The sequence below is a fragment of the Streptococcus sp. A22 genome (assembly GCF_043674215.1).
GTDB lineage: Bacteria > Bacillota > Bacilli > Lactobacillales > Streptococcaceae > Streptococcus > Streptococcus suis_V.
Genome location: NZ_JBIMJQ010000001.1, coordinates 1 through 115,343, shown reverse-complemented (window position 1 = coordinate 115,343; position 115,343 = coordinate 1). Strand labels below are relative to the sequence as shown.

Genomic DNA, 115,343 nt, shown 5'->3' with positions numbered 1-115,343 from the left:
GTGATAGCACGCGTTATCAGGTCTTGGTGGAGTTGACCAAGCCCCATGCCAAGAGCAAGGATATTGCAGAACGTCTGGCTATTACAGGGGCAGCGGTATCTTTCCACACCCAAAAGCTGATTAACGGCGACCTCCTCCTCTTTAATACCAAGGACAGTGATGTCAAATACAGTGTCAATCGGGATTTACTCCAACAGGTGATTGATAAGTTGAAAGAGGATTTTGATTTGTAAAAAAGCCTTGTAAGTTAAGTCTTACAAGGTTCTTTTGTGCTTATACTCTTCGAAAATCGAAATCAGACGTTGTTGACTTGATTTGAAGAACTTCAGTTCTATCCGCATCTGCGTCGCCTAGTCTGTTTTTGATTTTCATTGAGTATTAATGATTAACCAGCTGAGCAGTTGGCAAGTGATGATGGTGATAAGGAAGACTAACCAACCTTGATGTATTTTGGTCAGGGAACTAGTTTCTAGGAAGAAAAAGCTGATTTCGACTGGGATAACATGGATAAAATAATAATAGCTGGCGTATTCTTTTAGAAATTGGAATTTTTTCTCGCGGAAGAGGTCTGTGGTTAGGGTCCAGGCGACTAGATAGGCTGTGAATGGAATCAGGCTAAATAGAAAGTTCTTGTCGTAGCCCTGATTGAGATAGATGATAGTGGTTTCAAAGGCTAAAAGGGCTATGCAGACAAGTAGTTTGTTTTTTTGTCGGTATTGGAAAATGGGGTGATTGAATTTGTCGGCTAGATAAAAGCCTGTCAGGACAAAAATCGGTGCGTAGAAGAGGCCGTTGCGGCTGGTGAAAAAGAAGGTTTTGTAGCTGTCAAATGCGGTCAGGAAAATCGATTCTGCCAGGTAGGAGGAGTAGGTTTCGACTGAGCCTAGAAGATAGAGAAGGCAGGCTAGACAAGCTGTGATGCGCCAGCTCCATTTCCTTAAAGAATAGTGGACGAGGACAAGACCTAGCAGGAAGGCGGGCATGTACCAGAGTTGGTAGCTGGTGCCGGTGTAGGTCAGTCCGACTAGGAGTGCGAGGGGATAGTAGGGGAAGGGGATTTCTTGGAGTGTTAGGTAGATGAGGTAGAAGGGCAGGTAGAGGGCGGACCAGGTCAAGTATTGTTTGCTGTAGCGGATGAGGTATTGTTTGGAGAGGCTGGGGTAGTTGCGTCGGAGGAAGAAGCTGGCTGTGACCATGAAGTAGGGAACGACCATGCGACTAAAGATTGATTTTTGGATGAAGTGGAGCTGGTCTGCTTCAAATAACCTGCGGCAATGGAGGGCGATAACGAGAATGGCTCCGATGAACTGGATGAGGGAGAGCAGTGATGTATTGAGTGGTTTCGTCTTATTTTGCATACTAACGTTTTTCTTTTTTTCTTCCATTTTATCGAAATCTGATGAATATGTAAATGTTTGCAAAAAGATGTGGAGAGGTGCTGGCTGAAACTTAGTTGACAAGAGAAGTCCAGTGGAAAATATGGTATAATGTTAGGACGGAGTAAATGTAAACCATCTATTTCGTTTAAGTTAGAAAGGAGCATATAGATGAAAGATTTACATGCAAAATTATTGGCTGATTTTGGGATTGATTTTTCGGATTTGAATTTATTAGAAACGGCTTTTACCCATACTTCTTATGCCAATGAGCATCGCCTTCTAAAAATTTCACATAATGAGCGCTTGGAATTTTTAGGAGACGCTGTTCTCCAGTTGATGATTTCCAAATATCTCTATCAAAAATATCCTGATAGACCCGAAGGTGAGATGTCCAAGTTGCGTTCGACCTTTGTACGTGAGGAGTCTTTAGCTGGTTTTTCACGTGCTTGTGGTTTTGATCGGTTTCTTCGTCTTGGTAAGGGGGAAGAGAAGTCTGGAGGGCGAAATCGCGATACTATTTTAGGAGATGCTTTCGAGGCGTTCTTAGGAGCTCTGCTATTGGACAAAGGGGAAAAGACCGTGGAGGAATTTATCCATAAGGTCATGATTCCTCGTTTAGAAAAAGGGAATTTTGAGCGCGTGACCGACTATAAGACTGCTTTGCAGGAAATTTTGCAGGTCAATGGTGAGATTGCTATTTCGTATCAAGTAATAGCTGAGTCTGGACCTGCCCATGATAAGACCTTTGAAGTGGAGGTATCTGCTGATCAGCGTGTGATTGGTCGTGGTCGTGGTCGCTCTAAGAAATTAGCTGAACAAGCCGCCGCCAAAAATGCTGTGGAGGCTAGAGGATAGGTATGTATCTTAAATCGATTGAAATGCAGGGCTTTAAGTCCTTTGCGGATAAGACTAAGGTAGTCTTTGATCGTGGAGTGACTGCTGTTGTAGGGCCGAATGGTTCTGGCAAGTCTAATATTACAGAAAGTCTACGTTGGGCCTTGGGAGAGTCGTCTGCTAAAAGCCTACGCGGTGGCAAGATGCCGGATGTCATCTTTGCAGGGACGGAAAATCGGAAGCCGCTCAATTACGCATCGGTGACGGTGACACTGGATAATTCTTCTGGCTTTATTGCTGGGAAGGAAAAAGAAATCAAGGTGGAGCGCCAGATTTATCGGTCGGGCGACAGCGAGTATCTGATTGACGGGAAAAAAGTTCGCCTGCGGGATGTGCATGACCTTTTCATGGATACTGGTCTGGGACGGGATTCATTTTCTATTATTTCCCAAGGTCGGGTTGAGGCGATTTTTAATTCCAAGCCGGAAGAACGCAGAGCTATTTTTGAGGAGGCGGCTGGTGTCCTCAAGTACAAGACCAGAAAGAAAGAAACCGAGAGCAAGTTAGCCCAGGCTCAGGGAAATTTGGATCGTTTGGACGATATTATCTATGAGTTGGACAATCAGGTCAAGCCTTTGGAAAAACAAGCGCAGACGGCCAAGAAATTTTTGGAATTGGATGCAGAGCGCAAGGAGCTCTATTTGGATGTCTTGGTGGCCCAGCTCAAAGGGAGCAAGGAAAGATTAACAGCTAAGGAAGCAGAATTGGATCAGGTCAAGGCGGATTTGACCACCTATTACCAACAGCGTGACCAGCTGGAAGAGGAAAATCAGCACCTGAAATCACATCGTCATGCTTTGACCCAGCAAATGGAGCGGGAACAGGCTGTCCTCTTGGACTTGACCAAGTTAATCAGTGACTTGGAACGAAAAATCGAAGTCCATAAGTTGGAGTCCAGCCAGAATGAAACCAGTCGCCAAGAGGCAGAAGTCCGCCTGCAAAGCATGCAGGACAAATTGGCTACGGTAAGAGAAGAAGTGGCGAAAAAGACCGCGGCCATGATAGAGTTGGAAGAAAAATTGTCTGCCTTAAAGGCAGAGATTGCGGTCGTGGACAAGGAAATTTCTTATTTTTCAGAAGATCCAGACCAAGTCTTGGACCATCTGCGGGAGCAATATGTAGCCCTTATGCAGGCGGAGGCGGAGGCGTCCAACCACTTGACTAAATTGCAGCAGGACATTGCCAATCAAATCAGCCTATCAGAAAGCAAGTCGGAGGAATTGACCCGCTTGCAGGCTGAAAAAGAGACAGCAGAGAAAGAGCAGGCAGCCGGTCAGACCAGATTAGCCGAGACCGAAAAGTATTTGCGAGACATCTTGACCGATTACCGTCAGGCAGAAATGCAGGTGAGCCAAGCGGAGCAAGCTTACAAGGAGCAACAGTCGGCCATGTTCGACCTCTTAGATGCGATTAAGTCTAAGCAGGCGCGCCAGTCAAGTTTAGAGGCTATTTTAAAAAATCATTCGAACTTTTATGCGGGTGTCAAGGCGGTCTTGCAGGCAGCGCCGACTATCGGTGGCATTATTGGTGCGGTCAGCGAGCAATTGACCTTTGATACACGCTATCAGACGGCACTGGAAATCGCCTTGGGTGGTGCCGGCCAGAACGTCATTGTAGCGGATGAGTCGACTGCCAAGCGGGCGATCGCTTATCTGAAAGACAAGCGTCAGGGTCGGGCAACCTTCCTGCCCTTGACGACCATTAAGCCTCGTAGTTTGGCGAATCAGCAGCTGGCAATCTTGCAGGCGACACCCGGTTTTTTGGGCATGGCCAGTGATTTGGTGACCTACCAAGCGCATTTGGAAAATATTTTCCAAAATCTACTGGGCACCATTGCCATTTTTGAGACCATTGACCAAGCCAATCAAGCTGCGCGAGCGACAAAGTTTCAGGTGCGGATAGTCACTATGGATGGTTCTGAAATCCGTCCCGGTGGTGCCTTTGCCGGGGGTAGCAACCGCAACAACAATACGACCTTTATCAAGCCGGAATTGGATGCTCTTGTGGGCGAAATAGCAGAGCTGTCTCGTAAGCAGAAGGAGCAGGAAAGCCTTGTTGCCAGCCGAAAAGAAGAATTGGACCAGACAAGATCAACGCTTGAAAAAATTAAATCTCAAGGTGAGGAGGCGCGTCTGGCCCAACAATCTGCTCAGATCCATCTGGAACAAGCCGAGCAACACTTGGGTCAGGTAAGAGCGCGCTATGACTTGCAAATCAGCCAAGTCAGTCCAGAAATCCTCTCAGAATTGCAAGAGCAGGCGGACAAGGAAATTACACTGGTTGATAGTTTAAACCAGAAAAAAGCACAATTAGAAGAGCAAATCCAACAGGTGCGGGACAATCGCGACAGCATCCAAGAAAGTTTGGAGCGCCTGCGCAATCAGAAGGGTCAGTTGACCTTGGAACAGACGGAATGGACCAGTCAACTGCGCTTTGAACAGACGGATCTCCGCCGTTTGCAGGACGAACAAGTGGCGATTGAAAAGGAAATCCTGATGTTGCAGGATGTCATTGACCAAAAATTGGTTGCCCTGGAAGATACCAGTCTGGATGTTCTGGAGGAACAATTGCAGGCCGCGACGACCAAGCAGACTGATACCAATCAGATTCTCATCCGCCTCAAGTTTGAATTAGAAGATATTGAGGGGCAATTTGAGGATTTGGAAGGGCGTTTGCAACAGGCGCGTGCCAAGAATGACGACCTCATTCGCAAGCAGGCCAAGTTGGAGGCCGATGTGGAGCAGGTCGGTGACAGACTGCGTCATTTATTGACCAATCTGACCGAGCAATTCAAACTGACCTTTGAGGCGGCCCAGTCTCAGGCAAGACTTGTTGAGGATTTGCCACTGGCTGAGCAGGCGCTCAAGGATTTGGAACGAGCTATTCGAGCGCTAGGACCTATCAATCTGGATGCTATTGAGCAGTACGATGAAGTCAACAATCGTTTGATTTTCCTTAATGAGCAACGGGCAGATATTTTGTCGGCGCGTGATTTACTGCTGGAGACCATTCATGAGATGGATGACGAGGTCAAGGAACGCTTTAAGGCTACCTTTGAGGCAATTCGCGGTAGTTTCAAGCAGACTTTCAGACAGATGTTTGGCGGAGGTTCTGCGGATTTGATACTGACGGACAATGATATTCTGACTGCGGGGGTGGAAATTTCTGTCCAGCCTCCGGGGAAGAAAATCCAGTCGCTCAACCTTATGTCTGGTGGCGAAAAGGCCCTCTCGGCTCTGGCTCTGCTATTTTCCATTATCCGTGTCAAGACCATCCCGTTTGTTATTCTGGACGAGGTGGAGGCGGCTTTGGATGAGGCCAATGTCAAGCGTTTCGGGGATTATCTCAATCGTTTTGATAAGGAGAGCCAGTTTATCGTCGTGACCCACCGTAAGGGGACCATGGCGGCGGCAGATGCCATGTATGGTGTGACCATGCAGGAGTCGGGCGTGTCCAAGATTGTGTCCGTCAAACTGAAAGATGTGGAGAAACTATGATAAAGAAAGTATTTGCTAGTGATATGGATGGGACTTTTTTGCGAGAGGACCATAGCTTTGATAAGGAGCGGTTTGGCCGGCTATTGGATGCTTTTGAGGATAGGGATTATCTTTTTGTGGCTGCTAGCGGTCGGTCCTACCCCAGCTTGAAGCAAGTTTTTGCAGGAATTGAACATCGTATCGCCTTTGTGGCGGAAAATGGGGCGGTTGTGTCCTATCAGGATGAGCTGATTTTTATGGATAATCCCATTCCGAGCTCGGTTTATTTGAGGCTGATTGAGGAGCTGGTGGCCAGTGGCATTGTGGAAGCTCACCATGTCACCCTGTCTAGTTTGTCGGGTTCTTATATGCTGGAAGCTGTTGAGAACGATCTTTTGCGTGATTTGTCGGGCTATTATCAAGATATTCGTCTGATAGCTTCTTTTGAACAGGTGACGGAAGAGGTCATCAAGCTCAACATCTATGTTGCGGAGGAAAAACGCCAGCAGGCCCAGGATTGGATCAACCAGCATTTTGGCAATCTTTCAGCGGTAACAACAGGATTTACCTCTATTGACATTATCCTATCAGGTGTGCATAAGGCGGTCGGTCTCGGTCATCTTTGTCAGCATCTTAGATTGACGGCAGAGGATGTAACAGCTTTCGGGGACAATCAAAATGACCTGGAAATGCTGGAATTTGCTGGCCTGGCCATTGCGACGGAGAATGCTCGCCCTGAAGTCAAGGCAGTCGCAGATAAGATTATCGGTCACTGCAATGACGATGCAGTTTTGACCTATTTGGAGGAGGTAGTATATGGCAATTAAGTTAGTTGCACTCGATTTAGACGGAACCTTGTTGACGTCTGATAAGAGGATTTCAGAGGTAAATAAAAAAGCCCTGCGAGCAGCGCGTGACAAGGGTGTGTACGTCGTTCTGACAACAGGGCGCCCCCTGCAAGCCATAGGAACGTTTTTGGAGGAGTTGGATTTGCTGGGCGAAGGTCAGTACTCCATTACCTTCAACGGTGGTTTGGTACAGGAAAATACAGGCCGCATTTTGGATAAAACAGGCTTTAGCATCGACGATGTTCGTGCCATTCGTCAGGTGACAAATCAGTTGGACCTGCCTTTGGATGTTCTCTATGGTGGGGATGTCTATTCTCTTCCGGCAGCCAATGAATCTCTCTATCTGACTGCCAATCCCTTGCTCAATAAGATTGAAACGACCGATGCGGACTTGCCAACTGATTTGACCTACAACAAGGCGGTTTCAGCAGTGGCGGCGGATTTCTTGGATGAACAGATTCCGAAAATCCCTGCGGAATTGTATGAGCGATTCGAGATTTTCAAATCGCGGGATATTCTCTTAGAATGGAGCCCCAAAGGCGTTCACAAGGCTAATGGGTTAGCAAAATTGATTGGGCATCTGGGCATTGACCAGTCAGAAGTCATGGCCTGTGGTGATGAAGGTAATGACTTGTCTATGATCGCATGGGCAGGTTTGGGTGTTGCCATGGCCAACGGAACTGATGAAATCAAGTCGGCAGCCAAGCTTGTTCTGCCAAAAACCAACGATGAGGATGGGATTGCCTGGGCAATCGAACATTATGTATTAAACGAGGATTAGTATGGGATTATTTGATCGATTATTTGGAAAAGAAAAACTAGAAGAGCAAGTCTCTCCTGTTGAGGAAGTGGAGACGGAACAGTTAGATTCTAGTGAAGATACAGAAGTATCTGAAACTGAATCAGTTGCTCAAGAAACTGCCGTTGCAGAGGAGCCTGAGGAGAATGCAGACCTCACAGCAGAGCAAGAAGCTCAAAAACAACGGACTTTGGATATAATGGCCCAGTATTATGCTGCCAAGGAGGCTGCTGCGGCCCGTGTCAAAGAAGCACAGGAGTTGGGGCTTGACCCAGCTATTCAAACCAAGGCCAAAGAAGAGCCTGTTGAGGAAGTTGCTCCAGTAGAGCAGGAGAGCGAGCAGGACAAGTATCAGCGGACTTTGAAAAAGACCCGCACAGGCTTTGGGGCAAGGCTCAATGAATTCTTTGCCAATTTCCGTTTAGTAGACGAAGAATTTTTCGAAGAGTTAGAAGAAATGCTGATTTTGTCAGACGTAGGGGTGCAAGTTGCCTCTACACTGACAGAGGAGCTTCGATATGAGGCCAAGCTACAGAAGGCCAAAAAGACCGAGGAACTCCGTCGTGTGATCATCGAAAAGTTAGTGGATATCTACGAAAAAGATGGCGAGTTCAGCGAGCAGATCAACTTCCAAGATGATTTGACTGTCATGCTCTTTGTCGGTGTCAACGGTGTTGGGAAGACGACGTCTATCGGTAAGTTAGCCTACAAGTACAAGCAAGCTGGTAAGAAGGTTATGCTGGTTGCGGCGGACACCTTCCGTGCAGGTGCGGTAGCCCAGCTGGTCGAGTGGGGTCGTCGTGTCGATGTGCCAGTGGTCACTGGTCCTGAAAAGTCAGACCCAGCCAGCGTGGTCTTTGATGGGGTAAAACGTGCCGTGGCAGAAGGCGTGGATATTCTCATGATTGACACAGCAGGTCGCTTGCAAAATAAAGAAAACCTCATGGCAGAGCTGGAAAAAATCGGTCGCATCATCAAGCGGACTCTGCCTGATGCACCGCATGAAACCCTCTTAGCGCTAGATGCCTCGACAGGACAAAACGCCCTTAGTCAAGCCAAGGAATTTGCGAAAATTACTCCATTGACAGGTCTTGTTTTGACCAAGCTAGACGGTACTGCAAAAGGTGGCGTCGTTCTGGCTATTCGTCAGGAGTTGGATATTCCTGTTAAACTGATAGGTTTCGGTGAGAAAATCGATGACATTGGAGAATTTAAATCCGAAGAGTTCATGCGTGGACTTTTAGAGGGATTGGTGTAATATTGAAAAAAAGTCGTTAGTTGAAAAACTAGCGACTTTTCTTATCTGTATGCAGTAGGGAGTAAATGGCAATATCCACAAGACCACGATTGTTTCGAGCGGCTTGTCGGAGAGTACCTTCGTAGGTCATGCCGACTTTTTCCATGACGCGACCAGAAGGACGATTTTCACTATCGTGAACAGCCGTAATCCGTAAACAGCCCACTTCCTCCAATAAATAGTGATTAACAGCTTCAAGCGCTTCGGGCATATAATTTTGTCCCCACCATTTACTGCCTAACACCCAGCCCAATTCAGCAGCTTGGACTCTTTCATCAAGGCTGACAACGGAAATATCTCCAATGGGTTGCTGATTTTCTTTGAGCTCAATTACCCACCTGTACGCTTTTTCTTGTGAATAGGATTGAAGACAGAACTGGACATAGTCTTCAGTATCTTGGAGTGTCTGATGAGTTGGCCAGGTCAGATAGGTGGTAACCTTTTCATCTGAAGTCCAGTTTTGGAAAACAGGCTCAACATCGCTTGCTTGAAAAGGGCGTAAGACTAGGCGTTGGGTTTCTAATACTTGAGTTCCTTTATGTTGCATTTTATTTTCTCCTTAATAATGCCTCAATCCAGTCGGGTGCATAGGCAGAAGTACAGCCCTTTGGCACCTTCATATCAGCGTAAACCGCCAGTTCCTTACCAATCGCCAAGCCCTGCTCCAAGTAATCTGGGTAGGTCACAGCAATGTCCACCAAACATTGATTCATGGTCCATTGGACAAGCTCAGGTGCAGTTTGCAAATGCAATTTGATATACTCCAATGTTCCTTCGATTTCAGCTTTTTCAGCCGACTTACTTGCAAAATATTTGGCCCGTAAAAACCAGCCTAGACATTGAAAAACAGGCTCTTCCTTGTTCAACAATAATTCTTCCCATACCTCGCTGTCTTTCCGTTTGCTCAAGATAATAGAGGCCAATTTATCCAGTACATTGACAGAAACAGCTGCATCCAAACAGGTTTCAAGCTCTGCTGTTTCCAATTGATTTGGCTTAGTCTTGGCAATCTGAATGGCTAAATATTGGGCTTCCAAAACCTTTGTCTGCCAGAGGGGAGTAAAGAGTTCGAGCTGATTTTTGTAATTCTTGGCAATACCAGAAATGGCTCCCATCGGAACGCCGTAATAGGGCTGGATTTCCTGAGTTTTAGCATAGCGCTTGAGGGTCCCAGCGTGACTAGCGTCTTCTAACTTTTCTAAAATTTCTTGAATGATTGTGTTCATAATATCTCCTAAAAAAACTGGATTGCTCCAGTTTTTCTTATCTTACAACAAACCACGCTCACGATACCAAACATCCGGTGTCCAAACCCATTTTCTGCTGTAGCTGTCGAGCAAGTCGAAAGCGGCATCAGGTCCCATAGAACCGGCAGGGTAGGTGTGAAGGGGGACTTGGTTGGTTTTCCAAAGTTCGACCACACGGTCAATCAAAGTCCAGCTGGCCTTGACTTCTTTCCAGTGGCTGAAGTTGGTCGAATCGCCATTCAAGACATCAAAGAAGAGTTTTTCGTAGGCCTCTGGCGAATTGCCAAGTGCTGTCGCATTGTGGCGGAAATTGAGTTTGGCAGGTGTAAGCGCAAAGCTTGAGCCAACTTCCTTACCATTGATGGTCAAGGCAAATCCTTCGGTCGGCTGGATGTAGATGGTCAATACATTGGCCTCAGATGGCTCGCCGAAAATATCTTCCGTATGCTTGAAGGTAATGGTCACACGGGTGCCTTTTTCAGTCAGGCGTTTCCCTGTGCGGAAGAAGAATGGTACGTCGCGGAAACGGTCTGTATCAACAAAGAACACACCGCCTGCAAAGGTTTCAGTTTGCGAGTTTTCAGCAATATTTGGCTCGTCGAGATAAGAAATGTAGTCCTTACCGTCGATGCTACCCGCAGCATATTGTCCGCGAATGAAGTTGCGTTTGAGTTCTTCGTCCGTTTGCTGACGCAAGTTCTGGAAAACCTTGATTTTCTCAGCACGAACGTCTTGTTCCTTAAAACTAGCGGGCTTGTCCATTGCTAGCAAGGAAAGAACTTGAAGAACATGGTTTTGAACCATATCTTTCAAGGCACCTGAATGGTCGTAGTAGCCCCCACGGTCTTCAACGCCGATAGATTCTGCAAAAGTAATCTGCACATTGTCAATATATCGGCGGTTCCATACATGCTCAAAAATAATATTGGCAAAGCGCACGGCAAAGATATTTTGCACCATTTCCTTGCCTAGATAGTGGTCGATACGGTAGATTTGGTCTTCCTCGAAGGCAGCAGCCAATTCATCATTGAGTTTGCTTGCAGTTGCAAGGCTTGTTCCAAAAGGTTTTTCGATAATCAAACGCTCAAAACCTTGTCCGTCAACGATTTTCTCAGACTTGAGGTGTTTGGCAATGGTTCCGAAGAATTCAGGGGCCATGGATAAGAAGAAGACCTTGTTGTGTTGGGTATCGTACTTTTCACGCAAGTCATCTTGTAATTTTCGAAGAGCTACATAATGCTCCGTATCGTTGACATCATGGCTTTGATAGTAGAAATGGCTGGCAAATTCGTGAGCTTGACGCGGTGTATCTGGTAAATCTTCCAAGGATTCGATGACAATCGATTCAAAATATTCCTTGGTCCAAGGACGGCGAGCAGTTCCGATAACGGCGAAATTTTCAGCCAAGTGTCCAGCCTTGTAGAGGCGGAAAAGTGATGGATAGAGTTTGCGTTTGGCGAGGTCGCCACTTGCACCAAAAATAGTAAATAATACGTGTGATGACATAGACAATTTCCAATCTGTTCAGTATAAAGTACATTATAGCATAAATTGTCAGAAAATTCACTTTTTCTTATTATTTTCTTCTTCGGAATCAGTTTCTGGCTCTGGAAATTCGACTTTTTCCAGCTGATCAAAGGAAGCAAATTCTGCCAGCATCTTATCCAAATCATCTTGTCGTTTGTATGTTATAGCCATACGGCACCTCCATCTTTTTGTCGCTCATTTTATCTTCTTTTGCGTCGTTAAGTCATCCTGCCGTATTCTGCGAATAATACTTGCTGTCGCAAGTCTTATTTCAAACCTTGCTCAGCTCACAGGACTATTGAAGCAAATACTATAAGCAAACTGAATGACTTTGTCCTCATTATACTTTTTTTACCAAAAAATATCAAAATAACGGATAGTCATCCTGATTCAGAGCTTGCTTTAATGACTGGTAAAGGTCTGGATTTCGGCAATAAATGTGGTAGGTGACGCCTGCCTCGTCGTCAGTAAGAGGAATGACCACCCGTTCCTTATCGGTCTTCACCAGGTTGGTCGTGAAGTGGGGTAGGGAAGAATTGGCGACCAGCTCCTGAAAGGCAAAGTCATTTTCCTGGACGAAAAATTTAGACTGGGGCATCTTGTCATAGCAAAGTTGTCTCCAAAAGCCCAGATTGGTCTTGAGCAGGAAATTGTAGCCGTTTATCTCTACGAAAGTTACAGCTGACCGCTTGGCTAGTTCATGGCCTTTTGGTACAGCTATGGCTAGCTCCTCTCTGGAAAACGGCAGAGTAGGCAAGTTAGAGAGGGACTGGTCAAAAATATCAAAAATCAGTTGCTCAGGTCATTCTTCGATGGCTATTTCAAAGAGGAATTGCCTCAAACTGCAAGTCTGTCAAAAAAGAACGCATGGCAGAAAACTTCGCCATTTTCGATTTTGCCTTGACAGAAGACGACATAGCATCCATTCAGGAAATGGATACTGACACCAGTTTATTCATGGATCACAGAACTGTTGAGGCGGTAAAATTGTTCAAAGACTTTGTCGAAAGCAGAGGGATATAAATAGTACTTGAGGTCGGTTTAAATCGGCCTTTTTTCTACAATGTAAATCCTAGTTCATGGTATAATAGGTCTTATGAAGACAAGAATGACAGAATTAGTGGGCCTACTCAATCAGTATGCCAAAGAATATTATCAACTTGACAAACCAAGCGTGTCCGATGCTGAATATGACAAGCTTTATCGTGAATTGGTGGAATTAGAAAGTTCCCACCCAGAACTGGTTTTGCCAGACAGTCCGACCCACCGTGTCGGCGGAAAAATCTTGGACGGTTTTGAAAAATACAGCCACGTTTATCCCCTTTTTAGCTTGCAGGATGCCTTTTCTCGTGAGGAGTTGGACGCCTTTGACCAGCGTGTCCGCAAGGAATTTCCAGGTGCCAGCTATATTTGTGAGTTGAAAATTGATGGTCTATCCATTTCCCTGACCTACGAGGCTGGCCAGCTGGTGGTCGGTGCTACCCGTGGAGACGGCAGTGTCGGTGAAAATATCACGGAAAACCTCAAGCGTGTGGCGGATATTCCGCTGACCCTGCCAGAGCCTATCGACATGACTGTTCGGGGCGAGTGCTACATGCCTAAGACTTCCTTTGAACGGGTCAATGCCCAGAGGCAGGAGGCTGGTGAGGCTGAGTTTGCCAATCCTCGCAATGCTGCTGCAGGAACTCTCCGCCAGCTGGATACAGGTGTCGTTGCCCAGCGTGGACTCGCGACCTTTCTCTACCAGGAGGCCAGTCCGACAGAGGCGACCAGCCAGTCGGAGGTCCTTGACAAGTTGGACAGACTTGGCTTTGTGACCAACCACGACTATCAGTTGTCGGCTGATATGGACGCTGTTTGGGCTTTTATTGAAAAAATGGCAGAGCAGCGAGACAGTTTGCCCTATGAGATAGACGGTATCGTTATCAAAGTTAATGACCTAGCTGTCCAGGAAGAATTGGGCTTCACTGTCAAAGCGCCCCGATGGGCGGTGGCTTATAAGTTCCCAGCTGAGGAAAAAGAGGCGGAAATCCTGTCTGTCGACTGGACAGTCGGCCGGACTGGTGTGGTAACACCGACAGCCAACCTCAGCCCAGTTCAATTGGCAGGAACCACTGTTAGCCGCGCCACACTCCACAATGTCGACTATATTGCTGAAAAAGATATCAGAATCGGCGATACGGTTATCGTCTATAAGGCCGGTGACATCATTCCAGCTGTCCTCAAAGTCGTGGACAACTACCGAAATCACCAAGAACCAATGCCAATACCAACTGCTTGTCCAAGCTGTTCAGGTGACTTGCAGCATTATGAGGACGAGGTGGCCCTACGCTGTATCAATCCCCTTTGCCCAAGCCAGCTCATGAGCAAGCTAGAGCATTTTGCCAGCCGAGATGCCATGAATATTGCCGGCTTGGGGACTTCGATTGTAGAAAAACTCTACCAGTCTGGTCTGGTCCATGATGTGGCAGACATCTACAAGCTGACAGTTGAAGATTTGCTGACCTTGGAAGGTTTCAAGGAAAAATCAGCTGAAAAACTCTATCAGGCTATTCAGGCATCGAAAGACAATTCAGCGGAGCGCTTGCTGTTCGGCTTGGGCATTCGCCACGTTGGTAGCAAGGCTAGTAAGATTTTGCTGACGGCCTTGGGTGATTTGGAAAATCTGGCACAGGCTGACTTAGAAACTATTTCTGGCCTAGAAGGTTTGGGACAGGTCATCGCCCAATCGCTGGTAACTTATTTCTCTAGCGAAGGTGCGCAGAAATTGCTGAGCGAACTGAAAGAAGCCGGTGTCAATCTAGCCTATTTAGGTCAACAAGTAGCGACGGATGCAGCTTTATCTGGCATGACGGTTGTCTTGACAGGTAAGTTGGTGCGGATGAAACGCAGTGAGGCAAAGGCCAAACTGGAGGCTTTGGGTGCTAATGTAGCTGGCTCTGTTTCCAAGAGAACCAATCTAGTCGTCGCTGGCGCAGATGCTGGAAGTAAGTTGGCCAAGGCCCAAGAATTAGGAATTGAAATAAGAGACGAGGTCTGGTTAGAGAGCCTCTAAGGAAATCATGGAAGAACAAAAACGTGCAAGATTGATTTATAACCCGACCTCGGGACAAGAAATCATGAAGAAAAATGTAGCAGAAGTGCTGAATGTTTTGGAAGGATTTGGTTATGAAACCTCTGCCTTTCAGACTACTCCAGAAAAAGATTCAGCTAAAAACGAGGCTAGACGGGCAGCCCTGGCTGGATTTGACTTGGTCATTGCTGCTGGTGGTGACGGCACTATTAACGAAGTAGTCAATGGCATTGCTCCGCTTGAAAAACGACCTCGTATGGCGATTATTCCAACGGGAACGACCAATGACTATGCCCGTGCCCTAAAGGTTCCACGGGGGAATCCAGTTGAGGCAGCCAAGTTGATTGGAAAAAATCAGACCATTTTAATGGATATTGGTCTGGCTAAGAACGTGAAGAACGGCTATTCCCAGGAGCATTACTTTATCAATATTGCTGCCCTGGGCACCTTGACTGAATTGACTTACAGTGTGCCTAGCCAGCTCAAGACCATGTTTGGCTACCTGGCCTATGTGGTCAAGGGGGCAGAGCTATTGCCGCAGGTCCAGTTTACACCGGTGCGTGTCCAACATGACAAGGGGATTTTTGAAGGGTCTGTCTCCATGATTTTTGTGGCCCTGACCAATTCTATCGGAGGCTTTGAGCAAATTGTACCGGATGCCAAGCTGGATGACGGCAATTTTACCTTACTCATGGTGAAAACAGGCAATCTCTTTGAAATTCTACATCTGATTCGTCAGGTCTTGGACGGTGGCAAGCATGTAGATAGCAATTTGGTCGAGTATATCAAGACCAGGAGCTTATCTATCAAGCACTTGGACAATTCCAGTCGCCTCTTGCTCAACCTAGATGGAGAGTTTGGTGGAGATGCTCCGGTCCATTTATACAATCTGGCCAATCATATCGAATTCTTTGCGGATACGGACTTGGTTTCAGACCATGCTATTACCCTGGATACTGAACAAATCAATCGTGAAAAAATGGCACAGCGATTTATTGAGGAAACAAATCATTTTGAAGTGTCAATTAAATAGGAAGAAAGGACAAAAGTGTCTTTTCTTTTTGATTAATTAAAGCGAATTAAACGCTTCCAATGACGGTATTTTCTTGACAAATAGATGTTTTAGGAGTATCCTTACATGGTATTAAAATTTTAAAAGGAGAATTCGTTATGAATTTAGGCGCATTGGCTTTAGGTTTAGCCTGTCTTGGTGTAAGTATTGGTGAGGGACTGTTGGTAGCTTCTTACCTTAGTTCGACTGCACGTCAACCAGAAATGCAAAGCAAGTTAATGGCTGGTGTATTCTTGGGTGTTGCCTTTATCGAGGGAACGTTCTTCGTAACCTTGGCTATGATGTTTGTCTTGAAATAGTAGAAAATAGAGAAATAGAAAAGGGGGGAACCTCCATTGGAAGAACATTTAAGTCCAACCCTTACCCTTGGTCCCATAACCTTTGACCTGACCATGGTATTGGTTTCTATTATAACCATTTCCGTTATTTTCTTACTTGTTTTTTGGGCCAGTCGTCGAATGGAACTGAAGCCAAAAGGAAAACAGAATGTTTTGGAGTACGTGTATGAACTAGTTATCAATTTTACTAAGGGAAATTTGGGTAATGAAAATGCAAAACGCTATGCACTTTTCTTCTTTACAGCCTTCACATTTCTTTTGGTTGCCAATAACCTTGGTTTGATGACAAAGATTGAAACCGCTCAAGGACACAATCTATGGACCTCTCCAACAGCCAATATGGCCTACGACTTCGGTCTTGCTACCATTGCAACGGTATTTTGTCATGTCGAAGGTATTCGTCGTCGCGGATTTAAGGAGTATTTGAAAGCATTTGTAACGCCATGGGCTATGACTCCAATGAATATTTTGGAAGAAGTGACCAATCTGGCTTCTCTTGCACTCCGTTTATATGGGAATATCTATGCGGGGGAAGTACTGGTTTCTCTCCTCTTGCAATTATCTCAAAAAGGCGCCTTCGTTTATCCTATCGCATTTGGCTTAAACGTCATTTGGACAGCTTTTTCTGTGTTCATCTCCTGCTTGCAATCCTATGTATTTGTCATGCTGGTGTCTATGTATTTGAACAAGAAAATTAGTGGTGAGGCAGAGTAAGAAAGGGAATATGAAAAGATGGTAACACTTATTGCAATGCAATCAAGTACAGTTTTGGGGAACTTTATTCTGGTAACAGCATCTTTTGCTGTCCTACTCGTCTTAATTCGCCTATTTGCGTGGGACAAGATTACTGGAATTTTTGAAGAACGTGCTACTAAGATTGCCAATGATATTGATAGTGCGGAAGAAAAATTAACGCAGGCTTCTAAGCTTGTACAACAGAGAGAAGATGAGTTGGTTCAAGGCCGTATCGAAGGTCAAAAAATCATTCAAGATGCTGTTGAACGTGCAAAATTAGAGAAGAAGCGCTTGTTGGAACAAGCTGATGTTGAAATTCAAGGTTTGAAACAAAAGGCTCAGCTTGAAATCGAGGCAGAAAGACGCGAAGCTCAAGAAAACCTGCATGTACAGGTAGCGGAGTTGGCAGTTGATTTGGCTGGAAAGATTATCTTGGAAGATTTGGACCAGCAGGCCCATAGTCAATTGATTGATCGTTATTTGGATAAACTAGGAGACAAGTAGATGAACGCTAGAGAAAATGCCCTGGTGCAAAAGTATGCTCTATCATTTGCTGAAAAAGTTAGTGATCATGAAGAGATTTGGGAAATGTATGACCAAATTTCAGCCTTGATTTCCATTATTCATGATAGTAAGCTCAATCGTCTCTTGTTGTCAGCGACTGTTTCTAAAGAAGAGAAGGCTGAATTCGTTCGGACTGTGCGTCAGTCCAGTTTTTGGCAAATCAATGACCTTATCGAAGATGTGATTCGAGATGGGCATGCTGATTTGCTCCTGGAAACGCTGGAACGTGCTCAGCTACAAATTAGTAAGTTTAAAAATGAATTTGAGGCCCATGTGGTTTCAGTTTATCCGCTGACAGAAGAACAAAAAGAGCGTCTTCGTCGACTGGTAGAAACACGTTTTTCTCTTCGTGTTCGTAGTATTGTTGAAGAGCTTAATAATACTTTGATGGGGGGCTTTATTGTGACGGTCAACCACAAGGTCATTGATGCCAGTGTACGCAGTCAGTTGAATGACGTTAGGAAAAAACTTTAGAAAATAGAAAGTGGTGTTCTTTTGGTGATTAATGCACAAGAAATTAGCGCTTTACTAAAACAACAAATAGAGGGCTTTCAGCCTGATTTTGACTATACTGAGACAGGTGTAGTGACCTATATCGGTGACGGAATTGCTCGTGCTCAGGGTCTAGATAATGCCATGAGTGGCGAGCTTCTGATTTTTGAAAACGATACTATTGGTATGGCTCAAAACTTGGAGACCAATGATGTTGGTATCATCATTCTCGGAGATTTTACAGACATCCGTGAAGGCTCAGTGGTCCGTCGGACTGGTAAAATCATGGAAGTACCAGTTGGTTCAGGCTTGATTGGTCGGGTTATCAATCCGCTCGGTCAACCGGTTGATGGCTTAGGAGAAATCCGTACGACAAAGACACGTCCAGTTGAATACCCAGCTCCCGGTGTTATGCAACGTAAATCTGTTACAGAGCCTTTGCAAACAGGTTTGAAAGCCATTGATGCCTTGGTACCAATCGGTCGTGGCCAGCGGGAGTTGATTATCGGTGACCGCCAGACGGGTAAAACGTCTGTAGCTATTGACGCCATTCTCAACCAAAAAGGCCAAGATATGATTTGTATCTACGTGGCCATTGGTCAGAAGGAATCAACGGTTCGTACACAGGTAGAAACCCTTCGTCAGTACGGTGCTTTGGACTACACAATTATTGTAACAGCCTCTGCATCGCAACCTTCTCCGCTCTTGTTCTTGGCCCCTTATGCAGGTGTTGCTATGGCGGAAGAATTTATGTACGAAGGCAAGCACGTTTTGATTGTCTATGATGATTTGTCAAAACAAGCGGTAGCCTACCGTGAATTGTCTCTCTTGCTCCGTCGTCCTCCAGGTCGTGAGGCCTATCCAGGGGATGTATTCTACTTGCACAGTCGCTTACTAGAGCGCTCGGCTAAGGTATCTGATGAGTTGGGTGGAGGCTCGATTACAGCTCTGCCATTTATCGAGACACAGGCAGGAGACATTTCAGCCTATATCGCAACCAACGTGATTTCTATTACCGATGGACAAATTTTCCTCAAGGATGACTTGTTCAACTCAGGTATTCGTCCGGCCATTGATGCAGGTTCTTCTGTATCGCGTGTCGGCGGTTCGGCTCAAATCAAGGCGATGAAGAAGGTGGCTGGTACTCTCCGTATCGACCTTGCTTCTTACCGTGAATTGGAGGCCTTTACGCAATTTGGTTCGGATTTGGATGCGGCTACGCAGGCTAAACTCAACCGTGGTCGTCGTACAGTCGAGGTTCTCAAACAACCATTGCACAAACCATTACCTGTTGAAAAACAAGTCTTGATTTTGTACGCCTTGACTAATGGTTATTTGGATTCAGTGCCGATTGATGATATCTTGACCTTTGAAGAAGAATTGTATGCTTATTTTGATTTGCATTACGATAACCTCTTGGAAGTTATTCGGTCAACAAAGGATCTTCCAGATACAGATGAGTTGAATGCGGCCATTCAAGCCTTCAAAGACCAGTCTGTCTTTAAGTAAAGGAGTGAAATATGGCAGGTTCTCTCAATGAAATCAAGTCAAAAATTACATCAACTAAGAAAACCAGTCAAATCACAGGTGCCATGCAGATGGTTTCGGCCTCAAAATTAGCTAAGTCAGAGCAACTAGCCCAATCCTTCCAGATTTACGCTAGCAAGGTTCGTCAGATTACAACGGACTTGTTGCATGGTGAATTGGTTGCATCTGATACTAGCCACCCTATGTTGCTCCGCCGTCCGATTCAAAAATCAGGCTATATCGTCATTACATCCGATAGCGGCCTCAAAGGATCTTATAATTCTAGTATCCTGAAGGCTGTTATGGGCATGATTGACCAAGACCATGACTCACCGGATGAGTATGCCATTATTGCTATCGGCAGTATGGGTGCGGATTTTTTCCGTGCGCGTGGCATCAATCCTGTCTTTGAATTGCGGGGAATTGCTGATAATCCTAGTTTTGAAGAAGTTCAAAAAATCATTTCCAAGTCTGTTGAAATGTACAAAAATGAACTGTTTGATGAATTGTATGTTTGTTACAACCACCATGTCAATAGCTTGACTAGTCAGGTTCGTGTGCAGCAGATGTTGCCAGTAGAAGATTTGGATTATCATGAAACAGATGGTTACACAGCTACCTTTGAATTAGAGCCAAATCGTGAAGTGATTTTGGAACAGCTCCTGACCCAGTATGCAGAATCAACCATTTATGGTGCTATTTTGGATGCTAAGACGGCTGAGAATGCGGCTGGTATGACAGCCATGCAAACTGCGACAGATAATGCAAAAAATGTCATCAATGATTTGACCATTCAATACAACAGGGCTCGTCAGGCTGCAATCACGCAAGAAATTACAGAGATTGTAGCAGGCGCATCAGCCCTTTAGTAGTTTTACTCGGACAAATCAAATTTCAGTAGACGACTAGATAGGAACCTAGTTTGAGTTTGATTGATTTGGGTAAAGAATAGAAATAGAGGAAATAAGATGAGTTCAGGCAAAATTACTCAGGTTGTCGGACCCGTTGTAGACGTTGCGTTTGCAGCTGAGGACAAACTCCCTGAGATTAACAACGCACTGGTTGTATATAAAAATGATGACTCCAAACAGAAAGTTGTGCTTGAAGTTGCTTTGGAGTTGGGCGATGGTGTTGTTCGGACTATCGCTATGGAGTCGACAGATGGTTTGACTCGTGGTATGGAAGTCTTGGACACTGGTCGTCCCATTTCTGTGCCAGTTGGTAAGGAAACCTTGGGTCGTGTTTTCAACGTTCTTGGTGATACCATTGATTTGGATGAGCCTTTTGCAGAAGATGCAGAACGTGAACCGATTCATAAGAAGGCACCAACCTTTGATGAATTGTCTACTTCCAATGAAATCTTGGAGACAGGTATCAAGGTTATTGACCTCTTGGCTCCTTATTTGAAAGGTGGTAAGGTCGGTCTCTTCGGTGGTGCCGGGGTTGGTAAGACAGTTCTTATCCAAGAATTGATCCACAACATCGCCCAGGAACACGGTGGTATCTCTGTATTTACCGGAGTTGGCGAACGGACCCGTGAGGGAAATGACCTTTACTGGGAAATGAAAGAGTCTGGCGTTATTGAAAAAACAGCCATGGTTTTTGGTCAGATGAATGAGCCACCTGGTGCGCGGATGCGTGTCGCTCTGACTGGTTTGACCATTGCGGAATACTTCCGTGATGTTGAAGGTCAGGATGTTCTCTTGTTCATCGACAACATTTTCCGTTTCACGCAGGCAGGTTCAGAAGTTTCGGCCCTTCTCGGTCGGATGCCGTCTGCCGTTGGTTACCAACCAACTTTGGCGACAGAAATGGGTCAATTGCAGGAACGGATTACGTCAACGAAGAAAGGTTCGGTTACTTCTATCCAGGCGATTTACGTACCAGCTGATGACTATACGGATCCGGCTCCAGCAACAGCCTTTGCCCACTTGGATTCGACAACTAACTTGGAGCGTAAATTGACCCAATTGGGTATCTATCCAGCCGTTGATCCGTTGGCATCGTCATCTCGTGCCCTGGCTCCTGAAGTTGTAGGAGAAGAGCACTATCAGGTAGCAATGGAAGTCAAACGTGTCCTACAACGCTACCAGGAACTGCAAGATATCATTGCCATTCTCGGTATGGATGAATTGTCAGATGAGGAGAAGACCTTGGTTGGTCGCGCTCGTCGTATCCAATTCTTCCTATCACAAAACTTCAACGTTGCCGAGCAGTTTACTGGTATGCCAGGTTCTTATGTACCGGTTGAGGAGACTGTCAAGGGCTTCAAGGAAATCTTGGATGGTAAACATGACCATTTGCCAGAAGACGCCTTCCGAAATGTTGGTTCCATTGAAGATGTCGTTGCCAAGGCTGCTAAAATGAGATTTTAGAGGTGGCTTATGGAACAAATGACTGTTCAAATCGTGACACCTGATGGTATCAAGTATGACCACCATGCAGCTTTTATTCTGGTTAAAACTCCTGAAGGAGAAATGGGTATCTACCCTGGCCACGAAGAACTGATTGCTGTACTGGAAATTGATGAAATCAAGGTTCGTCGTATTGACGATGAAAACCACGTTGACTGGATTGCTGTCAACGGTGGTATTATCGAGGTAAATAAAAACCAGATTACGGTCGTTTCGGATTCTGCTGAGCGGGAGCGGGACATTGATATTAGTCGGGCTGAACGGGCTAAATTGCGGGCCGAGCGTGAATTGCAAGAAGCGCAGACGACCCAAAATGCTGACTTGGAGAAACGGGCGACCGTTGCCCTCCAACGGGCTATCAACCGTATCCGTGTAGGGAAACACTAATAATAACTAGGAGACTGGACTTAAGTTCGGTCTCTTTCCTTTTTTCGTGGTATAATGGAAACATGGTGACATCAATTTTACAATTATTAAGTCATATACTTTTTATCTATTTGGCCCATCATCTTCTGGTGACAACCGTTGATTGGGCACGTTGGCTCAAGGTGACAGGAGACAATCAGCCAAAAATTAACTTGCTGATTTTATTTCTTGCAATTGCCCTGGGCTACCTGGTATCGACCTTCTTCCTGGAGTTAGTAATCATAGGTCGGTCTTTCAGTACGAATTTTGCATAAAGTAGAGGAATTTCATGGATAAAATTATTGTTCGAGGTCAGAAAGCTGCTCTCAAGGGTCAGGTTGAAATCGAAGGGGCTAAAAATGCAGTCTTGCCACTCTTGGCTGCTACTGTTTTAGCAAAAAATGGTCAATCTCGTTTTACCCAGGTACCGATTTTGTCTGATGTTTATACCATGAATAATGTGGTTCGTGGTCTCGGTGTTCGTGTTAAGTTTGATGAGGAGACTAAGACGGTCGATATTGATGCGACCGGTAAGTTGAGCTCAGAAACCCCTTACAAATACGTCAGTCAGATGCGGGCTTCGATTGTTATTTTGGGCCCAATTTTAGCGCGAAATGGCTATGCCAAGGTGTCTATGCCTGGTGGCTGCACCATTGGTAGCCGGCCGATTGACTTGCATCTCAAGGGTTTGCAGGCCATGGGCGCAAAAATCAAGCAACGAGCTGGTTATATCGAGGCGACAGCTGAGCGTTTGCAGGGGACAACGATTTACCTTGATTTCCCAAGTGTCGGCGCTACTCAAAACCTGATGATGGCTGCTACTCTAGCCAATGGAACGACTGTCTTGGAAAATGCTGCGAGAGAGCCAGAAATCGTTGACTTGGCTAACTTCCTCAATAAGATGGGGGCTAAGGTCAAGGGAGCTGGTACGGAAACGGTGACCATTCACGGTGTGGAGGAATTGACTGGTGCAGAGCATCCTGTTGTTCAGGACCGTATTGAGGCAGGTACCTTTATGGTGGCTGCTGCTATGACTGGTGGTGATGTCCTGGTCAAAGACGCCGTCTGGGAGCACAATCGACCCCTTATTTCTAAAATGCTTGAAATGGGTGTGGAAGTGACAGAAGAGGATGCAGGTATTCGTGTGCGTTCGCAGATTGAACAACTCAAGCCTGTGACGGTCAAAACCATGCCACATCCAGGATTTCCTACGGACATGCAGGCTCAATTTACGGCTTTGATGGCCGTTGCCAAAGGTGAGTCAACCATGATTGAGACTGTTTTTGAAAATCGTTTCCAGCACCTGGAAGAAATGCGCCGGATGGACGTTGTTTCAGAAATCTTGCGAGATACAGCGATTATCACTGGTGGTCAGCCAATTCAAGGTGCTGAAGTTATGTCGACTGATTTGCGGGCCAGTGCTGCTCTGATTCTAGCTGGACTTGTTGCTGAAGGTGAAACTATTGTTGGCCGTCTCAGTCATCTGGACAGGGGCTACTATCGTTTCCATGAGAAATTAGCTAGATTGGGAGCAGATATTGAGCGCGTGAGTGGAGAAGTAGAAAATGGATAAAGAACAGTTTGGGTATATCAAAAAACAATTATTGATTGTCTTGCTGGTCATCTTGGCCATGTTCCTTCTGTTTGCAGTGGGCTTGATGATTGGCTATGGCGTCATTGGTGATGGTGACAATATTTGGTCTGTCCTTTCGCCTGAAAAATGGCAGGAATTGATTAATAAATTTACAGGGAAGTAGGGTAGCCTACTTTCTTTTTGGAGAAATGATGAATAATAAAACGAAAAAACAGGCGACTAGTTTGCTGAGCCTGCTGGTGACTATTTTGGTGGTCGGCGGAGGTTACTTTTTTAATCAGCCGTCATCTACAAGTCAGGATTTGTCCTACTATGTCAATCAGTCCAGTGCAAGTCAATCAACACCCGACAAGGAGTTGGCGTCCAGTGTATTGACGGATGAGGCCAAGAAACAACTGGGTGGCTCGATCCAATGGAATGGGGCCGGTGCCTTCATTATCAATAATAATAAAACCAACTTGGATGCGTCAGTTTCCAGTATGCCTTATGCGGATAATAAGACCAAGCGGGTGCAGGGCGAGGAGATTCCAACTGTCGCTAATGCCCTCATGGCTAAATCTACGCGTCAGTACAAGGACCGTGATCAGACAGGCCAAGGGCGAACCTCCTGGACGCCGGCTGGTTGGCATCAGGTTCATGATTTGCCAGGAGAATACGACCATGCGGTGGACCGTGGGCACTTGCTTGGCTATGCCTTGATTGGTGGCTTAGACGGATTTGACGCCTCAACCAGTAATCCCAAGAATATTGCCACTCAAACGGCCTGGTCCAATCAGGCCTATGAGGATTATTCTACTGGGCAAAACTACTATGAAACAAAAGTCCGCCGGGCCTTGGACAAGAACAAACGTGTCCGCTACCGTGTCACACTGATCTATGCGGATGATGATGACCTGATTGCTCTAGGAAGTCACCTGGAGGCTAAATCGTCAGACGGTAGCCTGGAATTCAACGTCTTTGTGCCAAATGTTCAGAGTGGACTCAGTATCAACTACCACAGTGGGGAAATTACTGTTAACGAATAGAATATTATTTGCAAAAATACTGAATCTTTGGTAGAATGAATAGTAATTGAATAGAAGTCTGTGAGACTAGTACACCTATGGAAACTGCCCAGGGAGTTGAGCCGTGACTGCAAGCTCAATCAGTGAAAGTTGGTCGAATTCACTCACGCAAGGACTTAGAATGAAGGTCTGCAGAGGCAGATGAAAACGGATGGTACCGCGTGACAACGCTCCGATGTGGGTGGTGTCATGCTTTTTTTATTGGAGGAAAGATGTCAAATACGATTGAACAACAGCTGGTGGAACTCCGCCAATCTACACTTGAAAAGTTAAAGGCTATTAGCCATGAAAATGAAAAGGCCTTGCAGGATTTGAAGGTCGAAGTTTTGGGTAAAAAAGGTTCTCTGACAGACCTTTTGAAGGGGCTGAAAGACTTGTCTAACGACATGAAACCAATCGTTGGTAAGCAGGTCAATGAAGTACGTGATGTGCTGACAGCTGCCTTTGAAGAGACAGCTCAAAAGGTTGTAGCGGCAAAAATCCAACAACAATTAGCATCAGAAACCATTGATGTGACCCTGCCAGGTCGTCAGGTCAAGGTCGGAAAACGTCATGTCTTGACCCAAACTTCGGAAGAAATCGAAGATATTTTCTTGGGTATGGGCTTCCAAATCGTTGACGGATTTGAAGTGGAAAAAGACTACTACAACTTTGAGCGCATGAATTTGCCAAAAGACCACCCAGCGCGTGATATGCAGGATACTTTCTATATTACCGAAGAAATTCTTATGCGGACTCACACTTCGCCAGTCCAAGCTCGGACCATGGACCAGCATGATTTTTCAAAGGGAGCGCTGAAAATGATTTCTCCGGGGCGTGTATTCCGTCGTGATACGGACGATGCGACCCACAGCCACCAGTTCCACCAGATTGAAGGATTAGTTGTCGGTGAAAATGTATCCATGGGTGACCTCAAGGGTACGCTTGAAATGATCATCAAGAAAATGTTTGGTGAAGAGCGTCAGATTCGCCTACGTCCATCATACTTCCCATTCACTGAGCCTTCTGTTGAGGTGGATGTTTCCTGCTTCAAGTGCGGTGGTGACGGCTGTAATGTATGTAAGAAAACAGGATGGATTGAAATTCTCGGTTCCGGCATGGTCCACCCACAAGTATTGGAAATGAGTGGCATTGACTCAAGCAAGTACTCTGGATTTGCCTTCGGTCTTGGTCAGGAACGCATTGCCATGCTCCGCTACGGAATCAACGATATCCGTGGATTCTATCAAGGCGATGTACGCTTTAGTGAACAATTTTGATTCGGTACTCCTTATTGCTGACGTAGTCAGCTATTAAGGAGACGGGAATCGCTATAATGCGACTTCCCTAGCTTCCTCACTAGTTTTTCAAGCGGAAAGTGTCGTTCCGCTTGAAAGTCGTCGTAATTTAGGTAGTTTGTTAGGTGTTCAGTACGAGAAATGGTAGCTGTTCTAGCGGTTTACCTAGTCCACTTAGATAATGAAAGGCATTGAGATGCAGATAGATTCGATACGTTTGGAAGAGGTTTCCGTTTTGCAGGAGTTGGCCAAGCAGACCTTTGCTGAAACCTTTGCTCATGACAATGATCCAGAGGAGTTGGAAGCATTCTTCGAGGAAGCCTACTCCTTGGAGGTCTTGACTAGTGAGTTATCGGATCCCAATTGCCAGCATTATTTTCTAAGGATTGATGATCAGGTGGCTGGTTATCTCAAGCTCAACCAAGGTCCTGCCCAGACGGAGCAGGAGTTGGAAAATGCCTTTGAAATCCAGCGTATCTATCTCTTGCAGGCCTATCAGGGCCGCGGTCTTGGGAAGGTCTTGTTTGAATTTGCTTTGGAAAAAGCAGAGCAGTCTAGTTGTGACTGGGTCTGGCTGGGAGTCTGGGAACATAATTACAAGGCTCAGAAATTCTATGCAAAATACGGATTTGAAAAATTTGGCCAGCATGAATTTGCGGTCGGTGATAAGATTGATGTGGATTGGCTACTGAAACGGCCTTTGCACGAGAAAGGATAATATGTTAGTAAGTTACAAATGGTTAAAAGAACTCGTTGACTTTGATGCGACAAGCCATGACTTGTCTGAAAAAATGTCAACAACAGGAATTGAAGTAGAAGGGGTTGAGAAAAAGAGTGCTGGCCTTTCTAAGTTGGTTGTCGGTCAGGTTGTGTCTGCTGAGCCAATTCCAGATACCCACCTCAATATCTGCCAGGTCAATGTCGGTGAGGAAATCACGCAAATCGTTTGCGGTGCTCCAAATGTCAAGCCAGGCATCAAGGTGATCGTCGCACTGCCAGGTGCGCGTATCGCTGGCAACTACAAGATCAAGAAAGGAAAAATCCGCGGGGTTGAGTCTTTGGGTATGCTCTGCTCATTGAGCGAAATCGGCGTGTCCGACTCAGTTGTGCCAAAAGTCTATGCGGACGGTATCTACCACCTGCCAGAAGATGCAGTCGTGGGTGAGCCGGTCTTTTCGTACTTGGACCTGGACGACGAGATTATCGAGCTGTCCATCACACCAAACCGTGCTGACGCTCTTTCCATGCGTGGCGTGGCTCACGAAGTCGCAGCCATTTACGACAGCAAGGTCAACTTCAAGCCTGTTGTCTTGGAAGAAAGCGATAAAAAAGCCAGCGATGTGATTGAAGTGGCCATTGAGTCAGAAAAGGTGACTGCCTACACGGCTCGTGTCATTGAAAATGTGACCATCGCACCAAGCCCACAGTGGTTGCAAAACCTGCTCATGAACGCAGGTATTCGCCCGCTCAACAATGTGGTTGACATTACCAACTACATCTTGCTCTACTTCGGTCAGCCAATGCACGCTTTTGACTTTGACAAGTTTGACGGTAAGCAAATCGTGGCTCGCCAGGCAAAAGACGGTGAGAACTTGGTAACTCTTGACGGCGAAGAGCGTGACTTGATTGCCGATGACATCGTCATTTCCGTTGCGGACAAGGCAGTTGCCCTCGGTGGTGTCATGGGTGGTGCTAATACAGAGATTGACAATAGCTCTCAGACCGTTGTGCTGGAAGCTGCCCTCTTTGACGGCAAGTCTATCCGCAAGACCTCAGGTCGCCTCAACCTTCGCTCTGAGTCCTCTTCTCGCTTCGAAAAAGGCATCAACGTAGCAACTTTGACGGAGGCTATGGACACAGCCGCTGCTATGATTGCGGAACTGGCTGGCGGTCAGGTCTTGTCTGGTATTGTTGCTGCGGGTAGCGTGGACACTTCGGACATCCCAGTCACTGCAACTATTGATTACGTTAACCGCTCGCTCGGGACCAATCTTGACTATGCTCAGATCGCAGATATTTTCCGTCGTTTAGGTATGGAAACAACTGGCGATGCAAGTCAGTTCACAGTAGCAGTACCGCGTCGCCGTTGGGACATTCGCATTCCTGCAGACTTGGTAGAGGAAATCGCACGTATCTATGGCTATAATAATCTGCCGACCACTCTTCCGAAAGAGGACGGAACAGCAGGTGAGCTAACCCTGACTCAGAACATCCGTCGCCAAGTACGTAGCCTGGCAGAAGGTGCAGGCCTGACAGAAATCATTTCCTACGCCTTGACAACACCTGAAAAGGCTGTGGAGTTTGCAGCACGTCCAACCACAGTCACCGAACTCATGTGGCCAATGACTGTTGACCGCTCTGCCCTTCGTCAGAACATGGTGTCTGGTATGCTGGAAACAGTGGCCTACAACGTGGCTCGTAAGAACAAGAACTTGGCTCTCTACGAAATCGGTAAAATCTTTGAACAGTCTGGCAATCCAAAAGAAGACCTGCCGCAAGAAATTAATAAGTTTGCCCTTGTTTTGACTGGTTTGGTGGTTGAGAAAGACTTCCAGACACCAGCTGTACCAGTTGATTTCTTCCGTGCTAAAGGTATCTTGGAAGCTATCTTTGCTCATTACAAGGTGGCTGTTGACTTTGTGGCGACTAGTGAGATTGCTGCTCTGCATCCAGGTCGTACAGCTGAAATCCATTTGAATGGGGCGGTTATCGGCTTTGTCGGTCAGGTACATCCTCAAACGGCTAAGGACTACGGAATTCCTGAGACCTATGTGGCTGAAATCAATCTGGATGCGATTGAAGAAGCTCTCCAGCCTGCTCAGCCATTTACCGAAATCTCCAAATTCCCAGCGGTTAGCCGTGATATTGCCCTGCTTTTGAGCAGTGATGTCAAGCATCAGGATGCCCTGAATGCTATTGCCGGTGCTGGCGTGAAACGTTTGACCAAGGTGACCCTCTTTGATGTCTATGCGGGCAGCAATATTGAGGCTGGTAAGAAATCTATGGCTTATAACCTGACCTTCCAAAATCCTGCGGACAGCCTGACGGATGAGGAAGTGGCGAAGTATATGGAGAAAATCAGTAAGGCTTTGGTGGAGCTTGGTGCTGAAATTCGTTAATTTGTAAATCTTGTGATATCCTAGTCTGCGGGCTAGGATTTTTGGGAGGGAAGTATGAACACTCAAGATATTCAAGAAAAATTTTTCCGAGATGGAAAGTTGCTTGTCATTCCGAAGAAATTAAAAAGTAAGCAGGTCTTGTTTGCCTACTTGCAGGAGGAATTGGCTAAGAAGGGCTCGACATTTACAGAAAAAGATGTCAATGCCTTTCTAGCTGAGATCTATGACGATTATGCTATTTTAAGACGTTACTTGGTAGATTATGGCTACCTATCGCGTGATCAGTATGGTTTGGAATACAGAATAGAAGAAAAGAGATGATTGCGGTCATCTCTTTTGTCTTACAAAATAAAGGGTTCAATCTTCAATTCAACCGCATCACCGTATTTAGCCAGCAAGTCCTCTGCCAGGGGATGATAGAGTTCTCTTAGTTGTTCAATCTTGTATGGGAATTGCTTGCCGATGTAGTCAAATTTACATTCTACAGTGTGAAAGAGTTGGTGGAAGAGCTCGTTGATGGCATGAAGTCTAGCAATCATCTCCTCATCCCCTTCCAGCCATTCAGGGATTTCGACGCGGTTGTCGACAAAACCATCAATCAATTTTACAGGGAAGGACCCGTATTCTAAGACAAATTCGTACATAGTTGTTCTCCTTGAGTTTTCCATATTTTAGCATAATCCTCACAAAATGGGTAGAAAGTTGATTGTTGATATAGTAAGTATTTGCAAGAAAGGATTTTTTCCCGTAAAATGGAGAAAAAAACACGAGGAGTAAACATGGATAAATATCATATTCCACCGGTTTTGGTGTTTGAAAATTATGAGTTGGTTGAGGTCTCAAATGGTCGAGTGGTCATTGAGACAAGAGTAGTTGAGTCTTCCTTGAATATTTATGGTATGACCCACGGAGGTTATCTGTTTACCTTTTGTGATAATGTTGCTGGACTGGCTGTTTTCTCTCAGGGATACAAGTGTGTGACCCTCCAGTCCAATGTTCATTTTACAAGGGCGGGCCATCTGGGAGACAAGTTGACTATCACGGCAGAAATTGTTCACGATGGTCGTTCAACCAAGTTGGTAGAAGCAGTTGTTACCAATGAAAAAGGTCAAAAATTAGTCAGAGCTAGCTTCACCATGTTTGTGACGGGAACCTTTGAAGAAGAATCTTAAAATTTTTGTGATTTTATGAGCATTATTTTTGAAATCGGTAACAGTCATGTGTATAATGGATAATGTAAAAAAATATATTTTTGAAAGTGAGATTTTCCATTATGGCTAAAATCGTCGTTGTGGGTACAAACCACGCTGGTACTGCATGTATCAAAACAATGTTGTCAAACTACGGTGCTGAAAATGAAATCGTAACATTTGACCAAAACTCAAACATTTCTTTCTTGGGTTGTGGTATGGCACTTTGGATCGGTGAACAAATCGATGGTCCAGAAGGTCTTTTCTACTCAGATAAAGAGCAATTGGAAAGCATGGGCGCAACCGTTCACATGCAATCACCAGTTGTAGACATTGACTTCGAGAAAAAAGAAGTGACTGCAATTGTTGACGGTAAAGAGCACGTAGAATCATACGAAAAATTGATTCTTGCGACTGGTTCACAACCAATCATCCCACCAATCAAAGGTGTGGAAATCAAAGAAGGTTCAACTGACTTTGAAGCAACTCTTGAAAACCTTCAATTTGTTAAATTGTACCAAAACGCTGAAGACGTAATCAACAAGCTTGAAAAGCCAGACATCAACCGCGTAGCTGTTGTTGGTGGTGGTTACATCGGTGTTGAGCTTGCAGAAAGCTTCAAACGTAAAGGTAAAGAAGTTGTTCTTGTTGATATCGCTCCAACAGTTATGGGTGCATACTATGACCGCGACTTTACTGAAATGATGAACAAAAATCTTGAAGAAAACGGTGTGAAATTAGCTCTTGGTCAAGCTGTTCAAGCTGTTGAAGGTGACGGTAAAGTTGAGCGTCTTGTGACTGATAAAGAAACATTTGACGTTGACATGGTTATCATGTGTGTAGGCTTCCGTCCTAACACAGGTCTTGCTAAAGGTCAATTGGAAACCTTCCGTAACGGTGCATGGATCGTTGACAAGAAACAAGAAACAAGCATGAAAGACGTTTATGCAATCGGTGACTGTGCAACTATCTACGACAACGCTCGTCAAGATACAAGCTACATCGCTCTTGCTTCAAACGCTGTTCGTACAGGTATCGTAGCAGCACACAACGCAACTGGTCATGAGTTGGAAGGTGTTGGTGTTCAAGGTTCAAATGGTATCTCAATCTTCGGTCTTAACATGGTTTCAACTGGTTTGACAGAAGAGCGCGCGAAAGATGCTGGTTTCAACGCAGCAGTAGCGTCATTCACAGACCTTCAAAAACCTGAATTTATTAAACATAATAACCACGAAGTAGCAATCAAGATTGTCTTTGACAAAGATACACGTGTTGTTCTTGGTTGCCAAATGGTATCACGCGAAGATATGTCAATGGGTATCCACATGTTCTCACTTGCTATCATGAAACAAGTGACAATCGAAGAGTTGGCATTGATGGATCTCTTCTTCTTGCCACACTTCAACAAGCCATACAACTACATAACAATGGCAGCACTTGGTGCGGAATAAGCTTAATTGATAAAATAAGGTCCAGAGTTTTCTCTGGGCTTTTTTACTGATCTGACATTTCGTAAATGAAGTATATTTTGGTATAATGGAGAGTAATTACATTTTGAGAAAGTATGAGAATATGAACCCTTTATTAAACGGAATGAACGATAGACAGGCGGAGGCTGTTCAGACAACGGAAGGTCCGCTCTTAATTATGGCAGGTGCGGGCTCAGGCAAGACTCGTGTTCTAACCCACCGCATTGCTTATCTGATTGATGAAAAAATGGTTAATCCTTGGAATATTTTGGCTATTACCTTTACCAATAAGGCTGCGCGGGAGATGAAGGAGCGGGCCTATGCGCTCAATCCTGCTACGCAAGATTGCTTGATTGCCACTTTCCACTCCATGTGTGTACGGATTTTACGTCGGGATGCGGATCACATTGGCTATAACCGTAACTTTACCATCGTAGATCCGGGTGAGCAACGCACGCTGATGAAACGGATTTTGAAAGCTCTAAATCTGGACCCGAAAAAGTGGAGTGAGCGGACTATTTTGGCAACCATTTCCAATGCCAAGAATGATTTGATTGATGATGTGGCTTATGAGGTGCAGGCAGGCGATCTCTATACGCAGATTGTTGCCAAATGCTACAAGGCTTATCAGAAAGAACTCCGTCAGTCAGAGGCAGTCGATTTTGATGACCTAATCATGTTGACGCTCCGCCTATTTGACCAAAATCCTGACGTCCTGACCTACTACCAGCAGAAATTTCAATATATCCATGTCGATGAGTACCAAGATACCAACCACGCCCAGTATCAGCTGGTCAAACTCTTAGCGTCACGCTTTAAGAATATCTGTGTGGTCGGTGATGCGGACCAGTCCATCTATGGCTGGCGTGGGGCGGATATGCAAAATATCTTGGATTTTGAGAAGGATTATCCAGAAAGCAAGGTGGTTTTGCTGGAGGAAAATTACCGCTCGACCAAGACAGTCCTTCAGGCAGCCAATGAGGTTATTGAGAACAATCGCAACCGCCGTCCGAAGAAGTTGTGGACGCAAAATGCTCAGGGAGATTTGATTACCTACTATCGTGCGCGCGATGAGGGCGATGAGGCGATTTATGTTGCCAGTCAAATTGACCAACACCATCGTGAAGGCAAGCCTTATAAGGACTTCGCCGTTCTTTACCGGACCAATGCCCAGTCTCGTACCATTGAGGAGGCCCTGCTCAAGGCCAATATTCCTTACACTATGGTGGGCGGGACCAAGTTCTATAGCCGTAAGGAAATCCGTGATGTGATTTCCTATCTGAATATTATTGCCAACCCTGCAGACAATATTTCTTACGAGCGCATTGTCAATGAACCCAAACGCGGAGTAGGACCGGGAACAGTCGATAAGATTAGGGACTTTGCGACGACGCATGCCATGTCCTTGCTTGAAGCATCACAGGATATTATGCTGTCTGGTGTCAAGGGTAAGGCTGCTCAAGCCGTTTTTGACCTTGCAACCCTGCTATACAATCTCCGCAATCGACTGGATGAGATGACAGTGACCGAATTGGCCGAGGTGGTCTTAGATAAGACTGGCTACCTCAATGCCTTGGCTGTACAAGGAACGATTGAGGCCAATGCCCGCATTGAAAACATTCAGGAATTTCTTTCGGTGACCAAAAATTTCGATGATAAAGAGGTAGAGGAAGAAGAGACAGGGCTGGATAGGCTCAGCCGATTCTTGCTGGATTTGGCCCTGATTGCTGATACAGACGACGGAGACAAGGAAACGTCGGAAGTCACGCTCATGACCCTTCATGCGGCCAAGGGCTTGGAATTTCCAGTGGTCTTTCTCATTGGTATGGAGGAAAATGTCTTTCCTCTCAGTCGTGCAGCGGAAGAAGAAGCTGAGTTAGAAGAAGAGCGCCGTCTGGCTTACGTTGGCATCACCCGTGCCGAGCATATTCTTTATTTGACCAATGCCAATTCCCGCCTCTTGTTCGGTCGGAGCAATTACAACCAGCCTAGTCGTTTTATTCGTGAGATTTCAAGTGATCTCTTGGATTATCAAGGTCTGGCCCGTCCATCTAATACCAGCTTTAAGGCTTCTTATGTCAATGGCAAAGCGACCCAGTTTGGACAAGGGATGAGTTTGCAGCAGGCTCTCCAAAGTCGGAAATCTTCTGTGCAACAGTCCACTCGATTTGGGGGGACCATGCCTTTTGCTAGCTCCAATCAATCTAGTTCAGCCACAACATGGTCCGTTGGTGACATTGCTGTCCATCGAAAATGGGGTCGCGGTACTGTACTTGAAGTTTCAGGATCGGGCAGCAACCAAGAACTCAAAATCAATTTTCCAGAGATGGGTCTGAAAAAAGTTTTGGCCAGCCTAGCTCCGATTAGCAAGGAGGACTAGTGTGGAGCCGACTATTTGTTTGGATTGTACTGGCTGTTACCATAGTTTTATTAAGTCTATCCCCCATTCTCATCTATGTATTTTACTACCTTAGCAAGCGGAAAAAGAACTCTGTACTGCAAAGGTGACAGGCTGTGTTGAAGACTACTCATTCATGTCCTACAATGGCGTTAGCCTGCCTGTTGTGGGCTACTGGGTGAGACAAAGCTATTATTGGGCTGTTGGTCCACATTTCCAATCCTGTCGATACGTCACGGTTTCAACACCCTCATCATGCTTGGTAACGGGACAGCATTATAATTTGCTAGATAGAAAATATTTACCAGATTCTTTAATTATTTATCGAAATAAGAATAGTCTGTTCAGTCTAACGTCCAGTTCTTTGCTGGACCTTTTTCCATTGGTTCTAGCGTCGATGTTTACTACAATCCACTTAAGCCAAATCAGTCCTACGTCCATCTATATATTACAATTTTGTCCAAAGGTTTAGTGTATTTGCTGATAGGATTGCATTGTTTATATATGGTGGTCTGTTTGGGTCTGTGGCTGGCGCTGGTCTAGGTTTGACAAATAGGAGGAGGTGACAAGGGTGACAAATCTCAAGTACTTTCAGAAGAGATGGGCAAGAGAGAAATATCTGGTCATGGCTCATTCTCAGCATCACTATAATGCCTTGCGTCAGCTTTTTAAGGGAAATGTTTGGTCAGTTGACAAAGAACTTGAATTTGAACGTTTGCTAGCGGAGGCTTTAGCTCACAATCCTAGTATAAAGACCTTGCGCACTGCCTATCAGCATATTTGGGGTTATTTTAAAAAGTGTGCAAGTGATGAAGAAAGGGAACGCTTCAAGGAATTGGACCTGTTTCTGGAGAGCCAAGCCCAGGAAATGCACGAGTTTTTGAAGTGTATGACTGACAAGTACCGGCCGCCCTACCTGCTCCAGAGTCGGATAATGCAAGTGGACAAAATACAATAAGGCAGTCATGACTTGTTTTGGGTCATTTCTGTCTTTTTTGAATGGTGATAAGCACAAGTCGAAATCGTATGACAATTTACTCAGTCTAGTGTGGAATTTTCGGCAGATTGATTGTAAATTTAGCACATTCCAGCTTTTCATTCAGGAAATTTGTGGTATAATTATGAAATAACAAATTTTTAGAAAATTTTGAAGAATTAACCTAAAGGAGATTTCTATGGCTTATGTAGTAGCTGTTGTTGGTGCAACTGGTGCAGTTGGTGCCCAAATGATAAAAATGTTGGAAGAGTCAACACTTCCAATCGAGAAAGTGCGTTTCCTTGCTTCTGCCCGTTCAGCAGGCAAGACCTTGCAGTTTAAGGGACAGGACATTGTCATTGAAGAAACAACAGAAACAGCCTTTGAAGGAGTGGATATTGCCCTCTTCTCAGCTGGTGGTTCTACATCTGCCAAGTACGCTCCTTACGCAGTAAAAGCAGGAGCTGTAGTGGTTGACAATACCTCTTACTTCCGTCAAAATCCAGATGTACCGTTGGTTGTTCCTGAAGTTAATGCACACGCGCTTGATGCCCACAATGGTATCATTGCTTGTCCAAACTGCTCAACTATTCAGATGATGGTTGCATTGGAGCCTATTCGTCAGAAATGGGGCTTGGAGCGGATCATCGTATCTACTTATCAGGCAGTTTCTGGTGCTGGTATGGGAGCTATCTTAGAAACTCAGGCTCAGCTTCGTTCTGTCCTGAATGACGGTGTAGAGCCAAAAGCGGTAGAAGCAAACATTCTTCCTTCAGGTGGCGATAAGAAGCATTACCCAATCGGTTTCAATGCGATTCCGCAAATCGACCTCTTCACAGACAATGACTACACTTACGAAGAGATGAAGATGACCAAAGAAACCAAGAAAATCATGGAAGATGACAGCATTGCTGTTTCTGCAACCTGCGTCCGTATTCCAGTCTTGTCAGCTCACTCTGAGTCTGTTTACATTGAAACCAAAGAAATTGCACCGATTGATGAAGTGAAAGCGGCTATCGCAGCCTTCCCAGGTGCTGTTTTAGAAGATGATGTAGCCAACCAAATTTATCCGCAAGCAGTCAATGCAGTTGGTAGCCGTGATACCTTTGTAGGTCGTATCCGTAAGGACTTGGACAAGGAAAACGGTATTCACATGTGGGTTGTCTCTGACAACTTGCTCAAAGGTGCTGCATGGAACTCTGTTCAAATCGCTGAAACCCTTCATGAGCGTGGTCTAGTTCGTCCAACCACAGACTTGAAATTTGAATTGAAATAAAATCATCTATTACCTCTTATCCAACTTACAAGTTTGTCAAATCAAACAGCTGGATTCTTGCTATTATAGAAAGTAGATATTAACAATTGAAACTTAAAATTATTAAAGGTAATTTTTCAGTTTGTAAACTCGAAGATTATACAAAGATTAACTTGACTAGTTCTTATATTTTTATCGGTAAAACGGATGAAGAAAACTCACTGGTTTGTCTGAGTCAAGAAGTTCCTGATAATGTTATAGAAGAGGACAAAGATTGGATAGCTTTTCGTGTTGTAGGGGTACTTGATTTTTCATTAGTAGGTATCCTTTCACAGATTAGTCAAATATTAGCAGAAGCAAAAATCAGTATCTTTGCAGTATCTACTTTCAATACTGATTACATACTTACTAAAGCTAATAATTTCCCAGCAGCTATTGAAGTTCTTCAGAAAGCTGGATACGAATTTATTGATTAGGAGGTTCTATGTCTATTCAAGATTTACGAGATGTAAAAATCATTACGGCTATGATTACGCCCTTTAAAGAAGATGGTGCCATTAACTATGATGTATTGCCAGAATTGGTCGAACATTTGTTGGCTCATCATACGGAAGGGATTTTGTTGGCAGGAACAACTGCCGAAAGTCCAACTCTAACACACGCTGAGGAGTTAGAATTATTTGCGGCAGTACAAAAGATTGTCGATGGACGCGTGCCATTGATTGCAGGTATCGGTACCAATGATACCCGTGACTCCATCGAGTTTGCCAAGGAAGTTGCGGCCTTTGGTGGCTTTGCGGCAGGTCTTGCCATCGTACCTTATTACAACAAGCCTTCTCAAGAAGGTATGTACCAGCACTTCAAGGCTATTGCGGATGCTTCTGATTTGCCAATCATTATCTACAATATCCCAGGTCGTGTTGTCGTTGAAATGACGCCAGAAACCATGTTGCGTTTGGCGGAGCATCCAAATATCATTGGTGTAAAAGAGTGTACCAGCCTTGCCAACATGGCTTACTTGATTGAGAATAAGCCAGAGGATTTCTTGATTTATACTGGTGAAGATGGCGATGCCTTCCATGCTATGAACTTGGGTGCAGATGGTGTGATTTCGGTCGCATCTCATACCAATGGTGATGAGATGCATGAGATGTTTACTGCCATTGAGCAGCAAGATATCCGAACAGCCGCAGCCATTCAACGCAAGTTTATTCCGAAAGTTAATGCTCTATTCTCTTATCCTAGTCCTGCACCAGTCAAGGCAGTTCTCAATTACATGGGATTTGAAGTTGGACCACTCCGCTTACCATTGGTACCTTGTCCAGAAGAAGACGCCAAACGCATTATCAAAGTCGTCGTTGACGGCGACTACGAAGCAACCAAAGCAACTGTGACTGGTGTGGTTAGACCGGATTATTAAAAATGTCCGGGGGATATTTTTAACCCGAGCAAAGATAATTAGGGCATCAACTGCCATTTTCGACCTTTTATTTAAATTTATTCAAGCACATCATAAAATAGGTGTGCTTTTTTGTTTGGATGTGTAAACCTTTTCAATAAGAATTTGCCTTGTCAATGCTATAATGGAGGAGAAGGGAGGAAGCGGGATGAATATTTTGATCATTGGTGCTTCATTCGCTGGTTTGACAGCTGCAATGGAATGCCAGAAACGCTATCCACAAGCGATTATTTATGTGATTGACAAGGAAGAAAGTACAGGCTACTTTCCCAATGCACTCAATTGGAAAGTAAAAGGGGAAATTTCAAGCTGGGAAGAAGCGAGGGTTGGCTATTTTGAAGGGCTAGAGCAGTCGGCCGTTCATTTCTTACTTGGATGGGAATGCATTTCTATAGAAGCTGTATCTAAAAGAATAAGGCTAAAAAAAGAAGAAAGCATACGGGAATTATCCTACGACTATCTCATTTTAGCTATGGGTGCTCAACAAGTTTGGGGACACCAGTCGGTTGATCTATCGGAAAAGATTTTGACAAGTAAATCTATTGGAGAAGCTAAAAAGAGTTTCGAAAAGATTGAAGGGGCCGGAAGGGTAACAGTCATAGGAGCTGGTCAAATTGGTCTTGAAAGTTTGGAGGCTCTCAGTCGTTCATCCATTAAGATCAGGTTGATTGAATCACAAGAATGGCCCTTAGCCAAATATTTCGATCAAGAAATGGTCGATTTTATCTGGGGAGAGTTTGACCGAATTGGACTCGACTATCATTTTTCGGAAACAGTTAATGAAGTTAACTTGGATGAGATAGGTCAAGTCCAGTTACGCAGTTTGCAGGGAACATATCATTCGGACTTGGTGCTTTTGGGTACCAACTTTAGACCCCATACAGATTTGGTGGAAGGACTAGTGGACCTGCATACAGATGGTAGTATTCTGGTGGATGAGTATCTTGAAACCAGCCAAGCTGGAATTTTTGCGGTAGGGGATTTAATTCGGATGCCTGTTACCATGTTTGGGCAGGCCTACCTGCCCATGATCAACCACGCTATGTTGACAGGGCGTCTGGTTGCTGAAAATCTACTGGTTAAGCAGAAGAGCTTAAAGCCTGTTCAACGCATTGTCTCCACCCATGTGTTTGGCTATAATCTGACTAGCGTAGGACTGACAGAAAGGGAAGCAAACCTGTGGTTAGACACAGACACTGTTCGCATCCGTCATCCATTCAGTCAATGGGATAAACATGAAATAGACTTCAAAATGGTGGTCAGTCGAGGGGATGGACGTATTCTTGGTGGTCAATTGGTATCTTCCTCTGACCACATGGCACAGATGAATGTATTGGCACTAGCTATTTCAAAAAATATGACAGTTGAGGACTTGTTACAAGAATCCTGGCTTTGTTTGCCTGGTAGAACCGATCTGCAACCATTCATTATGGAAGCAGCCAATCAGTATTTGTGGCAAAAAACTGACCAAGAATAGGTGGTGATTGTGTGCATATTCTAGATTTATTAGAAAAACGTGAGCGCGCTATTTACCAGCTCTTTCTTCTCTTGCGCAAGTCCGTTACACCTATTGGAATAAAGGAAGTTGCCCAGGAGCTCCATCTGTCTAAATCTACCTTGTTACGCTATATAGAAAGTTTCTCTGAAGAGGTTGAAGAGGGCCAGTTTGGTCTAGTTTTTCAAATTAGAGAAGAAGAAATTGTCTTACAACGCGGAGCTAATTTATCCAGACAAGACCTGTTTGCCTATCTCTTTAGAACTAGTATCAAGTACCAGATTTTACTTTATTTTTTTGATAAAAATGAATGCTCCATCCCCATGCTAGCTCAAGATTTATTGCTGAGTGAAGCTACTTTGAACAGACACCTTTCGACATTAAACAAAGTCCTGAAAGAGTTTCAGGTGAGCATACGGAACGGTCGTTTGCGGGGTAGTGAGTTGCAAATTCGCTATTTTTATTATCAATTATTCTGGCTGACCAGGCCTTTCAAGGAATTAGAACAAGATCGGGTCTTTAGGGAGCAACTTGCTCATCTGCCGATTTTTGAACGCTTTTATCAATCCCAGTTTAATCCTCGACAGGCCCATCAGTTGGCTCTCTGGTTGATGATTGTCCAGAAAAGAATGCGATTGAAGGATTTGGATTTCCAGACAGTTTATCAATTAATGGCTCCCTATGAGCAACATAAATTTTACCGTCACCTCCGTCAGATCTTTTTAACCTTACGCCAGCAAGCATCTGCTTCCTTTCAAGAGGGTGACACAATGTCCGTTTTTGCCTTCTTGTTTAGTCAAGGGATAGTGGCAGCCCATCAACTAGAACAGGTCTTAGGATTCGGAGGCCCCATTATGGAAGCGACTAGTTGGGCCTTTCAACGTGTAAAAATACTCTTGAAGACAGATTTGACAGTGGAAGAAGGAGAACTCTATCATCTCAATCAGGTCTTTAGTCAGCTCTATTTTTTTACTTCCTGCATCGATAGTGGCTTGGATGAGTTGGCTGACTATGATCCCTTCATGCAAGAGGCTGCTTCTAGTATCTTGCACCATGTATCTGAGGAGATTTTTGGGAGAAGGCAAGCCCCAGCCACCAGTCATTTGCTATCTTTGACGCAATTATTTTCATATTTTATGCAGGTGGAGCCAACCATGGTGAAAATTGGGTGGGCATCCAGTTATCCATCTGTCATCAGTTCTCCCATTTTACATGTCTTATGTCAGTCCTTAGAACGCAATCGGTCAATTCAAATCGAGCCTGTCCAATCAGACCAATCCTATGATCTGGTTATTTGCCATGATTATCCTTGGCAGCAAGATCCATCTTATCATATCTATGGATTGCCAACTGATCAGGAGTTGAAGGATGTAAAGAGCCTTATCCAGACCATTCAACAGCGCAAGTTGGAGCAGTCTAAACGGTTGGTCGAACGAAAGCAGTTTCGGATTGAACGTCGGTGATAAACTTTCTAGTTCCCTAGGAAGTTTTTCTTTTGTCGCAAAAAGACAACTTTATCAGATTTTTTTGAAATTATAAAAAAATTGATAAGATTATTTTCGAAAAATAGATTACAATAAAATCACAAGGGAGTCGGAAACGCTTTCAAAAGTAATGATAAATCTACAAGGAGGACAGGAAATGTCAACTGAAAAATACATTATGGCCATCGACCAAGGCACAACAAGCTCACGCGCCATCATCTTTAACAAAAAAGGTGAAAAAGTTGGTAGCTACCAAAAAGAATTTACACAAATTTTCCCTAAACCGGGTTGGGTAGAACATAATGCCAATGAAATCTGGAATTCCGTTCAGTCTGTTATTGCGGGATCCTTTATTGAAAGTGGTGTTCGTCCAGACCAGATTGAAGGGATTGGTATCACTAACCAACGTGAAACGACAGTTGTTTGGGACAAAGAAACAGGACTTCCAATCTACAATGCCATTGTCTGGCAATCTCGTCAAACATCACATATTGCTGATCAGTTAAAAGCGGATGGACATGCGGATTTGATTCATAAAAAGACTGGTCTTGTAGTAGATGCCTATTTCTCAGCAACAAAAGTTCGGTGGATTTTGGACCAAGTTCCAGGTGCACAAGAACGTGCTGAAAAAGGTGAAATTCTCTTTGGAACTATCGATACTTGGTTGGTTTGGAAATTGACCAATGGTAAGTGCCATGTAACAGATTACTCAAACGCTGCCCGCACCATGCTTTACAATATCAAGGAACTCAAGTGGGATGATGAAATCCTTGAGCTCCTCAATATTCCAAAAGCTATGTTGCCAGAAGTTCGTTCCAATTCAGAAATCTACGGAACAACAGCGCCATTCCACTTCTACGGTGCAGAAGTTCCTATTTCTGGTATGGCAGGTGACCAACAAGCAGCCCTATTTGGACAATTGGCATTTGAGCCAGGTATGGTGAAAAATACCTATGGAACAGGTTCCTTCATCGTTATGAACACTGGTGAGGAAATGCAGCTATCTGAGAATAGTCTTCTCACCACTATCGGTTATGGCATTAACGGAAAAGTTTACTATGCACTAGAAGGTTCAATCTTTATCGCTGGTTCTGCAGTTCAATGGCTGCGTGATAGTATGCGAATGGTGGAAACATCGCCTGAGTCTGAAGAACTTGCTCGTAAGTCTACTAGCAACGATGAGGTCTATGTTGTACCAGCCTTTACGGGACTAGGAGCTCCATATTGGAATTCAGATGCGCGTGGATCTGTCTTTGGCTTAACTCGTGGTACAAGCAAGGAAGATTTTGTGAAAGCTACTCTACAATCTATTGCCTATCAAGTTCGTGATGTTATTGATACCATGCAATTGGATACAGGAATTGATATTTCTGTCTTGAAAGTAGACGGTGGTGCTGCCATGAACAGCCTTCTCATGCAATTCCAGGCAGATATCCTTGGTATTGAGATTGCCCGTGCGAAAAACTTGGAAACAACTGCACTTGGTGCAGCCTTCTTAGCAGGTTTAGCAGTTGGTTTCTGGAAGGACTTGGATGAATTGAAGGAATTGAATGCAGTTGGTCAATCCTTCAAGCCAGCAATGAATGAAGCACGCAAAGAACAGCTCTATAAAGGCTGGAAAAAAGCAGTTGCTGCAACGCAGTTATTTGCACAATTGGATGAAGAGTAAAAAGTTAGAAAGTGTGAAAACATGGAATTTTCAAAAGAAACACGTCGCTTAGCGATTGAAAAAATGCAAGATAGACAGTTGGATCTCTTGATTATTGGTGGTGGTATTACGGGGGCGGGTGTTGCCCTCCAAGCCGCTGCTAGTGGTATGGAAACTGGCTTGATTGAAATGCAGGACTTTGCCGAAGGGACATCCAGTCGTTCAACCAAGTTGGTTCACGGTGGGCTTCGTTACCTCAAACAGTTTGATGTAGAAGTAGTATCTGATACAGTTTCAGAACGTGCAGTAGTGCAAAATATTGCACCTCACATTCCCAAACCAGACCCAATGTTGCTTCCAGTTTACGATGAAGAAGGATCTACCTTTAGCCTCTTCCGCTTGAAAGTGGCCATGGATCTCTATGATTTGTTGGCTGGCGTCAACAATACTGACCTTGCCAATAAGGTGTTGACAAGAGAAGAAGTGCTGGAACGAGCACCGCATTTGAAAAAAGAAGGCTTGCTTGGTGGTGGAGTTTATCTGGACTTCCGTAATAACGATGCCCGCTTGGTAATTGAAAATATCAAACGTGCTGCCAAAGACGGAGCCTTGATTGCCAGCCGTGTCAAAGCGGAAAAATTCATCAAGGATGAGTCTGGAAAAGTTGTCGGTATCGTCGCTCGTGATTTGCTGACAGACAGCACCTTTGAAATCCGTGCTCGTTTGGTCATCAATACAACAGGACCTTGGAGTGACGAAGTGCGTAATCTTGGTGGAGAAGGTTCAGGCGTCCTTCAAATGCGTCCAACCAAGGGTGTGCACCTAGTTGTCGATAGTTCTCGCTTGTCTGTGCCACAACCAACTTACTTTGACACTGGACACGCTGACGGCCGTATGGTCTTTGTCCTTCCGCGTGAAAACAAAACCTATTTTGGTACGACAGATACGGACTATACAGGTGATTTGGCGAATCCAACGATTACACAAGAAGATGTCGATTATCTATTGGATATTGTTAACAATCGTTTCCCAGAAGCAAACTTGACCTTGGATGATATTGAAAGTGGCTGGGCTGGTCTTCGTCCACTCTTGTCAGGAAATGGAGCTTCTGACTACAATGGTGGCAATAATGGAAAACTCAGCGACGATAGTTTCAACAGCTTGATTGAAACCGTCAAAGGTTATTTGAACAATGAAAAGACTCGTGATGATGTGGAACACGATTTGACTCATCTGGAAGGTAGTGTTTCTGAAAAACACTTGGATCCGTCTGCTGTATCGCGTGGTTCTGCCCTTGACCGTGATGACAATGGTTTGCTCACACTTGCCGGTGGTAAAATCACTGACTTCCGTAAGATGGCAGAAGGTGCACTTGAAAAAGTGGCAAGTATTCTCAAAGAAGAACATGGGCGTAGCTTTAAACTCATCAATTCTAAGACCTATCCTGTTTCTGGTGGAGAATTGAACCCTGCAAACGTAGCAGAAGAAATTGAACACTTGGCACAATTAGGGGTGAAAAAAGGTTTGGACTACGAGGATGCCCTCTACCTTGCTAACTTGTACGGTTCAAATGCACCTAAAGTTTTTGCCTTGAACCATAAAGTAGAGGCTGTGTCTGACCTTAATCAACGGGATTTGCTTTCTCTTCATTATGCCATGAAAGAAGAAATGGCTTTGACAGTAGTGGATTATCTACTTCGTAGAACAAACTATATGCTCTTCATGAGGGAACAATTGGATGCAGTAGCACCTGAAATCATCAAGGAAATGACAGCATACTATAGTTGGACAGCAGATGAAGTTGCACAGCAAGAAGCTTTGCTTATAGCTACTCTTAATAAGAATGATTTGACCTATCTAAAGAAGGTGTAATACAATTTATGAAAAGGCTTACCAAGCTGAACAATAGAAAAGAACCCAAGGAGGCTTTATGAAATTTTTACGTTCTACCATCGGCTATATGATTGCCGGTATGATTGTTATGAGTGTCTGGGGGGCATTTGCGGATGCCTACGGCATTATTGGAGGCTACTTTGCTGCCTTTATTATCATCGGTCCAATGTGGTTTATGAACCATTATCTGGGGCTAATCAAACACGATGATGACTCAGCTTTTGTCGATATGGGGCTGGGAATCGGTCTGTGTGGTATTTTCCGTGATGCCTTTATTAATGGATTTGGTACTGTGGTTGAATCGCTTCCGACCATCGTCTTGGTTGTCATCGGCGCAACCATCGCTGGACTGGTTGCAGCCAAGATTGAAGAAGATATGGAAAAAGATTAAGGAGGGTATCACATGACAGTTCAACAAGCAATTGCTACTTTAGTTGGTGCGTTTCTCTTCCCCTTCATCATTCGGATGGCCTGGGGACAGATGGTTGAAAAATTTGGTCCGATTGGTGGTTGGATCGCTGCGGCAATGATTGTCGGGACGGCCTGGACCATTAACCACGGTGTGGGGCTAATCACCCAATCGGGTTCTGCCTGGGTTGATATGGGACTTGCTGCGGGTATCGGTGTATTTGTCGCATCAGTTGCGCGTGGTGGTAAGGCTGGCAAAGCCAAAACCAATCTCCTAGCAGCCCTTGTCGGAGGAATTTTAGGCGGTCTAATCCTATCATTTATCCTTTAAAAGCAAAGTTTCAAGTCGGGATGAAATGTCCCGACTTTTTATAATAGTGAATGAACCCCAGCATGTCCTAGGCTTAACCAAGTGTAGAGTCTTTTCAAAGTGAATGATGCTTGTCGTGACAATATGATCTTTCAAGAATGTGAGCAAAATATTTTATTTTATCGCTAATTATTGATAAAATAAAATCAGGAACGAGGTAGTTTACATGAACAATACAGGTATTCATCACATTTCGACTTTGGTGGGCAACATCCACCAGGCTTATCATTTTTATCACCATATTCTTGGCTTGAAGTTGACCCTGAAAACAGTGAATCAGGATGATTCGTCCATGTATCACCTCTTTTTCGGGGATGAAGATGGCCGTTTCGGTACAGAATTCACGATTTTTGACATGCCAAACTTCCAGATGGAACGCAAGGGAACCAATCGCCTAGAAAGAACGATTTTTCTAGTTAAGGATAAGGCAGCTCTGGAGTTCTGGGCACAACGTTTGACGGATTTTGAGGTCGAACATGGTGGAGTAGAAGCGATGGGAGACAGACATATCCTCAATTTCCAAGATGAGGATGGGCAAGATTTGGCCTTGACCTATCATGATACTATTGGTCCTATGTATCCAATGGAGACTGCCGAGATTCCTGAATCGGTTGCGATTTTAGGAATTGCTGGGATTCAGATGCGGGTGCGGGAGGAGAAAGCCCTGCTGGACATGCTGACAGAGAGATTTGGTTTTGAAGAGGAAAGCCGTTTTGATTATCAGGGACAGCAGGTCATTTCGCTCAAATTCGACAATGATTTCCAGCATCGCGTGCAGGTTTTCGTCGATCAGATTTCAAAAATCTCCGTCATTGGGGTTGGTGCCATTCACCACGTAGCCTTTGGTGTCTTGGATACATTAGATTTAGAGGATATGGTTCATACACTTGACCTGCTCAACCGTCCGCACTCAGGCATTATCAATCGGGACTTTATGCACTCCCTCTATTTCCGCGCGCCGAACTACCTTATGTTTGAAGTGGCGACAATGGAAGGTCTGCACGAGGCCAAGAAAGCTGAGCAACAAGATAAACTCGATGATGTTGAACTCTTCTTGCCAAGCTTCTTTGAGGAAGACCGGGCTGAGATTGAAGAAGTTCTGAGAAATCGTTATTAGGAGACAGTCATGAACTATCATTTTGTGGAGGGAACTGCGCCCTGTCTCCTGGTCTTTTTTCACGGAACAGGTGGCGATGAGCAGTCCATGCTCTTTCTGAGGGAAAAATTGGATCCTGAAGCAACTGTACTATCTTTTCGGGGCAATGTTGGTCAGGGGAAATCCCGTCGCTTTTTTGCTCCGCTGGTTGACGGGCAGCTGGATTTGCTTGATTTTGAGCAACGTTTGACCGATTTTATAGACCAGTGGCCAAAAATTGCAGTAGCAGATTACCAGCAAATTACCTTTGTCGGCTTTTCAAACGGGGCTAATTTTATAGCAGGGCTCCTGACCAAGCGGGCTGATTTGGCTGACTGCTATCTCTTGCTCCATCCATCAGCTCTTGATTTTTCAGTGCCTTTGGAAAATAGCAGAGCGGACATTCTTGTGACGGCTGGCTTGCAGGACCAGTTGGTTGACCCAGTCGCAGTTCAAGAACTCTACCAAAATTGGCAGGAAACTGCCTTTCCCAAACTTCAATTAGCCATTTTTGACAAGGGCCACTTTTTAACGATTGATGAAATTGACCGCATCATCAACTGGTATCAGACAAAATAAAGACCTGAACTCTTGTGTTCAAGTCTTTTTTGCTATTAGACCAATGATTCCAACTTGTCGACCAAGGAACCAACGTAAGCGATTGTTTCTTTAAGTGGTTGGTCTGTTGATACATCAACGCCTGCGTGTTTAGCCAGGTCTTGGGCAGACAGGCTAGCGCCCAGTGACAGGGTTTCCAACCATTTTTCAACGACTTCTTCTGGATTTTCTTCCAATTGCTTAGCCATAGCCGTACCGATGGTCAAGCCAGCTGAGTAGGTGTATGGATAGAGGCCAATGTAGTAGTGAGGCTGGCGCATCCAGATAAGACCAGCATCGTCGCCGATTTCAAAGTCTTCACCCCAGAATTCTTTGATGACATCCAGCTTGATTTGGCAGAGAATGTCGCCGTTGAGGTATTCGTCATTGTCCAGACGAGTGTAAACCTCACGCTGGAAGGCTGCCTCAAGCAGGTGAGTGACCATGTTGTGGAAGTAAGTACGACTGATTAACTCGCTAATTAGGTAAGCCTGGAAACCAGGGTCTTGGTTGTTTTTCAAGAGAGTATTACAAGTCAAAACTTCGTTGGCAGTTGATGGTGCCTCGATAAAATAGAGCGATGGGTCATAGCTGAGAATGCTTTGTTTCTTAGCCAATTGGAAATGCCCTGCATGCCCCAGTTCGTGAGCTAATACCAGGACTTCATTCATGAGACCAGTCCAAGAAAGCAGGATATAAGACGGTCCGTCATAGAGAGTCGCACAGAAACCACCAGTCGCCTTGCCCTCATTTTGCGCAAAGTCAATCCAGCGCTCATCGAAGGAACGTTCAATCATCTTGACATAATCGTCGCCAAGGATGCCCAAACAGTCAATCAAGAATTGTTTAGACTCTTCTGGCGTAATGCGTTGGTTAAATTCGGACGGTAGGCTGATTTTCAGGTCGGCGTGGGTAATTTTCTCCAAGCCATGAGCCTTGGCAACCAGCTTGACATAGCGACGCATGTGCGGTGCCAATTCTTTCATGATGACGTCAATCTGACGGTCGAAGAGGTCGCGGGAAACATTTTGGTGGTGGAGAAGATAGTCAATGGTCGTGTCAAAACCGCGGAGGCGCGCCTCAATCTGCTCATTTTTAATGTGTGATAGATAGGTTGCAGCTGTTGTGTTCTTGTATTTTTTCAAGGTATTGTAGAAACCAGCAGCGGAATTACGACGAATTTCGGTGTCGTGACTGATTTCGTAGTCATTTTCAAACAAAACATAGCTGTTTCCGTAGGTTTGGCCATTTGCTTCAAAGCTGTCAAAGGTCATATCCTCAAACTTGGTAACCCCGTAGTTGTTGTAAGGTTGGCCAAAGGTTGGTGCAAAATTGGCCAAGAGTTCTTCTTGAAGAGGGTTGAGTTGGTGAGGTTTTTGGCGAATGATTGCCTCGAAAAACGCCTTCCATTGAGGCTGTTCAGCAATCAAGTTGTTCAAGACTGCCTCGTCAAGTAAGCCCAGTTCGGTGTCCAGGAAGGACAATTTTGGAATGGCAAAGGCACGCACTAATTCGTATTCATTGGCGAGGCTAGCCAATTCTGTATTCATCTTGTCGACTTCAAGTGGCAAGAAGGCATAGTGGTCCAGCTTGCTGAGGAGGATAGACAGGTCTTCGTATTCTTTCAGTGCAGCGACAATACTTGCTTTTTCGATCAATTGACCTTTATAGGTTTTCTCAAATTTCTCAACTTGTTCCTTGTAGCTAGCAAGGGCATCCTTATAGGCCTGGTTGTCTGGGAAAATCAGGTTGGTATCCCAGGTGAGTTGCACGTCAATTTCATGGCGTTTTGGCATTGCTTGTGACATAGAATTCTCCTTTATTTTCAGAATTTTAAGTATATTATATCATAGAATGAAAATTATAACTTGACAAAACCGTGAAAAACATAGATAATTATTAGTATGAAAGGGTTTACTGAAAACCAGAAAGGAGCTTAATATGCAAGTCATTAAACGTAGTGGAGAGATTGTTGAATTTGACCCAGAAAAGATTTATCAAGCCATTTTAAAGGCTGCGCAGACAGTTTATGTGATTGATGATACCTGGCGGAAAAACCTTGCCCAGGTGACTAAGAAGGTCGTACTTGACTTGGAAGAGGCTCATACAGAACGCCCAACCATCAGCATGGTACAATCCCAGGTGGAGCACCGTTTGCTGGATGCCGGCTATATCTCAATCGCAGAGCATTATATTTCTTATCGCCTGCAGCGTGATTTGGAACGCAATGGCTACGCGGATAAGATTGTCGTTCATCTGCGATTTGAGCAAGTACGTTAAAAGTAGTTATAGTTTATAGCTATAGGTTCATGTAACTAAAAACTATTGGTAATTTATGACATAATATGCTAGAATAAATGAAATCCATCCTTTTTGATAATCTGGATTTTATAACTAGTCATTCCCTAAGTTCGTGCCTTAGGGATTTTTTATTTCCTCTTATCTTTTTTGAAAATTCAGACTAAAATTTTATTTTTAAATCGGTTTTAGCTGGACGAATTCTCTGAAATGTTTTATTATAATAACAGATAGAAAACGGAGAGGAGGTAAGGTAGAGAGGTTGGGAAGCTGACTCTATCCTATATCAAAATCGGAGGTTATCAAATGAATAGAGAATTTAAGGCTATGGTTGTTGAGCAAGTAGGCGACGAGATTGTATTTGCTCCAAAAACCATTACAGTGGATGATTTGCATGAAGGTCAAGTCCTTATCAAAGTTGCCTACAGTTCGGTCAACTACAAGGACATGCTGGCTGTGCAGAAAAATTCCGGTGTCATCCGGAATTATCCCATGATTCCAGGTATAGACTTGGCTGGTACTGTCGTTTCTTCGGAGACAGATGAATTTACTCTTGGTCAGGAAGTGCTGGTGACCGGCTATGAAATGGGCATGTCCCATACAGGCGGATTCTCTGAATATGCCCGCGTTCCCAAAGATTGGGTTGTGCCATTGCCAGAAGGGTTGACAATGAAAGATGCCATGATCCTTGGCACGGCGGGACTCACAGCTGGTTTGTCTGTCCTGGCGCTTGAGAAAGCTGGAATGACAGTGGACAAGCAACCACAGATTCTCGTGACAGGTGCTAGTGGTGGCGTAGGCTCGGTTGGGCTTGCCATTCTCAAATCTCAGGGCTATGAGCATATTAGCGCTCTGACCCGAAAGAACAATCAGGATGAGCTGGTTTGCCGGCTGGGTGCTAGCAAGATTATCAAGCCAGATCAAGTCTTTATCAAGGAGAATCCACTCCTGCTCAAAGGGATTTACAATTATGTGCTGGACACAGTAGGTGGTGATGTGGTCGCTCATCTGATTCCACAGATTGACTATGACGGTGCTGTTTCGCTTTGTGGAAATGCCGGAGGTGTCAAGATGTTGACCAATGTTCTGCCATTTATTCTCCGTGGTGTACAGGCTTTGGGAATTGATTCTGTCCAAATTAGCCATGAAAAACGGACAGCAGTCTGGGAAAAATTCGCCAAGGAATGGAAGATTGTAGACCAGCTGGCTTATGATGAAATCAGCTTGGAAGAACTGCCTGAGACCATGACTCTTTTGAAAGAAGGGCGGCATTTGGGTAGAACCATTGTCAAAATTGGATAAACTGGACTGCTGAGATTTGATGTACAATAAAATCTATCAGTGGCGGAAGTCTGTTGCACACCAAAGGACCAACAAACGATAAGATAATTTTGAATAGTATGAAACGGCTAGGGATTACTTTAGTCGTTTCTTTGGTATAATGATAAGTATGAATCTGATTGTGACAACGAGTTTGAGGATGGATAGTCAGCTAGTTTCCCTTGCAGAGTCCATTGCCAAAGAACTACCTGCTATTTATCTGCCGCGTAATAAGCAAGCCTTGAGCCGTTTTTTTACGGATGTGGAACAGGTTTTGGTAGTTTACAAAGACCGGCTGGTTTTGGAACAAGTGGGTGGGCAATCCCTCTTTTTTCACCCAGATACTGCTATGCTTCGTATCAAAGCTGGACGTGACCCTCTCCTAGAATTGATTGGCGACAAGCCAAAGACTATTTTAGATTGTACCATGGGGCTGGCTTCTGATAGTATTGTCCTAGCTAGTGCGGGACATCAGGTGACAGCCTTGGAGAGTTCTCTGCTTATTCATTTTATGGTAAGCCGAGGTCTGAAAGAGTTTGATAGTGGCAATGAAGCGGTTAATCAAGCCATGCGGTCCATTGAGGCCATCTGGACAGACAGTTTGCCCTATTTGAAAAATCAGGCAGATAAGTCGGTTGATGTGATTTATTTTGACCCTATGTTTTCGAAGGAGATTAAGGAATCGCAGAATTTGTCCGGATTAGCAGGGCTAGCAAATGCTGCCCCCTTGTCAGGGGAATTGTTGGCTCAGGCCAAGCGGGTGGCCAAGGAAAAGATTATCTTGAAAGCTCATTTTCGTGATGCGGTCTTTGAGCGATTTGGCTTTAAACGTCATGTAAGACCCAATCAAAAATTTCATTATGGAGAAATTCGTTTGAAGGAGTGAGAACAGAATGAAAATATTAGTAACTGGTTTTGACCCATTTGGAGGTGAGTCTATCAATCCAGCACTGGAGGTCATTAAATCATTACCAAAGCAGATTGCAGGCGCAGAGATTCTTCTTGAGGAGATTCCAACTGTTTTTTATCAAGCTGCAAGTGTTCTTGAAGAAGCCATGGCTAAGTATGCACCAGATATTGTGCTATGTATTGGACAGGCTGGTGGAAGGACGGAATTAACACCTGAGCGTGTTGCCATTAATCAAGACGATGCACGCATTCCAGATAATTTGGGACAACAACCAATTGACACTATGATTCGTGAAGATGGGCAACCTGCTTATTTTTCAACCTTACCCATCAAAGCAATGGTTGAAGCCATTCGTGCAGCAGGTCTTCCAGCCTCTGTTTCTAATACCGCAGGGACCTTTGTCTGCAACCATCTCATGTACCAAGCTCTTTACTTAGCTGATAAACAATTTCCAAAGACTAAGGCTGGTTTTCTTCATATTCCGTTTCTACCGGAACAGGTTCTTGACAAACCAGGCTTTGCCTCTATGTCTCTAGCCGATATTGTTAGAGGAGTTGAAGCAGCCATTGGAGCAATAGTTGCATATAAAGACAAAGAGGATGTGAAGAACGTTGGAGGTGCAACACATTGATGGGGGGATTGTATGGAAGCTAGGAAACGTGTCGAGGAGATGGAAAAAATATTTAATATGCATCTGGAGATGAACAAGTCCCTTGCTGATAGTGTTACCCAACTCAATCAGGCACAATCAAGTTATTTACGGTTGCTAGATTATTATCAGAGCCAGACCTATATGGAAGATCTTGATTTATCCAATAATGGTTATTTTGATGGTATTCCTTGCGGTGTATTGAGTGAAGATGGAGTCTATAATTTGCTTTTTGACCGCTCGAATTTAGCAAGTCAACTGAGAGAACTAGCAGATCTGCTTGAGCAATAAAAATGGCAATAAAATTTTTAAAAAGTGTCAAGTTTTTTTCTTGACACCTGCTTAGAATGTGTTATAATAGAACATGTGCTAAATAGCTCTGCTATTTCACCGAATAAAAAATTAAAGAAAAGAGAACATTTTAAAATGGCAGTAAAAATCCGTTTGACTCGTATGGGTTCTAAAAAGAAACCTTTCTACCGTATTAACGTTGCAGACTCACGCGCTCCACGCGATGGACGTTTCATCGAAACAGTTGGTACATACAACCCACTTTTGGCTGAAAACTCAGTAACTCTTAAAGAAGAGCGTGTACTTGAGTGGTTGGCAAAAGGTGCACAACCATCTGATACAGTTCGTGCCCTTCTTTCTAACGCTGGCGTTATGAAGAAATTCCACGAATCAAAATTCTCTAAATAAGAACAGTAAGCGAGACTACTTATGGACATGATTGAAAATCTCATTATTGCGATTGTGAAACCCTTGATTTCACAGCCTGACAGCTTGACGATTAAAATCGTTGATACACCTGAATTTTTGGAATATCATTTGGATTTGGATCAATCGGATATTGGCCGTGTTATCGGTAGAAAAGGACGCACGATTTCTGCAATTCGTACGATTGTCTATTCTGTCCCAACAAGTGGTAAAAAAGTTCGTTTAGTGATTGACGAGAAAGAATAAGAGGGTCACCATTTGGTGGCTTTTTACTTACTTCAAGATAAAAAACTAGAAAGGGAATTATGAAACTTATTTGGAACTATCTGAAACACTATCCAAAATGGTTGATATTAGACCTGTTTGCCGGAATTTTGTTCGTAGCAGTCAACCTTGGTTTGCCAACCTTCTTGGCTCGGATGATTGACCAGGGGCTCACGCAAAATAATCCTGACCAAGTCTATTTCTGGGCTTGGATGATGTTGATAATCGTTGTGTTGGGCATTGTCGGTCGTGTCCTTTTGGCCTATGCTGCTGGACAGTTGACGACCAATATTGTCAAGGATATCCGCAATGATTTGTATGAAAAAATCCAAGATTATTCCCATCATGAATACGAGCAGATTGGTGTTTCCTCGCTTGTGACACGGATTACCAATGATGCCTTTGTCCTCATGCAGTTTGCGGAGCAGGTTCTGCGACTGGGTGTTATCACGCCTATGATGATGATTGCCTCGGTCATCATGACCCTGGTGACCAGTCCTGGACTGGCTTGGACAGTAGCAGTGGCTATGCCTTTCTTGGTCTGGGTCGTCTATTATGTGGCCATCAAGACCCGTCCTTTGTCTGAAATGCAGCAGCAAAAGTTGGACACGATTAACCAGTACGTCCGTGAAAATCTCATGGGGTTGCGGGTCATCCGGGCTTTTGCGCGCGAAGAATTTCAAGAAGAACGATTTGAGCAGGTCAATGAGGATTACACCGGCATTTCTAAGAAACTCTTCATCTTGACAGGTTTGACGGAGCCACTATTTGTACAAATCATTATTGCCATGATTGTGGCCATTGTCTGGTTTGCCCTTGCTCCGCTCAGAGAAGGTAGCTTGCAAATCGGTGACCTGGTTGCCTTTATTGAGTATGGTTTTCATGCCCTTTTCTCCTTCTTGCTCTTTGCCAATCTCTTTACCATGTATCCCCGGACGGCAGTTTCAGCCAAGCGGATTCAGGAAGTTCTGGACATGCCGATTTCGATTTCTAAAAATGAAGACGGGATTACAGAGACAGAAACCCGCGGTTACCTGGAATTTGACAATGTGACCTTTGCCTATCCAGGTGAGACCGAGTCGCCTGTTCTCCACAATATCTCCTTTAAGGCAGAACCTGGTCAGACCATTGCCTTTATTGGCTCAACGGGTTCTGGTAAGTCTACTCTGGTCCAGCTCATTCCGCGATTTTTCGATGTGACCCTGGGCCGGATCTTAGTAGATGGTGTGGATGTCAGACGCTACAATTTGAAAGCCCTCCGCAGCAAGATTGGCTTTATTCCGCAGAAAGCTCTGCTATTTACCGGAACAATCGCTGAAAACCTCAAGTATGGAAAGCTGGATGCCAGCATGACGGAGCTGGATGCGGCGGCTGATGTGGCTCAGGCCAAGGATTTTATCGAAAGCAAGGAAGAACGGTTTGAGACCCATTTGGCAGAAGGCGGTAGCAATCTGTCTGGCGGGCAAAAACAGCGACTGTCTATCGCGCGTGCCATTGTCAAGGAACCAGAAATCTATATCTTTGATGATTCCTTCTCTGCCTTAGACTATCGGACAGATGCGATTTTACGCAAGCGCCTCAAGGAAGTGACGGAAAATGCGACTGTCCTTATCGTTGCCCAGCGTGTGGGAACCATTATGGATGCGGACCAGATTATTGTCCTCAACGAAGGGGAAATTGTCGGTCGTGGTAAGCACGATGAGTTAATGGAAAGCAATGAATTCTACCGTGAAATTGCCAATTCTCAACTCAATCGTCAGTCCTTGACAGAAGAAGAATAGGAGGGTGATATGAAGAATACAAATGTTTTTAAGCGTGTTTGGACCTATTTGCGGACCTACAAAAGCTCTATCTTTATTGCCATCCTTATGAAGATTCTCAGTGCCATTATGAATACCTTAGAGCCCCTGGTGCTGGGTATGGTTATCACCGAGCTGACAGCAAACTTATTGGATATGGCCAAGGGTGTTGAAGGAGCCGGTATCAACGTGCCTTATGTCGCAACCCTCCTAGCAATTTACGCCTTCCGTGCCCTCATGTACGAAGTTGGAGCTTATTTTTCTAACTATTTCATGACCAAGGGTGTTCAACATGCTGTCCGTGATATGCGCCAGGACTTGAGCCAAAAAATCAATCGAATCCCGGTTTCCTATTTTGACAAGGAGCAGTATGGTGACCTCCTGGGCCGCTTTACCAATGACGTTGAGACGGTTTCCAATGCCCTACAGCAGAGTTTCCTGCAAATTGTCAATGCGGCCTTGATTTTGACCTTTGCGATTGGCATGACCTTCTACCTCAATGTTTCCCTGGCCTTGGTCGTTCTGCTCTTGGTACCCCTAACTTACTTTAGTTCCAGCTATATCATCAAGCGCTCCCAGCCTTATTTCAAGGAACAGGCCGCTATCCTGGGTCGCCTCAATGGCTTTATCCAGGAAAATCTGACCGGTTTCCATGTTTTGAAACTCTACGGACGGGAAGAGCAGTCTAAACTTGAATTTCGCCAAATTACAACGGACCTGCAGGAGGTTGGTTTCAAGGCTAGCTTTACCTCTGGCATGATGATGCCGGTGGTTCAGGGCTTGTCAAACCTGACCTATGTTATCATTGCCCTCTTGGCTGGTCTCCAGGTTTTGGCGGGGCGTCTGACAGTTGGTAATTTGCAGGCCTTCGTCCAATATGTCTTCCAAATTTCTCAGCCGGTGCAAACCCTGACCCAGCTAGCTCCCCAGTTGCAGTCTGCTAAATCTTCCCTGGAGCGCATTTTTTCAGTCCTAGATGAGGTGGATGAGGTCAACGCCAATGAGCAAGCCTTGACAGACAATCTGACCGGCCAAGTCAGTTTTGAAAATGTTGAATTTGGCTATTCTGAGGACAAGCCTCTCATTCGCAATTTCAATCTGGAAGTTAAGCCAGGTGAAATGGTGGCCATCGTTGGACCAACGGGTGCCGGAAAAACTACACTCATTAACCTGCTGATGCGATTTTACGATGTAACATCTGGAGCCATTAAGGTCGACGGTCACGATATTCGTCAATTATCACGCCAGTCATACCGTAGTCAATTTGGTATGGTTCTGCAGGATGCCTGGCTTTATGAAGGAACTATCAAGGAAAACCTTCGTTTTGGTCGCCTGGATGCCACTGATGAGGAAATTGTTGAGGCAGCCAAGATTGCCAATGTAGACCACTTTATTCGTACCCTACCTGGCGGTTACAATATGGAGATGAACCAGGAATCCAGCAATATTTCGCAGGGGCAAAAACAGCTTTTGACCATTGCGCGTGCCTTGCTAGCTGATCCCTCCATTCTCATTCTTGATGAGGCGACCTCATCCGTCGATACCCGCTTGGAATTGCTGATTCAGAAGGCTATGAAACGGCTCATGCAGGGCAGAACCAGCTTTGTCATCGCCCATCGTCTGTCAACCATTCAAGAGGCGGATAAGATTCTGGTCCTCAAAGACGGCCAAATCATTGAACAGGGTAATCATGAAAGTCTGCTAGCCCAGGAAGGATTCTACTATAATCTCTATCAAAGCCAGTTTAGTAGCAGTCAGTAAGGTTTCCACACCGATATTTTCCAAAATTGGCCAGATTTGTTATGCTAATATTAGAAATAACAGGGAGTATGAGTACATGAAAAAATCTCAACTGGTTTTAACAATCCTATCGCTCATCATCCTGGCTGTCTATCTAGGCTTTAGAAAGACAAGCATCGACCTTCCAGAGGCGGACAGAATTGTTATCCAAAACGAAGACTTTCAGTAAATTGCTGTTCTAGAAGGAAAGGACGCTGCGCGCCTTCATTCAGATGTGACATATATTCGCCCCTATTTCTTTGATAATCCTAGCAAGCAGGACACCCCCGCAGGTAGATAAGTTCTACTTTTTAGAATTTTTGCCCAGCAGAAAAAACGCCTACCTCAAAAATCCAAAGGAGCAACCTATCTGGAATTGCCCTATGAAAAAACGGTCAAAATCAAGAAAGATATCGAGGAGATTCTCCCAAGATAAGTCGGCTAGCGCCGACTTTTTCAATCCCTTGAGAAATCTCTGTTCCCATGTTAAAATAGATGAATAGAAAAACAAACGGAGAACACATGAATTATTTTAACGTAGGAAAAATTGTCAATACCCAAGGCTTGCAAGGAGAAATGCGAGTCCTGTCTGTGACGGACTTCGCTGAGGAACGTTTTAAAAAAGGCGCAGTCTTGGCGCTTTTTGATGACAAGGATCAGTTTGTCATGGAAGTGGAAATTGCCTCCCACCGCAAGGCCAAGAACTTCGATATTATCAAGTTCAGAGGGCTCTATCATATCAACGACATTGAGAAATACAAGGGCTTTAGCCTCAAGATTGCGGAGGAAAATCTGACAGACTTGGACGAAGGCGAGTTTTACTACCATGAAATCATCGGGCTGGATGTCTATGAAAATGACCAGTTCATTGGACAAATCAAGGAAATCCTGCAACCGGGTGCCAATGATGTTTGGGTGGTCAAACGAAAAGGCAAGAAAGATTTGCTTTTGCCTTATATTCCGCCAGTTGTTCTTAATATTGACATTGACAACAAGCGCGTCGATGTAGAATTGCTCGAGGGGCTGGATGATGAAGATTGATATTTTGACTCTCTTTCCAGAAATGTTTGCACCACTGGAACATTCTATTGTCGGCAAGGCGCGGGACAAGGGGTTGCTTGAAATCAATTATCATAATTTCCGTGAGAAAGCCGAGAAATCGCGTCACGTGGATGATGAGCCCTACGGTGGAGGTCAAGGTATGCTCTTGCGGGCTCAACCGATTTTTGACACCATGGATGCCATTTCCCAAACCAATCCGCGCGTGATTTTGCTGGATCCAGCCGGTCGGACTTTTAATCAAGCCTACGCTGAGGAATTGGCTCAGGAGGAGCAGTTGATTTTCATCTGTGGTCACTATGAGGGCTACGATGAGCGGATTAAGGCCTTGGTGACAGACGAGATTTCTCTTGGTGATTATGTATTGACTGGTGGGGAGTTGGCTGCCATGACCATGATTGATGCGACGGTGCGCTTGATTCCAGAGGTGATTGGCAAGGAAGCTAGCCACACTGATGACAGTTTTTCGTCTGGTTTGTTGGAATATCCCCAGTACACGCGCCCTTATGAATACCGTGGCATGGTCGTCCCAGATGTGCTTATGAGTGGTCACCATGAAAATATCCGGAAATGGCGCTTGGAGCAAAGCCTACGCAAGACTTATGAGCGTCGTCCTGACTTGCTAGAGAAATATGACATGACGGCAGAAGAGGAAGAAATTTTCCAGAAAATCAAAGCAGAAGTATCACCAGAAGACTAGGGACAATCCTTGTTCCTTTTCTTTTTTATTAGATTGACAAAATTTTCTGAATTTTTCTTGAAATTCATCATCAAAAGTAGTAGAATAGTAAAAAATAAGGAGCTGTATCCAGTAATTTTGCTGGAATTTTGACCGTGTCTCAAGAAAACGAAGGCTGAGTGGCAGAAAACCAACCTTCGTTAGAGGCGTTGAGCTGTAAATCCAGCTTCTAATAAGGAGTGAACACTATGACTGTAAATCTTGATTGGGAAAATCTAGGCTTTTCCTATATGAAATTACCCTACCGTTTTATTGCGCATTTTAAAGATGGCCAATGGAGCGAGGGAGAGTTGACAGATGATGCAAATTTGCACATTTCAGAAAGTTCTCCAGCCCTCCATTACGGCCAACAAGCTTTTGAAGGGCTAAAAGCTTATCGCACCAAGGAGGGAAAACTCCAGCTCTTTCGTCCAGACCAAAACGCTGAGCGCCTGCAACGAACAGCAGACCGCTTGCTCATGGAGCCTGTTCCGACGGAGCTCTTCATCAAGGCTTGCAAAGAAGTGGTCAAAGCCAACGCAGACTACGTTCCTCCCTATGGAACTGGTGGCACCCTCTATCTTCGCCCGCTCCTCATTGGTGTCGGTGACATCATTGGCGTAAAACCTGCTGAGGAGTACATTTTCACCGTTTTTGCCATGCCAGTTGGTAACTATTTCAAAGGCGGTTTGGCTCCGACCAACTTCCTCATCCAAGATAAGTATGACCGTGCAGCACCTAACGGAACTGGAGCAGCCAAGGTCGGTGGTAACTACGCAGCATCGCTCTTGCCGGGCCAATATGCTAAAAAGCAGGGCTTCTCAGATGTGATTTATCTGGACCCAGCTACCCACACCAAGATTGAAGAAGTCGGCTCAGCAAACTTTTTTGGGATTACAGCTGACAACGAGTTTGTTACGCCAATTTCACCGTCAATTTTGCCCTCTATTACCAAGTATTCTCTTTTGTACTTGGCAGAGCATCGTCTGGGTATGAAGGCTGTGGAGCGTGAAGTCCTTGTCGAAGAATTAGACCAGTTTGTCGAAGCAGGAGCCTGCGGAACAGCAGCCGTTATCTCTCCAATCGGCGGAGTGCAGCATGGCGATAAATTCCATGTCTTCTACAGTGAGACTGAGGTAGGACCTGTTACTCGTAAGCTCTATGAAGAATTAACAGGAATCCAATTCGGTAACGTTGAAGCACCTGCAGGCTGGATTGTTGAAGTGGAATAAAAATAATACTCTATTTTTGCATGTTCATGTGCAGAGGTAGGGTATTTTGTTTTTTAGGCACCAAAATGCTTTTTTTTCTTTTTAAGTGTTTATGCTTCCCAATTTGTAAAATTAAGCAAGACAGAAAAAGCCATCTATATTAGGCTCAGATAAACTACCACATTTGTCTGAAAGGAACTAACATAAATGACCTATACCCATGAACCACAAATGAACTCGTAATGATAGAGGCTTACTACAAAGAAGGTATAAAAGTTACAGATATCATGATAGTCCTTAGAAGATCAAAGCAGACCGTCTATCATGTTATCAACTTTCTCAAAGATGGGCATTCTGCCTATGACTATTATGAACACTACAAAGCCAATAAGAAACGCTGTGGTCGGAGGAAAACAAGTCTTTCGCAAGCAGAAAAAGACTTTATTCAAACTCATTTAGATCAAAGCTGGAGCCTTGATGTCATTAAAGAAACTTATCCAAATAGGATTTCTTGTTCTATTAGAACTCTCTATCGACTGGCTGACCGTGGTGTTTTCAAGAAGGAAGACCTCCCTTGGAAAGGAAAACGAAAAGCAAATGGTCATAGCGAAAAAAGAGGGAAACAAGCCTTTCGCAGAGATTTACGTGAAAGAGTTGAACTCTATCCTGATTTTCATACAGAGCTCGGACACCTAGAAGGAGACACCATTGTTGGCGAGAAACACAAAAGTGGGGTCATTACCTTAGTAGAACGACTTTCAAAAGCCATCATTACACTGAAAACTAAGGGACGAAAAGCAAGTGATATTGAGGAAGCCATCAATCAATGGCTTTCTCAAGTTCCTAGTCATCTCTTTAAGTCGATTACTTTTGTTTGATTGCGGGAAAGAATTTTCCAATTGGAAGTCTATTTCGAATGCACATGACATTGACATTTTCTTTGCCGATCCAGGTTGTCCCGGTCAACGAGGTATCAATGAGCATTCAAATGGCTTATTACGGCAGAATGGACTTCCGAAACAGATGGACTTTACTGGCATTTCTCAGCAATTTTTATCAGCTATAGCTGATAAAAGGAATAGAATTCCTAGAAAGTCTTTGAATTATCAAACACCCTACCAAGTTTTTCTGAGTTTATTGAAAAAGTCTAGCTTAATTTGACAAATTGGGAAATATAAAAACGAAAAAGAGGAAAATAGTATGACATACCAAAAGCAAACAACTTTGAAAGAAATCATGAAGAAGTTACCAGCAGATTACCAGTTTACAGATACCTATCAGCCAGCGGAAGAATGGTGGGACTATAAGGGGCATCGCCTGCATTTGGACACGTTTAGAAATCCAGAAGCCCCTGCTAAGATTATTGCCTTTCACGGCGTAGGTACCAATGGGAGACAGATTTCAATGATTTTGGGTGGCCCACAAGCTAAGAACGGTTACGAAACCATTATGATTGATATGCCGACTTACGGTGTCACAGAGGTGCGCAATCGCAACAAAATTACCTATGATGACTGAGTGGAAATTGGGGCTGCTTTAATTGATAAGGAACTGGCGCGTGACAATCGTCCAATATTCCTTTACGGTCTGAGTGCAGGTGGTATGGAAACTTATCATGTTGCTGTTCGCAATCCAGAGGTCAGAGGTATAATCGGCATGACCTTTTTAGAACAGAAATCTCAGCTGGTTAGAGACAAGGCAACCAGTCATATCTTGACCGGACGCATTGGGGTACCTGCCATAACTCTAGGTAAGGCTATAGGATTAGGCAGTACGCAGTTACCGATGACCTTGGTTTCTAAAATGTCTGCTCTTGTCAACGACAAAGAATTACTGGCAATCTTTTTGCAAGACAAAACCTCAGCGGGCAACTTAGCCTCTATCAACTTCCTACAATCCTACATGAATTATGTGCCCAAGATCAGTCCGCAGGATTTTGATATTGCGCCTATTTTGCTCACTCAGCCTGATGCAGACAAGTGGACACCTTATGAATTAAGTCGTCCTGTTTTGGATCACATTTCTAAAGCTCCTGTTGAAGTCGTTCATTTGCCAAACGGCAGTCACTATCCAGTGGAAAATGAGGCACTTCGCGTCATGAATGACAGTATTGACCGATTTATTAAAGCTCATTTGTAAGCATCTCACCCTCTCAATAACTTTGGGAGGTTTTTGATTAACGTGGCAAATATGCGACCAAAAATGAGGTGATTGGTTTCTGAATGAGCAGTGGCGGAGTTGTTGGTTGCATCTTTGGACTAGATTTATCAGGAAAAAACTTGCAAAAAAACTCTTTCATAGTAGAATATCCCTAGAAAGTGAGGTGGCTTCCTATGCTAATTTCAGACCTAATATCAAACGCTCTAATCTTATCGCTGTCTCTACTGGGTTTTGGTTACTGGATTTTACGCCATATTCTCTGGAAGAAGTGCGAGGACATCACCCGATCGATATCAAAACAATCTCTTGTGTTCAAACGATAGTATTTGATTACGATAGGAAAAATATCGATTGCTGTAGTGACGAGTTTTAGTAGCTTAGGCATTTTTTCATGGACTTTGCCAAGTCAGCTGGGCTGGCTAAGGTTTCCCTATTTAGGATTTTTGCTGGTTGTACTTCTAGCAAATTTGCGTCTAAATGACACCAAAAGGCCTCAAAACAAGTCGATGAGAGGAGCAGCCCAAAGGCTAGCTTCTCTTTTTATAGATGAAATATCTCAGGGCCATGCTTTTCTTGACTTTCTATCCTATTTTGAATACAATGTATTATAAAGGAGGTCGGGTGATGACTACTATGACGTTACGGATTAACGATGAGGATTCTAAACTGATTAAGAACTATATCCAGTTGCATGGGCTAACGATTTCAGAGTTTGCACGTCAGGCTATGTTGGAGAGGATAGAGGATGAATATGATTTGGCTGTTCTTCGTCAGGCTATGGCAGAGGATGACGGAGTTCGCATTTCGCATGAGGAGTTAATGGCGGAGTTTGGGCTATGACCTATAAGTTAACCTATACTTCAAAGGCCGTAAAACAACTGAAGAAATTAGATGCTTTTACTCGAAAATCAATCTTGACTTGGATTGATAATAACATTGCACATACCGACAACCCACGCTTGCATGGCAAGGGATTGACAGCTAATCGGTCAGGAGAATGGCGTTATCGTGTAGGAAATTATCGGATTTTGGCAAATATTTACGATGATGAAATTGTCATTGAAGTGTTCGCCATCGGTCACCGCAGAGATAGTTATTAGCATCCGAGTCAAAGGATGTTTTTCTTGACTTCAAACCTATCAACCCAAAACAAATTTAGGAGCAAGCATGACAGTATTTAGAGATGATTTACAAGATTTAGAACCCTATAAATTACCGGGGCAGGCAGTTCACAATCTGGGCGACAATGAAAACCGCCTGATTGACTGGACTTTTTTGTTGGAGGAAAGTTTGGAGCAATTGAAAGCGGGGGAATTGTCTTTTTACGGTGACAATCGCTACGCAGAATTGATTGAAATCTATGCCAATTATCTCGGTGTCCAGCCTCAACAAGTGACAGCAGGAGTCGGGTCGGATTTTCTGGTACACATGATTGTTATCGGCGCCCTCAAGCACGATGAGGTCTTTTTGACCATCAATCCAGACTTTTTCATGTACGAGGTCTACAATCAGATACATGGTAGTCGGTTTGTCTCTTACGACCTGCCACAAGACAAGCAAACCTTTGTCCTCAAAGCGGATGATTTGCTGGCCTATGCCAAATCAGTCAAGGCCAAGATGATCATGTTTTCCAATCCTAACAATCCCTCTTCAGTCGCTTTTGATTCAGTCCAAGTCGAGAAAATTATCGCCCAATTCGATGGTCTGGTCGTCATTGATGAGGCCTATATCGAGTTTGCGGATAGCAGTAGTTTTATAGAGAAAATCAACCAGTATGACAATCTGATTGTCCTGCGCACCCTGTCCAAGGCCTTTGGACTAGCTGGCATCCGGCTCGGATTTGCGGTGGCTCAGGAGCAACTGATTGTTGAGCTGGACAAGATTATTCCGCCCTATAGTTTGTCCAATGTCACGGCGAAAATTGGCACACTAGCCTTAGCTCATAGGGATTTGGTTGTTGAAAAAATAGCAGAGCTGAAAGCTATACGCACTGCGTTTATCGAATTCTTGCAGGCCATTCCTGATTGCCGTGTTTTACCTAGCCAAGCGAATTTTGTGACCTTTTCTGCGCCTTGGAGCAAGGATTTGTACGAATTTGCCCTTACCAAAGACTGGAATTTCAAATATTATTCCCAAGGCGTCCTTGCCAATCACATTCGTATGGCTATTGGACGACCAGAAGAAATGGATACAATGAAGAAAATGATAAAAGAAGTGGCAGGAATTTAAATTTCCTGCTGTTTTTAGATATTTTTTGAAAGAATTTGATAGAAAATGATTGACAATGAGATATTTTTGTGTATAATAGAATTTGTAAACGATTTCAGGAGGTGGTGACATGCTCAAATCGGAACGCAAACAAGTGATTCTTGAGAAGATAAAGGAAGAACAGTTTGTCCGTCTGGAAGAATTGGTCGACATCTTGAATACTTCAGAATCAACGGTGCGTAGGGATTTGGATGATTTAGAGGCAGCAGGAAAACTTCGTCGTGTCCACGGTGGTGCAGAGGCACCAGCCAATCTGCAACTGGAAGAAAGCATACGTGAAAAATCTGTCAAAAACGTTCAAGAAAAACGACAGGTTGCTGAAAAAGCAGCAGAGCAGATTGTTTCAGGGGATGTGATTTTCCTGGATGCAGGCACCACGACAGGGCTTTTGATTGATTTGCTGGACCAAGAAAACCTGACAGTCGTGACAAACTCCATTCATCACGCCGTTCGACTGGTTGAAAAGCAGATTAAAACCATTATCATTGGTGGAAATGTCAAAAGTTCGACCGATGCATCAATTGGTGCGGTGGCTTTAGAACAACTGCGACAACTTAATTTTGACAAGGCCTTTTTGGGAATGAACGGGATTGACAAGGATTTCTTGACAACGCCTGACATCGAAGAGGCGACCATAAAACGGACAGTCTTGGACAATGCCAAGGAAAGTTTTGTCCTGGCTGATGCCTCCAAAATTGGTCAATTTTCCTTTGTCAAGGTTGCTGCAGTCGAAAAAGCCTCCATTATCTGTCAATCCAGCGACAGCCATGTGTTTGATATTATCAAAGAAAAAACGAGGGTAATAGAAGTATGATATATACGGTTACGCTCAACCCAGCCATTGACTATATCGTTCGTCTTGACCATGTCGAGACAGGTAGTGTCAATCGTATGGAGAGCGATGATAAGTATGCTGGTGGTAAGGGAATTAACGTCAGTCGCATCTTGAAGCGATTGGGACATTCCAACACCGCTACTGGTTTTCTCGGTGGTTTTACTGGCCAATTCATCAAGGATGGCTTGATAGCCGAGGGTATTGATACGGATTTTGTTCAAGTTGACCAAGATACCCGCATAAATGTGAAAATCAAGGCCGACCAAGAAACGGAAATCAACGGTTTGGGTCCAATTGTGACAGATATTCAATTGGCAGAACTAGAAATGGTTTTGGCTGGCTTAACAAAAGATGATACCGTTGTCTTTGCTGGTTCAGCTCCGGCTAGTCTTGGAAATGAAATCTACAATAGACTGATTCCTGTGGCGAAAAAAGCGGGTGCTCAGGTAGTTTGTGACTTTGAAGGGCAAACGCTTCTGGATTCACTTGCTCACCAACCACTCCTGGTCAAGCCGAACAATCATGAATTGGAAGCTATTTTCAATGTTGAATTGAATGGCATGGCAGATATCGAGACCTATGCTAAGAAAATCTTAGATATGGGAGCTCAGAATGTTATCATTTCCATGGCAGGGGACGGAGCCTTATTGGTCACTCCAAAGGCAACTTACTTTGCCAAACCCATCAAGGGTACAGTGAAAAACTCTGTCGGAGCTGGAGATTCCATGGTGGCAGGTTTTACAGGTGAATACGTTTGCTCACAAGACCCAATCGAAGCCCTCAAATGGGGAGTTGCTTGCGGTACGGCAACAGCCTTTTCAGATGATTTGGCAAGTATCGAATTTATTAAGGAAATTTATGAAAAAGTTGAGGTAGAAACTCTATGAAAATTCAAGACGTTTTGAAAAAAGATGTCATGTTGCTTGATTTGCAAGCAACAAGCAAGGAAGCAGTTATCGATGAAATGATTGCTAGTTTGGTTGATAAAGGCTATGTAACGGATTTTGACGTATTCAAAACAGGTATCATGAACCGTGAAGCACAAACAACTACTGGTCTTGGCGATGGTATTGCAATGCCACATGCTAAGAATGCGGCTGTAAAAGAGGCAACTGTTCTCTTTGCAAAATCAAACAAGGGTGTTGACTACGCAAGTCTTGATGGTCAACCAACTGATTTGTTCTTCATGATTGCAGCTCCAGAAGGTGCCAACGACACGCACTTGGCAGCCCTTGCGGAATTGTCTAAATACTTGATGAAAGCTGGATTTGCTGATAGAATTCGTGCGGCAACAAATCCTGAAGAAGTGATTGCAGTCTTTGATACAGCTGAAGCAGCAGATGAAGCGGCTGAAGAAGTGGTTGTAGCTCCAAGTGGCGACCGTCCATTTATCGTTGCTGTTACAGCATGTACAACTGGTATTGCTCACACTTACATGGCAGAAGAAGCTCTTAAGAAGCAGGCTGCTGAGATGGGTGTTGACATCAAGGTTGAAACAAACGGTGCGTCTGGGGTTGGTAACAAACTAACTGCTGAAGACATTAAGAATGCGGCAGGTGTAATCATCGCAGCAGATAAGGCTGTTGACATGCCTCGTTTCAATGGTAAAGCATTGGTATCTCGTCCAGTTGCTGCTGGTATCAAACAACCAGAAGAATTGATTAACATCATCTTGGACGGTAAAGCGTCAACTTATACAGCGACAGAAGGAGCAGCTACTGTGGAATCTTCAGAAAAACTCAGCCTTGGTAAAGCATTCTATAAACACTTGATGAGCGGTGTTTCTCAAATGTTGCCATTCGTTATTGGTGGCGGTATCTTGATTGCCCTTGCTTTCTTGTTTGATAACTTGCTCGGTGTACCAAGCGACAGTCTTGGTAGCCTGGGGTCATACAACGAAATCGCAGCGATGTTCATGAAGATTGGTGGAGCAGCCTTTGGCTTCATGTTGCCACTCCTTGCAGGTTACATTGCTTACTCAATCGCTGAAAAACCAGGTTTGGTTGCAGGTTTCGTAGCTGGTGCAATTGCTAGTAGCGGTCTTGCTTTCGGTAAAATCCCTTATGCAGCTGGTGGTGAAGAAACCCTTGCTCTCGCAGGTGTATCATCTGGTTTCTTGGGTGCCCTTGTTGGTGGTTTCCTTGCTGGTGGTGTAGTTCTTGTTCTTCGTAACGCTTTGCGTAACATGCCAAAATCACTCCAAGGTTTGAATGCAATCTTGCTCTTGCCACTTTTGGGTACAGCTATCACTGGTTTCTTAATGTTCTTTGTCAACATCCCAATGGCAGCTATCAACACTGGTATGAACAACTTCCTTGCAGGTCTTGAAGGTAGCTCTGCTATTCTCCTTGGCCTTGTCCTCGGTGGTATGATGGCAGTCGATATGGGTGGTCCAGTTAACAAGGCAGCTTATGTCTTCGGTACGGGTACCCTTGCAGCAACTGTTGCAGACGGTGGTTCTGTTGCCATGGCAGCGGTTATGGCTGGTGGTATGGTTCCACCATTGGCAGTCTTTGTCGCAACTCTCTTGTTCAAGAACAAGTTCACGCAAGAAGAGCGTAACTCAGGTTTGACAAACATTGTTATGGGTCTGTCATTCATCACTGAAGGTGCGATTCCGTTCGGTGCTGCTGACCCAGCTCGTGCAATCCCAAGCTTTATCGCTGGTTCTGCCCTCGCAGGTGCCTTGGTAGGTTTGTCAGGCATTCAATTGATGGCGCCACACGGTGGTATCTTCGTTATCGCTTTGACCTCTAACCCATTACTTTACATCCTTTACGTATTGATTGGTGCGGTTGTGTCTGGTGTCCTTTACGGAGCTCTTCGTAAAGCTAAATAAGTTTGAAAACCTTGTCAAGTGACAAGGTTTTTTAGCTATTTCACAAGGTTTATGGTATAATGTGAGTATTATTGTTTAAGAGGAGTCTTGAAAATGAAAATCATTCGCGATAAAGAATTTGTCAACCAGTATCACTTTGATGCTCGCAACAAAGAATGGGAAAAAGAGCATGGTGAGCCAAAAACTGGCTTGAAAGTTGATTTTCAATTGGTCAATAGGGACGAAGAAGCACAGCGGACAACCATGGTTGTTATCTTGCGCTTTATGATTGTCTTGAATCATCATGTGATTTCTGGTGCCTTTAGCCAAGGTGTCCATGTGGACGGTCGCATTATCAATGAACCAACCGAATTTACTGAAGATGAGAAAAAAGAGTTGGTATCTCCTCTCTTAGACATGCTGAAACGCATGACCTACGATGTTACTGAAATAGCCTACGATGCCCCAGGTATCAATTTGGAGTTCTAAATGAAATTAGCAGTTATTACGGATTCGTCGGCCGTCTTGCAGCCGACGACGCTTGCAAACAAAGATGTATTTGTTTTGCCTATTCCGGTCACCATTGATGAGGAATCCTTTGTCGAAGGACAAAATCTGACTGCCGAAGAATTTTATCAAAAGATGGCAGCCTCCGAGGATTTGCCAAAAACCAGCCAACCCAGTCTCTTGGAGTTGGAAGAAATTTTGACAGCCCTGCAAGCCAACGGCTACACGCATGCAGTCGGTCTCTTTCTCTCATCAGGGATTTCTGGATTTTACCAAAATATCCAATATCTGGCAGATGAATTTGAGGGGCTGACAATCGCCTTTCCAGATAGCAAAATCACGTCAGCTCCACTGGGTATGATGGTGGAAAATGTATTGAAATGGGCAGCAGCTGGTCAGTCTTTTGAGGAAATCTGTGCCAAACTGGATCAACAAATTGCCCAAACGTCCGCCTTTATCATGGTGGACGACCTGGATCATTTGGTCAAGGGTGGTCGCTTGTCCAATGCAGCAGCCATTCTCGGCAACCTTCTCAGTATCAAGCCGATTTTGTATTTTACGGATGAAGGGAAAATCGAAGTATACGAGAAAGTTCGGACGGAGAAAAAGGCTGTCAAACGTCTCTTGGAAATTCTTCAAGAAAAAACATCCGACGGCAATTACCAGCTGGCTATTATTCATGCCAACTGCCCAGAAAAGGCAGATAGTTTCAAAGAACAGTTGGAGCAGGCTGGTGTGACTAGTCAGTTGCCAATCGTGTCATTTGGTTCCGTTATCGGGACGCATTTGGGTGAAGGGGCCATTGCTTTCGGGATTTCGCCCATTATCGAATAGGAGTTTACATGACAATTAAGGTAATTATTGCAGGTTTTAAGGGAAAAATGGGCTCAACAGCGGTTGAGATGGTCAAGGGAGATGCAGACCTTAGTCTAGCTGCCTTGGTAGACCCATTTGCCACTGAGACAGAAGTAGATGGCGTGCCAGTTTTTAAGACAAAAGAAGAAGTTGCAGAGCTAGATGCTGATGTCTGGGTGGATTTCACCACGCCAAAATTTGCCTATGAAAACACACGCTTTGCTTTGGAGAATGGCTTTGCGCCAGTAGTTGGAACGACTGGATTTACACCGAAAGAAATCGACGAACTGACTGCACTTTCGGCTGAAAAAGGCTTGGGTGGCTTGATTGCGCCAAACTTTGCTATCGGGGCTATCTTGCTCATGCAATTCGCAACACAGGCTGCTAAGTATTTCCCTAATCTGGAAATCATCGAATTGCATCATGACAAGAAAAAGGATGCTCCAAGTGGAACAGCTATTAAGACTGCCGAGTTGATTTCGCAAGTCCGTCAGGCGCAGCCACAAGGTGCAGCCGATGAAGAAGAGTTGATTGCCGGAGCTCGTGGTGCAGAATTTGATGGATTCCGTATTCATTCTGTTCGCTTACCAGGTCTGGTGGCCCACCAAGAAGTGATTTTCGGTGCCCAGGGAGAAGGATTGACTATTCGTCATGATTCTTATGACCGTGTCTCCTTCATGAGCGGTGTCAATCTCGGTATCAAAGAGGTTGTCAAACGCCAGCAACTTGTATATGGTTTGGAACATTTACTATGAAATTAACACATCTGCCTTCTGAATTTCAGGAGGCTTTGCCGATTTTAGAGAAAATTAAGGCCGCAGGTTTTGAGGCCTATTTTGTGGGCGGATCGGTCCGCGATGCCATTTTGAGAAGAACCATTCACGATGTGGACATTGCAACATCCAGCTATCCGCAGGAGACCAAAGCAATCTTCCCACGGACCATTGATGTGGGGATTGAACATGGAACGGTCTTGGTTCTGGAAGGGCATAAGGAGTACGAAATTACGACCTTTCGGACGGAGGAGGATTACGTGGACTTCCGCCGGCCTAGCCAGGTTTCTTTTGTCCGTTCACTAGAAGAAGACCTCAGACGCCGTGATTTTACAGTCAATGCCTTTGCCTTGGATGAACATGCTCAGGTCATCGACTTGTTTTCTGGACTAGAAGATTTGGAGCAGAAGCGTTTGCGAGCGGTAGGAATCCCTGCAGAGCGATTCAATGAAGATGCCCTGCGAATCATGCGTGGTTTTAGATTTGCGGCTAGTCTGAACTTCGAGATTGAACCAGAAACATTTGAGGCCATGCAGGCAACAGCACCGCTCTTGGACAAAATCTCTGTTGAGCGAATTTTTATCGAATTTGATAAATTGCTGACGGCACCCCATTGGCGCAAGGGGCTGCAGGCTATGATTGATTCTAAAGCCTTTGATTTTTTACCAGATTTGGCTGGAAAAGGGCAGGAATTGGAGAAAATGCTATCTAGCTTGCAGGCAGATTTCATCTTTGAAACTTCTGAACAGGCCTGGGCCATGCTTTTTGTCTGTCTGAAAGTGGACAACATCAAGTCCTTCCTCAAAAAATGGAAAACCAGCAATGAATTTCAACGGACGGTCGTGCAATTGGTGGAAATTTATCAGCACCGCCAGACAGGACCAGTGACCAAGCAGATGGCTTACGAATACGGTAGGACAATGATTGAACTGGTCGAAAACCTGCGTCAGGCTCTGGGGCTCTCGGTTGATTTTGAAGAGATTGCTCAACTCGATAAGGACTTGATTATCCATGAACGACATGAGATTGTTGTGAATGGTGGCATGATTATGAAGAATCTAGCTGTCAAGCCTGGTCCTCTCTTGGGTCAGGTCCTAAATGCAGTGGAGTATGAGATTGTCGAGGGGAATTTGGCCAACAGAGAAGAGGACATCATGGCTTTTGTAAAGGAGTTTTTAAGTAATGAGTGATTTTATCGTTGAAAATTTGACCAAGTCTGTCGGCGACAAGACCGTCTTTTCAAAGATTTCCTTTATCATCCACCCAGGCGACCGCATTGGGATTATAGGGGTCAATGGCACTGGTAAAACAACGCTCTTGGATGTGATTTCAGGCAAGCTTGGTTTCGATGGAGATATTTCACCCTTTACCAGTAAGAATGATTTTCAGATGGCCTATCTGACCCAGGAGCCTGATTTTGATGAGAGCAATACCGTTCTGGACACGGTATTGTCATCCGATTTGCGAGAAATCCAGCTTATTCGCCAATACGAGCAGCTCATGGCAAATTATGACGATAAGAGTCAGGCTCAACTTGAAAAAGTCATGGCAGAGATGGATGCCCTCAATGCTTGGGAAATTGAAAGCCAAGTCAAGACGGTTCTGTCAAAATTAGGATTACAGGATGTGACCAGCAAGGTGGCGGATTTATCTGGTGGCCTGCGTCGCCGTGTACAGCTGGCTCAGGTTCTTCTGGGCAATGACGACCTCCTACTTTTGGATGAGCCGACCAACCACCTGGATATTGAGACCATTGAGTGGTTGACGACCTTTTTGAAAAACACCAAAAAGTCTGTCCTCTTTATCACCCATGACCGCTATTTCTTGGACAATATTGCCACACGCATCTTTGAATTGGACAAGGCCGGTTTGACCGAGTATCAGGGGAATTACCAGGACTATGTTCGATTAAAAGCGGAGCAGGACGAGCGGGATGCAGCTCTCCGTCACAAGAAAGAACAGCTCTACAAGCAGGAGTTGACCTGGATGCGGAGACAGCCCCAGGCTCGTGCCACCAAGCAACAAGCCCGTATCAATCGTTTCCATGACCTCAAGAACCAGGTTCATCAAACTATTGATGACTCAAGTCTTGAAATCAATTTTGAAACCAGCCGAATCGGTAAAAAGGTTATTCAGTTTGAGCAGGTCAGCTTTTCTTATCCTGGAAAGCCGATTCTACAGGATTTTAGCCTGCTAATCCAAAACAAGGACCGTATCGGCATCGTCGGTGATAATGGTAAGGGCAAATCCACCCTGCTCAATCTGATTGCAGGCGACTTGCAGGCTGATGCAGGCAAGGTAGACATCGGAGAAACGGTTCGTATCGGTTATTTTTCTCAAGATATTCGTGGATTAGACGAGAGCAAGCGGGTCATCAATTTCTTGCAGGAAGTGGCAGAAGAAGCCAAGACCACATCGGGCATGGTGTCTATTGCTGAACTTTTGGAGCAGTTCCTCTTTCCGCGTAATACCCACGGTACACTGATTGAAAAATTGTCTGGTGGGGAGAAAAAGCGGCTCTATCTGCTGAAAATCCTACTGGAACGGCCTAATGTCTTGCTTCTGGACGAGCCGACAAACGACTTAGACATAGCGACTTTGACAGTCTTGGAGCATTTCTTGCAAGGTTTTGCTGGTCCTGTCATCACCGTCAGCCACGATCGTTATTTCTTGGACAAGGTTGCTAATAAAATCCTTGCTTTTGAAGACGGTGGTATCCAGACCTTCTTTGGAAACTACACGGACTATCTGGATGAAAAGGCCTTTTTGGCTTCCAGCTCTGCTATTTCTTTGGAAAAACCAAAGGAGAAAATCGAGAAGGTCAGAGAGAACAAGAAGCGGATGTCCTATTTTGAGAAGCAGGAGTGGGCAACCATTGAGGATGAGATTGCTGGTTTGGAGGAGCGGATCGAAGCCATTGAGGCGGAAATGTTGACCTGTGGCAGTGATTTTACCAAATTGTCGGACCTGCAGAAGGAGCTGGACCAGAAAAATGAGCAGCTCTTGGAGAAGTACGAGCGCTTTGAGTATTTGAGTGAGATGGAGGGCTAGGATGAAAACTCTTATCATAGGCTACATGGCCCTTTACCTACTGGTCACATTGGTTTCAGCCCTTTATAGCTTTCTGAAAACCAAAAAGATGAACCTGCTGCGGCTGAGTTTGACATTTTTGGCAATGCTTGTGCTGGCAGTAACCCTTTATTTTTACAGTCAAAGCTACCATGCCTTCCAGATGATTGGTTTTGCCCTTGGTTTTACCTTTATTTCTACGCTTTTTCTCTTCAATGGGACCAAGGAAGGAACTAATTTTATAGCTGCTATGTTGCTGAGTGTTGGGCGCTTTGTTCTCCATATTCAATTTCTAGTTCTGCTTTATCTTTTTAGATAAATTGTCCGTACAAGTTGTTTGAAAGGGCTTTACGAAAAGGTTTGCATTGTGGTATAATAGAGAAAATGAAGTGAGGTAATGATTATGTCAAAGAAAATTATCGGTATTGACCTTGGCGGTACATCTGTCAAATTGGCTATTTTAACGACTGCTGGCGAAATCCAGGAAAAATGGTCCATCAAGACCAACATTTTGGATGAGGGCAGCCATATCGTTCCGGATATTATCGAGAGTATCAAAGATCATTTTGAGAGCCACAATCTGACCAAGGATGATTTCTTGGGAATTGGTATGGGTTCTCCTGGCGTGGTCGATAGCAAAGCTGGTACTGTGATTGGTGCCTATAACCTCAACTGGAAGACCTTGCAGCTGGTCCGTGAACAGTTTGAGACCGCACTTGGTTTGCCTTTCTTTATTGACAATGATGCCAACGTAGCAGCTCTGGGTGAGCAGTGGGTCGGTGCCGGCGAGAATAATCCTGACGTGGTCTTCATGACGCTGGGAACTGGTGTCGGTGGTGGTGTTGTTGCTGCTGGAAATCTGATTCGCGGATCACGCGGTGCAGGTGGCGAACTTGGCCATTTGACGGTTGATTTTGAAGACCCTATCATGTGTACATGTGGTAAGCCAGGTTGCCTGGAGACGGTTGCCTCAGCGACAGGTATTGTCAATTTGACTCGCCGTTATGCAGCCCAGTATGCTGGTGATTCTGAGTTGAAGAAACTCATTGATGATGGTCAAGATGTGACAGCTAAGGATGTCTTTGACTTAGCAAAAACAGGTGATGACCTAGCTCAGATTGTCTACCGCAACTTTGCTCGCTATCTAGGAACAGCTTGCTCCAACATTGCAGCGACGCTAAACCCAGCCTACATTGTCATCGGTGGTGGTGTATCAGCTGCAGGCGATTTCCTCTTGGACGGTGTTCGCAAGGTCTTTGAAGAGACAGTCTTCCCACCGATTAAGGAATCAACTAAGTTGGCTCTTGCAACACTTGGCAATGATGCCGGGGTTATTGGTGCAGCGTCATTGGTTTTGAAATAAGTAAATCAGGCAGAGGAAACTCTGTCTTTTTTAGAAGAAAGGTTCTAATATGAATTTTAAAAAAACAAGCTCAACAGCTAAAAAAAGATTTGCCAGCCCTATTTTTATCAATCAGGGACAGGGAGACCCCTCTTGTCGCTAAATTTTTTGCAGGCTTAACCTTAATCTACGCCTTGTCGCCCATTGATTTAGTGCCAGATTTTATCCCAGTTTTGGGCTGTTTGGATGACATTATTCTATTGCCCTTATTGGTGGCCTTGACCATTCGATTTATACCCAAGGAAATACTTGACAATCACCGATTGGCCGCTGAGGACCTTTGGAAAGATAGCAAACCCAAGAAGTGGTACTATGGTCTTCCAATCATTTTTCTATGGGCCTTGATTATCTACGTCCTAGTAAAAGTTTTTAAGTAGCCTATCCGCTGTCACAGTTTTTAATTGTTTTGTCTTTCAAAACAAATCAGAATCATATATAATGAAAATGTAGAAATATTGATATTGCAAATTATCGGAGAAGGCGTTCTTTATTCGTGGCTATAGATGGCTGAAAGGTTCGAGGAGGTCTATCATGTCAAAAGATCATATCGTCCGCTATCAAGGCTATGTGCTGGTTTTGGGATTTTTACTCTATGCGACAATCTTCTTTCCTGCCCTAAATTTTCAATGGTTTAATACATTTGGTGTGTTTTTTGTTGGAGCAGTAGTATTGCCTTGGGCCATCTACACCAAGCAGATTCCCCACATGCTTATCTGTCTCTTTCTGATCATTAGCCCATTTTTAACATTTTACATTGGATTGTTATCGATGCTCTTTGGTCCTTAAAAATTGGAGGTAAATCATGAAAAAATGGAATCTACACCAAGTTTCCCACTATCTACTTATAGCGGGGACCCTCTTTTGGTTATCAGGATTCTTTCTAGATAACTGGATTCGTCATTGGTTCTTCCCTTCTAGCTGGGGTTCTGTAGTTGTTTTTTACATCCTGCCACCGATTGGACTGGTAACGCTGATTTTGTCCTTCTTCACAAAGAAGGTGTGGCAGGCAGCTCTCTCCATCGCCTTTATCCTATCCTTTTTCATTACCATGTTTGTTGGTTACTTCTTGTTTGGTCCCTAAGAAAGGAGTAGCAGTATGCTAAAGAAAAGTTTGGATTTGTTTAGCTGTTTCATTATCGGCCTGGGCTGTCTGATTTGGCTCAGTATATGGTTACCCATGGAAAATTGGTTTCATCTGGAAAAGTGGGCCTATACCGCATGTTTCAAAATTGTCCCCTTGCTGGGAATGGCTCTGCTACCAGTAGCTATCTATCAGAAAAAGCCTAGACATACCATTATTGCCCTACTCTTCATAGTTGCCTATTTTCTGACCGCAACATTGGCCATGTATATGGGTAACACTTACCTCTTCACTCCATAGAACTCTAGCTTGCTTCTGGAATTTTTTGGTCAAAAAAAGTATAATAGTTGCATGACAAAAGCAGATATTATTTTTAAAGAAAACATTCGTAAGATTATGGAAGAGGGCGTTTTTTCGGAAAATGCTCGCCCACGTTACAAGAACGGGAATGCGGCAAATTCCAAGTATATTACTGGCTCCTTTGCAGAGTATGATTTGAGTAAGGGAGAGTTTCCCATTACTACACTGCGTCCCATTGCTATCAAGTCGGCTATTAAGGAAATTCTCTGGATTTATCAGGACCAGACCAATGATTTATCGGTCCTTCAAGACAAATACGGTGTTCAATATTGGAATGATTGGGAAGTAGAAGGGACTGGGACCATTGGCGAGCGCTATGGGGCCATCGTCAAAAAGCACGATATTATTTCCAAAATTATTAAGCAATTGGAAGAAAATCCTTGGAACCGCCGCAATGTGATTTCCCTCTGGGATTACGAGGCCTTTGATCAATCGGCTGGCCTCTTGCCTTGTGCCTTTCAGACAATGTTTGATGTCCGTCGTGTTGATGGAGACATTTATCTGGATGCGACCCTGACCCAGCGTTCAAATGATATGTTGGTAGCCCACCATATCAATGCAATGCAGTATGTAGCCCTTCAGATGATGATTGCTAAACATTTTGGCTGGAAGGTAGGCAAGTTTTTCTATTTCATCAACAACCTGCACATCTACGACAATCAGTTTGAACAAGCTGAAGACTTGCTCCGTCGTATACCATCTGAAGTAGAGCCTCGTTTGGTACTCAATGTCCCAGACGGAACAAACTTTTTTGATATTAAGGCAGAAGATTTTGAGTTGGTGGACTACAATCCAGTTAAACCTCAACTTAAATTCGATTTAGCAATATAAGATGAGGACTGTTTTCCAACAGCCCTTATTTCCAACCTCCAACACTTTCCCAAAGTGTTGAAGGAACTTAAATTTGACTTGGCGATTTAACTGGATTAGCAGTGAAGAACTTCGTTCTTTTTAGTTCCAACCTTCAACAGTCTATTCCCAGACTGTTTCACTCCCCAAAGTGTTGGAGTAACTCGAATTTGACTGAACTATTGCACAAATGCCCAAAAACAAAATCCACAGGTCTTGTATCCCTCTTTATCTAAAATGAAACCAGAAATCTGTACTTGCTATATGTCTAGCAAGTGCATTTTTGTTGAATATTTGATAGAATAGGTAGACAAAATGGAAAGATTGGAAAGTATGACAAAAAAAATCGTAGGAATTTGGGCCCAGGATGAACAGGGGCTAATTGGAAAAAATCAAGTGTTGCCCTGGTCTCTTCCTGCAGAATTACAACATTTTAAAGAAACGACTATTGGACATAACCTTTTAATGGGACGAATCACCTTTGATGGGATGGGGAAAAGAGCCCTTCCCAAACGCTTATCCTTAATTTTGACACGGGATTCGTCTTATCAGGTGGAGAATGATCGTGTGTTGGTTTTTCATTCTGTTCAGGATATTTTAGATTGGTATGAAAAGCAGGATAAGAATCTCTATGTCATTGGTGGCAAGCAGATTGTTAGTGTTTTTGAGCCTTATTTGGATGAGATAATCAAGACGGATATTCATGCCAGTTATGATGGAGATACCTATTTTCCAGAAAGTTTTGACTGGTCCGTTTGGTTACAAGTGGCATCCGACTTCCATCCAAAAGATGTAGAAAATCCGGCTGATTTTACCATCCGTACCTTTGTGAGAAAGTGATAGTAGCATGCAGAAAAGTTTATTTGGCCTATTTACGGCGATTTTGTGTGGCATCTGTGTCCTCTGTGCAGGCCAGGCCCTCCATAAGAAACGTTATGGTCTAGCGGCCTTGTTTTTATTGAATGCTTTTACCAATTTGGTTAATAGTATTCACGCGTTTTATGGTTTTTTGTTTTAGGAAGTAAAGAGATAGAGGTAAGAAATGGTAGTGCATACCAATAAAGAAATGATTTATTGTTCATTTTGTGGTAAAAATCAAGAAGAAGTGAAAAAAATCATTGCAGGAAATAATGTTTTTATCTGTGATGAATGTGTCGAGTTGGCTCAAGAAATCATTCGAGAAGAATTAGCTGAAGAAGTCCTAACAGACTTGGCAGATACGCCAAAACCACAAGAATTGCTCAATATTCTCAATCATTATGTCATCGGTCAAGACCGAGCTAAACGTGCTTTGGCTGTGGCGGTGTATAACCATTATAAGCGCATTAATTTTCAAGATACCCGTGGCGAAGATGATGTGGATTTGCAGAAGTCTAATATCCTGATGATTGGTCCGACTGGTTCTGGTAAGACTTTCTTGGCCCAGACATTAGCGAAAAGCTTGAATGTACCATTTGCTATCGCAGATGCGACAGCGCTGACTGAGGCAGGTTATGTTGGCGAAGATGTGGAAAATATCCTTCTCAAACTTCTACAGGCGGCAGATTTTAATATCGATCGTGCAGAAAGAGGAATTATCTATGTGGATGAAATTGATAAAATTGCCAAAAAAGGTGAAAATGTGTCCATCACCCGCGATGTATCCGGCGAAGGGGTCCAGCAAGCTCTCCTGAAAATTATCGAGGGAACGGTTGCCAGTGTGCCACCTCAGGGCGGACGCAAACATCCAAACCAAGAGATGATTCACGTCGATACCAAGAACATTCTCTTTATCGTTGGCGGTGCCTTTGACGGCATTGAAGAAATTGTTAAACAGCGTCTGGGTGAGAAAATCATTGGTTTCGGTCAAAACAACCGTGCTATTGAAGAAAAAGATTCTTACATGCAGCACATTATCGCGGATGATATTCAGAAATTCGGTATCATTCCAGAATTGATTGGTCGCTTGCCTGTTTTTGCAGCTCTGGACCAATTGACTGAGGATGACCTGGTGCGTATCCTGACAGAGCCTCGAAATGCTCTTGTTAAGCAGTACCAGACCTTGCTTTCTTATGATGATGTCGAGTTGGAATTTGAAGAAGATGCTTTGCAGGAAATTGCCAAAAAAGCCATCGAGCGTAAAACAGGTGCACGCGGACTTCGTTCTATCATCGAAGAGACCATGTTGGATGTGATGTTTGAAGTGCCGAGTCAAGACGAGGTCAAGAAGGTTCGCGTGACAAAAGCAGCAGTAGACGGTGAAGGAAAACCTGAGCTAGAAACTGCCTAAAATTCGTCAGGAGGTGTCAATTGACCGCCTCCTTTTTCAGAGAAAGGGAAAAATATGGAAATCAATACCCATAATGCAGAGATTTTACTGAGTGCAGTTTCAAAGACCCAGTACCCAGATGATGATATTCCAGAGATTGCCCTGGCTGGACGGTCCAATGTTGGAAAATCATCCTTCATCAATACCTTGCTGGGGCGTAAAAACCTGGCTCGGACGTCAGGCAAACCTGGTAAAACCCAACAACTGAATTTTTATAATATCGATGATAAAATCCGTTTTGTTGATGTGCCGGGCTACGGTTATGCCAAGGTTTCCAAGACTGAGCGCGCAAAGTGGGGCAAGATGATTGAGGAATATCTGACCAGTCGAGATAATCTCCGCGTGGTGGTTAGTCTGGTAGATATGCGTCATGAGCCATCTGCCGATGATGTTCAGATGTACGAATTTCTAAAATATTATGAAATCCCAGTCATTGTCGTTGCTACCAAAGCCGACAAAATTCCACGTGGCAAGTGGAACAAGCATGAATCCATTATCAAAAAGAAATTGGATTTTGATAAGAATGACCAGTTTGTCGTCTTTTCATCTGAAACTCGACATGGCTATGACCAGGCCTGGGATGCTATTCTGAGTGAAATCTAACAAAAAAATAAAAAAATAGAGATATTTTTCTTGCATTCTAAACTAGACTATGTTATCATAATTGAGGTTTGAAAAAACTGACCTAAGACAGTAGGGGAGCTAGACTCATAAACATCCTACCGAGGCACAAAACGATTATGGATATAAACGTGTTTGTACTTTCGTGTCTAGGTTTAGGTGCGATTTTTTTTGTGCCTAGCCCAAAATAAAAACGGAGGTAAACGAAATGTCAGAAGCTATTATCGCTAAAAAAGCGGAATTAGTGAATGCCGTTGCTGAGCAAATGAAAGCTGCAACATCTATCGTTGTGGTTGATGCGCGTGGTTTGACTGTAGAGCAAGATACTGTTCTTCGTCGTAACTTGCGTGGTGCAGAAGTTGAGTACAAAGTTATCAAAAACTCAATCTTGCGTCGTGCTGCTGAGCAAGCTGGTCTTGAAGGTCTTGCAGAATTGTTTGTAGGTCCATCTGCAGTAGCGTTCTCAAACGATGCTGTTGCTCCAGCTAAAACAATTTACGATTTCGCGAAAACTGCTGATGCTCTTGAAATCAAAGGTGGAGCTGTAGAAGGTAAAGTTTCTTCTAAAGAAGAAATCGAAGCACTTGCTACATTGCCAAACCGCGAAGGCATGCTTTCTATGTTGCTTTCAGTACTTCAAGCACCAGTTCGAAACGTTGCATACGCTGTCAAAGCTGTTGCAGAAAAAGAAGACGCAGCTTAATCAAATCGCGTCAGAGCGTAGCTGCTTAGTGCTACAAACTATTTAAAAACCTAAATTGGAGGAAAATCACAATGGCATTGAACATTGAAAACATTATTGCTGAAATTAAAGAAGCTACTATCCTTGAGCTTAACGATCTTGTAAAAGCTATCGAAGAAGAATTTGGTGTAACTGCGGCTGCTCCTGTAGCTGTTGCTGCAGCTGGTGGTGCTGCTGAAGAAGCTAAAGATTCATTCGACGTAGAATTGACATCTGCTGGCGACAAAAAAGTTGGCGTTATCAAAGTTGTACGTGAAATCACTGGTCTTGGTCTTAAAGAAGCTAAAGAGCTTGTTGACGGTGCACCAGCTATGGTTAAAGAAGGCGTTGCAACTGCAGAAGCTGAAGAAATCAAAGCTAAATTGGAAGAAGCTGGCGCTTCAGTTACTCTTAAATAATAGAGTATCGCAATTTGATTGCGGAAGCCTAGTAAATTAAGGTTTTAGAATTGCTTAGAGCGATAAAAAATCGGGAGAATGTTATTATTCCCCACCAAAACCCCACCAAGATTTAATCTTGGTGGGGTTTTATTTATGGTATAATATGTATATATATCGCTAAGGGTACCCTTAGTCTATTGCTTACACAATAGACTAAGGGTACCCTTAGTCTATTGCTTACACAATAGACTAATACTATCAGCTCTTAGATAAATCAGTTTAGGAGTCTATTTCATGGCAATAAAGGGAATTACATTAAAAGAGAGTATGAATCGCTCTGTTCAAGCAATTATGCCACTTGATGAAGAAAAAGAGGTATTTAATCAAAAATTGGTTAGTTATTTGACTCATTTAAAAGACAAAGAGGATGAGTCAGAGGAATACCAGAAAAATCTTCTCAAGGGATTTTTAGAAAGTGTATTGCCTTATAATTTTATTAATACTTCTAGTCGAATAGACCTTGCTATCTATAATGGTAAAGACGCCAATTCGTCACTAGGTATTCTTTTTGAATGCAAGAGTTTGACTAACAAGTCTGAAATGATGTCAACGGAAAAAATCAATTCCAAAGCACTTCAAGAAGTTGTCTATTATTACCTACAAGAACGCCTATTTAATAAGAATTTAGAAATCAAAAAGTGTATTATCACAAATGGCCTATCTTGGTTTGTGATAGAGGCTAAAGAATTTGAAAAATATTTTTTCAAAAATAAAAAGCTAGTTGACCTCGTGACAAAGTTCAGAAATAATCAACTTTCTAGCAATAAAACAGATTTCCTTTATAGTGAGGTTATTGCACCAGAAATTGACAAAGCAATTGAAAAGGGAATCGTTATTGCTCACTTTGATCTTAGTCAAGCTCTAGTTAAGACCAGTAAGTATATTGAAATCAAGAAAAATAATCTGACTCAGCTTTATCGATTCTTCACAGCAGAGAATCTTCTTAATAAAGAGATTTTCACTGATTCAAACAAGCTTAATAAGAATTTCTATGATGAATTGCTTTATTTGATGGGGCTAGAAGAAACGAAGTCAGGGACTTCAAAAATTATTTCACGTTTGAAACCTGCTAAACGCCAACGGTATTCTTTTGTTGAGAATATCATTGATAAATTGGAGATGAAAGATGTTTCAAAAGAAAAGCAGGAAGACATTGCTATTCAACTAACAGTTGTCTGGACAAATAGAATTCTATTTTTGAAACTGTTAGAATCTCAGCTGGTGTTGTTCAACAAAGATGAATCTTATAGGTTCTTGACCTATGAAAAACTGCCTAACTTTGAGGAGATTTATAGCTTATTCTTTGCCGTACTTGCTAAGAAAGTATCGGAAAGAAATGATCGAATGCAAGAAAAGTTCGGTTATGTCCCTTATCTGAACTCATCATTGTTTGAAGAAACAGAATTAGAAATTTCTAGAGATGGGATTGGTATTGATAGATTACCAGAGGGAGATATTGAAATTTTCTCCAAAACAGCTCTTAAAGGTGTAGATAAAAAACGTAAAAAAGGGAACATCAATTTTATTGATTATCTCTTTGAGTTTTTGGATTCTTATGACTTCTCGACCTCCATCAGCCACCATGAGAAATCTAAGAATGACCTTATCAATGCGTCAGTTCTGGGATTAATTTTTGAGAAAATCAACGGCTACCGTGAAGGCTCTTTTTATACGCCAGGCAATATTACCATGTATATGTCACGTAAAGCGATTCGTACAGCAGCAGTGGACAAAGTCAATGAAGCACTCGACTGGCAGTGTGAAACAATCGAAGATATAAAGTTTAACATACGTAATGCTCAGATTGCTAAAAAGGTATCAGATGCGATTGACAGTTTGAAGGTTTGTGACCCAGCGGTTGGATCCGGTCACTTCCTCGTATCAGTCCTGAATGAAATTATTGCTCTTAAAAGTGATTTAAATGTTTTGTTTGACGCTGATGGCAACTATATTGGAAACCTGATTCAATGTTATGTTATTAATGATGAGCTAGTCATTCAAGATATGTCTGGAAATAATTTTTTGTATCAGACAGGTAATCAGCAGTCAGAACAAATTCAAAAGGCAATTTTCAACCAGAAGAGGTATATTCTGGAAAATTCGCTCTTTGCAGTGGATATTAACCCAAGTTCAGTCAATATTTGCCGTTTGCGTCTCTGGATTGAACTCTTGAAGTCTTCTTATTACTATCAGGATACTGATACCAACCAACCTGTTTTGACGACTTTGCCAAATATTGATATTAATATTAAAGTAGGCGATAGTCTCTTACATAAGTTTGATTTTGACTATGAATTTGATATGAGAAAAACAGATTTCAAGGACTATCTATCTCTAGTTAAAGACTATAAGGAGACGAATAATAAACGAGTAAAAGCAGAAATCTGGGAGAAAATCGAAAGGCTCAAACATTCCTTTGATGATACGGCTTCTAGTCCTGAATTAAAGAAATTATCTCGGCTCATATCTGAACGAAATAAGGCTGGTGCCATTAGCCTATTTGAGGAAGAAAATAAAAACTCTAAAGAAGTAGCGGAATTAAATAAGCAACTAGCAAAAGCTGAAAAGGAATTGGAATACAGATTGAAAAATCCATTATTCGCTAAAGGTATGGAATGGCGAATGGAATTTCCTGAGATTTTGGGAGAAGCTGGAGAATTTATCGGCTTTGACCTTGTAATTGGGAATCCGCCTTATATCTTTGCAAGTAATCAATCTTTTAGTGATGAGATGAAATCATATTACACTAGAACATATCCTCTCAACAATTATCAAGCTAACACTTTCGGTTTATTCCTAGAACTTGCTTTTTCGTTAGTAAGAAAAGGTGGGGGAATATCTTATATTATTCCCAATTCATTTCTAACGATCAATCAATATAAGACACTTCGCCATCATATTTTAAAAACTTATGATGAAATAACTTTCATCAATTCAAAAGATAAGATTTTTGATGAAGCTTCTATTGATGTTTGTATTATTGACATGTTCACTAAACGACCTGCAAAAGTCATTCTTGGAGAAATCGTCAATAGTGAAGTTAATTTACTGACTGAAACAAACTCAGATTTACTGTTGAATCAGGATGTTATTACTATTTCATCTGCTAATACAAGCTCTCAAAAACTATTGATTAAAATAGAAGCTCAATCTAAAGTTCTTGAGAATAACTATGGTCACGTAAAAGATGGATTAAAAGCCTTTGAGAGAGGTAAAGGAACGCCTAAACAGCCAGAAGACAAAGAAGATTTTCAAAAATTCAAGAATGGAAAACCATTCTTTGCAAAAGAGCAAGTTAATAGTAGTTACAGAAAGTTCTTATCAGGCTCAGATTTACAAAGGTACAAAATAAATTGGTCAGGACAGTTTTTATCATATGGAAAACATTTAGCAGCACCAAGAAATGCTTCAATTTTTGAAGGTATCCGAATTTTAATTGCTCGTATTCCAGTTAAATCCAGATATACCTTTAGAGCCACGTTGACAGAAGATAATTTTGTTCATGAACAAAGTATAGAAGTAATTACAGATTTGATTGGGAATCCAAAGTTTTTAATAGGAGTTTTAAACTCTAAGGTAGTTTCTTACTATGCTATTCATAGGTTTGATTTTTTACAACGTAGCACATTCCCTCAAATGCGTTTAACTCAAATTAAGGACTTCCCAATTCCAGATGCCACTGATTCCCAGCAAGAAGAAGTAGCACAGCTTGTTGAACAACTGATGGAAGAAATGAAAAAAGATTCTCCCGACACTGAAAAAGTCAATCAGCTTAATCAGGAAATTGATGAACTTGTCATGGATTTGTTTGAACTAACTGAAGAAGAGAAACAGACCGTTAGAGAATTTGAAGTATAGAAAGTAGGTATAAATGGCAAAAAGTTTGCAAAGTCAATTCAGAGATATTGAGAGAAATTTAGTCAGAGAAACGAATAAAATGGTGAAGAGAGCTAATAAGAAGATAAAGCCTGTTATCCTTCCAACACAACTAGATTCCTCTAAAACAGCACTAAACTTTAACGAATATCATCAAGATAATAGTACTCATGTTTCTGTTAATGGAGATTTGATAAACTCACAGATTGGTGGACAAAATAATTTGTTAAATATTACCTATACTGATATGGAAATTGAGAGAGTATTTGAGAGTATTTGAGAATATCAGAGAGTACTCTAGGACATTAGATGAAGAAGAACAGACAGAATTAGTGACAATTTTAAATGAGGTACAAGAAGCCGGAAAAGTTAATAACCATCAAACTTTCTTTGAAAAGCACCCGATACTTGCAATGGCTCTTAGTGCTAGTGTAAGCTGGGGAGTTGATAATGGAATTGATAGATTAGTTAGTGTCATTTCAAATACATTTAAGTGAAAGTGAGATTTACTTGACTTAGAAAGAATCTTGAAAAAGATAATCACTTGTTCTTTAATACAACTTTCACTCGAAATATTTTGATAAGCTGATCTACCTTTTAAAATGTTAGATTTATTATTAGTAGATTCGTTATATAAAATATTTTTTATAATTCATTAAAGATGACGAAGTTCTTATTGCAAACGATTTCAGTTTTCGGTATAATAGTATATAATGATTGTTGGAGAAAGTTTCATGAAAAGATACAAGAATTATATTTTTGACTTTTATGGTACCTTGGTAGATATTATAACGGATGAAAACAAGTTGGAATTGTGGGAAAAGTTAGCTGAGATTTACCATTCTTTTGGCTGTACCTATGGTGCACGTCAGTTAAGAAGTTCCTTTCAAGAAAAGGCCAGTGAGGCCGAGCTAGATTTGATTCGGATTAGTCCCTATGAAAACGTTGAAATTGACCTTGAGAAAGTCTTTATTCAATTACTAACGGATGAAAAATACCGCCGTCCAACTAAGAATGAACCAGCAGATTTAAAAACCTTTGGTCAAGTGGTGGCTTCCATATTTAGAGTCCTGTCACGTGAGAAATTGACGACTTATGCCAATACCTTGTCAACACTTGCTTATCTAAAGGATAAGGGGAATCGTCTCTATTTATTGTCCAATGCTCAACGTGTTTTTACGCAGGCTGAAATTGAAATAACAGGTTGTGCTGAATATATTGAAAGTATTTACATTTCCTCTGATTATCGAATCAAAAAACCTGAACCAGAATTTTTACAAGGTGTTTTGAATGAAAATCAGTTAGATCCTACTGAGACGGTTCTTATCGGAAATGATTTGACTACAGATATTGCAATCGCGCAAGAGCTAGGTATAGATGCTATACTTTTGAACACTTTCCCGTATTCTCCAGAGGAGATTCAAGCTTATCGAGATTTAGGATGGAAGTTTGAAGTAATTGAGGATATTTCAGAGCTAGTCTCACTTCAAGGATAAGCGTTATAGTTACTTCTGTCAACTAATATTTATGTACATTTTATTATGTAAATACTATCAAACTACTTTCATACGATGAGAGTAGTTTTTGTCTTTTCCAGTCATTTTCTGATATACTGGTTAGGTATAAAAATTAGAAAGGTTCTGTTTTGGGTCATTCCCAAACAGTAGTCAGATAGTCTGGCTAGAGGTATTAGTTTCATGTCTCAAACCCATATTAACGTTATCGGAGCTGGCTTGGCTGGTTCTGAAGCTGCTTATCAGATTGCCAAGCGTGGCATTCCTGTCAAACTCTACGAGATGCGTGGTGTCAAACCAACGCCCCAGCACAAGACCGACAAGTTTGCGGAGTTGGTTTGTTCTAACTCTTTCCGTGGTGATAGTTTGACCAACGCTGTCGGTCTTCTCAAGGAAGAAATGCGTCGCTTGGATTCCATTATCATGCGGGCTGGTGAGGCTCACCGTGTGCCTGCTGGCGGTGCTATGGCCATGGACCGTGAGAATTTCTCCCAAGCGGTCACAGATGAGATTCACAATCATCCACTGATTGAGGTCATTCGCGGTGAGATTACAGAAATCCCTGAAGATGCTATTACAGTTATTGCGACGGGGCCTTTGACATCTGACGCCTTGGCGGAGAAGATTCACGCACTGAATGGTGGCGACGGTTTTTACTTCTACGATGCGGCAGCACCGATTGTGGATAGTTCGACCATTAACATGGACTTGGTCTATCTCAAGTCCCGTTATGATAAGGGAGAGGCTGCCTATCTCAATGCTCCCATGAACAAGGAGCAATTCACCGCTTTCTATGAAGCCTTGATTTCAGCTGAAGAGGCACCGCTTAATTCCTTTGAAAAAGAAAAATACTTTGAAGGCTGTATGCCCATTGAAGTCATGGCCAAACGTGGTATCAAAACCATGCTCTATGGCCCAATGAAGCCAGTTGGTCTGGAATATCCAGAAGATTACAAGGGACCTCGTGACGGTGAATACAAGACACCTTACGCTGTGGTCCAACTCCGTCAGGACAACGCAGCAGGTAGCCTCTACAATATCGTAGGCTTCCAAACCCATCTCAAGTGGGGTGAGCAGAAGCGGGTCTTCCAGATGATTCCAGGACTCGAAAATGCAGAATTTGTCCGCTACGGTGTTATGCACCGTAATTCCTACATGGATTCGCCAAACTTATTGGAACAGACCTTTGCGACCAAGAAAAATCCAAATCTGTTCTTTGCAGGTCAAATGACAGGTGTAGAAGGCTATGTTGAGTCTGCTGCCTCTGGCTTAGTGGCCGGTATCAATGCTGTACGCCGTTTCCGTGGCGAAGAACCAGTTATCTTCCCACAGACCACTGCCATCGGTGCTCTGCCATTCTACATCACCCACACGGAAAGCAAGCACTTCCAGCCTATGAATGTTAACTTTGGTATCATCAAGGAGCTGGACGGACCGCGTATCCGCGATAAGAAAGAGCGTTATGAGGCAATAGCAGAGCGTTCCCTCAAGGACTTGGAAGAGTTTTTGTCTTACTAAGATAATCAGCTATCTCCAGACACCTTCGGGTGTCTTTTGTGTTATACTGGGGTTAGAAACCCGAAGGAGAAACACGATGAATCACGATACTTGGAAGGGGATTATCTTGCAGAAGCAGGGCTTATTAGCCCCCCAGTCTGTCCAGCAGATTTGCCAAAATCTCAATGGCTTACAGGCTCAGTTTCAACCCTATGTTCATGTCGGATTTCGTAACCGAATGACAGCGGAGGATTTTCACGAGGGTAGCTGGCAGGAGGAGCTGACACGCCAGTGGTCCATTCGGCGAACGGTTCATGCCTATCTCAAGTCGGAAATCCCCCTCTATATCCACGAGGGACGGATGGCTAGTACCGACTATCTTCAAACCGTCGGCCGCGATGATTTTTCACCTCAAACTAAGCAGAAGTATCATCGGCTCATCCTAGAAGCCTTGGAACAAGCCCCTATGACCCGAGAGGAGCTGAAAATCCTCTGTCGTGCGGAAAAGATGACGCAGGAAGAGGAGAAGCAGGTTTTCAACGCTTGGGGAGGCCTTTTTCGCTACATGGTCGAGCGTGGGGAAGTCTATCAGGAGTACGGTGCCAAACGTTTTCATCGCCTGACAGACTTTCAGCCACTTTCACGGGAAAAAGCAGAGCTGGAAATCGCACGGCGGTATTTTTCAGGTTTTGGTCCTGTCAGCTTAGCGGATGCCCGTTACTACTTCAAGGAAAATAAATCTATGGTCCTAAATTGGATGAAACAATTGGATTTGAAAACTATAGAAGTAGCAGGGGAAGAACGCTTCTATCTAGGAAAATTAGAAGAAGCAGAAGTACCAGACTGCCTCTTCATTGCAGGTTTTGACCAACTTTTGCTAGGTTACGAAAAGAAAGCCAATCCCTTCTTTGATCCCAAGCATATTCGGCAGATTTATACGCTGACAGGCATTATCAAACCAGTTGTTTTCTACAAGGAACGACTGGTTGCGACCTGGCGACGTGATAAGGACAGGATTGAATTGGCTATATTTGAAAATTTGACCAGTCTTGAACTGAAAGAACTGGAACGTTACCGTCGAGTCTACGAGGAACGCTTGAAAACTGAGCAAAAATTGTTCGGATAATCCGAAAAATGACGTAATATAACTAAATTTTCTGAATATTTCAGAAAATCTGTGGTATAATACTAAAAACACTGTTTAGAAAGAGATATCAATGAATAAGTCCTACTTTTATTTGGAAATGAAAACGCATGAATTGGAAGTGCCATTTACTACTAGAAAACGCCGAGTCCGTGTTTTATTGCCAAAAGGATATGAGGAAGATGTGGATAAAACCTACCCAGTTGTCTATTTTCATGACGGACAAAATGTCTTGTATAGTAAAGAAGCCTTTTCAGGACATTCCTGGAAGGTGATTCCAACTATCAAACGAAATCCTGATATTGAAAAAATGATTATTGTGGCCATTGACAATGATGGTTTGGAGCGCATGCATGAATATGCTGCTTGGAAGTATAGTGAGATGGGCATTCCTGGTATTCAGTTTGGTGGTAAGGGTACTTTATATGCCGAATTTGTTATGGATGTGGTCAAACCTTTTATTGACAATACCTATCGCACCAAGAGTGACAAGGCTCACACCGCCATGATTGGCTCATCACTTGGCGGTAATATCACTCAGTTTATGGGATTGGCCTATCAGGACCAAATTGGCTGTCTGGGAGTATTTTCATCAGCTAACTGGCTCCATCAAGAAGCCTTTGACCGCTATATTGAGCGTCAGACTTTGGATCAAGACCAACGGGTCTATATATACGTCGGAACAGAAGAAGCGGATGATACAGATAAAACCCTGATGGCAGGTAATATCAAACAGGCCTATATCAATTCCTCACTGACTTACTATCGTCAATTGATAGCTGGAGGCGTTGATTTGGACAATATCGCCTTGGAAGTTGTTTCTGGTGCCGTCCATAATGAGGAAGCTTGGGCAGCTTATTTGCCAGATTGCTTGCGCTTTTTAAGCGAAAAGTGGTAATGTAAAGAATTAGTTAGGAGAATGAATATGCATGTAGAATTTTTAAGTCATTGGTCAGGTAATCTTGGTCGAGAAATGAATGTGAACAGATATGGTCACGCGGGTATTCCAGTAGTTGTTTTTGCCTCTTCAGGCGGTTCGTACAATGAATACGCAGATTTTGGAATGATTGAAGCTTGTCGTGGCTCTATCGAGGCTGGTCATGTTCAATTTTTCACCCTAACCAGTCACGATAAGGAAAGTTGGTTGGCGGACTGGAAGTCTATTCATGATAAAGCTGAAGCTCACCGTGCCTATGAGCGTTATGTGATTGAAGAAGCGATTCCATTTATTAAACATAAAACTGGCTGGTTTGATGGTATGATGACAACTGGTTGCTCAATGGGGGCCTACCACGCGCTGAATTTCTTCCTCCAGCATCCAGATGTATTTACCAAAGTCATCGCGCTTTCAGGTATCTATGATGCTCGTTTCTTCAACAACAACCATGATTATGGTCATGATGATGCAGTTTATCAAAATTCACCAGCAGACTATATCTGGAACCAAAATGATGGTTGGTTTATCGACAAATACCGCCAAGCAGATATCATCGTCTGCACAGGATTGGGTGACTGGGAACAAGATGGTTTAGACTCTTTCTACAATCTGAAACGTGCATTTGAAGAGAAGAATATCCCAGCTTGGTTTGACACTTGGGGCACAGATGTGGCTCACGATTGGGTATGGTGGAGAAAGCAAATGCCATTCTTCCTTCACTCCATCGGACTATAAAAATTAGAAAGGACTGCCTATGAATTATCTCGTTATTTCCCCTTTTTATCCAGAAAATTTCCAACCATTTACCATTGAATTGGCTAAAAAAGAAGGCGTTACGGTTCTAGGTATCGGGCAAGAACCCTACGACCAACTGCCTGAGGAGCTCCGCCATGCCCTTACAGAATACTTCCGTGTGGAAGATTTGGAAAATATTGATGAAGTCAAGCGTGCAGCTGCCTTCTTGATATACAAGCACGGCCCTATTGACCGTGTGGAATCCCACAATGAGCATTGGCTTGAAAATGATGCGGCTCTCCGTGAACAATTTAATATCTTTGGAGCTAAGCCAAAACACCTGAAAAAGACTAAATTTAAGTCTGAGATGAAAAAATATTTCAAAAAAGCAGGTGTTCCAGTCGTTCCTGGTGTTGTTGTCAAAACAGAACGTGATTTTGGTAGAGCCTTGAAGAATGTTGGTTTCCCCATGATTGCTAAGCCAGATAATGGTGTTGGTGCATCTGGTACCTTCAAAATCGAGAATAAAGAAGATTTTGATCGATTTATTGAAAACTGGGATAGAACCACTGTCTATTTCTTTGAAAAATTCGTCAATTCAAGTATTATCACTACTTATGATGGTTTGTTAGACCATGACGGCAATGTTATTTTTGAAACAGGCTTGACCTATACTCACACACCGTTTGAGTTGATGCAAACCAAGAAGGACAATGCCTACTTTATCGAGAAAGAGCTGGATCCTAAGTTGGTGGAATATGGCAGAGCTATTATCAAGGCATTTGGTATGAGAGAACGTTTCTTCCATATTGAATTTTTCAAGGAAGGGGATGACTACATCGCCATTGAGTACAATAACCGTATGGCTGGTGGATTTACCGTAGAAGCCTATAACTACGCACATTCCATTGATTTGTTTAAGGATTATGCCAATGTCGTAACAGGTGGTACAGTAGAAGAACGTCGTTTTGAACCTCAATACTGCTTGGTAGCCACACGTCGTGATACAACAGACTATGTTCACTCAGCAGATGATATTCATCAGAGATTTGCTGATAAGATTAAGACAGTTAAACGAATGCCAGATGCTTTTGCAGAACTACAAGGAAATGATGCCTACCTCCTTGTGACAGAGAGCAAGGAAGAGTTGGATGACATGATTGCCTATATTGGTCTAACAAAATAAAACTAACTGTAAGACGCCAGAAATGGTGTCTTTTCATTTTCTTACAAAGCTGTAAGTTATCATATCAGAACTGTAAGGGAGCGAGGTAGTAATATTTTCTATAATAGACTCATAAGAAAACGAAAGAAGGGAATCATATGTCATTCAAATTTTTACAAGCAAAACACATTTTTGGTAAAACACAAGAAAGTAAACGACAAGAAAAACAGGAAAAACAAGCTGAATTACTATTCGAATTAGAACACGAACTCTTTCAACGTAACTGGATGTACTAGGAGGTTTAAGTGGTGAAATCGTACAATGCATATCAACTGAAACTCGCTATGGCTGGCATAATGGTTTTGGATCATCTGAAAATCATACCAGATTTTATCCCAGACCAACTTAGTATGGTCTTTCACATGGTCACTCGATGCGTCGCAGTCTTCTTTGCCTACATGTTGGTTGAAGGCTATCTTCATACGAGAAATGTCAAAAACTATCTTTTGCGACTATATGGTGCAGCAGGGCTGATGGCCACTGGAAATGTTTTGATAAACAGTCTTTACCAATCAAAAGATATTTACATCGGTAACAATATCTTTTTGACATTAGCTGTTGGTCTAACCATGTTGGTTTGTCTTAGAAATTTTGCTGAACACACTAGAAAGCAACAAATCCTTCAAGTCCTATCGGTTGGACTGTTGACCATCTTAGGTGCCTTTTTAACAGAAGGTGGCTATGTGGTCTTGCCCTTCATCCTCATCACCTATTTAGGTCGTAAGTCACTATTCAAACGCAACTTGTTCTACGGGTTATTTGCCCTATTCTTGCTATTTTTGTCCTATCAGCCTTATGAAAGTATTGAAATGACTGTCCAGATGATGCTCTACAATGCTGACTGGTTATTTATCTTGGTCTTGCCAATTCTAAGTCATTATAATGGACAAGCAGGGCCCCGGACAGCATTTTCACGCTATTTCTTTTACATTTTCTATCCGCTACACTTGTGGCTACTGGCAACCATTGCCTATTTTCTATAATCTTACAATCTTGTAAGTTTTAACGTCAGAACTGTAAGAGAATAGGTTGACTAAATCATCTATAATAAACTCATAAGAAACAGAAAGAAGGAAATCTCATGTCATTCAAATTTTTACAAGCAAAGAGAATAGAAGAAAAGGTATTCTCAGAAAAAGAGAAGATTGAACTCATGGAACAAGCTACATTCTTGGAAGAGCTAGACCATGATTTGCAAAGTATGCGATTTATGGCATACTAGAAGGAGGAAACGATGAGAAAGAAGATATTTGGCTTGCTGGCTTTGGGCAGTATAATGTTAGCTGCTTGTTCTTCCTCTTCAGCAGGCCTTAGCTTTGATGAGGGCTATCAAACTTTCCATTACAAGGGAAAAGACTATGCCGTTAGCAAACAGGAAGTTGCCGAAGATAGTATTCAAGGAACAGAAGTTAAGTTTATGGAATGGCCCGTTGTCAAAGAAGAGGGTTCAGTGAAAAAGACAGTGTCCTTGAATAATCTCTATGTAACATCCAGCAATGACTGGGCCATCGGTGTCCAGGATGGTTATTATAAGGTGGATTTAGAAGATAATATTGCTGAGTCAGACCGAATCGACTATCAAGCATTACTTGATGAAGTTGATTTATCCAAAGAAAACAATTAGGAGTTTGTATGTTATTAGAAATCAATCATTTAGAAAAAGTTTACCGTACGCGCTTTTCAAAAGAGGAAACTCGTGCCTTGCAAGATGTGGATTTTAAGGTAGAAGAGGGCGAGTTTATCGCTATCATGGGGGAAAGTGGTTCAGGTAAGACGACTTTGCTCAATATTCTAGCAACCTTGGACAAGCCAACTCGTGGCTCTGTTCTTTTGAACAATCAAGATATTACCAAAATCAAGGAGAGCGAGCTGGCCGATTTTCGCTTGCGTAATCTTGGCTTTGTCTTCCAAGATTTTAATCTCTTGGACACCCTGTCCATCCAAGACAATATCTTTTTACCTCTGGTATTGGCACGTACCAGCCATGAGGAAATGGAAAAACGTTTGAAAGCTTTAGCTCCAAAATTACGCATTCAAGATTTGCTGAAAAAACGTCCTTTTGAACTATCTGGTGGACAAAAGCAGCGCGTGGCCATTGCCCGTAGTTTGATTACCCAGCCGCAGATTGTCCTAGCAGATGAACCGACAGCTGCCCTTGACTATCGCAATTCGGAAGACTTGCTGAATTTGTTTGAAGACATCAACTTAGACGGGCAAACCATTCTCATGGTGACTCACTCAGCCAACGCAGCTAGTCATGCTAAGCGAGTACTCTTTATCAAGGACGGGCGGATTTTCCACCAATTGTACAAGGCAGGTAAGAGCAATCAAGACTTTGCCAAGGAAATTTCGCTCAATATGTCTGCACTTTTAGGGGGTGAGTAGATGTTTTACCTCAAACTTGCTGGGCAAAATATCCGAAAATCCATGGGTGTTTTTGCTCCCTTTGTTTTAGCTAGTCTTGTGCTATTTACTCTGATTTGTTCCATGTTCTTGCTCATGCTGAGTCCAGTTATGAAGACCATGGGCTCTGGTGCCGTTTCTATCGGTCTTGGTGTTGTTGTTCTGACCATTTTCTCGGTCATTATGGAGATTTATAGCTTTAATTTCCTGATGAAACAACGGGCGAGAGAATTTGGTCTCTATAACATGCTGGGGATGAACAAGAAAAAAGTAGCCTTGATAGCCAGCCTAGAATTGATGATGATATTCTTACTGGTTATGGTTCTTGGTTCTTTCTTAGCTGGTGTGTTTGCAAATGTTCTCTACTTGATTTTTGTCAATATAACACATTATAGTGATTTGCATTTTGGAATAGACCCTCTGGCCTTTGTCATGACCGCCTTTCTCTTTGCTGGTATCTTCTTTCTCTTGGAATTGCTAGCCATTCGGACCATTGGTAAGACCAGTCCACTGATTTTGTTCCGTGCCAGCGAGAAGGGGGAGAAGGAGCCAAAAGGCAATGTTCTTCTAGCTGCTCTTGGTGTAGTGGGACTGGGTATTGGATACTACCTATCACTTTCATCTAAAGCAGAAGGTGTAGCTCTTATCTTTCGGTTCTTTATCGCTGTGCTCTTTGTTATTGCGGGTACCTATCTGTTCTACATCAGTTTTATGACTTGGTATTTGAAGGCTCGTCGGAAAAACAAACGGTATTTCTATACGCCAGAGCATTTCATTACCACGTCGCAGATGATTTTCCGTATGAAACAGCATGCAACTGGTTTGGCAAATATTACCCTCTTAGCAGTCATGGCCTTTGTGACCATTGCAACAACGACTTCACTTTATACTGGCATGTCAAGCATGACAAGTGGTCTTTATCCAAAGGAAACATTTATTACCTACAAAGTTGCGGATAGAAGTCAGGGTGAAAGTGCCTATCAGCAATCGGTGCTCAGCCATTTTCCAGAAAAAGCGGAAGATAGTCTGTCCTACCTGACCTACCAAGCTGGTCTGGTCTATGACGGTGGGAAGGAGATTGTCATTAGTCCAGAGACTATTGCCAATCCAAACTTTAGCAAAATAGCCTTTACCTACTTCGTCACCCAAGATGATTTCCGGAAGTTGGGCAATGACCTGCCAGAGCTGGCTGCCAATCAAGTTGCCTTTATCCGTCCAAGTGAAATGCCGTTGCTAGAGAAAGTCACTTTGGGAGATAGTACTTTCGAGAATGTAGTAAATCTTGATACAGCTATTTTCCCTGATATTACTAATACGCTAATTGCCGCCGTCATGGTAGTCAGTGATGACACTGTATTGAATACTGTTCGTGAGTATTATGAGTCCAATAATCCGCAAGGCTATCAAGTCAGTCTGGACTACCGTGTCTTTACCGATTTGACGGATGAAGAGGTACTCTCTCTTGGAGAGCAATCTGGTGAAATATATGAAATTCTCGATGAAAATGGAGAATATCTTGGAAATGTTATGCAACGTACGGATTTCAACAATTCACTGATGGGCTTTACAGGCGGTTTCCTCTTTACAGGCTTCTTGTTGGGCATTAGTTTCCTACTGGGTGCAGCCTTGATTATCTACTACAAGCAGTACTCAGAAGGGCATGAGGACAAGAAATCCTACAAGATTTTACAAGAAGTGGGCATGAGTGCAGCAGCTGTCAAAAAGACCATCAACTCTCAAACACTTTTGGTCTTCTTTATGCCTTTGGTCATGGCAACTGTGCATTTTGTGGTATCCTTGGTCATGCTGAAGCAAATGCTACTGACCTTTGGGGTTACCTCATCTCTTATGATTTATACGGTCAGCGGAATTACTTTGCTTGCAGTTGCTCTGATTTACTTCGTCATTTACAAGTGGACTAGTCGCACCTATTATCGCATTATTGAACGGTAGAAGAAGTCTCGCTTATGCGGGATTTCTTGCTTTTTCAGGGAAGTGGTGTTACAATGGTAATACCAAATGAATACTAGAAAAGGTGAGAAAATGGCAGCTATTACATTGAAAGTTTCTGAGCAGGACAAGCTTTTTATGCAGGCTATGGCAAAGTTTGAAGGTGTCAGTTTGTCAGAACTCATTCGGACTAAAACCCTTGAAGCCCTTGAAGACGAATACGATGCGCGTGTGGCAGACCTTGCTTGGGCAGAATACCAAGAAGACTTGGCGAATGGCATTGAACCGATAACATTAGAACAAATGGCTGAGGAGTTGGGCATTGAGTTATAAGGTTATTTTGTCTGCTAAGGCTCAAAAGCAAATTCGAAAGATGGATAAAACGGCTGCAAGTTTGATTTTGCGGTATCTTTACAAGCATATTGACGGGTGCGACAATCCCAGACAATACGGAAAAGCCTTAACTGCCAATCGTTCAGGCCAATGGCGCTATCGTATCGGCAATTACAGGGTGATCGTCAGTATTGAAATCGACAAATTGATTTTGACAAGTCTAAAAATGAGAAATGGAAGTATATAGAAAGCCAAGACCTGTTTCCTGGCTTTTGCAGAATGAAGATGATGAAAAAAGAGAAGATTTATATTGTTGAAGATGATGAGATGATTGTCCAACTCTTGAAGCAGCATTTGGGAAAATCTTATCAGGTAGAAAGTGTGCAGAATTTCCGTGCTGTCAGTCAGGAAGTGGCAGAAATCAAACCAGACTTGGTGCTGATGGACATAAGCCTACCCTATTACAACGGTTTTTATTGGACGACAGAAATCCGTAAAACCATGACCATGCCCATTATCTTTATCTCCTCTAGCGATGATGAGATGAATGCGGTCATGGCTATGAACATGGGTGGCGATGATTTTGTATCCAAACCGTTTTCACTGGGAATTTTGGATGCCAAAATCGGTGCCTTCTTGCGTAGGGTCAATCAATTCAGCAAATCAACTGATTTGTCTATCGACCAATTCCAGCTTAGTTTAGACGGGCGATTTTCAAACGAATCGGAACAGGTTCAATTGTCACCTACGGAAACCAAGATTTTGTCCGCCTTGCTAGAAAGACAAGGGCAGATTGTTAGCAAGGAGGAACTCTTGGAAAAACTCTGGGAAAATGAAGAATTTATCGACCAGAATACACTCAATGTCAACATGACCAGATTGCGTAAGAAGGTGAGCGAGGTCGGTTTTGAACGTATTCATACGGTTCGTGGCGTGGGGTACCTGGTCAAATGATAGCAAAATTTATCCGAGAATACCGTAGTTTTTACATCTCCTACATTGTTCTGGCTACTAGTTTTATCTTGCTTTTCTTTCTCTATCAACTGCCCACCGAATTCTTGCAAAACGCTCTGCTATTGTCCCTAACCTTCTTAATCCTTCTGACTGCAGGGCTTTTCTGGAAGTTTCGCAACCGCATGAGAGCCTTGGAAGACTATGTCCATGAAGAAGCACTACCCCTGCTTAATAAGCCTGTGGACCTTGCCTATCTCAACTTGATTGAAGCGGAGAAGGAGGCGACGCGGGAGCAGCTTTTGGTCTATAAGTCACGAGAAGAAGACCTGCAAGCTATGGTTAAAATGTGGTCTCACCAAATGAAAGTGCCTCTGGCTGCCCTGTCTTTGATGAGCCAGACTGACAATCTCAACCAGCAGGATGTCGATCACCAGCTCTTACGCTTGGATAATTACATGGCAAATCTCCTCAACTACCTCAAACTGACCAACCATGCCAGCGATTTTCGCTTTGAGCAGGTGGAAGTGAGAGAAGTAGTGGTAGATTTGGTCAAAAAATACCGCAATCAGTTCTTGCAAAAGGACATTTCAGTGACCATCAATGGAAATTGGCTACTGAAAACCGACAGAAAGTGGCTTAGTTTTGCCCTGTCGCAAGTCTTAGACAATGCCCTGAAATATAACAAAACAGGTGGTTCAGTGACCATTGCCTTGGACAAGGGAATCACGATTTCTGATACAGGATTAGGCATTTTACCAGAGGATATTCCGCGCCTTTTTGACGAAGGTTTTACGGGCTATAATGGACGTGAACACCAGAAAGCCACTGGTTTTGGCCTCTATCTCACCAAGCGCGTCTTGCACCAGCTAGAATTAGATATTGATGTGGACAGTCAGGTTGAAGTTGGGACAAATGTGCGGATATTTAAATCAGATTAAGAGTTTGCAACCGCCTCCAAAAGTGCTATACTAAGGATAGTATTTCATTGGAGGTTTTTTATGTCTCATCATGTTTTGCAAAATGGATCCGACATTCGCGGGATTGCCATTGCTACTGACGAATATGCTGTTAAATTGACGCCCCAAGCAACCAAGGAAATTGTTAGAGGGTTGATTCATTGGCTGACCCAAAATCAGGAATTGTCCACTCTCTATAAAGAAGGAAAATTGACCATTGGTATTGGTCGTGATAGCCGTCTGAGCGGTCCAGATTTGGCAGATGCTTTTATCGAAGAAGCTGTTGGTCTGGGGGTTCAGGTGATTGACTTTGGTATGGCCACAACGCCAGCTCTCTTCATGAGCACCCAGTATCCGCAGTTTGCCTGCCACGCAGGGGTGATGATTACTGCCAGCCATCTGCCTTATTATTTTAATGGTCTCAAGATTTTTTCGCAAAATGGCGGAGCGGAACACGAGGATATTGACTATATCTTGTCGCATACAGAGGCATTCCCAGCCTTAAGTCTGGGAAGTCTGACCCATGCGGATCTGATTACGCCTTATGCCCAAGATTTGGTTGATAAAATTCGTACAGCCTGCGATGGTCAAGACAAGCCATTGACCGGACTCAATATCATCATCGATGCTGGAAATGGTGCAGGCGGTTTCTTTGCGGAAAAAGTTTTGGCCGAGCTGGGAGCTGATACAACGGGTTCACAGTTTTTAGAACCGAACGGCACCTTCCCTAATCATGTCCCAAATCCCGACAACAAAGAGGCCATGGAAAGTATTCGTCAAGCAGTACTTAAACAAGGTGCCGACTTAGGCATTATATTTGATACAGATGTGGACCGCGCTGCCTTGGTTACCAAGTCAGGACAAATTCTCAACCGTAACAATCTAATTGCTGTCTTGGCTCAAATTACCTTGTCCGAGCATCCGGGTACGAGTATTGTGACCAATTCCCCAACCTCAGAACACCTAAAAGATTTTATCGAAAGTCTGGGTGGCAAGCAAATTCGCTATATTTCAGGTTATCGTAATGTGATCAATCGCGCCATTGCTGCCAACCAAGCTGGTGTAGATTGTCAATTGGCTATCGAGACGTCAGGTCATGCAGCCTTTAAGGAAAATTATTTCTTGGATGATGGTACCTATGTGGCTGCCAAAATTCTCATGCTTCTGCCTCAGTTGCAAAAGGACGGCAAGTCCCTGGATGATTTGATTGCACAGCTGAAACAACCTTTAGAAACGCAGGAAGTGCGCTTTAAGTTGGAGGTTGAAGATTATCGCGCGCTAGGTGAGCAAGTCATTGCCGACTTGCAAGCGACATCCATTGCCGGTTTTATTTTCAATCCAGAGAATGAAGAAGGAGTGCGCTTTGATGTAACAGACCCTTATGGAGACGGCTGGTTCCTTCTCCGCATGAGTCTCCACGAACCGCTCCTGGTCCTTCAAATTGAAAACGACCAATCAGGTTATATGCCGAGCATTTTGAAACGTTTGTCTGAATTCTTGGACGGCTATCCAGCTGTTAATCAGACCAAATTAAAAGAATTAGCATAATTAGATGAAAGTCAGCCACTTGGTTGGCTTTTTGGTGTTTTTCTGGCTAGTTTTAAGCAGTTTTGAAAACATTTACAAGATTTTTTCTTAAATTTTCACACAAAATGCTTGACTTATCAATAATTAGTGATAAAATAGACTTACAGAAAGAAAGTGAGGTACTTAACATGACACTCGTTTCAAATCCTACTCAATTAATTAACGCTTTGGACAATAATGAAAAAGAAATTGTTATCACACGTACCATGACTTTTGCAAGTTCCATCTATCTTCCAGCTGGTATCGACATCAAAGGTCAAGCACAAGAAAATGGCGTTCTGCCAACTGTATTCTTTTCACATTCTGATGGTTTTATCTTGAAAGGTGATGCTAAGATTTCTGATTTAACAATCTCAGCTCTTCAAGATAAGAAAGCTATTTCACTTGTGCCACAACAAGTTCGTGACAACTTTGGTCAGATTTCACTTGAAAACTTGATCGTGGACGGTCAAATTTCAATGATTTTCCGTGCACCAACCATGACTGCACATGTCGACACACACAACGTCTTGGTTCGCAAAGCAGATACGCGCACCTACCTTGAGCAACCACAAAAATATGGCGTAAACGTCCTGCAAGGTGCTTATACCCTTTACAATTTTAACCCCGATGCTAACAGTAAGATTACAGCAGCTATCAGTGAATTGAACATCGGTCAAGACGGTCAACCTGTCATCGGATCTGGTGTCTTTATTTCAGGTTTCAATGATGCTGGTGGTCAAGTTGCGATGGATAAAATGGTCTTGGGTTCAGTTTATTCTACTGGTCTCCTTCCTCAAGGTGCGGCAGATTTCATCACCGGTGGTGTCTTTGTTGTCTATGGTGCCCATGTTCACGAATTGTATCAGCTCGGTAAAACCGTTACTTACGGCGTCAATGACATGGTCTTGGATGCTTGGGGAACTGTTGATAAATGGGTCGTAGAAGATGAAGTGATTTCCTACGGTCAATCTGGTGTTGGTTTCGTAAACTTCGGTAAAGTCAATGATTTCCAAGCGAAAAAAGCCATTTCTACCTACGGTGTCGGAGCTCGCGCCTACAATCAATACGATGGTACCTTGAAAGTCGGTCATTTTGCTGAAATCAATACCTACAATGACGGTGCTGTTGGTATTCAAATTTCCAAAGAAGTCGGTGAACTGCATATTGAAGGCGATATTACAACCCACGGTGGTGTTGGCCAATCTCTTGTAAAAGGTGTCAACGTGGATCTTCCAGCCCATGCCTTTTCTATCAAAGATGGCGGTTACCTTCATAAACTTCATGTCAAAGGCTCTATCCTTAGCCACGGTGATAATGTTACAACTGTCACTATGGAAGAAGGCGGTCGTTTAGACCAAGTCGCAGTGGATGGTAAAGTCGCTGCACTGGGCAACAATAGCAAAGCCTTCAGCGATGAAACTGTTGAAAAACGATTTTAAGAATGAAGCTAAACGAGACTAGGATTTCTTGGTCTCGTTTTTAGTAGTAAATTCCGATTAGAAAATTGGCATAGAAAAATGAGATTGGAAGTACAACCTCATTTTTTTCTTCTGAAAGCAAGTTGTTGCAAGAGCGAGATAATTGGTCCAGTGAAGAGCATGGCAATAATTGTTCCTTCGCGAATTCCTAGAAATGGATTACCAAAGAGGAAAGAGAGAAGAAGCGCTGTTACAACCATTCCAATATCACAGGCCAATTTGACGCTAGAAAATGGTTTATTGGTCACTTGGGCAATTGTTTTGGGCAACCCTTCGCCCGGCATGACAATCGTATCCGCATTGACCTCAACAATGACACCGATTGCCAAGATAAAGACAGAGATAATCAAGACAATCAACTGGACTGGATAAGATTTACTGGACAAGATTGGAGCGAGCAGACCGTAGAAAAAGTTAATAAACAAGCCAAACAAGGTTCCGGGTATTAACTGAATGAGGTAAGGAATTGCCTCGCTCATCTTCTTTGGACTAGCCAAGACGAGCTGAATAACAACTAGCAGGGCTAAGAAGAGCGCCGTGTTCAGACCGATGGATGAACCCATAGATTCTGAGACGACGTTGGGCACAGCAGCAATTGGCGACGTGCCGAGCAGGGATATTTTTGACATGGCAACAGCAATGGCCATGATTGTGATTCCAATAACAAATTTTACGATTTTCATAATTATATTTTAATACAATATCGACAAAAATCAAGCATTAACTCACTAATTAGTAGATTTGTTATTGACTTTTGCATAAAACAAATTATGTAAATCATAGTTTGTCCAATGCATTTTTTTGCTCATCATTGACAATATGGGTATACAAATCAGTAACTTGCGTATTGGCATGCCCCAGTTGATGGCTGACCAAGACCTGCGACTTGGTTGCATCATAGAGTCTGGTCGCAAGTGTGTGGCGGAGTTTGTGGGGCGTTACACGAATTTTGAAATCAGCCGAATACTTGGCAACCATTTTTTCAATAGAAGAGGCATCCATGCGATTGGGTATCCCACGATATTCGGAAAGAAAGAATGCGACGTCAGTCTTTTCTGCCTTGTAGCGTTGCTGCCGGATGGTCATATAGGCTTCCAGATAGGGCTTGGCAAAGCCAGCAATATTAACAGAATCCCGTTTACCACCTTTTCGAGTGACTTCGATAATCATCAATTTCAGATTAACATCCTTGAGGTCCAAATTGACGGCCTCAGACAGACGGACGCCAGAGGCCAAGAGCAGGGCAAGAATGGCTAAATCACGCTCCTTATTTTTTCGGAAAGAAGATTTTGCACGGTTGGAGAGTTTATTTTCGTATTCTGTGTCCACGTATTCCAGAAATTCCATGGTCTCGTCGCCCAAAAAGAGTTTCTGCTTGATATTTTCCGCCCGGGCAGCCAAGGTTTCTTTTTTCTTCTTGGTCGACACCTTTTTCATGACATTACGGTAGAAGTAGGGCTCACCCTGATCATTTTCCACTTCTTCGGTTAAATACTTGAAGAGACTAGAAAGTGCCGACAGAGTGCGGTTAATGGTGGTCTGCGACACACCATTCTGCGTGGTATTGGCGTTCAGCAAGGGGCGCTCCCGCAGATAAAGAATGAAGGCTTCCATATCTTTTTTGGTCAAATGTTCCAGAATATCCAACGGAATGTCAGCAATCCGTTCCACAGATACCAAATCTGAATCCTGTAACCACTCAAAAAAACGACGATATTCTTTGAGGTATTCATAAAGGGTTGTAAAACTATAGGGAACCGCCAACTTGGATTGGTAATAATCCAAGACATACCAAGGCATGATTTCTTTCAATTCCTCAATTTTTTCCAATAATAATTCACGACGCATGATGATTTCTCCGAGATATTTTATTTAAAATTAAGGATTGTATTTTGGAAGAATTCACAGCCTTCGCATTTATTTCGAAATTATAAAGTACATATTTTCGGCAAAAATTTTTTCTAGTTATCATACCAGTAGTATACCATAGTTTTATATAAGTTTCAAGAAAATTATAGTTTTTCGGAAAGATGTTATATAGATTGTCACCCTTATAACAAAAAAATTTTTTAGTGTACATTTTACCTCAAAAACCTGTATTTTACACGGTAAACTGACAATCGCCCATTTGTACATTTTTGCTCCTTTTCCTTGCATTTTACGTCTAAACTGGAAATTTTTCAAATGTACATTTTTCCCAATTTTTAAATCATAAAAACACGGCTCACCTTGATGCCGTGTATAACTTTATATAAACTTACTAAAAGGTACAAAATGCTCTCGTTTTCTTCGAAGGCCTTTGCAGATTATGCAAGGCTGTTTTGATCTTGTTTTGCATTTGATTCTATCTTGGATTGACATTTTATACCTGTGTTTATTATTTTCCTGACAAATCCACCAAACTCTAATTTTGCTATCAACTGTTAGGCTTTTGGGGTTTGGCATGAGGATATTGTTTAAGGCATCCCATTCGTTTTCTAGCTCAGGATGGTCTTTCAGAAAACTGTTAATTTTGCTGAATTCTTGAATTTCAGTGCAATTTGGACAGATATTTTCTAAATTTGGCTTCACCGAGCTCAGATAACGTTTTAAAACAACGTTTAATCGCTCTTCAAAATCATACTGGCAGGTATTACAATGCCATTGCATCATTCGTTTTTCTGTAACACTTGGGATGATTTGATTGGTCTTAAATTTGTTGTTTGAGTCCCACACTTTAGCCAATTCTGGATAAACATCCATTAAGGTATTATAGCCTTCTAACGGCTGTTCGTTGCTACAATATGGGCAACATAACTCTGTCTCTTTTCTAATTGGAATAGAGCATTGGTATTCACCTTGGCATTTTTTACATCTCCACCAATATTTCTGGGTTTCGATAAATGTCGTGGCTAACTGTACAGGTATTTGATTTCGGTCACTCCATTCTTCTAATAATGTCGGATAGTCTGAAAGAAAGTCGTTATTGAAAATTTCCTTTATCCAGTCACAGTTATTAGGGCAGGTTTGAAAGTTTTGATTTTCAATTGTCGTTCTAGAAACCATTTCTGAAGCACTACATTGAAAATCTATTTGGCAACAAGGACATCTCCAATTTAATAATCTTTTGTCATACTGCCAGTAGTCTTGTAATTCACCAGGATTATTTGAACTCCAAAAGTTAGCTAGATAAGGGTGTGTGACATTTAAGGAGTTAAAATCTTTTAGTAATTTGTAATCATTACAATATGGGCAAGAATGCTTATCTCTTTCATAGACACGGCAATAATAAACGCCCTTACAGGTTGAACAAGACCATTCAATTTCAAGGTCGGATAGTTTATCAACTTGGTAAACAGATATTGAGTTTTTATTTGACCATTCTTCTGCTAATTCAGGAGTAAGAAAAGTCAATGGTGCTACTTCTGTCTGTTTGTTAACCACATCTTTAAAAGTAGCATGACATGAATGACAATAAGAGCCAGAACGCATAATTCTTTTTAGCATTCCCTCTATAGGTAAATTATATTGATTGTTACACTTGTCACAACACCAATTTAATGGCACGGTGATATTATGGTTTAGTTTTAACTCCTCAAACGGAATTTCGTTTGTCTCATTGCAATATATTTTTGATAAGTTAGGATAAACCTCCTTGTAATAATAGCTACTTGAGAACTCATTACAATTCTTGTGATAGAGTTTTTTATCTTGATTTTGGAACAATCGAGAACTCATAGCATAATCACGCCAACTCCAGCGGCAGGTTGGACATGTGTAATTTAGTATCAATTTAGAAGCAAAAATTTCGCCTTGCAAACTTTCAAGTAATAGCTCTTTGTTTGCTCTAGAAAAATTTAGATAATTAACTATTTCAGGGAATACAGTTAAGATGCTGTTTTTATCTTTAACCAGAATTTTCCCCAATTGGCAGCACGGGCAAAAGTCTTTAGTTTTTTGACTTTGCAAATATGTCTGATACACACTTGCTTCCCAATTATGTTGACAATTAGGGCAAAGCCACCTAACTTGTTGCCGACTAGTTACTCTAGTTGTGGAGATATTCAAATAATTGTTGTAATCATAATCCCAAAAAACTAATAAGCTAGGCACATTTTTTATTACTTCAATCATATTATACTCCTAGTAATTTGTTCTATCATCTAGTAAACTTTTTATGCTGACTACTTTTTTGGCCATAGCAGGATTTTCTTCTTTACTTTTTACTTCCCCGCTAGAAAAGTCAATTATGCTGTCAGCAGTTAGAATATTTTCTTCAAGATAATCGGAAAAAATGATTCCTCCATCGTATTGCAGAAGCCCTTCTGCCTTTAATAATTCATTAGCTATTGCAGGGTAAACACTGGCTTGGATGAGGTCTCGAAGCGATTTATTTTCTTTTTGAAGCTCTTTTATATCACTTTTGATCTTCTCAATGGAGATTTTTTCTGAGTTTGAATTTTGAAACAATTTCCTTAACTCTTTAATCTGAGTTTTTAAACTTTCAACCTGATCTCTGTATGATAGGGCAGCTTCTGCAATCCTTTTGTAGTGTTGATTTAGCTCTATCAGAGCGGCTTTTATAGAGCTTGGAGTCCGATTAGTGCGCATGAAACTCTCGACATCTAAAGTCTTGTAGGTAATAACGGCTTGGTATTGTTCATCTACCTGCTCTTTTTTTCTAATATCTAAAGCTTTTCTAAATACTTTATTCCTTCTAATCGTTGTATCGGCAACTTGCGGAAAACCATTTTCTCTGATATAGTCTCCAAAATTTGGGATTTTAAAAAGTTTGATGTCATATAGACAGTGTTCAGCCAAGTATTGTTCGAAATACTCCACTAATTCCTCATCCATGATTGCCTTTAGTCGAGCCATAGATTACTCCTCGCTTTCCATCTGGTGTTTGTACATTAAATACTCTTGGTATGAGTAACTTACGTTTTTCAGGCGTAAAAGCGCCTCTCCCAAATCTTCAAAATGCCCCTTACCTTCTCTCACACGTTTAATAGCTTGGTCAACAATTAGAGCTTCTTGATCTACACTTTTCTTATGAGTTTTATCCATGGTGAAGTAGTCTTTTCCTGCTTTACGATAGAATGGACAGCTCGTGCAAGCTCCAAGTTCTGCATGACTACTTATGACTTTCAAACAGTCAGAATAGTCTCCTGAAGCAAATTTCGGGGAGTAACATCTTCCTTTATTATCTAACTGTACAAAGGTCTTACCCACGGTGTATTTATACTGTGTCTTGCTGATTTCGTAACAAGTTTGTGAGCTTGTCAATTTTCTGTATGCTTGATAGCTGCGGCACTCAATAAATTGACTGAGATTGGAAAAATAGTGAGAGGATGTTGCGACGTTATCATGGCCTGCAAGCATCATGGCCGTAACTGGGCTTGCACCTTCTGCAATGAGATTGATCATTGAGATATGTCTAGTATCTCCGATATGAATGAAGCCTATCTCTTTATCCTTTAACCTAGTCGGCGGGCTGATATGGTAGACTTGATACCCATATCTATCTGATATGACATCGTTAAAGAAATATCTTAGTATGGTGTTCAAATTTGTGTAGGTGAGAAAACGATTCCTAACTCCAGTTTTCTTATCCCATTTTTTGTAGTGTGGATCAGTTACAAAAAGTGTATCCAGTTTTGTTGAGGATGAATCCTTAGTGAGGTCAAGATAAGTTTGTATCTGTTGAGCGAGTCTGTCAGGTATTTCATAAGTTGTTAGGTAATAATCCTCAGAGATTTTGTGTGATACACTTTTTTCTTTCCCTTTGAGATTATTCCGTCTTAATGTTAGGAAATACTTACCGTTTTCTTCTGACAAGCAATTTCTTTGAGTCAATAGAAACTCTCTTGGCCTCAATGGCAATACCGCTGTAATCTGCCACCAGAGATACAATGGATAGTAAAATAGTCTGTCTTTATCAGAGATCCCGTCAGTCCAATACTGTTCAAGAATGTCGTTAAATATAAAATATGACTGAAATTGAGCAAGTTTTCTTTGTTGCTTGGGATTCGTTTGATAACTCACTGCCAAAACATTGTCTAACTGTTCAAGCAATAAACTAATGTTACTATCTTCCTCACAAGGCAAGCTAGAGAAGAAATCTATACAAAGTGATGGAGAGTGCAGTTTTATATCAAGCACATCAATTGTCACATCTTGTTTGGTTTCCTTGATAATTCGTTTAATATCACGTAAGAACTGCTGTAAAGTAGCTAGCACATGCTGTTCCATCGAAAGCACTATAAAGCATTTTAAATAATTTGTGAAATCGACTGAATCAATACCTAAAAGTGGTTCAAAGTAACGTCTGTACTGAAACGTATTAACGTTAAAAAAGAAACCAACATTGTCATACTCATTGGTTGTTTGCCATTTTAGTTCATAAAAATTCTCTGTCAGGATGATTCCTTGCTGAACATAGTCTTCAAAATATTCAATTGCTTGGTCTAATTTAATTTCGTCAAATGTAGTAAAATGGGTAACTGCCCGAAATAATTTAGCTTGATTGTTCATGCGATCAGCTCCTTAATAATTTCTTCGTAGTCATTCAATACATCCTCACCGTACTGTTCAGATATAGCCTGTAACATCTCGGTTAAACATGGTTTTAATTGTGACTCTAAAATAGCTTTGATTTTTCCTTTTTCTAAATCATTCTGCACCTCCAAATATTGCTTATTAAGTCGGTTAAATTCACCAATCAGTAATAGTAAGGTGGACTTGGTTTGGAGTTCAAAATCACATCCTACACAGTGTTGTCGCTCATCAAATGGGCAAATTCTACCAATAGCAGATAATAGACATAGACTCTCAGTCTGCTTAGAAAAGGCCTCATCGTTCCCAATACGATGGCAAACGGTAAGTAGTTGGTTCGCATTCAGATTATCTTTGACAACCGTTTGTAATGCTTTCTGGGCCTTGCTATCGGCACGGATACTTAGTTCTAGTGTTTTCTCTACTTCAGCAGGGGTTAAATCAAGCCCCTTAATCATCTGTGTCTGTTGACTGGGACTAAGTTCTTTGTACTTTCCTCTAGTTACAATGGTTAATAACATTGATGGTATCATAGATAGAACTCCTCTTTCAAAGAGTTCTTTAGCTACCATTTCTGGTTTCATCTGCCCTAGTTGGGCATCCTTCAAATAGCTAGAGGTGGTTTGAGCAAACTCGTCAAATGAACCTTTATGGCTTCTTGCTAATGCTGCCAATAAATATCCCTTGATGTTTAATTCACTTTTTTCTTTTAGTACATCATCTGCTAACATAGCCACTGCTTGTAAATAGGACTTGTTTGCAGATCTACTACTGAAATCTCTTTCTAAAAATAGATTGCCAATCTCTACTCCCATGTATCTAGTTATTTGCTCATAAGTATTGATTTTTCGAATCAAAGGGAGATTTTTCCCCTCTTTTTTAGAAAGTTGATAGTGGGCTTCGCAAATGGCAAGAAGGGTTCCAATAAGTACCTCGCAACTTTCAGGAACAATAAATTTAATTTGGCTAACATTTGACCTATTTTTCGTTTTATTGGGCGTAATATTGAGATAGGCTAGTCTTGTTGTGATGCTTAGAAGAGTTTTTCTGGCTTCGACACTACTCCATTTTCCTCTCTTTATTGCCTCAAGTACCTCTGCTGATGGTCTTGTAAGCTGAGGGTGGCCGAGCTGTTCCAAATCTGTTTGCCTTAATGCACAAATGTAGTGGAGAGCGAGGTAAAGCCAAGTGTCAGCAAAGTCTTTTGAGTGAGCAGCTTGTTGCCACATTTTATTTTCTTGAATGTACGTTTCGTTAAAGAGATAATACATCAGTTGTAAATAGTCATCGAGCTCATAGGCGCCGTTTTTATCATCCAGTGTGTAACGAGAAACCATCTCATACGATTTACGATATTTTGTTATTCGTTTTGAAAGTAACCAATTTGTGAAACGAATGATTTCATCGCCATGAGTTTTGATAAGTGCTTCAGTTGCTTTTTCTAACAGAGTTTCAAGTTGGCTATCACTGTATAGAAACAAGTCCCTCTTTAGATAATAGGCAAGAAAATCTTGAAGATAAAATAGGCTTGATTTATCAAGTTTATTCTCCTCTGAATATTTTATGAAGTATTCATGTGTAGTTGGAAATCGTTGCTCCAAGATGCTTGAGACCGCTCTAACGCCTGCTGGTTTTAGCAAATAATTCCGAACTCTCAATGTGATAAACTCTGCATCATTATCGGAGACCGAAAGATTACCCAAATCAACAGAAATGCCAAACCAATCATTATCAAGTAGGAATTGACTTACCTTTTCTCTAGCTTTATCATTATTACAGTTTAGTTCTGTAAGTAACTGTTCCAAATGTCTTCTGATATTTACCGCCACTACTCTCCTCCTCTTCCGAATAAATCATCGGCCCGCCAATTGAGATAGTCAAAGACGCCATTATTAACCTGGCCATACTGTTTGGCAATCTCACCCTTGTTTTGGAGATAAACCCAGGCACTTTCAGGGGACTTATCGCCCCTGGCTGACATGAGTTCACTAATCTCATTGACTCCAGACAAGACTAACTGCGTAGTGTACCAGTGTCTGAAAATATGAGGGGAAATATTGTGCTCCTGTAAGAGATGGCCAAAGAACACCACTTCTTCATCATCCGCATTCAAGAAAATTGGTATCATCTCTTCTCGAATAATCTTTCGGAAACGCTGATAATAGACATCATAAGTCAAAGCCTTCCCTTGCTTGTTCAAATTCAGTGGTCCGTAGTCCTTCTCATACTTCTGACCTTCTAGATACGCCATATAATCATTGTAGGTGTCCACAAATACTTCTAGAAAGATATATGGGACTGCTTGCATCCGCTCCTTCTTGATGCGTCCTGTGGGTTTTAAATCACTTCTAAGAGGGATTTCTTTTCTCAAGTCTATTTCTACTTTGAAAGTTTCGCCGTAGCTTTGGTGGAAGAGAATACCTGGTCCTAACGGACTATCTTCTCTTCTCACATTACAAGCCTCAGATGGTCGCAAACCAACAAACGCCCCTAGTGCAACTACCATGAGTATGTCTTTGTGATTTTTGGCGATATGAGCAAAAAGCATTTCAAAGGCAGCATTTGGCATGTCACGAAAGATCACTTGTTCAGTGTTGCTATCGTCATAAAACACCTCAAAACTCGGCTCCTTACGCTTGATTAACCTCCCTCGCTTATTTGTAAAGGAGGTAGTCGTATAGAGCTCCTTGGATGTCAGCTTAGCCTTCCCTTTTCGTTCATTAAGATAGAGTGTTAAAAAATCAAGTACGGTATTTACACAAATCTCCACTGTACTTTTCTTTCTGTGCTTGGTATCGCCAGGCAAGGTTCCTAGGCCATAATGCAACAAAAATTCCTGGACCATCTCTAGGGTTAATTGGTCTAAGTTACGAATACCACATACAGGAAAAACGTAATTGAGGAACTTGATGACATAGGTAAAGCGTTTGTTTCCATCATCTGAGATTGATTTAATCTTGGCTGAGGATTTGACATATCGGTGGAAATTAGTAAACTGTAAGCTGCCATCATCTTGCTTTAGAGCAATAAACTGCTTTGTCACAATACGGTTATCGCCTAAGATAAGAGAGTGCGTATAACAGACAAATTTCATACGGTCTCCTTTCAAACTTTCCTAGACAATATACTAAAGAACTAGATTTAGTACTTTTATTTCTGCATCGACTTTCATCAATAAGAGCCTATCTATTGCCTGCATCACTTCTTTGTGTTTCTGATATGGGTGGATTCTCAACAACATTGTGACAATCCCTTGATTGTAGGCGATAATCTTAGCCCGATTCTCCTTGATAACGGTTATATCAAAGTGATAATTCGCTTTGGCGTGATAAATGACTTCTTCGAAATATTCTTTGGCGTGTTCTAAGACAATCTCACAAAACGTATCCACACTGAGTATTCCCGCCTGTGGCGTTACCTCCGAATGGGATTTATCATCCCTGGCATATTCGAGGCTCATCATTATATTGACAAAGTTATCTCGAAATTCTCGAATTCCTGAACTTGAAAATTCATATAATTCAGGGACTGAGAATTGGCTTAGCTCCCTCATAATCTCTCGAACCAGCTTCTTAGCTCTTAATTGGTCTTCCATGCTTGATTCGTAGTTGTGTAAGTCGTTCATATTTTCCATTGCATTCACTTCCCTTTCGTAGTATCTGCTTGTTTTTTGTCACTCTTGTTAATTCCTACTGTGTATCAATGACATAAACACAAAAAAACGACCAGATGAACATGTCTTTCTAATTGCAGAGCACTACAATTAGAAAACATAGACACGTTCATACATTGATCGTTCTTGTATTATCTTTTGATTGAATAACAAAAGTAAACCTTATTCAAAGTAAACGTGAGCTATGTGATAGCTAGTAATAAAACGGCATCATAGTTTGGTTGAAACCAACTATGAATTGGTTAACCTCCCTCATTGCTTTATATACTTAGTTCTTTTACTTAGTTTTACTTTACTTTTGTTTTTTTACTTATTTTTGGTATTATATCACATTTGTGGTAAAAATGCAATTTTAAAGAGTGAGTCGTTGAGTAGCTCTTGAAAACAGGTAACTGTTATCTCTAAAGTAATACATCCATTATAAACTGGTCCCACATTCGACGCAGAACATAGCTTCTTCAGGTAGTGTTGTTCCGCAATTTGTACAGAACTTTGCACTACCTAGCTGAACATTATTATCATCAAGTTGATTTTGTGGAGTACTAAAAATGACTGTTTCGGTATCTAATGATTCAGTGATACCTTCACTAGAGTTTTTTAAATTTACCCCACAATGAGGGCAGAAAGCCAGTCCTTTTTCTATGAATTGATGACAGGACGGACACTGATCCGTTTTCAAGGATTTGTCCACAGAATAGGATTGAATACTCTCCTCTACATAAGTAATCTGAGACAATATAATCTGCCCCTTCTGGTATCTCATATAATAATTTTCTAATGTACTCTTCTTTCATATTTTTATCCTTATTTATATATATACTGTTCGTTTGTGATTGACATCTGTTCTGCTTATATCTAACCAATAAGATTGATCTGACAAAAATCGATATTTTTTAACTTCCAATGACATAACTATTCTCCCAAATACTTAATTTTTATTGAACTTATATTTACTTCATCATTATCATTAATAGGATTTGTTTTCTCCAAAGAAGCAAATTCATCAATAGGATCTAATCCAATAGAACCAGTATTTTTATCAAATTTTATTAAACTAGATGTAGAATATACAGTACCCAAATTGTCATTATTATTAATTTTTATGCTTAACATATATGTTCCAGTTGCTTCGTTTTTCCCAAAGTTTGTAAATTCCACCGATTCTATCTCATACCCCCTAGCAATCCATTTAACCACATTATCCTGTTGCTCTCTGGTCAATGTTTCTTTCTGCGAAGTCATGCCACACCCTCCTAAAATTAAAATCGTTATTATTGCTAAAATACCTATAAATAATCGATACTTTTTCATCTTACTGCTTTCCTTTCAGTTTATTACGAAACAATGAGTACAAGGTCACTGTAATTCCTAAGACGATTACTAGAAGCGTTTGTAAAGATAATCCAGTTTTTTTCTCGATCAGGGACACTCCATAGCTATCATTGCGATGAACCATCGTCTTAGGAGTAAACAATCTTTCTCTGGTGGGAACAACTGCCTCAAATTATCAGCCAATTGTCCACCTCCCTGCAAACTATCTCGGAAGTTCTGTGCCAGAACCTCATCTTGTTCCAGCCATTGATTCATGAGGTGGAAAACCTCACCATTGGCTCGACTGTACAAATCACCAACCTCATTGACCTTGTTTAGCATCTTATGGTGATCTTTTGGAAAAATAGCAGAGCTGAAAACTAGCTCTGCTAATTACTGCTACTTCTGCACCAACAAATCATAAGGGAAATAATCTAAATTTTTCAATCGTTCATCAAAAATACCTTTGATTTTACAAGTTGCCGCCGTATCAAAAGCCCAGTAACCATAGTAACCACGATTGTCATAATGATGTGTCTCATACCAAGGTGCATCTGAATGTTCATAATACCAAAAACCTTGGGCTTTTTGAACACTGTCAAAATCATCACCAATCATATTCTGATACTCTAAAACTGAACGATATGGGACAATTTTGTCATGAAACAGATAAGCCATATAGTACTCAATCACACCATCGGTATGTGTTAATTGGTCATAAATTGATTTTAATACATCAATAAACTCTTCCTTACGCTCACTATAAAGGACTCCCAAAGCAAATATATCAACTGCTCTATAAAATGGTACCCCCTCATTAGCAACCTGGTCCAAATAAATTAATGCACCTTTATAATAATCAAATAGATTATCAATCTCAACTCCAATGGAGTAGCCGATTTTGAAGAGGGTTTCATATTCTCTAACTAAGTCACGAAAATGATCCTTCAAATATTCTTTCTTTACATTAGGAGTTAATGAAATATCTTCCTCTAGGTTTAATTGATAGAATTGTTGCAATCGGTAAAAATAATCCTCATTTTTCTTTTTATCTCTCATTTATTTAATCTCCTTTCACGGACGTATAATATTCCCATCAATATCCAAATTATCAATACTGATGTGACCATTTTTCTTTATTTTAACCAACTGTGTTCCTAAATTGCCTTGCTTAATCTCTTTCGTCTCATCAAAGATAAACTCAGGACTGGAAAATATCCAGCACTGAAAGCCATTCCTTTAATTATTATATTTCTTTTGAAATTCTTCCATTTCATCAAATAATTTTTGTTCACTTTCATTCTTTGGAAAATAAGCTAAATTTTGATACATGAAATAATAAAGTGTATCACTTGGTCCAAATTTAGATTCTGTCCATGGCGTATAGTCAAAAGTAAGAGACATTTTCCCGCCTAATAAACTTATGGTTGCATTAGACCAAACTTCCAACTCATTTTTCGAAAAGATATTCCATAATTCTTTACAAAGCCCAAATTGTTCTCTGTACTGTTGTGTAAATGTTTTTTTCGAATAATTAAATTCATCAGGAATTTGAACGCTATAATGATAGTCACTCTCACCTTCTTCTTTAAAAAAGAAGTAAACTGTGCCACCGCCTTCTGCCATTTCCAAATGAACAAAAAGACTGTTCCAGTTAGTCGGAATACTCTCATTAATTTTATCCAATAATTCCTTAACTTTATTTTGAATTTGTGTTTCAATAGACATTTTAACCTCCTGCTTGATGGTAGAGGTCGTCATTACCCATGAAGATGGTATCGCGAACGGGGTTCCATTGGTCGTTTGTGTTCTGGTTTGTAGAGAAGTGATATTGTCGAATTTGATTATATATCCCATAATTGCGGAAAGTAGAGCGAAAACTCGCTAGGATGATTCTAATAAATATTATCATCAGACCATAATGGGTGAAGATAATTAACGGGCATGCCTTCTTTTGTATAATATTTATTTATTTTGATAATATCTGCTAAAAAATCTATGAAAGCGGTTTTTGCTTCTTCAAATGTCGGGTAGGCATGTTTTCCATTGTAACTTCCTCTATCCATAGTTCCGTATACAAAATATATCTGTTGTTTCCCGTTAAACTCAATCACTACCTCCCACTCTCCTGGATACTCTTCCGGAAAAATAGAATATCTCAAACTCTCATAGCCAAGTTTATGGATTTCTTCCAACAATTTTTGTTTCTGTTCTTCTAAAATTTCCATTTACTTTATCTCCTTTATTAACCCCATCTTCTCATACCAATTAACCGATGTCCCAAATTTAATTTGAGTGCCTCCCCCTGCTCCAAAGACAATATCAATTGTCCCTTTTTGAGAATTAGCCATATCCGCCAGAGTAAAGCCATTGTAAAGTGGCTAATCTATTGAACCATCTGCCTTCAAGTATAAGCAATATCTAACTGGCGTTAACTGACCAGTTGCATGGTATAGTTTGTCATTTCCCATGAAGAGGGTATCTCGGATGGGGTTGATGGCTAAGGTTTTACCATCACCTTTAT

At 42.6% G+C, this 115,343-nt stretch carries 118 protein-coding genes, 3 pseudogenes and 1 other annotated feature (1 of these 122 running past the window's edge); of the genes and pseudogenes, 99 read left to right on the top strand and 22 right to left on the bottom strand.

The genetic code is table 11. The features are described from left to right. Positions 1 to 233: the final stretch of an ArsR/SmtB family transcription factor gene (locus ACHBHN_RS00605; RefSeq protein WP_394733434.1), read on the top strand. The gene continues 808 nt to the left of window position 1, outside the view; only the last 233 of its 1,041 coding nucleotides appear in the window; its start codon lies beyond the left edge, outside the window; the stop codon is at positions 231 to 233. 135 nt (positions 234 to 368) lie between these two features. Here the strand turns inward: ACHBHN_RS00605 and ACHBHN_RS00600 are convergent, their stop codons facing one another. Continuing rightward, positions 369 to 1,358: an acyltransferase family protein gene (locus tag ACHBHN_RS00600; protein ID WP_394733433.1), complete on the bottom strand. Its 990-nt coding sequence runs from the start codon at positions 1,356 to 1,358 to the stop codon at positions 369 to 371. A gap of 189 nt (positions 1,359 to 1,547) precedes the next feature. Here ACHBHN_RS00600 and rnc point away from each other — a divergent pair, with 189 nt between their 5' ends. The 5 genes from rnc to ftsY are packed head-to-tail and all read left to right on the top strand — an operon-like array spanning position 1,548 to position 8,654. Next, entirely contained in the window at positions 1,548 to 2,234 is a 687-nt protein-coding gene (gene rnc / locus ACHBHN_RS00595; protein ID WP_012028264.1) for a ribonuclease III, read from the top strand. A gap of 2 nt (positions 2,235 to 2,236) precedes the next feature. Continuing rightward, complete coding sequence (gene smc, locus ACHBHN_RS00590) at positions 2,237 to 5,770, top strand: chromosome segregation protein SMC (RefSeq protein WP_394733432.1); 3,534 nt, start codon at positions 2,237 to 2,239, stop codon at positions 5,768 to 5,770. Then, complete coding sequence (locus ACHBHN_RS00585) at positions 5,767 to 6,576, top strand: Cof-type HAD-IIB family hydrolase (protein WP_394733431.1); 810 nt, start codon at positions 5,767 to 5,769, stop codon at positions 6,574 to 6,576. Before smc ends, ACHBHN_RS00585 begins: the two co-directional genes overlap by 4 nt. Further along, on the top strand, positions 6,566 to 7,378 hold the full coding sequence (locus ACHBHN_RS00580) for a Cof-type HAD-IIB family hydrolase (protein WP_394732925.1): 813 nt from the start codon (positions 6,566 to 6,568) through the stop codon (positions 7,376 to 7,378). The genes ACHBHN_RS00585 and ACHBHN_RS00580 overlap by 11 nt, the downstream gene beginning before the upstream one ends. 1 nt (position 7,379) lies before the next feature. Then, positions 7,380 to 8,654 carry a signal recognition particle-docking protein FtsY gene (gene ftsY / locus ACHBHN_RS00575; protein WP_394732926.1) on the top strand — a complete coding sequence of 425 codons (1,275 nt, stop codon included), beginning with the start codon at positions 7,380 to 7,382 and terminating at the stop codon, positions 8,652 to 8,654. Between the two features lie 28 nt (positions 8,655 to 8,682). Here the strand turns inward: ftsY and ACHBHN_RS00570 are convergent, their stop codons facing one another. The 5 genes from ACHBHN_RS00570 to ACHBHN_RS00550 all read right to left on the bottom strand — a co-directional run bounded on the left by ACHBHN_RS00570 (position 8,683) and on the right by ACHBHN_RS00550 (position 12,224). Then, positions 8,683 to 9,240, bottom strand: a complete 558-nt coding sequence (locus ACHBHN_RS00570; RefSeq protein ID WP_394732927.1) for a GNAT family N-acetyltransferase — start codon at positions 9,238 to 9,240, stop codon at positions 8,683 to 8,685. Between the two features lies 1 nt (position 9,241). Next, entirely contained in the window at positions 9,242 to 9,919 is a 678-nt protein-coding gene (locus ACHBHN_RS00565; protein ID WP_394733430.1) for a DNA alkylation repair protein, read from the bottom strand. A 42-nt stretch (positions 9,920 to 9,961) separates the two neighbouring features. Then, entirely contained in the window at positions 9,962 to 11,446 is a 1,485-nt protein-coding gene (gene zwf, locus ACHBHN_RS00560) for a glucose-6-phosphate dehydrogenase (RefSeq protein ID WP_394733429.1), read from the bottom strand. A 57-nt stretch (positions 11,447 to 11,503) separates the two neighbouring features. Continuing rightward, the gene (locus ACHBHN_RS00555) at positions 11,504 to 11,638 is read right to left on the bottom strand and encodes an SPJ_0845 family protein (protein WP_394733428.1); all 135 of its coding nucleotides are present in this window, start codon (positions 11,636 to 11,638) and stop codon (positions 11,504 to 11,506) included. Positions 11,639 to 11,831: 193 nt separating this feature from the next. Beyond that, a complete protein-coding gene (locus ACHBHN_RS00550) occupies positions 11,832 to 12,224 on the bottom strand; it encodes a hypothetical protein (protein ID WP_153048336.1) in 393 nt (130 codons plus the stop codon). Positions 12,225 to 12,253: 29 nt separating this feature from the next. On the opposite strand from ACHBHN_RS00550, the pseudogene ACHBHN_RS00545 reads away from it, so the two are divergent. The 19 genes and pseudogenes from ACHBHN_RS00545 to ACHBHN_RS00455 all read left to right on the top strand — a co-directional run. After that, positions 12,254 to 12,490: pseudogene (locus ACHBHN_RS00545) on the top strand (aldo/keto reductase); the annotation flags it as partial. 73 nt (positions 12,491 to 12,563) lie between these two features. Next, positions 12,564 to 14,522, top strand: a complete 1,959-nt coding sequence (ligA, locus tag ACHBHN_RS00540) for an NAD-dependent DNA ligase LigA (RefSeq protein WP_394733427.1) — start codon at positions 12,564 to 12,566, stop codon at positions 14,520 to 14,522. Positions 14,523 to 14,529: 7 nt separating this feature from the next. After that, the gene (locus tag ACHBHN_RS00535; RefSeq protein ID WP_105111673.1) at positions 14,530 to 15,573 is read left to right on the top strand and encodes a diacylglycerol kinase family lipid kinase; all 1,044 of its coding nucleotides are present in this window, start codon (positions 14,530 to 14,532) and stop codon (positions 15,571 to 15,573) included. Positions 15,574 to 15,710: 137 nt separating this feature from the next. Next, positions 15,711 to 15,911 (top strand): F0F1 ATP synthase subunit C, encoded by a 201-nt coding sequence (locus ACHBHN_RS00530; RefSeq protein ID WP_105109681.1) that lies wholly within the window; start codon positions 15,711 to 15,713, stop codon positions 15,909 to 15,911. A 36-nt stretch (positions 15,912 to 15,947) separates the two neighbouring features. Continuing rightward, a complete protein-coding gene (gene atpB, locus ACHBHN_RS00525) occupies positions 15,948 to 16,664 on the top strand; it encodes a F0F1 ATP synthase subunit A (RefSeq protein WP_394733426.1) in 717 nt (238 codons plus the stop codon). 18 nt (positions 16,665 to 16,682) lie between these two features. After that, a complete protein-coding gene (gene atpF / locus ACHBHN_RS00520; RefSeq protein ID WP_105111675.1) occupies positions 16,683 to 17,189 on the top strand; it encodes a F0F1 ATP synthase subunit B in 507 nt (168 codons plus the stop codon). Beyond that, positions 17,190 to 17,723 carry a F0F1 ATP synthase subunit delta gene (locus ACHBHN_RS00515; protein WP_105122206.1) on the top strand — a complete coding sequence of 178 codons (534 nt, stop codon included), beginning with the start codon at positions 17,190 to 17,192 and terminating at the stop codon, positions 17,721 to 17,723. 21 nt (positions 17,724 to 17,744) lie between these two features. Then, complete coding sequence (atpA, locus tag ACHBHN_RS00510) at positions 17,745 to 19,250, top strand: F0F1 ATP synthase subunit alpha (protein WP_105111677.1); 1,506 nt, start codon at positions 17,745 to 17,747, stop codon at positions 19,248 to 19,250. A gap of 11 nt (positions 19,251 to 19,261) precedes the next feature. Then, a complete protein-coding gene (locus tag ACHBHN_RS00505; RefSeq protein ID WP_105111678.1) occupies positions 19,262 to 20,137 on the top strand; it encodes a F0F1 ATP synthase subunit gamma in 876 nt (291 codons plus the stop codon). A gap of 99 nt (positions 20,138 to 20,236) precedes the next feature. Beyond that, positions 20,237 to 21,643, top strand: coding sequence for a F0F1 ATP synthase subunit beta (gene atpD, locus ACHBHN_RS00500; RefSeq protein ID WP_105111679.1), 1,407 nt, complete (start codon positions 20,237 to 20,239; stop codon positions 21,641 to 21,643). Positions 21,644 to 21,652: 9 nt separating this feature from the next. Then, positions 21,653 to 22,069 carry a F0F1 ATP synthase subunit epsilon gene (locus ACHBHN_RS00495; protein ID WP_105111680.1) on the top strand — a complete coding sequence of 139 codons (417 nt, stop codon included), beginning with the start codon at positions 21,653 to 21,655 and terminating at the stop codon, positions 22,067 to 22,069. Positions 22,070 to 22,131: 62 nt separating this feature from the next. Then, positions 22,132 to 22,362 (top strand): DUF1146 family protein, encoded by a 231-nt coding sequence (locus ACHBHN_RS00490; protein ID WP_105111681.1) that lies wholly within the window; start codon positions 22,132 to 22,134, stop codon positions 22,360 to 22,362. 14 nt (positions 22,363 to 22,376) lie between these two features. Then, positions 22,377 to 23,660: a UDP-N-acetylglucosamine 1-carboxyvinyltransferase gene (gene murA, locus ACHBHN_RS00485; protein WP_105122207.1), complete on the top strand. Its 1,284-nt coding sequence runs from the start codon at positions 22,377 to 22,379 to the stop codon at positions 23,658 to 23,660. Further along, positions 23,653 to 23,844, top strand: coding sequence for a DNA-directed RNA polymerase subunit beta (locus ACHBHN_RS00480; protein WP_105111683.1), 192 nt, complete (start codon positions 23,653 to 23,655; stop codon positions 23,842 to 23,844). The genes murA and ACHBHN_RS00480 overlap by 8 nt, the downstream gene beginning before the upstream one ends. Before the next feature lie 28 nt (positions 23,845 to 23,872). Beyond that, on the top strand, positions 23,873 to 24,706 hold the full coding sequence (locus ACHBHN_RS00475; protein ID WP_105111684.1) for a DNA/RNA non-specific endonuclease: 834 nt from the start codon (positions 23,873 to 23,875) through the stop codon (positions 24,704 to 24,706). Positions 24,707 to 24,957: 251 nt separating this feature from the next. Continuing rightward, on the top strand, positions 24,958 to 26,004 hold the full coding sequence (pheS, locus tag ACHBHN_RS00470; protein WP_105122208.1) for a phenylalanine--tRNA ligase subunit alpha: 1,047 nt from the start codon (positions 24,958 to 24,960) through the stop codon (positions 26,002 to 26,004). 214 nt (positions 26,005 to 26,218) lie between these two features. Next, positions 26,219 to 26,740 (top strand): GNAT family N-acetyltransferase, encoded by a 522-nt coding sequence (locus ACHBHN_RS00465; RefSeq protein ID WP_394732966.1) that lies wholly within the window; start codon positions 26,219 to 26,221, stop codon positions 26,738 to 26,740. A 1-nt stretch (position 26,741) separates the two neighbouring features. Next, positions 26,742 to 29,141, top strand: a complete 2,400-nt coding sequence (pheT, locus tag ACHBHN_RS00460) for a phenylalanine--tRNA ligase subunit beta (protein ID WP_394733425.1) — start codon at positions 26,742 to 26,744, stop codon at positions 29,139 to 29,141. A 54-nt stretch (positions 29,142 to 29,195) separates the two neighbouring features. After that, complete coding sequence (locus ACHBHN_RS00455; RefSeq protein ID WP_105122210.1) at positions 29,196 to 29,462, top strand: DUF2087 domain-containing protein; 267 nt, start codon at positions 29,196 to 29,198, stop codon at positions 29,460 to 29,462. 20 nt (positions 29,463 to 29,482) lie between these two features. Here ACHBHN_RS00455 and ACHBHN_RS00450 read toward each other — a convergent pair whose 3' ends face one another. Next, entirely contained in the window at positions 29,483 to 29,785 is a 303-nt protein-coding gene (locus tag ACHBHN_RS00450; protein WP_105122211.1) for a hypothetical protein, read from the bottom strand. A 135-nt stretch (positions 29,786 to 29,920) separates the two neighbouring features. Between ACHBHN_RS00450 and ACHBHN_RS00445 the strand changes: the two genes are divergently transcribed. The 15 genes from ACHBHN_RS00445 to ACHBHN_RS00375 all read left to right on the top strand — a co-directional run bounded on the left by ACHBHN_RS00445 (position 29,921) and on the right by ACHBHN_RS00375 (position 46,900). Continuing rightward, a complete protein-coding gene (locus tag ACHBHN_RS00445) occupies positions 29,921 to 30,313 on the top strand; it encodes a PaaI family thioesterase (protein WP_105112007.1) in 393 nt (130 codons plus the stop codon). 101 nt (positions 30,314 to 30,414) lie between these two features. Beyond that, the gene (nox, locus tag ACHBHN_RS00440; protein ID WP_105122213.1) at positions 30,415 to 31,782 is read left to right on the top strand and encodes a H2O-forming NADH oxidase; all 1,368 of its coding nucleotides are present in this window, start codon (positions 30,415 to 30,417) and stop codon (positions 31,780 to 31,782) included. 121 nt (positions 31,783 to 31,903) lie between these two features. Next, positions 31,904 to 34,180 carry a DNA helicase PcrA gene (gene pcrA / locus ACHBHN_RS00435; protein WP_105122214.1) on the top strand — a complete coding sequence of 759 codons (2,277 nt, stop codon included), beginning with the start codon at positions 31,904 to 31,906 and terminating at the stop codon, positions 34,178 to 34,180. A 643-nt stretch (positions 34,181 to 34,823) separates the two neighbouring features. Next, the gene (locus ACHBHN_RS00430) at positions 34,824 to 35,156 is read left to right on the top strand and encodes a YbgA family protein (RefSeq protein WP_105122230.1); all 333 of its coding nucleotides are present in this window, start codon (positions 34,824 to 34,826) and stop codon (positions 35,154 to 35,156) included. 217 nt (positions 35,157 to 35,373) lie between these two features. Next, complete coding sequence (locus tag ACHBHN_RS00425) at positions 35,374 to 36,450, top strand: aspartate-semialdehyde dehydrogenase (RefSeq protein WP_318830362.1); 1,077 nt, start codon at positions 35,374 to 35,376, stop codon at positions 36,448 to 36,450. Between the two features lie 86 nt (positions 36,451 to 36,536). After that, positions 36,537 to 36,905 carry an ACT domain-containing protein gene (locus tag ACHBHN_RS00420; RefSeq protein WP_172009149.1) on the top strand — a complete coding sequence of 123 codons (369 nt, stop codon included), beginning with the start codon at positions 36,537 to 36,539 and terminating at the stop codon, positions 36,903 to 36,905. Between the two features lie 8 nt (positions 36,906 to 36,913). After that, positions 36,914 to 37,849 carry a 4-hydroxy-tetrahydrodipicolinate synthase gene (gene dapA, locus ACHBHN_RS00415; RefSeq protein ID WP_172067505.1) on the top strand — a complete coding sequence of 312 codons (936 nt, stop codon included), beginning with the start codon at positions 36,914 to 36,916 and terminating at the stop codon, positions 37,847 to 37,849. Positions 37,850 to 38,036: 187 nt separating this feature from the next. After that, complete coding sequence (locus ACHBHN_RS00410) at positions 38,037 to 39,365, top strand: FAD-dependent oxidoreductase (protein WP_172067503.1); 1,329 nt, start codon at positions 38,037 to 38,039, stop codon at positions 39,363 to 39,365. An 11-nt stretch (positions 39,366 to 39,376) separates the two neighbouring features. Then, the gene (locus ACHBHN_RS00405; protein ID WP_172067501.1) at positions 39,377 to 40,846 is read left to right on the top strand and encodes a helix-turn-helix domain-containing protein; all 1,470 of its coding nucleotides are present in this window, start codon (positions 39,377 to 39,379) and stop codon (positions 40,844 to 40,846) included. Between the two features lie 178 nt (positions 40,847 to 41,024). After that, the gene (gene glpK, locus ACHBHN_RS00400) at positions 41,025 to 42,536 is read left to right on the top strand and encodes a glycerol kinase GlpK (protein WP_172061854.1); all 1,512 of its coding nucleotides are present in this window, start codon (positions 41,025 to 41,027) and stop codon (positions 42,534 to 42,536) included. A 21-nt stretch (positions 42,537 to 42,557) separates the two neighbouring features. Next, positions 42,558 to 44,387 carry a type 1 glycerol-3-phosphate oxidase gene (gene glpO, locus ACHBHN_RS00395; protein ID WP_394732937.1) on the top strand — a complete coding sequence of 610 codons (1,830 nt, stop codon included), beginning with the start codon at positions 42,558 to 42,560 and terminating at the stop codon, positions 44,385 to 44,387. A 58-nt stretch (positions 44,388 to 44,445) separates the two neighbouring features. Beyond that, positions 44,446 to 44,799, top strand: a complete 354-nt coding sequence (locus ACHBHN_RS00390; protein WP_105111996.1) for a Lin0368 family putative glycerol transporter subunit — start codon at positions 44,446 to 44,448, stop codon at positions 44,797 to 44,799. Between the two features lie 12 nt (positions 44,800 to 44,811). Beyond that, positions 44,812 to 45,147: a Lin0368 family putative glycerol transporter subunit gene (locus ACHBHN_RS00385; RefSeq protein WP_105111995.1), complete on the top strand. Its 336-nt coding sequence runs from the start codon at positions 44,812 to 44,814 to the stop codon at positions 45,145 to 45,147. A gap of 205 nt (positions 45,148 to 45,352) precedes the next feature. Beyond that, positions 45,353 to 46,303 carry a VOC family protein gene (locus ACHBHN_RS00380; protein ID WP_394733424.1) on the top strand — a complete coding sequence of 317 codons (951 nt, stop codon included), beginning with the start codon at positions 45,353 to 45,355 and terminating at the stop codon, positions 46,301 to 46,303. Between the two features lie 9 nt (positions 46,304 to 46,312). After that, entirely contained in the window at positions 46,313 to 46,900 is a 588-nt protein-coding gene (locus ACHBHN_RS00375; protein ID WP_394733423.1) for an alpha/beta hydrolase, read from the top strand. 35 nt (positions 46,901 to 46,935) lie between these two features. Here the strand turns inward: ACHBHN_RS00375 and pepF are convergent, their stop codons facing one another. Next, positions 46,936 to 48,726: an oligoendopeptidase F gene (gene pepF, locus ACHBHN_RS00370; RefSeq protein ID WP_394733422.1), complete on the bottom strand. Its 1,791-nt coding sequence runs from the start codon at positions 48,724 to 48,726 to the stop codon at positions 46,936 to 46,938. Between the two features lie 133 nt (positions 48,727 to 48,859). Between pepF and ACHBHN_RS00365 the strand changes: the two genes are divergently transcribed. The 59 genes and pseudogenes from ACHBHN_RS00365 (at position 48,860) to ACHBHN_RS00075 (ending at position 101,262) form a co-directional block, all read left to right on the top strand. Beyond that, positions 48,860 to 49,198, top strand: a complete 339-nt coding sequence (locus ACHBHN_RS00365; RefSeq protein ID WP_105111991.1) for an ATP cone domain-containing protein — start codon at positions 48,860 to 48,862, stop codon at positions 49,196 to 49,198. Between the two features lie 324 nt (positions 49,199 to 49,522). After that, positions 49,523 to 50,518 carry a YhdH/YhfP family quinone oxidoreductase gene (locus ACHBHN_RS00360; protein ID WP_394733421.1) on the top strand — a complete coding sequence of 332 codons (996 nt, stop codon included), beginning with the start codon at positions 49,523 to 49,525 and terminating at the stop codon, positions 50,516 to 50,518. Positions 50,519 to 50,666: 148 nt separating this feature from the next. Continuing rightward, positions 50,667 to 51,422 (top strand): class I SAM-dependent methyltransferase, encoded by a 756-nt coding sequence (locus tag ACHBHN_RS00355; RefSeq protein ID WP_172021373.1) that lies wholly within the window; start codon positions 50,667 to 50,669, stop codon positions 51,420 to 51,422. Positions 51,423 to 51,429: 7 nt separating this feature from the next. Next, entirely contained in the window at positions 51,430 to 52,077 is a 648-nt protein-coding gene (gene pcp, locus ACHBHN_RS00350; RefSeq protein ID WP_105123268.1) for a pyroglutamyl-peptidase I, read from the top strand. A 12-nt stretch (positions 52,078 to 52,089) separates the two neighbouring features. After that, positions 52,090 to 52,386, top strand: a complete 297-nt coding sequence (locus ACHBHN_RS00345; protein ID WP_105123269.1) for a DUF4298 domain-containing protein — start codon at positions 52,090 to 52,092, stop codon at positions 52,384 to 52,386. A gap of 135 nt (positions 52,387 to 52,521) precedes the next feature. Then, on the top strand, positions 52,522 to 52,794 hold the full coding sequence (gene rpsP / locus ACHBHN_RS00340) for a 30S ribosomal protein S16 (RefSeq protein ID WP_105111987.1): 273 nt from the start codon (positions 52,522 to 52,524) through the stop codon (positions 52,792 to 52,794). 21 nt (positions 52,795 to 52,815) lie between these two features. After that, positions 52,816 to 53,058, top strand: a complete 243-nt coding sequence (locus ACHBHN_RS00335) for a KH domain-containing protein (protein ID WP_105111986.1) — start codon at positions 52,816 to 52,818, stop codon at positions 53,056 to 53,058. A 59-nt stretch (positions 53,059 to 53,117) separates the two neighbouring features. Beyond that, positions 53,118 to 54,857 carry an ABC transporter ATP-binding protein gene (locus ACHBHN_RS00330; protein ID WP_394733420.1) on the top strand — a complete coding sequence of 580 codons (1,740 nt, stop codon included), beginning with the start codon at positions 53,118 to 53,120 and terminating at the stop codon, positions 54,855 to 54,857. A 9-nt stretch (positions 54,858 to 54,866) separates the two neighbouring features. Beyond that, positions 54,867 to 56,636: an ABC transporter ATP-binding protein gene (locus ACHBHN_RS00325; protein ID WP_105111984.1), complete on the top strand. Its 1,770-nt coding sequence runs from the start codon at positions 54,867 to 54,869 to the stop codon at positions 56,634 to 56,636. Positions 56,637 to 56,712: 76 nt separating this feature from the next. Next, on the top strand, positions 56,713 to 56,844 hold the full coding sequence (locus ACHBHN_RS00320) for a hypothetical protein (RefSeq protein WP_269088507.1): 132 nt from the start codon (positions 56,713 to 56,715) through the stop codon (positions 56,842 to 56,844). Between the two features lie 332 nt (positions 56,845 to 57,176). Continuing rightward, entirely contained in the window at positions 57,177 to 57,695 is a 519-nt protein-coding gene (gene rimM, locus ACHBHN_RS00315) for a ribosome maturation factor RimM (protein WP_105123271.1), read from the top strand. After that, positions 57,685 to 58,413, top strand: coding sequence for a tRNA (guanosine(37)-N1)-methyltransferase TrmD (gene trmD, locus ACHBHN_RS00310; protein ID WP_105123272.1), 729 nt, complete (start codon positions 57,685 to 57,687; stop codon positions 58,411 to 58,413). Before rimM ends, trmD begins: the two co-directional genes overlap by 11 nt. Positions 58,414 to 58,640: 227 nt before the next feature. Continuing rightward, complete coding sequence (locus ACHBHN_RS00305; RefSeq protein WP_105123273.1) at positions 58,641 to 59,663, top strand: branched-chain amino acid aminotransferase; 1,023 nt, start codon at positions 58,641 to 58,643, stop codon at positions 59,661 to 59,663. Positions 59,664 to 59,849: 186 nt separating this feature from the next. After that, positions 59,850 to 60,803, top strand: a pseudogene (locus ACHBHN_RS00300) (IS30 family transposase). Between the two features lie 39 nt (positions 60,804 to 60,842). Further along, on the top strand, positions 60,843 to 61,160 hold the full coding sequence (locus ACHBHN_RS00295; RefSeq protein ID WP_238140776.1) for a hypothetical protein: 318 nt from the start codon (positions 60,843 to 60,845) through the stop codon (positions 61,158 to 61,160). Then, a complete protein-coding gene (locus ACHBHN_RS00290) occupies positions 61,161 to 61,781 on the top strand; it encodes a serine aminopeptidase domain-containing protein (protein ID WP_238140777.1) in 621 nt (206 codons plus the stop codon). It abuts the gene before it with no gap. A 645-nt stretch (positions 61,782 to 62,426) separates the two neighbouring features. Next, entirely contained in the window at positions 62,427 to 62,642 is a 216-nt protein-coding gene (gene relB, locus ACHBHN_RS00285; RefSeq protein WP_105111980.1) for a type II toxin-antitoxin system RelB family antitoxin, read from the top strand. Further along, positions 62,639 to 62,902: a type II toxin-antitoxin system RelE/ParE family toxin gene (locus ACHBHN_RS00280; protein ID WP_105123274.1), complete on the top strand. Its 264-nt coding sequence runs from the start codon at positions 62,639 to 62,641 to the stop codon at positions 62,900 to 62,902. The genes relB (ACHBHN_RS00285) and ACHBHN_RS00280 overlap by 4 nt, the downstream gene beginning before the upstream one ends. Positions 62,903 to 62,969: 67 nt before the next feature. Continuing rightward, positions 62,970 to 64,031, top strand: coding sequence for an aminotransferase class I/II-fold pyridoxal phosphate-dependent enzyme (locus ACHBHN_RS00275; protein WP_105123275.1), 1,062 nt, complete (start codon positions 62,970 to 62,972; stop codon positions 64,029 to 64,031). A gap of 109 nt (positions 64,032 to 64,140) precedes the next feature. After that, positions 64,141 to 64,884, top strand: a complete 744-nt coding sequence (locus tag ACHBHN_RS00270; RefSeq protein WP_105111977.1) for a DeoR/GlpR family DNA-binding transcription regulator — start codon at positions 64,141 to 64,143, stop codon at positions 64,882 to 64,884. Next, positions 64,881 to 65,792, top strand: coding sequence for a 1-phosphofructokinase (pfkB, locus tag ACHBHN_RS00265; protein WP_105123276.1), 912 nt, complete (start codon positions 64,881 to 64,883; stop codon positions 65,790 to 65,792). Before ACHBHN_RS00270 ends, pfkB begins: the two co-directional genes overlap by 4 nt. Further along, positions 65,789 to 67,744, top strand: coding sequence for a fructose-specific PTS transporter subunit EIIC (locus tag ACHBHN_RS00260; RefSeq protein ID WP_394733419.1), 1,956 nt, complete (start codon positions 65,789 to 65,791; stop codon positions 67,742 to 67,744). Before pfkB ends, ACHBHN_RS00260 begins: the two co-directional genes overlap by 4 nt. Before the next feature lie 93 nt (positions 67,745 to 67,837). After that, positions 67,838 to 68,212: a DUF1149 family protein gene (locus ACHBHN_RS00255; protein ID WP_105111974.1), complete on the top strand. Its 375-nt coding sequence runs from the start codon at positions 67,838 to 67,840 to the stop codon at positions 68,210 to 68,212. Further along, positions 68,213 to 69,064, top strand: coding sequence for a DegV family protein (locus ACHBHN_RS00250; protein WP_105111973.1), 852 nt, complete (start codon positions 68,213 to 68,215; stop codon positions 69,062 to 69,064). An 8-nt stretch (positions 69,065 to 69,072) separates the two neighbouring features. Further along, the gene (gene dapB, locus ACHBHN_RS00245; protein WP_105111972.1) at positions 69,073 to 69,840 is read left to right on the top strand and encodes a 4-hydroxy-tetrahydrodipicolinate reductase; all 768 of its coding nucleotides are present in this window, start codon (positions 69,073 to 69,075) and stop codon (positions 69,838 to 69,840) included. Further along, positions 69,837 to 71,048 carry a CCA tRNA nucleotidyltransferase gene (locus tag ACHBHN_RS00240; RefSeq protein WP_394733418.1) on the top strand — a complete coding sequence of 404 codons (1,212 nt, stop codon included), beginning with the start codon at positions 69,837 to 69,839 and terminating at the stop codon, positions 71,046 to 71,048. Before dapB ends, ACHBHN_RS00240 begins: the two co-directional genes overlap by 4 nt. Continuing rightward, complete coding sequence (locus ACHBHN_RS00235) at positions 71,041 to 72,909, top strand: ABC-F family ATP-binding cassette domain-containing protein (protein ID WP_394731915.1); 1,869 nt, start codon at positions 71,041 to 71,043, stop codon at positions 72,907 to 72,909. The genes ACHBHN_RS00240 and ACHBHN_RS00235 overlap by 8 nt, the downstream gene beginning before the upstream one ends. Position 72,910: 1 nt before the next feature. Further along, positions 72,911 to 73,246 carry a hypothetical protein gene (locus tag ACHBHN_RS00230; protein ID WP_105123281.1) on the top strand — a complete coding sequence of 112 codons (336 nt, stop codon included), beginning with the start codon at positions 72,911 to 72,913 and terminating at the stop codon, positions 73,244 to 73,246. Between the two features lie 84 nt (positions 73,247 to 73,330). Next, positions 73,331 to 74,290, top strand: a complete 960-nt coding sequence (locus ACHBHN_RS00225) for an ROK family glucokinase (RefSeq protein WP_105138701.1) — start codon at positions 73,331 to 73,333, stop codon at positions 74,288 to 74,290. A gap of 89 nt (positions 74,291 to 74,379) precedes the next feature. Next, a complete protein-coding gene (locus ACHBHN_RS00220; protein WP_394733417.1) occupies positions 74,380 to 74,706 on the top strand; it encodes a YkvA family protein in 327 nt (108 codons plus the stop codon). 154 nt (positions 74,707 to 74,860) lie between these two features. Further along, a complete protein-coding gene (locus ACHBHN_RS00215) occupies positions 74,861 to 75,115 on the top strand; it encodes a hypothetical protein (RefSeq protein ID WP_105123283.1) in 255 nt (84 codons plus the stop codon). A 16-nt stretch (positions 75,116 to 75,131) separates the two neighbouring features. Then, positions 75,132 to 75,410, top strand: coding sequence for a hypothetical protein (locus ACHBHN_RS00210; RefSeq protein WP_105123284.1), 279 nt, complete (start codon positions 75,132 to 75,134; stop codon positions 75,408 to 75,410). Between the two features lie 15 nt (positions 75,411 to 75,425). Then, positions 75,426 to 75,710, top strand: a complete 285-nt coding sequence (locus ACHBHN_RS00205; RefSeq protein WP_105123285.1) for a hypothetical protein — start codon at positions 75,426 to 75,428, stop codon at positions 75,708 to 75,710. 51 nt (positions 75,711 to 75,761) lie between these two features. Beyond that, positions 75,762 to 76,601, top strand: coding sequence for a thymidylate synthase (locus ACHBHN_RS00200; RefSeq protein WP_105160946.1), 840 nt, complete (start codon positions 75,762 to 75,764; stop codon positions 76,599 to 76,601). Between the two features lie 351 nt (positions 76,602 to 76,952). Further along, on the top strand, positions 76,953 to 77,459 hold the full coding sequence (locus ACHBHN_RS00195) for a dihydrofolate reductase (protein ID WP_105160987.1): 507 nt from the start codon (positions 76,953 to 76,955) through the stop codon (positions 77,457 to 77,459). A gap of 202 nt (positions 77,460 to 77,661) precedes the next feature. Then, the gene (gene clpX / locus ACHBHN_RS00190) at positions 77,662 to 78,888 is read left to right on the top strand and encodes an ATP-dependent Clp protease ATP-binding subunit ClpX (protein WP_394733416.1); all 1,227 of its coding nucleotides are present in this window, start codon (positions 77,662 to 77,664) and stop codon (positions 78,886 to 78,888) included. Positions 78,889 to 78,942: 54 nt separating this feature from the next. Further along, complete coding sequence (yihA, locus tag ACHBHN_RS00185) at positions 78,943 to 79,530, top strand: ribosome biogenesis GTP-binding protein YihA/YsxC (RefSeq protein ID WP_105138694.1); 588 nt, start codon at positions 78,943 to 78,945, stop codon at positions 79,528 to 79,530. A 63-nt stretch (positions 79,531 to 79,593) separates the two neighbouring features. After that, positions 79,594 to 79,728: a sequence feature (ribosomal protein L10 leader region), on the top strand. Positions 79,729 to 79,756: 28 nt separating this feature from the next. Further along, complete coding sequence (gene rplJ / locus ACHBHN_RS00180; protein ID WP_002936486.1) at positions 79,757 to 80,251, top strand: 50S ribosomal protein L10; 495 nt, start codon at positions 79,757 to 79,759, stop codon at positions 80,249 to 80,251. A 71-nt stretch (positions 80,252 to 80,322) separates the two neighbouring features. Next, on the top strand, positions 80,323 to 80,688 hold the full coding sequence (gene rplL / locus ACHBHN_RS00175; protein ID WP_002936483.1) for a 50S ribosomal protein L7/L12: 366 nt from the start codon (positions 80,323 to 80,325) through the stop codon (positions 80,686 to 80,688). A gap of 276 nt (positions 80,689 to 80,964) precedes the next feature. Beyond that, positions 80,965 to 84,588, top strand: a complete 3,624-nt coding sequence (locus tag ACHBHN_RS00170) for an Eco57I restriction-modification methylase domain-containing protein (protein ID WP_394733415.1) — start codon at positions 80,965 to 80,967, stop codon at positions 84,586 to 84,588. Between the two features lie 13 nt (positions 84,589 to 84,601). After that, positions 84,602 to 85,103: pseudogene (locus ACHBHN_RS00165) on the top strand (hypothetical protein). A gap of 237 nt (positions 85,104 to 85,340) precedes the next feature. Then, complete coding sequence (locus ACHBHN_RS00160; protein ID WP_394733414.1) at positions 85,341 to 86,102, top strand: HAD family hydrolase; 762 nt, start codon at positions 85,341 to 85,343, stop codon at positions 86,100 to 86,102. A 201-nt stretch (positions 86,103 to 86,303) separates the two neighbouring features. Next, positions 86,304 to 87,638 carry a methylenetetrahydrofolate--tRNA-(uracil(54)-C(5))-methyltransferase (FADH(2)-oxidizing) TrmFO gene (trmFO, locus tag ACHBHN_RS00155; protein ID WP_394731430.1) on the top strand — a complete coding sequence of 445 codons (1,335 nt, stop codon included), beginning with the start codon at positions 86,304 to 86,306 and terminating at the stop codon, positions 87,636 to 87,638. A 76-nt stretch (positions 87,639 to 87,714) separates the two neighbouring features. Further along, the gene (locus ACHBHN_RS00150; protein WP_394733413.1) at positions 87,715 to 88,743 is read left to right on the top strand and encodes a DNA glycosylase AlkZ-like family protein; all 1,029 of its coding nucleotides are present in this window, start codon (positions 87,715 to 87,717) and stop codon (positions 88,741 to 88,743) included. Positions 88,744 to 88,834: 91 nt separating this feature from the next. Further along, the gene (locus ACHBHN_RS00145; protein ID WP_394733412.1) at positions 88,835 to 89,659 is read left to right on the top strand and encodes an alpha/beta hydrolase; all 825 of its coding nucleotides are present in this window, start codon (positions 88,835 to 88,837) and stop codon (positions 89,657 to 89,659) included. 27 nt (positions 89,660 to 89,686) lie between these two features. Next, positions 89,687 to 90,433 (top strand): esterase family protein, encoded by a 747-nt coding sequence (locus ACHBHN_RS00140; protein ID WP_394733411.1) that lies wholly within the window; start codon positions 89,687 to 89,689, stop codon positions 90,431 to 90,433. A 19-nt stretch (positions 90,434 to 90,452) separates the two neighbouring features. Beyond that, positions 90,453 to 91,619 carry an acetyl-CoA carboxylase biotin carboxylase subunit family protein gene (locus tag ACHBHN_RS00135; protein WP_394733410.1) on the top strand — a complete coding sequence of 389 codons (1,167 nt, stop codon included), beginning with the start codon at positions 90,453 to 90,455 and terminating at the stop codon, positions 91,617 to 91,619. A 137-nt stretch (positions 91,620 to 91,756) separates the two neighbouring features. Then, entirely contained in the window at positions 91,757 to 91,894 is a 138-nt protein-coding gene (locus ACHBHN_RS00130) for a hypothetical protein (protein ID WP_172015819.1), read from the top strand. A gap of 12 nt (positions 91,895 to 91,906) precedes the next feature. After that, a complete protein-coding gene (locus tag ACHBHN_RS00125) occupies positions 91,907 to 92,641 on the top strand; it encodes a TraX family protein (RefSeq protein WP_394733409.1) in 735 nt (244 codons plus the stop codon). 98 nt (positions 92,642 to 92,739) lie between these two features. Continuing rightward, a complete protein-coding gene (locus tag ACHBHN_RS00120; protein ID WP_105144602.1) occupies positions 92,740 to 92,880 on the top strand; it encodes a hypothetical protein in 141 nt (46 codons plus the stop codon). 12 nt (positions 92,881 to 92,892) lie between these two features. Next, positions 92,893 to 93,282, top strand: a complete 390-nt coding sequence (locus ACHBHN_RS00115) for a NisI/SpaI family lantibiotic immunity lipoprotein (RefSeq protein WP_105144601.1) — start codon at positions 92,893 to 92,895, stop codon at positions 93,280 to 93,282. An 8-nt stretch (positions 93,283 to 93,290) separates the two neighbouring features. Further along, a complete protein-coding gene (locus tag ACHBHN_RS00110) occupies positions 93,291 to 94,043 on the top strand; it encodes an ABC transporter ATP-binding protein (protein WP_024410062.1) in 753 nt (250 codons plus the stop codon). After that, on the top strand, positions 94,044 to 96,014 hold the full coding sequence (locus ACHBHN_RS00105; RefSeq protein WP_394733408.1) for an FtsX-like permease family protein: 1,971 nt from the start codon (positions 94,044 to 94,046) through the stop codon (positions 96,012 to 96,014). Between the two features lie 90 nt (positions 96,015 to 96,104). Continuing rightward, positions 96,105 to 96,344 (top strand): type II toxin-antitoxin system RelB family antitoxin, encoded by a 240-nt coding sequence (relB, locus tag ACHBHN_RS00100; RefSeq protein ID WP_024411326.1) that lies wholly within the window; start codon positions 96,105 to 96,107, stop codon positions 96,342 to 96,344. Further along, the gene (locus tag ACHBHN_RS00095; RefSeq protein WP_024404678.1) at positions 96,334 to 96,591 is read left to right on the top strand and encodes a type II toxin-antitoxin system RelE/ParE family toxin; all 258 of its coding nucleotides are present in this window, start codon (positions 96,334 to 96,336) and stop codon (positions 96,589 to 96,591) included. Before relB (ACHBHN_RS00100) ends, ACHBHN_RS00095 begins: the two co-directional genes overlap by 11 nt. A 38-nt stretch (positions 96,592 to 96,629) precedes the next feature. Further along, complete coding sequence (locus ACHBHN_RS00090) at positions 96,630 to 97,298, top strand: response regulator transcription factor (protein WP_024381849.1); 669 nt, start codon at positions 96,630 to 96,632, stop codon at positions 97,296 to 97,298. After that, positions 97,295 to 98,236, top strand: a complete 942-nt coding sequence (locus ACHBHN_RS00085; protein ID WP_394731436.1) for a sensor histidine kinase — start codon at positions 97,295 to 97,297, stop codon at positions 98,234 to 98,236. Before ACHBHN_RS00090 ends, ACHBHN_RS00085 begins: the two co-directional genes overlap by 4 nt. 60 nt (positions 98,237 to 98,296) lie before the next feature. Further along, on the top strand, positions 98,297 to 99,802 hold the full coding sequence (locus ACHBHN_RS00080) for a phosphomannomutase/phosphoglucomutase (RefSeq protein WP_394731437.1): 1,506 nt from the start codon (positions 98,297 to 98,299) through the stop codon (positions 99,800 to 99,802). Between the two features lie 167 nt (positions 99,803 to 99,969). After that, a complete protein-coding gene (locus ACHBHN_RS00075; RefSeq protein ID WP_394731438.1) occupies positions 99,970 to 101,262 on the top strand; it encodes a hypothetical protein in 1,293 nt (430 codons plus the stop codon). 98 nt (positions 101,263 to 101,360) lie between these two features. Here the strand turns inward: ACHBHN_RS00075 and ACHBHN_RS00070 are convergent, their stop codons facing one another. The 14 genes from ACHBHN_RS00070 to ACHBHN_RS00005 form a co-directional block, all read right to left on the bottom strand. Then, positions 101,361 to 101,984, bottom strand: coding sequence for a YitT family protein (locus tag ACHBHN_RS00070; protein ID WP_105123301.1), 624 nt, complete (start codon positions 101,982 to 101,984; stop codon positions 101,361 to 101,363). A gap of 94 nt (positions 101,985 to 102,078) precedes the next feature. Further along, complete coding sequence (xerS, locus tag ACHBHN_RS00065) at positions 102,079 to 103,149, bottom strand: tyrosine recombinase XerS (RefSeq protein WP_105110182.1); 1,071 nt, start codon at positions 103,147 to 103,149, stop codon at positions 102,079 to 102,081. A gap of 399 nt (positions 103,150 to 103,548) precedes the next feature. Continuing rightward, positions 103,549 to 105,414 carry a zinc-ribbon domain-containing protein gene (locus ACHBHN_RS00060; RefSeq protein ID WP_394733407.1) on the bottom strand — a complete coding sequence of 622 codons (1,866 nt, stop codon included), beginning with the start codon at positions 105,412 to 105,414 and terminating at the stop codon, positions 103,549 to 103,551. A 9-nt stretch (positions 105,415 to 105,423) separates the two neighbouring features. Next, positions 105,424 to 106,158 carry a hypothetical protein gene (locus tag ACHBHN_RS00055; protein WP_394733406.1) on the bottom strand — a complete coding sequence of 245 codons (735 nt, stop codon included), beginning with the start codon at positions 106,156 to 106,158 and terminating at the stop codon, positions 105,424 to 105,426. A 3-nt stretch (positions 106,159 to 106,161) separates the two neighbouring features. Then, the gene (locus ACHBHN_RS00050; RefSeq protein ID WP_394733405.1) at positions 106,162 to 107,814 is read right to left on the bottom strand and encodes a hypothetical protein; all 1,653 of its coding nucleotides are present in this window, start codon (positions 107,812 to 107,814) and stop codon (positions 106,162 to 106,164) included. After that, the gene (locus tag ACHBHN_RS00045) at positions 107,811 to 109,664 is read right to left on the bottom strand and encodes a hypothetical protein (RefSeq protein ID WP_394733404.1); all 1,854 of its coding nucleotides are present in this window, start codon (positions 109,662 to 109,664) and stop codon (positions 107,811 to 107,813) included. Before ACHBHN_RS00045 ends, ACHBHN_RS00050 begins: the two co-directional genes overlap by 4 nt. Further along, a complete protein-coding gene (locus tag ACHBHN_RS00040; protein ID WP_394733403.1) occupies positions 109,664 to 110,929 on the bottom strand; it encodes a site-specific integrase in 1,266 nt (421 codons plus the stop codon). Before ACHBHN_RS00040 ends, ACHBHN_RS00045 begins: the two co-directional genes overlap by 1 nt. 33 nt (positions 110,930 to 110,962) lie before the next feature. Further along, positions 110,963 to 111,469, bottom strand: coding sequence for a hypothetical protein (locus ACHBHN_RS00035; RefSeq protein ID WP_105123306.1), 507 nt, complete (start codon positions 111,467 to 111,469; stop codon positions 110,963 to 110,965). Positions 111,470 to 111,926: 457 nt separating this feature from the next. Then, positions 111,927 to 112,271 (bottom strand): zinc ribbon domain-containing protein, encoded by a 345-nt coding sequence (locus tag ACHBHN_RS00030; protein ID WP_394733402.1) that lies wholly within the window; start codon positions 112,269 to 112,271, stop codon positions 111,927 to 111,929. Between the two features lie 149 nt (positions 112,272 to 112,420). Further along, on the bottom strand, positions 112,421 to 112,819 hold the full coding sequence (locus ACHBHN_RS00025; RefSeq protein ID WP_394733401.1) for a hypothetical protein: 399 nt from the start codon (positions 112,817 to 112,819) through the stop codon (positions 112,421 to 112,423). 108 nt (positions 112,820 to 112,927) lie between these two features. Next, complete coding sequence (locus ACHBHN_RS00020; RefSeq protein WP_394733400.1) at positions 112,928 to 113,161, bottom strand: hypothetical protein; 234 nt, start codon at positions 113,159 to 113,161, stop codon at positions 112,928 to 112,930. 57 nt (positions 113,162 to 113,218) lie between these two features. Continuing rightward, positions 113,219 to 113,878 (bottom strand): PoNe immunity protein domain-containing protein, encoded by a 660-nt coding sequence (locus ACHBHN_RS00015; protein ID WP_394733399.1) that lies wholly within the window; start codon positions 113,876 to 113,878, stop codon positions 113,219 to 113,221. A gap of 180 nt (positions 113,879 to 114,058) precedes the next feature. Next, positions 114,059 to 114,547 carry an immunity protein YezG family protein gene (locus ACHBHN_RS00010; protein WP_394733398.1) on the bottom strand — a complete coding sequence of 163 codons (489 nt, stop codon included), beginning with the start codon at positions 114,545 to 114,547 and terminating at the stop codon, positions 114,059 to 114,061. Positions 114,548 to 114,714: 167 nt separating this feature from the next. Next, positions 114,715 to 115,047: an Imm59 family immunity protein gene (locus ACHBHN_RS00005; RefSeq protein WP_394733397.1), complete on the bottom strand. Its 333-nt coding sequence runs from the start codon at positions 115,045 to 115,047 to the stop codon at positions 114,715 to 114,717. Positions 115,048 to 115,343: the final 296 nt, after the last annotated feature.

Bases quoted from the DNA above. Each gene is read 5' to 3' on its own strand.
- ACHBHN_RS00600 (WP_394733433.1), bottom strand. From the start codon at position 1,358: ATGCAAAATAAGACGAAACCACTCAATACATCACTGCTCTCCCTCATC.
- rnc (WP_012028264.1), top strand. From the start codon at position 1,548: ATGAAAGATTTACATGCAAAATTATTGGCTGATTTTGGGATTGATTTT.
- smc (WP_394733432.1), top strand. From the start codon at position 2,237: ATGTATCTTAAATCGATTGAAATGCAGGGCTTTAAGTCCTTTGCGGAT.
- ACHBHN_RS00585 (WP_394733431.1), top strand. From the start codon at position 5,767: ATGATAAAGAAAGTATTTGCTAGTGATATGGATGGGACTTTTTTGCGA.
- ACHBHN_RS00580 (WP_394732925.1), top strand. From the start codon at position 6,566: ATGGCAATTAAGTTAGTTGCACTCGATTTAGACGGAACCTTGTTGACG.
- ftsY (WP_394732926.1), top strand. From the start codon at position 7,380: ATGGGATTATTTGATCGATTATTTGGAAAAGAAAAACTAGAAGAGCAA.
- ACHBHN_RS00570 (WP_394732927.1), bottom strand. From the start codon at position 9,240: ATGCAACATAAAGGAACTCAAGTATTAGAAACCCAACGCCTAGTCTTA.
- ACHBHN_RS00565 (WP_394733430.1), bottom strand. From the start codon at position 9,919: ATGAACACAATCATTCAAGAAATTTTAGAAAAGTTAGAAGACGCTAGT.
- zwf (WP_394733429.1), bottom strand. From the start codon at position 11,446: ATGTCATCACACGTATTATTTACTATTTTTGGTGCAAGTGGCGACCTC.
- ACHBHN_RS00555 (WP_394733428.1), bottom strand. From the start codon at position 11,638: ATGGCTATAACATACAAACGACAAGATGATTTGGATAAGATGCTGGCA.
- ligA (WP_394733427.1), top strand. From the start codon at position 12,564: ATGAAGACAAGAATGACAGAATTAGTGGGCCTACTCAATCAGTATGCC.
- ACHBHN_RS00535 (WP_105111673.1), top strand. From the start codon at position 14,530: ATGGAAGAACAAAAACGTGCAAGATTGATTTATAACCCGACCTCGGGA.
- ACHBHN_RS00530 (WP_105109681.1), top strand. From the start codon at position 15,711: ATGAATTTAGGCGCATTGGCTTTAGGTTTAGCCTGTCTTGGTGTAAGT.
- atpF (WP_105111675.1), top strand. From the start codon at position 16,683: ATGGTAACACTTATTGCAATGCAATCAAGTACAGTTTTGGGGAACTTT.
- ACHBHN_RS00515 (WP_105122206.1), top strand. From the start codon at position 17,190: ATGAACGCTAGAGAAAATGCCCTGGTGCAAAAGTATGCTCTATCATTT.
- ACHBHN_RS00505 (WP_105111678.1), top strand. From the start codon at position 19,262: ATGGCAGGTTCTCTCAATGAAATCAAGTCAAAAATTACATCAACTAAG.
- atpD (WP_105111679.1), top strand. From the start codon at position 20,237: ATGAGTTCAGGCAAAATTACTCAGGTTGTCGGACCCGTTGTAGACGTT.
- ACHBHN_RS00495 (WP_105111680.1), top strand. From the start codon at position 21,653: ATGGAACAAATGACTGTTCAAATCGTGACACCTGATGGTATCAAGTAT.
- ACHBHN_RS00490 (WP_105111681.1), top strand. From the start codon at position 22,132: ATGGTGACATCAATTTTACAATTATTAAGTCATATACTTTTTATCTAT.
- murA (WP_105122207.1), top strand. From the start codon at position 22,377: ATGGATAAAATTATTGTTCGAGGTCAGAAAGCTGCTCTCAAGGGTCAG.
- ACHBHN_RS00480 (WP_105111683.1), top strand. From the start codon at position 23,653: ATGGATAAAGAACAGTTTGGGTATATCAAAAAACAATTATTGATTGTC.
- ACHBHN_RS00475 (WP_105111684.1), top strand. From the start codon at position 23,873: ATGAATAATAAAACGAAAAAACAGGCGACTAGTTTGCTGAGCCTGCTG.
- pheS (WP_105122208.1), top strand. From the start codon at position 24,958: ATGTCAAATACGATTGAACAACAGCTGGTGGAACTCCGCCAATCTACA.
- ACHBHN_RS00465 (WP_394732966.1), top strand. From the start codon at position 26,219: ATGCAGATAGATTCGATACGTTTGGAAGAGGTTTCCGTTTTGCAGGAG.
- pheT (WP_394733425.1), top strand. From the start codon at position 26,742: ATGTTAGTAAGTTACAAATGGTTAAAAGAACTCGTTGACTTTGATGCG.
- ACHBHN_RS00455 (WP_105122210.1), top strand. From the start codon at position 29,196: ATGAACACTCAAGATATTCAAGAAAAATTTTTCCGAGATGGAAAGTTG.
- ACHBHN_RS00450 (WP_105122211.1), bottom strand. From the start codon at position 29,785: ATGTACGAATTTGTCTTAGAATACGGGTCCTTCCCTGTAAAATTGATT.
- ACHBHN_RS00445 (WP_105112007.1), top strand. From the start codon at position 29,921: ATGGATAAATATCATATTCCACCGGTTTTGGTGTTTGAAAATTATGAG.
- nox (WP_105122213.1), top strand. From the start codon at position 30,415: ATGGCTAAAATCGTCGTTGTGGGTACAAACCACGCTGGTACTGCATGT.
- pcrA (WP_105122214.1), top strand. From the start codon at position 31,904: ATGAACCCTTTATTAAACGGAATGAACGATAGACAGGCGGAGGCTGTT.
- ACHBHN_RS00430 (WP_105122230.1), top strand. From the start codon at position 34,824: ATGGCTCATTCTCAGCATCACTATAATGCCTTGCGTCAGCTTTTTAAG.
- ACHBHN_RS00425 (WP_318830362.1), top strand. From the start codon at position 35,374: ATGGCTTATGTAGTAGCTGTTGTTGGTGCAACTGGTGCAGTTGGTGCC.
- dapA (WP_172067505.1), top strand. From the start codon at position 36,914: ATGTCTATTCAAGATTTACGAGATGTAAAAATCATTACGGCTATGATT.
- ACHBHN_RS00410 (WP_172067503.1), top strand. From the start codon at position 38,037: ATGAATATTTTGATCATTGGTGCTTCATTCGCTGGTTTGACAGCTGCA.
- glpK (WP_172061854.1), top strand. From the start codon at position 41,025: ATGTCAACTGAAAAATACATTATGGCCATCGACCAAGGCACAACAAGC.
- glpO (WP_394732937.1), top strand. From the start codon at position 42,558: ATGGAATTTTCAAAAGAAACACGTCGCTTAGCGATTGAAAAAATGCAA.
- ACHBHN_RS00390 (WP_105111996.1), top strand. From the start codon at position 44,446: ATGAAATTTTTACGTTCTACCATCGGCTATATGATTGCCGGTATGATT.
- ACHBHN_RS00385 (WP_105111995.1), top strand. From the start codon at position 44,812: ATGACAGTTCAACAAGCAATTGCTACTTTAGTTGGTGCGTTTCTCTTC.
- ACHBHN_RS00380 (WP_394733424.1), top strand. From the start codon at position 45,353: ATGAACAATACAGGTATTCATCACATTTCGACTTTGGTGGGCAACATC.
- ACHBHN_RS00375 (WP_394733423.1), top strand. From the start codon at position 46,313: ATGAACTATCATTTTGTGGAGGGAACTGCGCCCTGTCTCCTGGTCTTT.
- pepF (WP_394733422.1), bottom strand. From the start codon at position 48,726: ATGTCACAAGCAATGCCAAAACGCCATGAAATTGACGTGCAACTCACC.
- ACHBHN_RS00365 (WP_105111991.1), top strand. From the start codon at position 48,860: ATGCAAGTCATTAAACGTAGTGGAGAGATTGTTGAATTTGACCCAGAA.
- ACHBHN_RS00360 (WP_394733421.1), top strand. From the start codon at position 49,523: ATGAATAGAGAATTTAAGGCTATGGTTGTTGAGCAAGTAGGCGACGAG.
- ACHBHN_RS00355 (WP_172021373.1), top strand. From the start codon at position 50,667: ATGAATCTGATTGTGACAACGAGTTTGAGGATGGATAGTCAGCTAGTT.
- pcp (WP_105123268.1), top strand. From the start codon at position 51,430: ATGAAAATATTAGTAACTGGTTTTGACCCATTTGGAGGTGAGTCTATC.
- ACHBHN_RS00345 (WP_105123269.1), top strand. From the start codon at position 52,090: ATGGAAGCTAGGAAACGTGTCGAGGAGATGGAAAAAATATTTAATATG.
- rpsP (WP_105111987.1), top strand. From the start codon at position 52,522: ATGGCAGTAAAAATCCGTTTGACTCGTATGGGTTCTAAAAAGAAACCT.
- ACHBHN_RS00335 (WP_105111986.1), top strand. From the start codon at position 52,816: ATGGACATGATTGAAAATCTCATTATTGCGATTGTGAAACCCTTGATT.
- ACHBHN_RS00330 (WP_394733420.1), top strand. From the start codon at position 53,118: ATGAAACTTATTTGGAACTATCTGAAACACTATCCAAAATGGTTGATA.
- ACHBHN_RS00325 (WP_105111984.1), top strand. From the start codon at position 54,867: ATGAAGAATACAAATGTTTTTAAGCGTGTTTGGACCTATTTGCGGACC.
- ACHBHN_RS00320 (WP_269088507.1), top strand. From the start codon at position 56,713: ATGAAAAAATCTCAACTGGTTTTAACAATCCTATCGCTCATCATCCTG.
- rimM (WP_105123271.1), top strand. From the start codon at position 57,177: ATGAATTATTTTAACGTAGGAAAAATTGTCAATACCCAAGGCTTGCAA.
- trmD (WP_105123272.1), top strand. From the start codon at position 57,685: ATGAAGATTGATATTTTGACTCTCTTTCCAGAAATGTTTGCACCACTG.
- ACHBHN_RS00305 (WP_105123273.1), top strand. From the start codon at position 58,641: ATGACTGTAAATCTTGATTGGGAAAATCTAGGCTTTTCCTATATGAAA.
- ACHBHN_RS00295 (WP_238140776.1), top strand. From the start codon at position 60,843: ATGACATACCAAAAGCAAACAACTTTGAAAGAAATCATGAAGAAGTTA.
- relB (WP_105111980.1), top strand. From the start codon at position 62,427: ATGACTACTATGACGTTACGGATTAACGATGAGGATTCTAAACTGATT.
- ACHBHN_RS00280 (WP_105123274.1), top strand. From the start codon at position 62,639: ATGACCTATAAGTTAACCTATACTTCAAAGGCCGTAAAACAACTGAAG.
- ACHBHN_RS00275 (WP_105123275.1), top strand. From the start codon at position 62,970: ATGACAGTATTTAGAGATGATTTACAAGATTTAGAACCCTATAAATTA.
- ACHBHN_RS00270 (WP_105111977.1), top strand. From the start codon at position 64,141: ATGCTCAAATCGGAACGCAAACAAGTGATTCTTGAGAAGATAAAGGAA.
- pfkB (WP_105123276.1), top strand. From the start codon at position 64,881: ATGATATATACGGTTACGCTCAACCCAGCCATTGACTATATCGTTCGT.
- ACHBHN_RS00260 (WP_394733419.1), top strand. From the start codon at position 65,789: ATGAAAATTCAAGACGTTTTGAAAAAAGATGTCATGTTGCTTGATTTG.
- ACHBHN_RS00255 (WP_105111974.1), top strand. From the start codon at position 67,838: ATGAAAATCATTCGCGATAAAGAATTTGTCAACCAGTATCACTTTGAT.
- ACHBHN_RS00250 (WP_105111973.1), top strand. From the start codon at position 68,213: ATGAAATTAGCAGTTATTACGGATTCGTCGGCCGTCTTGCAGCCGACG.
- dapB (WP_105111972.1), top strand. From the start codon at position 69,073: ATGACAATTAAGGTAATTATTGCAGGTTTTAAGGGAAAAATGGGCTCA.
- ACHBHN_RS00240 (WP_394733418.1), top strand. From the start codon at position 69,837: ATGAAATTAACACATCTGCCTTCTGAATTTCAGGAGGCTTTGCCGATT.
- ACHBHN_RS00235 (WP_394731915.1), top strand. From the start codon at position 71,041: ATGAGTGATTTTATCGTTGAAAATTTGACCAAGTCTGTCGGCGACAAG.
- ACHBHN_RS00230 (WP_105123281.1), top strand. From the start codon at position 72,911: ATGAAAACTCTTATCATAGGCTACATGGCCCTTTACCTACTGGTCACA.
- ACHBHN_RS00225 (WP_105138701.1), top strand. From the start codon at position 73,331: ATGTCAAAGAAAATTATCGGTATTGACCTTGGCGGTACATCTGTCAAA.
- ACHBHN_RS00215 (WP_105123283.1), top strand. From the start codon at position 74,861: ATGTCAAAAGATCATATCGTCCGCTATCAAGGCTATGTGCTGGTTTTG.
- ACHBHN_RS00210 (WP_105123284.1), top strand. From the start codon at position 75,132: ATGAAAAAATGGAATCTACACCAAGTTTCCCACTATCTACTTATAGCG.
- ACHBHN_RS00205 (WP_105123285.1), top strand. From the start codon at position 75,426: ATGCTAAAGAAAAGTTTGGATTTGTTTAGCTGTTTCATTATCGGCCTG.
- ACHBHN_RS00200 (WP_105160946.1), top strand. From the start codon at position 75,762: ATGACAAAAGCAGATATTATTTTTAAAGAAAACATTCGTAAGATTATG.
- ACHBHN_RS00195 (WP_105160987.1), top strand. From the start codon at position 76,953: ATGACAAAAAAAATCGTAGGAATTTGGGCCCAGGATGAACAGGGGCTA.
- clpX (WP_394733416.1), top strand. From the start codon at position 77,662: ATGGTAGTGCATACCAATAAAGAAATGATTTATTGTTCATTTTGTGGT.
- yihA (WP_105138694.1), top strand. From the start codon at position 78,943: ATGGAAATCAATACCCATAATGCAGAGATTTTACTGAGTGCAGTTTCA.
- rplJ (WP_002936486.1), top strand. From the start codon at position 79,757: ATGTCAGAAGCTATTATCGCTAAAAAAGCGGAATTAGTGAATGCCGTT.
- rplL (WP_002936483.1), top strand. From the start codon at position 80,323: ATGGCATTGAACATTGAAAACATTATTGCTGAAATTAAAGAAGCTACT.
- ACHBHN_RS00170 (WP_394733415.1), top strand. From the start codon at position 80,965: ATGGCAATAAAGGGAATTACATTAAAAGAGAGTATGAATCGCTCTGTT.
- ACHBHN_RS00160 (WP_394733414.1), top strand. From the start codon at position 85,341: ATGAAAAGATACAAGAATTATATTTTTGACTTTTATGGTACCTTGGTA.
- trmFO (WP_394731430.1), top strand. From the start codon at position 86,304: ATGTCTCAAACCCATATTAACGTTATCGGAGCTGGCTTGGCTGGTTCT.
- ACHBHN_RS00150 (WP_394733413.1), top strand. From the start codon at position 87,715: ATGAATCACGATACTTGGAAGGGGATTATCTTGCAGAAGCAGGGCTTA.
- ACHBHN_RS00145 (WP_394733412.1), top strand. From the start codon at position 88,835: ATGAATAAGTCCTACTTTTATTTGGAAATGAAAACGCATGAATTGGAA.
- ACHBHN_RS00140 (WP_394733411.1), top strand. From the start codon at position 89,687: ATGCATGTAGAATTTTTAAGTCATTGGTCAGGTAATCTTGGTCGAGAA.
- ACHBHN_RS00135 (WP_394733410.1), top strand. From the start codon at position 90,453: ATGAATTATCTCGTTATTTCCCCTTTTTATCCAGAAAATTTCCAACCA.
- ACHBHN_RS00130 (WP_172015819.1), top strand. From the start codon at position 91,757: ATGTCATTCAAATTTTTACAAGCAAAACACATTTTTGGTAAAACACAA.
- ACHBHN_RS00120 (WP_105144602.1), top strand. From the start codon at position 92,740: ATGTCATTCAAATTTTTACAAGCAAAGAGAATAGAAGAAAAGGTATTC.
- ACHBHN_RS00115 (WP_105144601.1), top strand. From the start codon at position 92,893: ATGAGAAAGAAGATATTTGGCTTGCTGGCTTTGGGCAGTATAATGTTA.
- ACHBHN_RS00110 (WP_024410062.1), top strand. From the start codon at position 93,291: ATGTTATTAGAAATCAATCATTTAGAAAAAGTTTACCGTACGCGCTTT.
- ACHBHN_RS00105 (WP_394733408.1), top strand. From the start codon at position 94,044: ATGTTTTACCTCAAACTTGCTGGGCAAAATATCCGAAAATCCATGGGT.
- relB (WP_024411326.1), top strand. From the start codon at position 96,105: ATGGCAGCTATTACATTGAAAGTTTCTGAGCAGGACAAGCTTTTTATG.
- ACHBHN_RS00090 (WP_024381849.1), top strand. From the start codon at position 96,630: ATGATGAAAAAAGAGAAGATTTATATTGTTGAAGATGATGAGATGATT.
- ACHBHN_RS00085 (WP_394731436.1), top strand. From the start codon at position 97,295: ATGATAGCAAAATTTATCCGAGAATACCGTAGTTTTTACATCTCCTAC.
- ACHBHN_RS00080 (WP_394731437.1), top strand. From the start codon at position 98,297: ATGTCTCATCATGTTTTGCAAAATGGATCCGACATTCGCGGGATTGCC.
- ACHBHN_RS00075 (WP_394731438.1), top strand. From the start codon at position 99,970: ATGACACTCGTTTCAAATCCTACTCAATTAATTAACGCTTTGGACAAT.
- ACHBHN_RS00070 (WP_105123301.1), bottom strand. From the start codon at position 101,984: ATGAAAATCGTAAAATTTGTTATTGGAATCACAATCATGGCCATTGCT.
- xerS (WP_105110182.1), bottom strand. From the start codon at position 103,149: ATGCGTCGTGAATTATTATTGGAAAAAATTGAGGAATTGAAAGAAATC.
- ACHBHN_RS00060 (WP_394733407.1), bottom strand. From the start codon at position 105,414: ATGATTGAAGTAATAAAAAATGTGCCTAGCTTATTAGTTTTTTGGGAT.
- ACHBHN_RS00055 (WP_394733406.1), bottom strand. From the start codon at position 106,158: ATGGCTCGACTAAAGGCAATCATGGATGAGGAATTAGTGGAGTATTTC.
- ACHBHN_RS00050 (WP_394733405.1), bottom strand. From the start codon at position 107,814: ATGAACAATCAAGCTAAATTATTTCGGGCAGTTACCCATTTTACTACA.
- ACHBHN_RS00040 (WP_394733403.1), bottom strand. From the start codon at position 110,929: ATGAAATTTGTCTGTTATACGCACTCTCTTATCTTAGGCGATAACCGT.
- ACHBHN_RS00035 (WP_105123306.1), bottom strand. From the start codon at position 111,469: ATGGAAAATATGAACGACTTACACAACTACGAATCAAGCATGGAAGAC.
- ACHBHN_RS00030 (WP_394733402.1), bottom strand. From the start codon at position 112,271: ATGAGATACCAGAAGGGGCAGATTATATTGTCTCAGATTACTTATGTA.
- ACHBHN_RS00025 (WP_394733401.1), bottom strand. From the start codon at position 112,819: ATGAAAAAGTATCGATTATTTATAGGTATTTTAGCAATAATAACGATT.
- ACHBHN_RS00020 (WP_394733400.1), bottom strand. From the start codon at position 113,161: ATGCTAAACAAGGTCAATGAGGTTGGTGATTTGTACAGTCGAGCCAAT.
- ACHBHN_RS00015 (WP_394733399.1), bottom strand. From the start codon at position 113,878: ATGAGAGATAAAAAGAAAAATGAGGATTATTTTTACCGATTGCAACAA.
- ACHBHN_RS00010 (WP_394733398.1), bottom strand. From the start codon at position 114,547: ATGTCTATTGAAACACAAATTCAAAATAAAGTTAAGGAATTATTGGAT.
- ACHBHN_RS00005 (WP_394733397.1), bottom strand. From the start codon at position 115,047: ATGGAAATTTTAGAAGAACAGAAACAAAAATTGTTGGAAGAAATCCAT.